The following is a 115343-nucleotide window of genomic DNA, read 5'->3' as shown; positions in this document are numbered from 1 at the left end:
AAAAGTATCTGATACTGGTAATCAGGACCCTTTTTATAAAGCCATAGAATTCTTTTTTTGAATTCCTCTTTTAGTTTCTCTATTTTCTCATTGTGGCTTATAAATTCAGCTTCCTGTCTTAAAATATCGTCCTTACTATCCCCGGTTTTAATGTTTTTAAGTAACTCAGATAAAACTTTTATTCTGTTCTCTAATGTCTTTTGTCTTATTGTTAGAATGGAAATTAATCTGTTCCATTCAGCTGCTTTTGACTCATAACTATTTAAATCAGATTTATAATAGTAAAGCTGTTTCTGCAGATCTTCTCTTGGAATGTAAATAGTAAAACCTGTTAAAATTGGAAAAAGCAAAACAATAGATATATAAAAAGAGTACTTCATTTTATAGAATTCTCAAAAGCATGATAAATGTTCTTGGAAAATTCATCATTGTAATTAGTAAACCTTTCGGGATGCCATTGTATTCCCATAAGAAATGATTTGTTCCTTTTATCTGCATATTCAATAGATTCAATTATCCCGTCATCCGCTTTAGATGATATCATTAATCCCTCTCCAAGCCTGTCAACTGACTGATGATGAGAACTATTTACAATTCCCGTTTCTTTATTTACGCAGCTGTATAAAATTGTATTTTTTAAAACATTGATATTGTGTATCCGCATTGTATTCTTATCAATTTTGCTATGCTCGACTTTTCGAATTGTCGGTATATCATAAATGAGTGAACCATTAAAATAAACATTAAGGAGTTGGCACCCTCTGCAAATTCCCAGAATAGGTATTTCATACTTCAGTGCATGCTCAATCAGCTTGTATTCAAAACCGTCTCTGTTGGTATCATATTTTCCTTTATCCACTCTGTTTTCCCAGTCATTGTATAATTCAGGATAAATATCTATTCCTCCTGATAATATCAGTCCCGATACACTTCTGAACTTATCCAATGCGTCATTTTCCCTGTAATCGATTATTGCATACTTTGCATTGAAATGCTCAAGCCATTGTAGGTATAAGTCAAAATTATTTTCACAGACAGTAATTCCTATCATAAAATATTTTTCTTAATAAATAATTCATTAATATTGTAAATATTCATATTTATATCAATTCGTAAATAATAAACAGGGCATTTATCAAAAAATAACTTAAATTCCCTTAATTTTATAAAATCTTTTTCAGTTGTTATAAATACCATATTCTCTGACCATGCTGCCATTAACTGCATTATATCACCTTCTCTATAATCAAAATGATCTGTAAATGTAAAAGATTTTACAATATCAATTCCTGAATTATTAACCGTATTAATAAAACTTCTATTATCTGCTATACCTGATACTGTTATCGCTTTGATTTCGCTGTAGTTATTTATCTTCTGAGACTTTATATCGTAAAATCCTTCATTCACGTAATTAAATGAAAAATCCTTACTCCCACTATTTTTAGAAAACTTAAAGTTTTTGAGAACAATATCTGTTCTCCTTAATGCTGATTTTGGCTCTCTCAAATTCCCTGCGGGTAGTAATAATTTGTCCAGGTATGTTTCGCTTTCTTTGTTAACTAAAACAATATCAACTGTCTTCTTTATCTTTCTGTTCTGAAACGCATCATCAAGCAATATTATATCCGGTGCAAACATAGCTTCCATCTTACTTATTGCTTCTACACGATTAAAATAAGCAATAGCAAAGAACAATTCCTTAAAATCTGAAAATCTTTTGATAATCATCCCAAGCTCATCACCTGTTTGTTTAACATTTGCAGTAACATTTTCACCATCATGAGCTATAATTAGTTCGTTTGTATAACTTTTATAACCTCTCGAAATTACTCCGACCTTCTTTCCTTTCTTGATGAAATATTCTGTTAAAAACATTACAAATGGTGTTTTCCCCGTTCCCCCTGTTGTAATATTTCCTACAGAAATAATAGGAGTTCTAAAAGTTGCTTGTTTTATTATACCTGAGTCGTAAAGTAAATTCCGTGATTTTATTATTAAGTAATATATTACGGAAAGTGGGAAAAGAAATAATCTTAATATTGCAATTAAATTATTCAAACTTCTTTGCAAATATACTCTGCAGGATTAATTTTCTCTTTATCAAATCTTTCTTTTAACATACTGAATTCACTCAGCATTTTATTCTTATAAGCGATGTCCGAAAATATTTTCTCTGTCTCTTTAATAACATTGTTTGGTTTGAATTCATTTTGAATATACTCTTTAACGACTTCTTTTTTCATTACGATATTTACCAAAGATAAATACTTTAGATTTACAAGCATCTTTGCTATTAAATAGTTTAGTAAACTTGCTTTATATACAGCTACAAATGGTATACCAAGAAAAGCACATTCAAGATTTGACGTACCAAATTTTGTTATTACAAAATCAGAGTTAAAAATTGTATTAAGATTACTTTCTTTTGTCCAAAGTTTAAGTTTAATGTGGTCGCAATTAATATACTTGGAATAAAATTCTTTTCCTAAATTCTCTGAACAAATAAGATTTATTTCACAATCATGTTTTAATACTAGAATTTTCCCGATTTCATTAAGAGTCGGTAATATTCTTGTAATCTCTTCTTTTCTCGTACCCGGCATAATTGACACAACTTTATGCTTCCTCTCTTCTTTATTTGCATTTTCAAGATACTCTTCGCAATGTCTTAAAACAGGGCTTCCGGAATAGTACGCTTTTATTCCTTCCTTATTTAGTATCTCTTCTTCAAAAGGTAAAATTGTGAAACAAGTGTCAATGTATTTCTTAAGTTGTTTAATCCTTTTCTTATGCCAAGCCCAAACCTGTGGTGTAATGTAATACATTATCTTTCCACCATATACTTTTCTGATCTTCTTTGCGATTCTTAAGTTGAAACCGGGGGAGTCACAAAGTATTAGTACCTTTGGAGAGAGTTCAATAATTTTGTTTGCAGTATACTCTAATCTGTCCTTTAGATGAAAATAATTTCTGGCAATGTTAGCAAACCCGATATAATTTATTTCCGAATAGTTAAATAATATTTTTACGCCTTGTTCCTGTAATCTGCCACCACCTATACCATAAATAATTAGATTCTTGTTAATTTCAAGTATATCTTGTATTAGTCTTGCCGAATGAGAATCACCCGATGATTCACCTGCGATTACAAATATATCAGTTTTATTCATTTCTATTACAGAAAAATATACTTTATTAGTATTATGATAGAAACGATAGTAAGTGCTTGCAGAGACCTTTTCTCTGACTTAATTCCCTCTCTTAAATCAAACAATAGTTTAGATCTAATTCTGTCCGGAAGTGGTTTCGAAATAGGGAAGAAACGTTTTACATGTTTGCAGTATTCAATAAATTCTTCTTTGTATGTTTTCTTCAGATATTCTTCTTCATTGATTATAATCAGATAATATTGGAATACAAAATATAAAAATGCTATTATTAGTAGGTATGGAAACAAAGCGTTACTCATTATTCCGAATCCTGAATAAATCATTATGTTTCCCCAGTACAGTGGATTTCTTATTATCGAGTATGGACCTTGTGTAACTAAATTTGAACCACCTACTCCTGATGTTGTTCTCGTCTCGCTTCCTGCATATCCCACTGACCATACTCTTATTGCTTCGCCTATAATAACAACACAAAGACCTGCCACTATGGAGAATAAATTTGGTTCCATAAACAGAATCATACAAAAAATAAACGGTAATGGTGTGTAGCTGCGGTACTTAAATAATATTTTTCCAAGTTGCTTCACTTTATCCTCCTAAAAGAACTTCTTTTCTTAATGTTTTGGCATTTTGCTTTTGCTTAAAAACTCCATTTTCAATTATTTTCATGAATTTATTCTTAATATCTCTGAAATCTTTGTATTCGTAATAAGTTATATTATTTCTCCAGCAGTAAGAAGCAAGTTTATTCTTTGCAAATACAACGTCTGCATAATTGCTGACACAAAAGTCTGAAACTCCATCTCCGATGAACACAGATATTTCCTTATCAAGTTCGTTTGTATTTGCCATCAGTAAATTCCTTTTGCTTACTCCGCATGAATTACAGTGCTCATCAGAAAAAGGAAAATCACAAGTTAGTTTTACTTTTCCGTTTGAATTAAGAAGTATTGATCTATTGGAGTAATATTTCAGTTCTATTTCAAACTTCTTAATAACATAGTTGACATAATAATCGAGTCCCTCACTTAGTAATATTACTTCAAATTTCATTTGCTTGCAGTATGCAATAAATTCAAGAAAGTAATCGTCTAATTCCTGTTGCTCAATAAAAGTATCGAATATCTCCAAACTGAAATCCTCAATCAGGTTAAGTTCCCGTTTAATGCATTCTCGGGATGTAATTCTTCCAAATTCAAAGTCTTTACATACGATATTGAAAGCTTTTTTATCTTTTATGAACCTTCCAAGAGCATCAACCCATACGTCATTCTTTGTAACTGTTCCGTCAAAATCACAGAATATCTTAAGCTTAGGGTATTTCAATTTTATTAGTTGTCTTTAAATCTTGTTTCCACAATTGTTGTAACACCGGGTTCTTGCATGGTCACTCCGTAAAGCGTATCAACAGTTTCCATTGTTCTTTCATTGTGTGTAATAAGTATAAACTGTGTTTTTTCAGAAAACTTTCGTATCATTCTGTTAAACCTACCAAGATTTGCCACATCCAGAGGTGCATCAACTTCATCCAATACACAGAAAGGTGACGGTTTGACAAGATAAATAGCAAACAGTAATGCTATTGCCGTTAAAGTCTTTTCCCCGCCGGATAGTAATTCTATAGATGTAGGTCTTTTACCCCTTGGTTTTGCCGTGATTTCGATTTTTGCTTCAAGTGGATCATCACTTATCTTACCGTTTTCATCTTCATCGAAAACGAGCTTCAGGTTAGCTTCATCTCCTTCCTGAAACAGCTCTTTGAAAATGTGTATAAAGTTCTGTCTTATTTCTTCGAAAGTCTTTAGAAATCTTTCTTTCGCTTCGTTGTTGATTTTCTCTATTGTTTTGTTAATGTCTTTCTCAGACTCAAGGAGATCATCTCTTTGCACAATCATCTTATCTAATTCATCTTTCTCGTTCAGAAAATCATCCCAAATAATCTGCTGGAAACCACCTCCAAGTCTTTTAAGTCTTTCTGATAAAGAATCTATTTCCTTCAAGGCTTTGTCCTCATCAAAATGATTGTCTTCGTCCAAATAACTTTTTTTAGTTTCAAGAAGATCATTTAATAATTCTTCAGGAGGATTTTCAATGTTTATCTCATATTTCTTATAAAGGATATCAGTATACTGCTCTGAGCGGATTTCATATTCTCTAATTTTAATTTGTGATTCTACTAACAGCTGAGATACCTTATCAAATTCATGTCTCTTAACCCTTTGCTCTTTTTCGATTATCTCCTTCTCCGATTTTTTGATGTTCAATATTTCATCATTATCATCAAGTCGCTTCTTTATTGCATTCCTTTCATGTCCCAGTTTCTGAATCTCATCAATATTAGAAGATATTAATACAGCATATTCTTCAAGTTCGGATTTATTCTTTTCAATCTGTAGTCTATCTTTCTTTATTTGTGCGTTCTGAAATTCAAGTGTATTTTGTATTCTTGCTAAATTGTTTTCTTCATTTTTGAGCTCGTTTTTAAGGCGATTGAATTCTATAAGGAAAGTGCTATAATCTGATTGGTTTTGTGAGTGCTCGATGTCTACCTGAGTATATTCTTCAGTTAAAAAGGAAAGTTCTTTTTCAAGATTAGATTGCTCATTCTCAAGTTTTGAAAGTATCTTAATGAAATCATTAATATGGACTGTAAGTTTTTCATTATCTTCTTTCAATTTCTTATATACATTGTCGTTTTCTGAAACATTCTTGTTTAGGTCAGACAGTCTGAAGTCTATCAGAGAAATGTCATTATTTAGTTTAACTGCAGATTTATTGAGTTCATCTAGCTTTAATTTTATTTCTGAATCATTTAATTGGTTCAGATTACTTATTTGTCCGTTTAACTCCTCTTCACTATACCTGAGCTTGTCTTCAAGCTCAAACATTTCTTTTCTCAACTTTTCAATTTGGTTTTCTCGTCCGAATCTGATATTCTCTTCTTTTGTTTTACCGCCTGCTCTTACAACGCTTTGTGTGACAATATCCCCGTCAAGAGTAATAAACTTGTAATAGTTATCCGAGGAAAGTCTAAAAGCTGCATCAAGATCTGCAACTATTACATATTCATCGAGAATATATCGGAAAAGAAATTCATCTTCTTTGTTTTTACACGTAATAAATTTATCGGCAAAACCTAAAACACTGCTGTCTTTTAGTAAATCAGGATTGAAATATTGATAATCAAAATGTATTAAAGAACTGTTCTCCGACATCAGTTTGTCGTTAAGAATGAATGTTACCTTTCCTTTATCATCGTTCGAAAGTTTATCAATCAGCTTATTAAGGTATCTTGAATCATCAACAATTAAATAATTAGCGATTTCACCCAGAGCTGTTTCTACTGCAATTTTATACTTATCGTCTACCTCTATGGAATCAAGAACAGTTTTAGTATAATCTATTGTTTTATCATTCTTAATATGTTTGATTCCTTCTGCGAAATCTTCAAAGTTATCTATAATATTCTGAAGATATTCAGTTTTGCTCTTGTTATTTTGAAGATTTATCGTCAGGTCTGTCATCTCTCTGCGAAGAGACTCAATTTTATTGTTAAATTTTTGTCTTTTTTCAATCTCAGCCCTGAGTTCAGTTTCGATATTTCGTTTACTTTTAGTCACACTTTCGAGTTCTTCCTGATATGAATATTTTTCCTTCTCGAGATGTGATATTTCTTCCAGTAAATCTTTGCTATTTTCGGAAATATGTTTAAGACGTTCAAGATTATTCTCCTGAGAGAATTTGTTCTTTTCATACTCTGTCTTCTGCCGATTAAATTTTTTCAAGTTCTCCTTAACGTTGATACCAATATCTGAAATTTCCGTCTTCTTATTTGTAATCAGTGTAATGGTTCTATCGACATTTGCTTTTTTCTCTAAAAGTGACACTTCTGAAATTTCAATTGTGCGTTTTAGTACCGATATTACTTTTTCGAGTTCATCATTCTTGGCTTTATTCTTGTCCAAATTTTCAGAAAGTGTGTCTATCTCCTCTGTTAACCTTTCAATGTTTGAGTTTAGGTTCTTGCTTTTTTCTGTTTTAACAAGATTATCTCTTTCAAGTTTGTTTATACGGTCCTTTACCTCATCAAGTTCATCATTTATCTCACTTGAGCTTCTTTCAAGTTCGTATATTTCCGGCTGAATGGAATCATATTTACTGTTACTTAGCCGAAGTTCTGATTCAAGCTTTGCTTTAAATGTTATGTTTTCATTTTCATGGTCTTTAATCTCCTTAATCTCGAAATGCATCTTATCATATTCGTAAGAGTAAAAGACTATTTCCAGCAGTTTTAATTCATTAAAAACAATTTTAGCTTCTTCATTCTTTTTTGCTTGTCGTTCAAGAGTTGAAACATTTCTCTGTTTCTCACGAATTATATCATTGACTCTTTTAAGCGTTTCTTTTACAGATTCAAGCTTTTTAAATGTAAGGTCTCGGTTTTGTTTATACGAAACTATTCCCGATGCTTCTTCAAACATTTTTCTTCTCTCATTCTTTACGTGTGAGAGTATAGTCTCAACCATTTTTAGCTCAATAACCGAATACGCATCCGGTCCGATTCCGGTATCAAGAAAAAGCGTTTTTATGTCTTTTAGTCTCACTTTTGTACCGTTCAGATAGTACTCTGTATCACCGCTTCTGTAAAATCGTCTTGCAATTTGTACCTCTGAATATTCTGTTGGGAGAATGTTTCGGTTATTTTGGATTGTAAGTGCTACTTCTGCTATACTCAACGGTTTTCTTTTACTCGTTCCGCTGAATACTACATCTTCTCTTCTTTCACTTCTGAGAGCTTTATCACCCTGTTCTCCTAAAACCCATCTCAGTGCATCAACAATATTTGATTTACCTGAACCGTTAGGTCCAACTATAGCTGAGACTCCACCGCTGAATTCAATAGTCGTTTTCTCAGGAAAAGATTTAAAACCGAATATTTCAAGTTTTGATAAATACAATCAGTTATAACTGTTAATTAAATCGATAAAAATACCGACGGATTTATAAGAAAAAAAGTAATAGTAATTTAAAGTGAATATTATTGCTATCAGTAAAACACCGTAAAAATACGATTTTACCAAGCCTAAATCAAACACGTATTTTACTCCATTTATTAATTTAACTAATGAGTAAGCTAGTACACCCAGGTAAAGATATACTGTAAAGAGTATTATTGTCGAACTATTTGTGTCAATTATTTTGCTGAATATTATTCCAAATGGAAGAAATATCACGAACAAAACAAATGACCAGATCGTGACAGCGAATGAGGGACGCAATATCGCTTTTCTCTTTAAGAGTCTTATTAAAAGATTTGTCATTAAGTACGTTAAAAAGAATAAAATAGCAATAATTAAAAATAGCATTAAAAACAATAAAACCGGATTGTTCAATATATGAATTGCAAATATTTTTAACGAAAAATTGTCAATTAATTTTGAAAAGATTAACTCAAAATTTGATTCAATTCTAATGTTGTACAATAGAGAACTGAATAGCAAGCTAAGTATTGAAGAAAGGATAATTATCAGTATAATACTATGAAAATACGGTACGTCATTCTGTTCTTTAATAGTGTATAGAAAATTTCTTGGAGTGATTACGCTTCTAACAATGTTGTCTTTAAAATATCGAATTTTGCTTAGTACCAACAAAAGAAGAATGATTATCAGCAGACCAAATACTATGAAATAATTCGATGATTTTGAGTGTGAGTATGAAACATTTCCTTCCGGTATTTTCTGAAAGCCCTGATTATTAAGCATTCTTCTCATAATCGTATTTGAGTATTTTGGATTTCTTTCATAATCGTAGATACCGTTTGTTTTCAAAGACGGTGCTGATTCGTTGTAATGAATAATGAAGGGTGCTTCTGCATTAAAATCTGCATATGAGCTAATCATGAATCCCTGTTTTGGATGCAACGAACTTATAATCTCAGTAAGATATTTTGCCTGATATTCTGCACTTCTGAAATCACCATACCCGTTTCTGTTATTGTTATCTGTCGCAACTCCCAGAGATGAAATGAAAACAAGTTCTGTTTTGCTTAATTTTTCAATGCTTGTTTTAGCAGTATTAAAATCATGGTCAGTTAGATTATAACCTTTAAAACCAACAATGCCCGCAATTTTATCGTTTGTAAGATTTTTTGTAGTATAATAAATTGGTCGGTTGTCAAGTTGTCTTATGGCTTCTTTAATTTTTAACGCATATCTTTCTGATTCGGGTACTGTTACATCAAAGTCATTGCCTATTCCCCATGCAAGTATTGCAGGTGAATATAAATCACGTTTAATTATATTAGAACAGAAATCTATTCCCTCATTAATAAAACTTTCTTCCTTTAATAAACTCGATGGTATTTCATTAAACGGGTATTCTTGGAATAAATAAAGCCCGATTCTTTGAGCAGCTCTAACAACAAAAGGATGAGCTGATTTGCCAGGAACTCTGATGGTATTAAATCCAAGTTCTTTTATATTTTTGAGGTCCTTTTCAACGGAACTGTAATCTAGTGCATTTGCATTTAATGGTTGATCTTCAAAATAATTAATACCTTTTATAGCTAAGTTTAATCCATTAATTAAAATACTATTTCCTTCTATAACGATATTCTTAAACCCGGTTTCGTAAATTACATTATCAATAAGTTCATCCTTATAGTATAATGAAGTTCTGACCAAGTACAGTGTTGGATTCTCTGCAGACCAAAGGTCAATATTCTTTATTGTTAATATATTTGATAACTTGTAATTCTGATAATTCCTGGGATCAAATTTTGTGATTGGACTTTCGAATATTTTTACTGTGTCTGAAATTCTAATTATGTCCGATATTACATAAAAGCTGCTTCCTTCAAGCATCAGTGTATCAATGTAAAGTGAGTTAACACTGATATTATTTGTAAAGGCTATTACATTATCATTCGAGAATGTGTATTTAATAAGTGATTCGGATATGTATATCTTCGGGACTGCAAGAATGTATACATTGCCAAGAACACCAGCATAATTTCGTGCATAGTTTACTTGCGAAGCGAGTGGGAAAGTTTTTGAATTATTAAGTGCTCCCGATATTTTGATTGAAATATTGTTATTATTCTGTATTAAGTTCTCTTGTATGTCGTTATAGATAAATTTACTACCGCCATTATTTCTTGATACTATGACATTGTTGATTGTAACTTCGGATTCATAATTAATACTTTCAGCATAAAATATAAAATTATACTTTGATAGAAGAGAATCATTTACATCAAAACTCCGGTTAATAACGAGTGAATTTCTGTAATCAGCTGCAAAAGGGACATTTATGTTTGTAAACACTTCAGAATTATCGAAAGAAATATTCCAGCTTCCTCCTAAATCAATTTTTATTCTTGTATCCGATTTAAATATAGTTTCATCATTGTTCAATTCATTTTTATTCCTCTCAAAAATCTTTATTTGAGCTTGAATTGATTTATTTGGATATGACGGAATTATTAATATAGTAACAAAAAGAAAAGTAATTAATATTTTACTTTTTGATTTAAATTTCAAGAATATTGATAGTTTTGTATCTGAATTCAAAATAAAATCATGCCATTTTTAGCTGAAAACAATTAATTTAGTCAATTAATTTTTAATAGAAAATGAATAAGCATTTGTATTTATTGTAAGTAAAACGAACAATTAAAACAAAAACTTTAAATATTAACAAATAAGCCGATAAGGTACAAAATAGTTATTTGATAAATTAAATTTTCGAGACAAATTTATATTCAGTTTTTATTTTACATTTAATAGCTATTTTTATAATATTATAAAATTTTTATGTTATTTTGCGGAATTGATGAGGCGGGCAGAGGACCACTGGCAGGTCCAGTTGTAGTTGCTGCAGTTATAATATCTTCGTTTAAAAAGATTGAAGGTGTGAAGGATTCAAAGAGAATATCGGAAAGAAAACGGAATTTTCTCTTTGAAAAAATAATTGCGGATGCTATTGAGTATAAAATAAGCATTATCGATAACAAAACTATTGATGACTTGAACATACTTCAATCGACGATGCTTGGGATAGAAGAATGTATAAGAAATCTGATTTTAAAGCCCGATAAATTTATTATTGACGGAAATTACTTAAAGCTTAGAAATGATTATCATAAATGTATTAATTATGAAACTATAATTAAAGGGGATGATAAATTTTATGAAATTTCTTGTGCTTCAATTATTGCAAAAGTTACAAGAGATAGAATAATGAAAAATTATGATACAATGTATCCAGTTTATGGATTTTGTTCGAATAAAGGTTACGGAACTGACAAACATATAAACGCCATAAAGAAACACGGATTATGTCCGATTCATAGAAAAAGTTTTCTTAAGAATATAATGCTTGCTTAATATGTATCGTAAAGATTTTGGAAAAAAGGGTGAACAACTGGCGAAAGAAGAACTTATTAAGAAGGGTCTAAAATTTATTGCGAGTAATTTTACTTTTAAAAAGCTTGAAATTGACCTGGTTTTTGAGGATAAAGCATCAAAAGAAATTGTTTTCGTAGAAGTAAAAACCAGAACATCTACAGATTACGGACAACCCGAAGATGCAATCGATTCAAAGAAACAGGTTAATATTCGAACAGCAGCGTCAGTTTTTGTGAAACTAAATAGGGAATTCAAGAATCATGAAATTAGATTTGATATTTTCAGTATTCTAAAAGTTGGTGAAAAATACATTTATAAACATATGGTTAACGGATTTTGATTATAAATAGTCTACGAATTTTAGTGTAATTTCATCAGCAAGAGCAAATCCTTTCTGTGTTAAATAAAAATGCGTTTCCGATACGTTCGCCAATCTTAAATTCAATAATTCTTCAGTATTTTTCCGGTACTTTAATAAAAAATCTTCATTAAAAAGTCTTTTATATTTACTAAATTCAACTCCTCCGCTCCTAAAAACAGAAATGAAGTAATCATTACGTAATTGTATTTTGTTCAATAATATATCGTTCTCAACGGGAAGTTTATTATTTTCAATAAAATTATTATATAACTTTAGATTACTTACATTAGAGAATCTTTTATTACCGATAAAAGAATGAGCCGACGGTCCGAGTCCGAGATAGTTTTCAAAATTCCAGTATTTAAGATTGTGTCTGGATTCAAAACCAGGTAATGAATAATTTGATACTTCATAATGTCTATATCCCATACTTTCAAGTAAATTAGAAATTACAAAGTAATATTGCTCGGAATTCTTGTTGGTTTGTTTTATCAGATCTGTTTTTTCCATTTGTTTGTGCATCAAGGTTCCTTTCTCGAGAATCAAAGTATATGCAGAGACATGCTTTATATCGTGACGTGATATATTTCTTATATTATACTCAACATTTTCAGCACTTTGATTATGCATAGCATAGATTAAGTCTATACTTAAATTAGGAAAAATATCCTGTAATATCTTGATTGAATTATTCGCATCGTTTGCATTGTGATGTCTTGTAAGATAGAGTAGTTCTGAATCAATGAATGATTGAATCCCTAAGCTTATTCTGTTTATACCGGTCTTAGCAATAATTTGAAATTTTTGTTTATCTTCTATTACATCCTCAGGATTGCATTCAATCGTTATTTCAGGATTTTTAGAAACATTAAAATTATTAAATATCGCTGAAAGAATATCTGATAGAAATTCTGTTTTTAAAGAACTTGGAGTACCTCCCCCGAAATAAATCGTATCTACTTTATCATCATGGAATTGTATGGAATACAATTTAATCTCTTTTATGGCAGAATTTACAAATGAATTTATTAAATTCATATTTGTAGTCAGATAGAAGTCACAATAACTGCATCGTCTGCGGCAAAATGGAATATGAATGTATAATCCTAATGACAATGTTTATAGCTTTAAATGAGTTTCCTTTTCGTGTTAAATTAAATAAATTGATACTAAATATACACCTTAGCATTGAGAATAATAATACAAATATTACTTCTGATATCAGTTTACTGTAACTATTCTTTTGTATATTCACAGGAAAATGGTTTAGAAATTGATTCCTTGAAGGAAAAGCAGGATACGCTTGGCTTATTTGAAAAGAACAATGAGATTTTTCTTAACTCACCGGAAAGACTTAAAGCGATTGACTTAATAAGAGTAGTGAATTTTAATTACGATAAAATTAATCTTATATCTACTGAAAATATCGTTAAGATAAAAGCTTCATCTCTTAATCAAACGGGTAATATTAATATTAGAGTTAAAAAGAATGACAGTTTATGGTTCAAAATATCGGGCAGCTTTGCTTTCATTAGCAAGGATGCCGTGATAGCAAACGTTAACAGGTATAATTTTATTTATTTTGATAATCTTAACGATAAGGTTATTGAGGGTCCGACAACCGATAATAATATCGGTGCAATAGCGAGGATAAAATGTACTTTCGATGACCTGATGAATGTAATGTCGGGAACCGGAAGAATATTATATTCGGATTACGATACTTTATTGATGTCAGAGGACAGTGGCAAAATTGTTATTACATTGAAAGGAAAAAATAACAAATTTATCAAGTACTGGATTAATACAGATAAAAAATACGTTGAGCAATATGCTTATATAAACACTAATAAAAAAGAGTATCTGAAGATAATTTACAGTAATTTTGTTACTGTTTCGAATGGATATTTTGCGAGAAAAGTTGAGATTGAAAAACCTCTTACAAAAGAGTATATGAAAATTGTGAATGAAACATATTTGACAAATCAACAAGATTTAAATTTTGATGTAGAAATTCCAAGCGATGTGAACAGAGTTAAATGGATGAATTAAGATTAATTTATTATTAATTATTGGTAGAAAATAGTAATTTGATATAGCTCCCGTTCTTTTCCCGCTCATTTCCCGCTATTTTCATATAGATTTCCCGCTCATTTCCCGCTAATTACCCGCTCTTTACACGTATCTTGAACGCTTCTGACACGGTTCTAAGACGAAACTCCTATCACTAATGCTGACATTTTACCTGATTTTAGAAAATTGTGAATAAATGTATTTGGAGCTGAAAAATTATAAAGTGAGCATACTATCTAAAAAATTGGCAAAAAAATTTCTTGAATTAAATTGTATGCAATTATAACTTCTTATAAGCTCACGAGTAGAGAAACACTGTTAATTCAGTAATATAGCATGATAATTGAATATCGTAAGCATATCGCAGGCATATCGCAGTCATATCGCAGGCATATCGCAGGCATACATAAAAAAGTGGTATTTCGGGTTTGGAGGATTTTGGTTACACTTTAAATACATTTTTAAACGATTTGTTCATTTGATGTTCAGTTTAGCGGAATAAATATCATCCGTTTCTATACAAAGTACTCTCTCAACATATTATAATAAATATGCGTAAAGAGGATAATTTATATCATTGAGTTCCTGATTTATATTAGATATTTTTGTATTTCCTCATTTACTTAAAATTTAATAGGAGCGATAAATGGCAAAATACAAAATTGCTTATCTGCCAGGTGATGGCATAGGTGTTGAAGTTCTTGAAGCTTCAAAAATAGTATTAGAAAAGACAGGATTTGCTGCGGAATACATACACGGTGACATCGGGTGGGAATTTTGGTGCAAAGAAGGTGATGCGTTCCCCGAAAGAACAATTGAGCTATTAAAGAATGTTGATGCTGCACTGTTTGGAGCAATTACTTCAAAGCCTGTTAAAGCAGCTGCGTCAGAATTAGTACCCGAACTTCAGAATAAGGGACTTGTTTATCGTTCACCAATAGTGAGGATGAGACAGATGTTTGATTTGTACACTTGTCTAAGACCTTGTAAAGGTTACGACGGAAATCCTCTTAACTATAAAGATAATATCGATCTGGTTGTATTTCGTGAGAACACAGAAGGGATGTATTCAGGGGTCGAGTTTAATCCAGTACCTGCAGAGCTTTCGCAATTGCTGACTAAAATATCAAAACCCTTTGCTCCGTTTAAGGATTTGGCTCCAGACCAGTTTGCTATTTCATGCAAGATTAATACAAAGAAAAGCTCGGAAAGAATTATCAGAGCGGCTTTTGAATTTGCAAAGAAATTTAACAGAAAGAAGGTTACTGTTGTTCATAAATCAAACGTAGTAAGGGCAACAGACGGGCTTTTTCTTGATATGGCAAAAGAAGTTAGAAAAGATTTTCCTGAAATCGCGATGGATGATGCAAACATTGATGCGATTACTATGTGGCTGTTAAAGAATCCGCATAATTACGATGTTCTTGTTGCTCCAAATCTTTTTGGAGATATAATATCAGATTTATGTGCTCAAATGGTCGGCGGTCTTGGGTTTGGCTGCTCGGGAAACATGGGTGAAAAATTAGCGGTATTTGAACCTACACACGGTTCAGCGCCAAAGTACGCAGGGCTTTACAAGGTTAATCCTATTGCAACTATTCTTTCTGCAAAGATGATGCTTGACTGGCTTGGTGAAAAAGAATTGGGAGATAAGATTGAAAAAGCAACAGCAGAAGTTATTAAAGAAGGAAAGGTTAAAACATATGACATGGGCGGTTCAAACACAACGATTGAGATGGCACAGGCTATTGCAGATAAGATTAAATAATTTTTATTTTTCATATTTTATTTCAATATTAATCCCACACAAATTATGTGGGATTTTATCATCAAATCAAATATTATTGCTTGTTAAAAATTGAATTCATAATTAATCATGGATAAAATTTACATTCACGAAGTTGGAATGAGAGACGGACTGCAGGTAGAGCAGATAGCCGTTCCGACAGAGACAAAGATAAAATGGATAAAAGAGTTAATGCAGACCGGAATTGATATAATTCAGATTGGTTCTTTCGTCCATCCTGTAAAAGTACCAACAATGGCTGATACAGATGAACTATTCAAATACTTTTCTAATCCTGTAAATAAAACATCGGACACGATTTTATCTGGTCTTGTATTAAATGAAAAAGGACTAGAAAGGGGAATGGGAGTCGGTGTTGAAATGTTTTGCATGGGAGTATCAGCGAGCGAGACTCACAGCAAAAAGAATACAGGAATGACAACGGATGAAGCTTTGCAAAGAATTATTGCTATGGCAAAGAATGCAATTGCGTCAAGTAAGAAAGTTCAGGTATCGGTGCAGTCAGCATTTGGCTGCGGTTTTGAGGGTGAAATAAAGTTAGAGAGGGTATTAGGTATAATTGAAAAGTATTTTGAAAACGGCATAACTATTATAAGTCTTGCTGATACAGCAGGACATGCAAATCCTGAACAAGTTGAAAAAATGATATCTGAGATTTATAAAATTAATCCGGAGGTAAATCTATCAGTACATTTTCATGATACTTATGGCATGGGATTAGCCAATTGTTATACAGCATACAAGAACGGTGTAAGATATTTTGAATCAGCTTTTGCAGGACTGGGTGGTTGTCCTTTTACGGCAAAAGCGAGCGGAAATGTATGCACTGAAGATATGGTAAACATGTTTAATAAATTTGGAATATGTAAAGAGGTTGACCTTTATAAAGTAATATCGATTGCAAAAGAAGCAGAAGCATTTTTTGGTAGAGAATTGCCGGGAAAGATATTGAAAGTTGGTATATTAGAAAAATAAAATTTTATCATAATGGAAAAAGCAAAATCACTTAAAGGAATAAGAGTACTTGATTTAACGAATGTGCTGGCAGGACCTTTTGCTACGCTGCATTTGGCACTATGCGGAGCTGAGGTCATAAAGATTGAAACTCCGGGCTCGGGAGACCTTGCAAGGAAGCTTGGTAACGTTCCTGAATTCAACAAGAAGAATATGGGAACAAGTTTTCTGGCACAGAATTCAAACAAAAAATCAATCACTCTGAATTTGAAAGATGAAAAGGCAAAAGAGATTTTTAAAAAATTAGTTAAGACGGCAGATATTGTTGTTGAAAACTTCAGACCTGGTGTTATGAAAAGACTTGGGCTTGATTATGAAACACTGAGTGCAATTAATCCCGGAATTATATATTGTGCGATTTCGGGTTTCGGACAAACAGGACCTGATGCATTCAAACCCGCTTATGACCAGATTATACAGGGTCTTAGCGGAGTTATGGCGATAAACGGCGACGAGACACTGAACCCATTACGTGCAGGATTTCCTGTATGCGATACGGTAGGCGGCATCAACGCTGCATTTGCGATAATGACTGCACTTTATTACAAAGAGAAAACCGGAAATGGACAGTTTATTGATGTAGCGATGCTTGATTCAATAATGCCTTATATGGGCTGGGTAGCTGCTAACTTGCTGATTGGCGGAAAGCACCCCGTACTGATGGGCAATGACAACTTCACAGCAGCTCCATCGGGAACATTTGTAACAAAGGACGGATACATAAACATTGCCGCAAACAAGCAGGAGCAATGGGAAGATTTATGCGATGTGGTTGGTGTTCCAGAGCTTAAAGAAGATACAAGGTTCAAAGAGCGTGATACAAGAAAAGCAAACCGTAAACTTCTAACACCGCTTATTGAAGCTAAACTTAAAGAAAAGGAAACGAGTTATTGGGCTGAGGCATTGAACGCAAAGGGAATTCCTTCCGGTGAAATTCTTAGTCTTTACGAAGCACTAACACAGCCTCAGGCACAGCACAGAAGTGCCATTGCTGAGATAGATACACCGGAAGTCGGTAAGATAAAGGTTTTTAACCTTACCGCGAAGTTTGATAAGACAGACGGCAACGTTGATACACCTCCGCCGACGCTATCGCAGCATACAATAGAAATATTGAAAGAATTAGATTATTCAGAAGAGGAAATAAAAGAATTTAAAGTAAAGAATATCATTTAACGGAGTATTTAATCATATGAATAATCTAAAAAATGAAAGTATTGCTGATTAAGGCATCAGAAATAAATTTACAGATTTCTTAAATAAGTACTTGAATAATTCATTTAATTCTATTAATTTACAACAATGTTCTTTAAAATAGTTAATTAAAAAGGGAGTATTAAATGCTCAAAAACCGAAATGTACTGTTTTTATCATTGGTTCTATTAGGATTAATGATGATAACGGGTTGTTCCGGTGTAAGAGAGCTCTCTGATAACGGTTCGGAATTAACTTCAGGGATTAAAGGTACCAATGTTTACAAAAATTCTAATGAATTAGTAGCCACCAGTACCTTGATTAAAAAGACTTCGATCTCGAAGAATAGTCTCGAATCATTATCAAGTTCTCTTATCGGTTACACACCATCATCGATTAAAGAATCAGAAATGATCAGCGATGAGGTAATGTCAAAAGTAATTGAATATCTTAACATCCCGTACGTTTGGGGTGGAACTTCTAAAAGAGGTTTTGATTGTTCAGGCTTTGTTCAAAACGTAATGTATCAGGCTCTTGGAATTATGTTACCCAGAACATCTTATGAGCAGTCAAACGTAGGCGAGTCAGTCGAAAAAGAAGAATTGAAATTTGGTGATTTGATATTTTTCGACACAATGAATAAAGGAAGAGTATCTCATGTAGGTATTTATTTAAGCGATGGATACTTTGCCCATTCGGGTTCAAAAACCGGCGTTATTGTAGCATCGTTGAATTCAGACTTCTACGCAAGAACTTATCTGAAAGCTAAAAGAGTTATTTCAGAATAAGTAAAGAAGTTCAAGTTTGTAAAAGTCTCAAATTCTTTAATGGGTTTGAGACTTTTTTGTTTTGAGATGATAAAATATATTTTTAGAAATATTATTAATTCATTCCTGACTATATTAGGAGTACTATCAGTTTCTTTCATACTAACTTATTTGCTTCCCGGAGACCCTGCAAAACTTATACTGGGGCAAAGAGCAGATGAGGAAAGTGTCAGGACTGTAAGAGCAGAATTGGGAATTGATAAACCATTTTATGTTCAGTACATAAAGTTTATATCAAGGTCGATACAGGGAGATCTTGGAAAATCTTATCTGACCAATCGTAATGTTTCTGACACCATTCTTGAAAAAATTCCCGCGACAGCGTTGCTATCATTTGTTGCTATAATTATTTCATCAATCATAGGAATCACGATAGGTGTTGTATCATCGATAAAGCCTTATTCTTTTAAGGATTATTTCTTTATTTTATTTTCTCTGTTAGGAATATCTATTCCACAGTTTGTACTTGCATTAATACTGATATATGTTTTCGGAGCAGAATTAAGAGTATTTCCGATTTCAGGATATATAACTAACGGCTGGGTTTATATAGTACTTCCTGCAATAGCTCTTGCACTTAGACCGCTTGCGATAACTTCAAGAATTACACGCACTTCAATGCTTGATGAGCTAAATAAAGACTACGTTAGAACGGCGCGTTCAAAGGGTTTAAGTGAATACAGTGTCATTATTAAACATGCTTTAAGAAATGCTCTTAATCCTGTGATAACTACTTTGAGCTCTTCGTTGGCAGCTACTCTAGGAGGGGTATTTTTCATTGAATATATTTTTAATTGGCCAGGGATAGGATCTCTTGCGATGGATTCCATATTAAAACTGGACTTTCCGATGATACAGGGTACAATATTATTCAGTGCTGTAGTATTTGTAATTATTAATTTAACTGTAGATATTCTTTATGCATTTCTTGATCCCAAAGTAAAAATCAGATGATCGATATTAATAAAAATAATCTCTGGTACTATTCATTTATAAGGTTTAAAAGGCACAGGCTTGCATTCATTTCGTTTCTTTTTGTTTCGTTTTTAATATTTGTTGCCGTTTTTGCTAATACAATAACACCACACAATCCCGATGAACAGGTTCTGGAATTTACTTCAAAACCTGCTTTCTTTAAGAGTGAAGTTCTCAGAAAAAAGGAAAGCAATGTAATAATTCCAGTGAAACAAGTTATTAGCATTGACAACAACGAAATAACATACACCGATTTTCTTGACAACCAAAAAACAGAATCAACCCAAAATTTCGAGGGAGTGGGGAAAAATATAGTACATAAAGTACATTACCTACTTGGTACAGATAAATTTGGGAGAGACATACTCAGTCGTTTAATTTATGGAACGCGTATCAGTTTGACAGTTGGATTAATTTCGCAGAGCATAGCAATTATTATCGGTATATTATTGGGTTCTCTTGCAGGATATTTCAGAGGAATATCCGATAAAGTAATTATGTGGTTAATAAATGTAGTATGGTCTTTTCCGTCAATACTGCTCGTAATTTCAATATCAGTAGTTCTCGGAAAGGGTTATTGGCAGGCTTTTGTCGCTATTGGATTAACAAGCTGGGTTGAAATCGCGCGTATAGTCAGAGGTCAGTTCATTACTCTAAAAGAAAGTGAATACGTTGAAGCTGCAAAATCAATCGGTTACGGAAGAAGAATAATAATATTTAAACACATATTACCAAATTCCCTTTCTCCTGTTATTGTAACCTCAACAGTTGGACTTGCAAATGCAATTATTTTTGAAGCAAGTCTAAGTTTTCTGGGGCTTGGTGTTCAACCACCTACAGCAAGCTGGGGACAAATGATATTTGACGGATATAAGTATTTAATAACCGGTACTAACTTTGGTCTGGTATTGTATCCTTCTTTAGCAATTATGCTGAGTGTTTTCGCCGTTAATTTAATCGGTGACGGATTAAGGGATTCACTGGATCCGAAATTAAAGAAATAAAAATATGCAAAATTCAAAATCAGAAAACTTAAAACTATTTTATTTCCTAAAAAGCATAGCGAGTCTTGGAGATGTTAGAATAAGGAGAATTGCGGAAAAATACAATAATCTTGGAAATCTAATTTCTTCAGATTTACAAACTCTAAAGAGTATTGACGGTATTTCCGAAAAGACATTAAGAGAAGTGGAATGTGCAATAAATAAGTCTTACGAATTTGAGGAATCTTATTTGAAACTTTTAGAAAGACTTGAAAAAAGTAATATAAAAGTAGCGACAATATTTGATGAGAATTATCCTCAGAATCTTAAGAACATTTACGATGCTCCAGTAATTTTATATTATTATGGTAATTTGGGAGAAAGTGACAGGTATTCAATCAGCATTGTCGGTACAAGAACACCAAGTGACTATGGACGCAAAGTCTGCAGAGAGTTATCAAAAGAACTTGCAAACAGAGGGCTTCCGGTAATAAGCGGTCTCGCAATAGGTATTGATTCTATTGCTCATAATTCATGTCTTGAATCGAGAGGAATAACATACGCAGTACTCGGGAGCGGAGTTGATAATCTCTATCCTCCGGATAATAAACACCTTTATGAAAGAATTAAGGAAACCGGAGCAGTTATTTCAGAATTTGATATTGGGTCTAAAGCTGAAAAGGTAAACTTTCCGAGACGAAATAGGGTTGTTAGTGGTATATCACTCGGGACACTTATAGTTGAGTCGAGAATCAAAGGCGGATCATTAATTACAGCAGAATTTGCTCTTGACCAAAACCGTGAACTTTTTGCAATTCCCGGGAATATTAATGCAAAAAATTCGGAAGGATGTAATAATCTAATAAAGAAGGGATATGCTAAACTTGTTTCCGGTGTTGATGATATAATTTCAGAGTTTAATATACAGATATCAGATTTGGTAAATACTAAATCAAATAAAATTCCTGAAACCGAACAGAAAGAAATGAATGTCTTTGAGCAGAAGATTTATAATGCACTGAACGATACTGAACCAATTAGTATTGATAAAATTTGCGAATTGACTGAACTAAATATATCTGATTGTCTGGTAAATCTTTTAACTATGGAATTCAAAGGTCTTATTTCACAGCTTCCCGGAAAATACTTTTTAAAGCAAAGATGATCTTGATTCAAGTTAAAACTTTATTTTTTACTGAAGAAATATAAATTAAATTACAATTCAAGTTATATGTTTATTGATGAGAGAATATATTCAACAAAGTTTTTTTGCGACCTTAAAAAATGTAAGGGTGCGTGTTGTACTGTAAAAGGAACGCTTGGAGCACCACTCAAAAACAGTGAGCTTGAGATTATAATGAAATCAAGTGACACAGCTAAAAAATACCTTGATAAAAAGAATGTAAAAATAATTAATAATGAAGGATGCTATGTTTATTACAATGGAAAGTACTGGATGAACACAGTTAATGAAAATGACTGTGTTTTTTCTTATTATGAAGGTGATATAGCAAAATGCAGCTTTCAGAAAGCATTTAATAACGGAGAAATAAAATTCAAAAAACCTATATCTTGTGAACTTTTTCCGATCAGGGTAGGTGGAAATAATTATAACGAATTACGTTACGAAAAATCGTATTTTTGTGAAGACGCACTTGAATTGGGCAGCGAGAAAAATATTACCATATATGAATTTATTAAAGATGCTATTATAAGGGAGTATGGTGAAGAATTTTATAAAGAAAATAATAAGAGAAAAAATAAAAATTGATTAAATAATGTTTAAACAATCACAACATCAGAAGCAGCTTCAGAGATTAATGCCTCAGATTATCCAAAAACAAAATCTGCTGGCAATACCGACAATTGCTTTGGAACAGATGGTTAAGCTTGAAATGGAAATTAATCCATTTCTTGAGGAAGTTAACGAAATGCTTGAAGAGCAGCAGGAAGACGAATCTGAATTAAATCCGGAAGAATCATTAGTTGAGTCAGAGGAAGTACTTGAACCCGTCAAAAAAGAAGACGAAGAATTTGACACTGATGATTATGTAAATTCAGAGTACGAAGGATATAAGACCGACGTATCGATCGAAGGTGAGGAAAAGGCTAATTATGAAAACATGTGGTCAACTCGGGTTACACTTAAAGATAATCTGCTTTCTCAATTACATCTATCAGAAATATCAGAAAAAGAGGCATTCATAGGTGAGGAAATAATTTGGTCAATAGATGATGAAGGTTATTTCAGGGATGATTTGGAAGATGTTATTGCTGATCTTGATAAACAGAAAATTGGCACACCGTATGAGGATGAAACTTTTACTCAGGATGAACTGCAAAAAGTACTGAAACTCATACAGTCTTTTGAGCCCTTAGGTATTGCTTCGAGAAACCTGGAAGAATGTCTGATTACACAGCTCAATGATAGCGAGATAGATGGGATATTGAAGAAAAAGTGTAAAGATATTCTTGTAAATCACTTTGATGAGTTCAGGTTAAAAAACTATGAAAAACTCATGAAGGAATACAGTCTTACGACTGAAGAAGTTAATGAAATATTCAAGACGATTTCTCATTTGAATCCCAAACCCGGCTACGTTTACGAAACAAGTGAAAATATTTACATCTATCCCGATGTTACTGTGACTTTTAAGGACAATGAGTATGTTGTTGAATTAAACGATAAATCAATACCTTCATTACGACTAAATGATATGTATAGTCATATCATGAAAACAAGCGATAAGGAAGCAAAAGAATTTGTAAAGAATAATTTAGAAAGGGCAAAATGGTTCCTTGAATCTCTGCGTTCGAGAAAAGAGACGCTCTTAAAGGTGATGTATGCTATACTTCATAGACAGAAAGATTTTTTTGATAATATGGGGAAGAATTTAAGACCTATGCTTGAAAAAGAAATTGCTGAGGATATAATGATGGATATCTCAACAGTCAGCAGAACTGTAAGAGGTAAGTATGTTCAGACTGACTTCGGAATATTTGAGCTGAAGCATTTTTTTAGTTATCATATAACAAATGAATCAGGAGATGATATTTCAACAAAAGAAGTCAAGGTTAAAATTGCTGAGATTATAAGTGAGGAAGATTCGGCAAAACCATTTACAGACGACGACCTTGTTGAACAATTGACTAAATTTGGTTATAAAATTGCCAGAAGAACAGCAGCAAAATACAGAGAAGCATTACGCATTCCTGTTGCAAGATTAAGAAGGCAGATTACAAAATAAAATTATGACAGGGAAAAATATTAAATCGACAACTGTTATTGGGCTTATTCGCGACGGAGTCGCAGTAATAGGAAGTGACGGTCAGGTCACAATGGGAAATACTGTTTTAAAACACACAGCTAAAAAAGTAAGAAAAATTTTTAACGATTCAATACTTGTTGGATTTGCTGGTGCGACATCCGACGCTTTTACTTTGTTTGAAAGGTTTGAGTCAAAGCTTGAACAATACAAAGGAAACCTGCTGAGAGCAGCAACAGAACTCGCGAAAGAATGGAGATCAGACAAGTACTTGAGAAAACTTGATGCATTGCTCGCTGTTGTGGGGAAAGATAAAACACTAATTATTTCGGGAACTGGCGACGTAATAGAGCCTGACGATGGCATTGTTGCAATAGGTTCAGGAGGTCAATATGCTTACGTTGCCGCACGAATAATGGTTAAATACACAAAAATGACCGGTAAGGAAATTGTTGAAGAAGCATTAAGACAGGCCGCAGATGTGTGCATTTATACTAACAATAAGATAACAATTCTGCAATTAGAAAATAAGGATTAATAAAATTGGAAATATCGAATAAAGAAAATACAGAAAAATCGGTTAAGCAAAGACAAATAATCAGCGTATCGATAAATCAGTTAACACCGTCACAAATTGTTGATGAACTGAACAAATACATAATAGGACAGGACAATGCAAAAAAGTCAGTTGCAATAGCTCTTAGAAACAGATGGAGACGTCAGCAGGTTGTCTCAGATATGAAGGATGAAATTATGCCTAATAACATCATTATGATCGGTCCAACGGGTGTTGGTAAGACTGAAATCGCTCGAAGGATATCAAAACTTGCAAATGCACCATTCCTAAAAGTTGAAGCTTCAAAGTTTACTGAGGTTGGATATGTCGGTCGTGATGTGGAATCAATGATTCGAGAACTCACAGATTTATCAGTAAATATAGTAAAGACAGATAAAAAGAATGAGGTTCAGGAAAAAGCAGAAGAAAATGCACTTGAAAGAATTCTTGATATTATACTTCCTCAAGTAAAAAAGAAATTTGAAAAAAATGACAGGTTGCCTGGTGCAGCTGAAGCAGAAAGTAATAACGATGAAGAACTTAATTCAAAAACAAGGGAGAAGTTTAGAAAACAGCTGAAAGAAGGAAAATTAAATGATAGAATAATTGAACTTGACCTAACGAGTGATAACGTGCCCATGATGCAGGTTTTAGGACCAATAGGTCTCGAAGAAATGGGATTAAATCTGCAGGATTTGTTCGGAAATATAATGCCAAAAAAATCAAGAAAACGTAAACTCAGTATTACAGAGGCCAAAAAAGTTCTTGCTCAGGAAGAAGCTCAAAAGCTCATCGATATGGACAGCGTAATTAAGGAAGCTATAGATAAGGTCCAGAATACAGGAATAATATTCATTGATGAAATTGATAAAATTGCAGGAACTAACAAAAACACTTCAGGTGCGGATGTATCAAGAGAAGGCGTTCAAAGGGATTTGTTACCTATAGTAGAAGGTTCAACTGTAATTACTAAGTACGGTCCAGTAAAGACCGATCATATACTTTTTATTGCATCAGGAGCATTTCATATTTCAAAACCAAGTGATCTGATTCCAGAATTACAGGGTAGATTTCCAATACGCGTTGAACTGAACAGTTTGAACGAGGAAGATTTTTTCAGAATATTGACCCAGCCCGAAAATGCTCTTACTAAGCAGTATAAAGCTATGCTTGAAACAGAAAAAGTAAAATTAAATTTTAGTATCGAATCTATTAGAGAAGTAGCAAGAATAGCGGCAGAAGTAAACGAGCAGGTTGAGAATATCGGTGCGAGACGCTTACATACGATTTTGTCAATTCTTCTCGAAGATATTCTGTATGATGTTCCGGATAAAAATAAGAAGAAAATAATAGAAATTGACGAAAATCTTGTTAATTTGAAACTCAATAAAATTGTTAAAAACAGAGATTTAAGCAGATATATTTTATAAAATTAACATTACCAATATGAAAAGAACAACAACTCTATTTATTTTGTTAGTTTTATCTTTCTCTTATTCATATTCGCAAAATATTAGTAAACAGAAATCGGGATTTTATGCGGGGATTGGTTATTCCGTAATGATTTATACCAATTCAGACGTAGGAGAAATTTATCCGGCATTTAATTTCAGGGTAAGTTCTTTCAATTCGGAATTAACTCCTCATATAGGATACAAACTGTCGGACATAGTTTCAATCGAATTCGCTCCTTCTTTTATTCACTCAAAATCAGGGGGCGATAAAGGATTTTATTACCAGTCTGGAACAACTAATTATTACTATGTTCCTTCACCTCCATTTTTGTTCGCATTTCCTCTAAACGCAAAAATAAAACTATTTCCTTTCGCAAAAAGTAAATCATATTTTGCAAAAGGATTGTTTTTTGGAATTGCTGCGGGACCAATGTTTATTAGGGAAGAATACGAAAATTATATCTATCCCGATAATACTATGACGAATATGTTAAACATAAGAAGTGAGTATAATTCTATCTGGACGGGTAATGCACAGTTTTCATTCGGATATTCAGGAGGAGAAAGTGTAACATATGGCGCAGAGCTTGGTTACAGATTTGTACCTCTACCGCTCAATAGGGATTATCCTTTAATTTCATCAATTGCGAGCAATATGAATTCTGTTTTGCTGAACATTAAAATAGGTTTCAATTTTTGATATAACAGTTAGATAATTATTTTCTTATTTAGAATGACATATTAGAAATTGGATTTTCGAATTTCATTTAATCCGTGAAATTTGAACCGCATTTTATACCTAAAAATACTTATGCATTCAGCAAGATTATTGGGTTTGTAACTTGAAAATAGTATAAAAATCGTGTAATTTTTTAGGTTTATTAAATTTTATACATAAAAATGAATTTCAAACTGATTAACCGAATAACCGGCGCATTTGTATTCTTATTTTCTCTGATAGTTTACTTTATTACAGTTCAGCCTACATTATCTTTCTGGGATTGCGGTGAGTTTATTGCATGTGCTTTTACGCTTTCTACTCCGCACCCTCCGGGTGCTCCTTTGCACATTCTTGTAGGAAAAATTTTCACAATGCTTCCCACTGCTACGGACGTTGGTTTGAGAATGAATTATCTATCTGTGATATCGAGTGCATTTACTGTTTTATTCCTGTATTTAGTAAGCACGAAAGTTATAATCAACTGGAGAGGTATTCCAAAGAATTTATATGAAATTTTAATTATAGCGGTTCCATCTTCTATTGGAGCTCTGTCACTTGCATTTGCTGATAGCTTTTGGTTCAATGCGATGGAAGCTGAAGTTTACGGATTCGGTACTTTTCTTATGGCATTGTGTATTTACTTGATGATGTTATGGTGGGAAAAAGCTGATGAACCGGGCAGTGATAAATATATACTATTCTTTTCTTACGTTGTCGGATTGTCTATTGGTATTCATTTGCTTGTAGTTCAGACTCTATTCTTACTCGGTATTGCGTTTTATTTTAAAAGATTCGAATATAAACTCAAAACTTTTCTTATTGCGGTAGGTGTTTCTATGTTATCGTTTTTCCTTGTTTACCCGCTAATTGTTAAAAAAATGCCCGCATTGATTCAGTCTTCACCCGTTGTCGGATTTGTAATTATAGTTTTAGCAATAATTGTCGGTATAGTATATTCGGTCCAAAAACAATCGAAAGCATTAAATTTAGTGTTTACTTCATTGTTCTTAATTGTCTTGGGTTATACCACTTACATAACAGTCCTTCAGAGATCCGGAGTTCAGGATCTTCCGCTTGACGAGAACAATCCTGATAATATGGAAAGATTGCTTTCCTATTTAAACCGTGAACAATATGGTGATCAGCCTCTTGTATTGCCCCGTAGATATTCACAGGAACCACAGCACTGGAGAACCTGGCAGAATTATACAAGTGATATGGATTTTATGTGGAAATATCAGATTAATGAAATGTTTAATCGTTACCTCTTCTGGCAGTATATAGGCAGGTCAGGGTATCAACAAGGAGACGGAGTAGATTTTTCAAAATTATTTGCAATTCCATTTATTCTTGGATTAATAGGAGTTTTCCATCATTTCCGGCGAGACTGGAAGCTCGCAATGGTTTTTCTGTTGATGTTCTTATTAATGGGTGTGGTTACAGCGCTTTATCAGAATCAGCAAGACCCTCAGCCTCGTGAACGTGATTATTTCTACATTGGTGCATTCTTTGCATTTTCATTATGGATATCACTTGGTATTGTGGCAATTATCGAATTGTTAAGTGAGATGCGTAAGAAGGAACTCGGCATAGGTTTAGCGTCCGTTGTAATGGGATTAGCTTTTGTATTTGTTCCACTCAATATGCTGAAAGTTGCTTACCCATACCAGACAAGACAGGATAATTATTTCCCGTTTGATTATGCTTATAATATTTTACAAAGCTGCGAAAAGGATGCTATACTTATAACTAACGGCGATAACGATACTTTCCCTTTATGGTGTCTACAGGCTGCTTACGGCGTAAGGCAGGATATAAGAATTATTAACCTGTCATTAGCACAAACAGATTGGTATAATCTTCAGTTAAAGAATGAGAGACCTTATGGTTCTCTGACCGTACCAATGACAATTACGGATGCACAATTGTCAAATCCGGATTTTATACGGCCGAGAGAATGGGATGAAAAGAAGATTCAGGTACTTGATGTACCATCAGAAGTATATCCGGATACGATGCAAGTAAAACCCGAAAAGATTGTCTTTACAGTTCCTGCAACGATTCGGCAGAAATCTGGAAATAGAACAATAACCGGGATTAAATTTAATGATATATTGCTTCTTGATATTATAAAAGCTAATAAATGGAAAAGGCCGATTTATTTCTCGGCAACAGTGTCACCTGAAAACTTTGTAGGTCTTGGTGATTATCTGATTTTGGAAGGTATGGCTCATAAATTACTACCATACAAAGTTGGAAACGGTATGGACGTTGCTGTTAATAAAGAAATTACCTATAAGTCTATATTTGAACCTCCAGCAGTACCAAGTATGACACCTCAGTACGGATTTTTGTTCAGAAGTTTAAACCATGAGAACCTGTTTTTTGATGAGACTCAGCAACGAATGATTGAAATGTACAGGACAATTTTTGTATGGTTAGCAAATACTTACGGAATGGATTCCACTAATTTAGATCAGGCTGCTAAAGTACTTAAACGCATGGAAGATGTAATACCAACTTCCAAATTTAAGATGGATTACAGGCAAAGTTATCAGGTAGCAATGTTATACAACATGATCGGTAATAAACAAAAATTTTATGATTTTGCGAAAATCGCTGAGGAAGGTGCACTGATAGATAAAAGGAGTACAAATCCGAATACATCCAGCTTCTATAATCCTTACAGAATATTGCTTGATATCTATGAAGCAAAGGGTGAATATCAAAAAGCACTCAATCTTTTAAACGAACTCGATCAAAGAGATCCTTCAGTCAATCAGAAAAGAGAAAGTTTGAAGTTGAAAATGTCTGGCGAAGAGGAAAAGAAATAGATTCCTTTAGATTAATGGATAGACATGAGAAATAATAAAAAGATCGGTATACTGATTGTAGCTTACAATGCATCAACAACTTTACATAAAGTACTTGATAGAATACCGCAGAATGTTTATGATGAGATTGACGAGATAGCTGTTTTCGACGATGCCAGCAAGGATAATACATACATGGTGTCAATAGGATATAAGGAATTAAATAAACTTGAGAAACTCCATTTATACCTGAATGATAAGAATCTTGGGTACGGCGGAAATCAGAAAAAAGGATTTTCATACTTTGCGGAAAAAAAATTTGATGTCGTAGTACTGCTTCACGGAGACGGACAGTATGCTCCAGAAATACTTCAGGATATGTATTCTCCGATAACTGACGGCGATACCGATGTTGTTCTCGGCTCAAGAATGATGACTAAGTACGGAGGCGCATTAAAAGGCGGCATGCCGTTTTATAAATACATTGGCAATAAAATACTATCTACATTTCAGAACAGAAAACTTAAGATGAACCTAACTGAGTTTCACTCTGGTTACAGAGCTTATTCGATCTCAGGACTTAAAAAACTTAATCTTGAAAACACAACTGATGATTTCCATTTTGATACGCAGATAATCATAAAAGCAAATCATAACAATTTAAAGATTGATGAAATACCGATTCCAACTTACTACGGAGACGAAATATGTTATGTGAACGGAATGAAGTATGCACGTAATATCTTCAGTACAACAAAGGAATACATTAATACTATTAAAGGTAAGAAGAAATCTGATGTGTATTCTGAATATTATATTCCTTATCCTTTAAAACTTTATCCATATTCGAGCCATAAAATTATACTCGATATTTTAAACAAGAAAGACAATCAAAAAATACTTGATGCTGGCTGCGGTGACGGGTTGTTCGCTGAACATATTTCGGGAAAGAATTATAAAGTTGGTGTTGATTTTATACCCGTTTCGGAAAATACAACGAAGAACTTCAATAAGTTTTATCAGTACGACCTGAATAAAGGATTTCCCAGGGAGCTTGAAAAGGAGAATGGTTTTGACTATATCCTTTTTATGGATATTCTTGAGCATCTTCAAGATTACAATAATCTCATTAATGATTCCAAAAATCTACTTAAAAAAGACGGCAGGGTAGTAATCTCTCTTCCGAATTTTGCAAACATATATGTGCGGCTGAACCTGCTCATTGGGCGGCTTCCGCTGGCTGATAAAGGAATACTTGACAAGACACACCTGCATTTATTCACATACAGGATTATAAAGAATATTTTAAGGAATCATAAACTTGATATAGTTGAACAGAGGGTTACACCAATACCCGTAATTGAGATACTCCCTGATATGCTTAAAAGGAATGTTGGTTATGTTTTAAATTTTCTTTTAAACATTAAAACAGTTTTGTTTAAGAGACTTTTAGGGTATCAGTTTATATTTATTTGCAAAAAACAGAGCGATTAAATTGGCAAAGCAAATTAAAAAATCAACGACGTCTAAAGTACAATCCGCTGTAACGAACCTGCTTGATAACAATTATGTTGCGCTTGGTTTGTTAGGAATATTCTGGCTTGTATTTTTCCGGGAACTACTTCCCGGAAACGCTTATCTCTTCGATGATTTCATAGAACAATATTATCCCGGGAAGTATATGGCTTCGCTGATGCTTAACAAGGGTGTATTCCCGTTCTGGAATCCGTTCGCCTTTAGCGGTGTACCATTCTTTGCTGATTTACAGATAGCGGTATTGTACCCGTTTAATTACATCCTGCAGTTTTTTGTCAAGAACGATAAGTTATCCGCATTAGCAATTCAGAATACGATAATTTTTCATTATCTTCTAACTTCAATATTCACATTTTATTTAGCTAAACATTTTAAGTTATCTGGATTGTTTTCTACCATATTTGCATTGCTATTCACATACTCAAGTTACATGATGATACACATGATGCACCAACCGCTTATTGAGGCTGCAACGTGGTTTCCGCTTTTCTTTCTTTTGTGGCTTAAGTTTGTCGATTCAAAAAAATATCATTATTCCATACTTGCTGGACTAGTAATGGCTTTGTGTGTACTTGCAGGATATCCTCAGGTTCCATTCTTTAATTTCTTCTTTATAGGTGTTTATACATTGTTTATTGCATACGGATATTACAGAGAAAAGAAAAATTCTGATATAGTACATCTTTTTTTAGGACTTGCAGTATCTCTGATTTTTACATTTGGGTTGACTGCCTTTCAGTTGCTGCCGGCACTTGAGTTTGTCGGTATTTCGAATCGTGCTTCATTTGATTATGCATTTGCCAAACAGGGCTCGATGCATATTTATGACTATATTACTTTGATTATTCCAAAGTACTTCGGAGTATGGAGCGGTAATGAAAAGATAACTGATATTCAGTATTGGTCGAAACATTCCGAAGGTCCCTGGATGTTTTCAATTTCGAATATATTCCTTTCTACAATTATTGTTATTTTATTCTATCCATCTTTAAAATATTTCTTTAAAGAGAAGAAAAATGTTTATTTAGCATATTTTACCCTATTTATAATTATTTTTACTTTTTTCTTTTCCTTAGGCGGGAACTTCTTTTTCCATAAATTATTGTTCGATTATGTCCCTTTCTTTAACAGATTCAGGAATCCCGCTCACGTAGTTTACATTACCATGATGGCAGTAATACTAATTACCATGATTGGAACAAACGGTATTGTTAGCAGCGGAAAAATAAAAGAATATTTCACGAATAAATACATATTCTCTGTTGCAGGAATTCTGTTTCTCCTTTTTCTAATTGTTTACACAGGTATGCTTCTACCGGCAAACGCATCTCAAACTTCACAGATAGTCGATTATATAAAGTCTCAGGCGTTGACCTTTTTGCTGTTCAGTGTAGCTTTTGCAGCATTAATATATTTATACTCGAACGGGAAATTGAATTCTAATATTTTTGGTCTATTAATAGTATTGGTTTTGTTGATTGAAATTTATCAGATATGGTTTGCCCAGAATAACGGTACAAAGAATCCTGAATCCTTATATATGCAGCGTTCTCAGATTGCAGAAAAACTTAAGCAGGAAATGAAGAGTGAAATCTTCAGAGTAAATTCGAGACATTATAATCCAAGTGCGATGCTTTTTCAAAGGAATCAGGGATACGTAGATAACATTGAACTTCTAGAAGGATACGGTGCACTTCTCCTGAAAGATTTTATTCCTCCAAATGGGAACGATGCGAAAAGTACCCAATCTCACGATTTAATGAATGTGAAGTATCACATGATGACCGATTCAATACAAAAGAATCCGTATCTTGGAAGGAATGAATCGTTTATTCCAAGAGTTGCGATGTTTTTTGATGCAGTGCAGTTTGATAATGACAGCCTTGCAAAAAATTTTATGACTTATTCAGGATTCGATTACAGAAGGACGTTAGTAATAACAGACAAAGAAAATTTGAATTTACCCAAATTAAATGCTGATGAGCCTAAACCTGTGGCAAGTTATCGGATTTTTGACAGGGATATAAACTCAATGAAAGTGGAAGTTAATACACCCCAAGAAGGACTGTTGTATTTCAGCGAAGTATATTATCCTGCATTTAAAGCGTACTTAGACGGGCAGCATATAAAAATACTAAAAGCAGATTATTGTATGAGAGCTGTTCTGGTTCCCGCGGGCAATCATGTGATTGAAATGAAATATGAGTCTGATGAATTCAGCAAAGGACTAACGATTTCTCTCGTAACAGCATTATTATTTATCATAACATTACCGGCTTCTGTTTTTCTGTCGAAAAGGAAAAAGTCTTCAGACAAGAATGAAAATTCTGATTAACGCCTTATCGGGTATAGGCGATGCATTGATGTTTTCGCCTGCTTTGAAGATACTTTATGATAATCTGCCGAACTATAAAATAGATATGTTAGTGATGTTTCATTCAGTAAAAGAGCTGTACCGGACTTCACCTTACCTTAACAATATTTATCATATCGATTTTTTAAAGCAATCATCTGTAAAATCACTCAAAGAGATTTATGATATAAGGAAGAATGATTATTTCATATCGGTAAATGTCTATCCATCTAATAGATATGAATACAATATACTGAATTACTTGATAGGAGCAAAGAAAAGGTACGGACATACTTATAGCAATCCAAAGTTTCCAAGCTTAAGCTTTTTAAATAATCTCACAATCGATGAGGAAAAGGATATTCATAATGTTGTTCAAAACCTGAATCTTGTTAAGTTGATTTGCGATTTTAATATTGATGATGCAGGCGGGCTTGAGATATTTTTGAATGAGGATGATGAGAATGCAGCAAAGCTCTGGATGAAAGATCAGTGTATTGATAGCAATAAACTTTTAGTTGGGTTTCATGCCGGCTCCTCAACTCTGAAGAATCATATAAACAAACGCTGGGATGTTAGAAAATACGCAGCTCTTGGAAATAGATTAATCGAAGAAAGGAATGCAAAAATTCTTCTGTTTGGTTCTGAGTTTGAATTAAACAATGAATTAAACAAATTGATGAACGGCAGGGGAGTGATAGCTTCCACAAACAATTATATGGATTCAATGGCTCGGTTGAAACAGTGTAATTTATTTGTGTCAAACGATACCGCTTTTCTTCATTCTGCATCAGCATTCGGAATTCCAATAGCTGCAATATTCGGATATACAAATCACAAAGAACTTTATCCGTGGAAGACTAATCATGTAATAGTCAGAAAAGGGCTTGAATGCAGTCCTTGTTTTTTCAATTCACCCAGACCCGCAAGATGTAAATGGAAAGGTGATGATGAATTTAAGTGTATCAGGACAATAGAACTTGAGGAGGTTTATTCCGCGTGTGTTAGTCTATTAAACTAATTCCAGAAATCCCAGGTAATTGTAAACCTTGAGATACTCCTGAGCAATCCGCCCCTGTCATCAAACGGATATAACGCTGTATTGTATAAAAGGTTGTTAAAAATATTTGCTACGGTAATATTTATATTTGCTTTCCCAATCCTGGCACCAACGTAAAAATCAACATCAAAGTAATCAAATGCAGAGTAGTTATCCTCAATGGTTATGGAGTTGGCAAACTGATCATAGCCAATTATTGGTCTGTCGGATATATACTTTACATTGAATCCCGTCTTCAGGAGAAGTTTATTCTTGAATAGTACATCCTTATAAGCAATATCTGAGGATATGAATATTCTCGGTATTGTTTCTAAACTATAATTATTCTTATCAAATGAATTTACATTAAGAATTAACGCTATATTTTTAGAATCATAACCCAACGTTATATTCGAATTTTTGATTGAATAATCTGAGAAAACGTTACAATGGTAATTAAAGTATGATATTGAAAAATTATTGTATATAAACTTAAACCCTGCTTCATAATACTGCTTTCGCGATGAATTGTAATTCTCCTCGAACCTGTTAAAATTCTCATCGTAAAACAAAGCTTCATAATCAAATCCGTACGTGGTGTTATTCGTTCCTCCTTTTATTTCGAGCTTTGTCATATTACTAAAGTCTATTCTGTAATTCAATTCTGCGCCATACATAAAGTGATATGTGTCGTTGAATTTCTGAGATTTGATAGCTCCTGAAATTAAAAATTTATCGTATACAAGGTCAAGTCTTGAGTATACGTCAACAGCATTAAAATTAAAATATCTGACTCCGATTACTGAATCTATTTTCATCGATGTTGTTCTGTCATAATTATATAGATTATAGTATCCTTTAACTCCTGCAAGTAATTTTATCTGCGACAATTTAAACGGAATTAAATATATTGTCTGATTAATATTAAATCCGTATTGCACACTGTGGTAGTTCTTTCCGATGAAAATCCCATTAGGTTCATCCCTGTTCTCCTCATCTCTGTACTCTCTGATTGAATTATTCGTAAAGAAATTCAAATTCGTTAGAGATAATGTGTCTTTAAAAAACCTGCCAGTTATCTTTATGTCACTATAAGTTGTAAATATTTTCTCATACGCGTCGGGATTAACGGGAATAGGTAGATTAATGTCCATCAGTGTATCCTTTGAACCGCTAAACATTAATCCGTCATTCTGTCCTCTTTCCTGTTTATTCGCTGACACAAAAAACTTAACATTAAATCTGTCCGATGGATAATAATTAAACTGAAATCTGCTTCTCCAGAATGAAAAGTCTGAATTTTGATAATGTCCTTCTGAGGCATAATTATTAATACCAAATAGAAAATTAAACTTTCTTGAAATCGGCAGATTCATGTAAACGTCGGCAAATAAAGCCCCGTCTCTGTCTTGTGAATACCTGAACTGAGTGAATAAATTCGGCTGAAAAATATCTTTGTCAATTATATTAATTATCTTGCTATATGGATTTAGTCCGTACATGAAGGACATGGATGTGGACACTTCTTCAATTTTATCTATTTCATTCACGGAAAAACTCTCCACATCAAAACCTCCATAAAACTGGTTATTAGATTCAATACCGTTTCTAAAAACCCCTACATTTGAAAATCCGTTATAGTTTATTAGAGATTTACCGCCGGTACCGAAGAAGTATGCATAATATCCTGATTTCTCGTTGAATATTTCCTGCAAGTTTCTTTTGTCATTCAAGATAAAGTCGTTAGTACCGCTTGTATCCGAAAAAGATGAAAGTAAATCGAGTTTATTAATCTTGTTCTGATTAAAATTAACTTTTACAGTATCTTTCTGATTTGTTTTAGTTATTGATGTATCTTTATTCTGTGAGTATAACGATTTGCTGAACAAAATCGCAAGTAATATTATCCCAATAGAATTAAAGATATTCATGTCAGATTTAAATTATATTTTCTGTGTTCGAATCGAATCCGTCAAGATTATTCCTGTGTTTTATAATCTTTGAATCGACAAGGAATACAACTTCTTCAGCTATGTTGGTTGCATGATCGGCTATTCTTTCAAAATACCTGAGCAGTGTTATGCAGTGTGCACAGGGACGAATTGTCGAGGAGTCCTTCTCCATTAAGTCTATTAGTTTATCAAAAATATCTCTTTCAAGTTTATCGATAACGTCATCCGCTTTGATTACACTCAATGCCATGTCGTGATCATTATTAACAATAGAATCAAGTGTTTTGGAAACTAAAAGTTGAACCTTCTCTGCCATCAAATCCATACCTACTGTACGCAATATCTGGAGGTGGCTTTGCAGCGGCTCTGCGCGTTCAGCAATATTTACCGCTATATCACCCATTCTCTCAAGGTCATTGTTTGTTTTCAATGCCGATAAAATAATTCGTAAATCTATTGCCACAGGCTGAGTTAATGCAAAGATTCTTTGACAAAGTTTATCGATTTTTATATCATATTTGTCAACTTTATCGTCTCTTTCAATCACAAGCTGCGCATATTCCAGATTGCTATCAAATAGGGCTTTAACGGCAAGAATAAGTTGTTCTTCAACAAGACTTCCCATCTTCAATATCTTGTTTGTTAATTGCTGTAATTCTTCTTCTAAATAATGATACATTTATTATTTGTGATTTAATTAATTATCCGAATTTCCCCGTGATGTAATTCTGTGTTCTTTCGTCAGAAGGGCTCGTGAATATTTTTCTTGTTGAATCAAATTCAATCAGCTCTCCGTTCAGAAAGAATCCCGTTGCATCGCTGACTCTTGCGGCTTGCTGCATATTATGAGTTACAATAACAATTGTGATGCTATTTTTCAAAGTAAAAATTAGTTCCTCAATTTTTGATGTGGAAATTGGATCAAGTGCTGAAGCAGGTTCATCCATTAATATAACTTCAGGATTTACTGCAAGAGTTCTCGCAATGCAGACACGTTGCTGCTGTCCGCCGGAAAGCCCCGTTGCCATCTCTTTTAATCTATCTTTCACTTCTTCCCAGATTGCAGCACGTTTTAAACTTGTCTCAACAATATCATCAAGCCATTCCTTCTTGTTAATGCCGTTAATTCTCGCCCCGTAAGCTACATTCTCATATATGCTTTTAGGAAATGGATTGGATTTTTGAAAGACCATCCCAACTTTTCTTCTTAAAGCAACGATATCGGTTTTTTTGCTGTATATATCCTCATCATCAATCTGTACTTTTCCCTTGATTATCACACCGTTAATTAAGTCATTCATCCTGTTTAATGTTCTAAGAAATGTCGATTTGCCGCATCCTGACGGTCCGATTAATGCTGTTACTTTGTTCGAATTAATCTTGATATAAACATTTTTTAAAGTAATATTTTTTCCGTAAAACAGGCTTAGATTGTCTGTGCTTATTTTAATTTCTTTTGTTTTCGTCATGTTACGGAAAATATGTAATATTATTGATTAAAGATTAAACATAATGTAAAAAAATCATTAAATAATCTTACCGTCAACCATCTTAATAATTCTGTCGCATTTGGCAGCAAATTCTTCATTGTGGGTAACTATAACAAATGTCTGCTTGAATTTCTCCCTGAGTTTGAAAATCAGCTCAATTATTGAGTCAGCATTTTCTGTGTCAAGGTTTCCTGTAGGTTCATCCGCAAGTATAATCTTTGGAGAGTTGACCAGTGCCCTCGCAATTGCCACCCTTTGAGCTTCACCCCCGGATAACTCTGAAGGTTTATGATGTATTCTGTCTCTTAGACCGACTTCGTTAAGCAAGTCTTTTGCTTTAGCTTCATCACTATTTCCTGCTATCCTTGAAGCGATTGAAACGTTCTCAAGAGCTGTAAATTCAGGCAGAAGATGATGGAATTGAAAAATAAAACCAATATCATTTGCTCTGAAATTCGCAAGCTGCTTGTCGTTGTATCCTAAAACGTCTGTCCCTTCGAATACCATCGATCCTGAACCCGGAATATCTAAAGCTCCAAGTATATGAAGCAGCGTACTCTTTCCTGCCCCAGATTTTCCGACAATTGCCGCTATCTCGCTCTTGTATATTGTCAGGTCTATACCCTTTAAGACACGGAGTGTGTTCTTTTTCGTTATCTGATATTCCTTGGTTATACCGCTTAATTGTATTAGTATATTTTCCATCATTATTCCCACCGAATTGATTCAACCGGTTTCTGTTTCGCCGCTCTTAAAGCAGGATATAAAGAAGCTAAAAAGCAAAGTAAAAGCGCCGCTAATGGTATGTAGATAAAATCCGAGAATCTTAATTCTACGGGCAGTGCTTCTAATTTGTAAACAGATGTATCCAGTTTATATATTTTAAAATAAATTTGCATCAAAGCAAGTCCAAGTCCTAAAACTGAACCCGTTATTACACCAACCATTCCCACAACCAATCCTTCAAACATAAATATTCTGGTTATCATTTTATCGCTTGCACCCATGGCTTTAAGTATTCCGATGTCTCTTTTTTTCTCTATTACTGTCATCGTTAAAGAACCGAGTATGTTGAACGATGCAACTGCTATAATCAGGCTCAGTAATATGAATGCTGCCCATCTTTCAACTTTAAGTATTGAATAAAAATCTTGGTGCAAATCATACCACGTCATAACGTTGAATTTCGAAGTGTCAACTTGTGACTGCAGCCTTAATTTCAGATTATCCGCGTCATCAATGTCCTTAGACCTTAATTCAATTCCGTTAACTGTATTGTTCAGTCTGAACAAATTCTGTGCATTCTCAATCGATATGTATGCATACTTCGAATCATAATCCCTGTTGTCCGAGTCATATATTCCTGTGACAATAAACTGTTTAGTAATTGGTTCAACAAATTGTGTAAGCGAATACTCAAGCCCGACAGGACTCAGTATTGTAATCGTATCTCCAATAAAAACTTTAAGATTGTTGGCAAGTGAAAACCCTATTATTATGCTACCGAAATCACCTTTATCCGCAAGGTCAAACTTCCCGTAGTTTGTGAATTCTTTAATCCCCGATACTTTTTCAATTACTTTTTCATCAACACCTTTTATTAAAAGTACCTTATTTACGTCTTTCGTCGCAAGCATGCCTTTATTCATCGTGTACGGTGCTGCATTCGGTATATCGTTCGCATAAATTGTTTGAAGCATTGATTCGTAATTATCAAATTTCGCATTGCCTTTTGCTTCAATCCTGATATGAGGATCAAAACCTATTAAAATTGATGTAACCTTCTCACTGAAACCGTTAAACACAGATAGAACCACAATCATCGCAGCAACACCTATTGATACCCCAACGATTGATATTGTCGAAATTACAGTTATAAAACTGACCTTCCTCTTGGAAAATAAATACCGCTTTGCTATGAAAAATTCAGTTCTCATTATTCGTCGAAAACTATTACCGATTCTCTGTACTGCCTCACCTTGTTCGTGTCTATCTTGTTCAACAAATATTTATTCAAATCAGCTCTTTTCTGCTCAAGATCCCTGTCATCTTTAAGTTTTGCTATCTCATACCTCACATGTAGAACTCTGTTATCAAGTATATGCCTTGAAATTCCGGCTGGAAGTTTCGCATCATTATAAGCAATCTTTACAATTTGCTTTTTGTTAAAGTGAAAAAATTCGACGAGCAATCCATTTCTTCTTGAATATTTCCGCAAATCATAATACGTTATTTCCTCCTCAGACCTGTCAAAGTTATAAATATTAAAATAGAATTTTGTAAACGTATGAAGTCTTTCAATATTTTCTTTAAATTTCCTTGGCAAGTATATTAAAATGCTTTGTCCGTTGCTGATGTCTGAAACTAATATACAATTATTAAATTTTTGTATTATGTTTTTCGCTTCTTTATAAGTCTTGTTCTCGTACTTGTAGCCTTTTTTAAGACAATAATCAATCACATTCTCGATTTTCACGTCGTAGATTAAATGATTCCAGTTTCTTAATCTTATCCTTTTGCTCTTGTAATCTGTTAATTGAGCAATTACAAGTTTGCATCCGATTTCTTTTAACGTACTCAGCCTGTTTGCACCATCTATTAGTATCCGTTGATTGTCGTAATTACCCACTATTACAGGGTTCATTAAATACCTGCTGTTTGATATACGTTCGTATATGTTTCTTAATCTGTTTGTCTCTGTGGTTTCGTGAAGTTTAATGTCATCAATTCTGAGTATGTCAATACTGAAAAACTTATTTGTATAATTAATCATTCTTTTATAAAGTCCAGCAGCCCTTCCTTACCCAGTTTAATCCGTATAGTATCACCAGGCAAAATTCCACCCTCAAGTACTTTTTCTGCAATCGGATTTGCAATATTCTTTTGTATCGTCCTCTTAAGCGGTCTCGCTCCGTATTGTATGTCAAAACCAAGCTTTCCTATCCAGTCCTTAACATCGTTATCTATTATCAATTTGATGTTGCTTTTACTGAGTCTTTCTGATAAATACTTAATCCGTATATCAACGATTGCCCTTATTTCCTTCTGTGTAAGTGGATTGAAAAGTATTATTTCATCAATCCTGTTCAGAAATTCAGGTCTTATCGTTGCTTTTAGCAAATCAACAAGTTTCATCCTCAAATCTCCGATTATTTCGTCCCTGTTCCTTTCATTCATCAGCTGAAGATGCTCTTGTATTAAATGTGAACCAAGATTTGAAGTCATAATTATGATTGTGTTCTTGAAATTCACGGTCCTTCCCTGTGAATCTGTGAGCCTGCCATCATCAAGTACCTGTAGAAGTACATTGAAAACATCCGGATGTGCTTTCTCAATCTCATCAAGCAATACTACTGAATATGGCCTTCTTCTCACTGCTTCTGTAAGCTGCCCCCCTTCTTCATACCCCACGTAACCCGGAGGCGCACCGATAAGCCTTGATACAGAGAATTTTTCCATGTATTCACTCATATCAATTCTTACTATTGCATGCTCATCATCAAATAAGAACTCTGCGAGTGCCCTTGCAAGTTCTGTCTTGCCTACACCCGTAGTCCCGAGAAAAATGAATGAGCCGATAGGCCTGTTGTCATCCTGCAACCCCGCTCTTGACCTTCTTATTGCATCTGATACCGCAGCTACAGCATCATCCTGTCCGATAACCCTTGCTGAAAGATTTTTTTCCATTTGAAGCAATTTCATCCTCTCGCTTTCGAGCATCCTGTTTACGGGTATTCCCGTCCATTTAGAAACCACTTCGGCAATATCCTCTGCATCAACCTCCTCTTTTAGCATCTTCTTTTCCGACTGTACTTTTATTAATTCCTCAGATTTTAAAATTATGGACTTTTCAACTTCTGGAATTTTTCCGTATCTCAGTTCCGCTACTTTTGCAAGATTTCCGTTTCTTTCAAGTGTGTCTGCTTCAAGCTTTAACCTTTCCGTATCCTCTTTAAGTTTTCTTATATTTTTAATTAGATCTTTCTCGAGATTCCAATGTGCAATCAGTGAATCCCTTTCCGATTTAAGCTCGGCTAATTCCTTCTCAATTTCTTTTAATCTGATTTCAGTTGGATTAATGTTTGATTCTTTTTTAGCCATAGAACAATTTAGATATTTAAGATTTTATCTTTAATTCCCATTATGTAAGCTATAAGCGCTGTTCTGACCCACATGCCGTTTCTTTCCTGCCTCCAGTACTTTGCTCTTGGATCGTCATCAATAGCAACATCTATTTCCTGTCTTCTTGGGAGCGGATGCATGATGATTGCTGTTTTCTTCATAAGTTTAAGATGCTTTTTCTCTAAATGGAATTTTGAAAAATCAATGTCCTGAGATTCACCGCTTACATCGTATTCATCCTGAATTCTCGTCATATAAACCGCGTCAGCCTCGGGAAGCACTTTAACAAGGTCCGATGTTTCTCTGAAATACATCTTTTGTTTCTTTAAGAATTGCTTTATATCATTGCCTATTCTGAGGTACTCGGGAGAAACGAAAACAATTTTGACTCCTTTGTAATGTTTAAGGAGATATGTAAGAGAACGTACTGTTCTGCCTCTCTTTAAATCTCCGACCATAACAATCGTTTTTCCATTTATACCGCCTTTGTCTAGGAATGACTGATGCAGCGTGTACATGTCAAGAAGAGCCTGTGTAGGATGCTGGTCCTTACCCGAACCTCCGTTTATTATGCTTATTGGTCTTTTCGTCTTGTTCAGCATCCATGCTGATTTCTCGGCCATACCTTCCTCAAAGTGTCTCATTATAATTAAATCTGCGTATGAACTGAAAGTCCGTATAGTATCTTCAGGAGTTTCACCTTTCACTTCAGATGATGTAGAAGTAGAACGTATTTCACTAACCTGTAAACCAAGAATGTAACAGGCGCTCTGGAATGAAATGAAAGTTCTTGTCGAAGGTTGTACGAAATAAAGCATTGCCCTTTTATGCGAGAGTAGTGTCCTCATGTAATCAAGACCCTCTTCCGATTTGGAAATCTTTCTAACTTTATTTGCAATTTCAAACAAATCGTTTAAAAGTTCAGGTGTGAGCTGCTGAGCGAATAGGCAGTCGAAAATTCTGCCGTCTTTCTCAAAGAAAATCAGCTTTTTATCCAGCTTTAATTTATAAAATTCTTCCCATGAAAGACTTTTTAGTGCATCAAACTTTTTTTGTGCTTTTGTCATATATGTTATTTAAGTTTTCTATTCTTATTGGTGAATTAATGTACCTGCTTTGTTCTCAATCGCATCCAATAGTTTTTCAATGTGCGTTATTATAGCATTGTTACCGGTGTTTTGAACAAATTCAATGACAGACTGCACTTTCGGACCCATACTTCCCGCTGTAAAATGTCCCTGGTCGTAATATGTAGTAGCTTCATCAAGGTTTAAATCCCTCAGCTTGATTTCATTCGGTTTACGGAAGTTAATGTAACATTGTTCAACGTTAGTTAAAATCACAAACAGGTCGGCTTTAAGGTCTATAGCAAGACGAGATGAAGCAAGGTCTTTATCAATAACAGCTTCAACTCCCGCTAGGTTTCCGTTACTGTCGTGATAAACGGGTATGCCTCCTCCGCCCACACAAATAACTATGTATCCGTTATTCGTTAAGTCGTGTATAATATTCTTTTGAACGATGGAAATCGGTTTAGGCGAGGCAACAACCCTTCTGAATCCTTTGCCTGCCGGGTCTTCCTTGAATTTCCAGCTTTTTGTTCTTAGAATATCTTTGGTTTGTTCAAGTGTATAGTATGGACCCACAGGCTTTGTTAAATTTTCGAAAGCGTGATCTTTCTCATCAACCATAACTTGAGTAAGCAGCGCTAATGTTTGTTTTCTTATCCCGTGTTTTTCAAACTCATTTTGTAGAGATTTCTGAAGTATATAACCAATTTCTCCCTGTGTTTCTGCAACGCATACATCAAGCGGCATTGGCGGAACTTTTGAAGAACCTTCTTCCTGCTGAATCAGTAAATTTCCAACCTGAGGACCGTTTCCGTGTGTGAGTATGACATCATATTCCGGAGATTTCAATAAAGGTATTAACTGCTCAGCCGTTTGGTCCGACGCAGCTTCTCTTTCTTCAATCGTACCCTTGGATTTAGAATCTAATAAAGCATTCCCCCCTAATGCGATAACAAGTAATTTCTTTTTCTCATTCATGAAAATAAAAATGAAATAATATATTTGTAAAATCTTAAAAATATCAATAAATACAGTCATTCTCAATTCATTAAGCTCTCGAAATACTATAATCGGGAACCATCTTTCCCGATTAAAATAACACACATAAATCAGTCCCAATTCTGTGTTTGAACTCCATTTTCTAAATTCTTTCTTCGTAACGTAGTTCTATGTTTGTAATCTGTCCTTAAAAATAAATAATTCTTTTATTATCATTGTAAATCGTATTCTTTGTTTTAAATAAGCCCCTTACTTCGTGAAATTGTTCTATTAACTCTCTATGCTTTGCACGTTCATCTCTGTTCTTTTCTTTGATCTCTGATCTAATTTAGCGGTATAATTTTTTAACCGTTATATTATTTCATATATTTTCTCATTGATCTCTGTGAAAACCTCTGTGTATTCAGTGGTAAAATCTTTTCCGTGCTTGTGGCTTTCACTATGAGGTGGTACTTCTTTGCGTTAAAGTTTTTATCATTAATTTATGTTACTTAGCTTTTAGTTCTCTGTGACTTCTGGGTACTCTGTAGTAAAAATCTTTTGTTCTTTTCATTCTTTAATATTTTGTGGTATCAACTATTAGGTATTCATTGTACAATATCCTCATTTTTTTACCTGCTACACCCACGTGTCTATATTATCCCAAATATTACCTCAGGAACATTATTGCCATTATTATTGTAAAACATTATAGAAATATTTATCTTTCAACTATGATGAAAATTAGCAAAATAATACCTCTTTCTGCATTTGTGATGATATTTATGTTATTTTCAATCTCAATTTTTTACAGCTGCGGTGCAAATCTATTCTCAACTGCCGACGATGTAAAACTGGGGGAGGATTTGGACAAGGAAATTCATAACAAACCTAACGAATTTCCGCTGTTAACTAATAGACCCGACATCACAAACTATGTATCAGACCTCGGTAAATACATTCTTAATTCTTCTCCGAAAATTGAATATAAAAATGTTTTTCCTTATAAGTTTCAGGTCATTAACGATACAATTATTAATGCTTTCTGTACACCAGGCGGATTTATTTATGTTTACACTGGTCTGATGAAATTTGTTGATAATGAAGCAACTCTTGCAGGTGTTATCGCCCATGAGATTGCTCATGCCGAAAGACGCCATATGACACAGCGTTTAACGTCGTATTACGGTATAAGTATGCTCATGAGTATTGTACTGGGAAACAATCCTAATGCCGCTGTCGAAATAGCTGCAAACTTATTCGTGGGTATGGGTTTTCTCGCAAACAGCAGATCAGATGAAGAAGAAGCAGATAATTATTCGATTAAATATCTGATGACATCAAAATATTATCCCGGCGGTATTCAGTATTTCTTCGATAGCATTCTCAAAAAACAGCAGAAAGCAGGAACTGTAGGTGGAGGATTCGATCGTCTCCTTTCCACACACCCTTTGCCTCAGGATAGGATTCAAAATGTTAAGGACCAGATGAAGAAGAATAAGATTGTTAACGATTCAACTAAGGGTATTTATCATGATGAATACCAGATTTTTAAATCAAAATTAAATTAAAAGAATGAAATACATATTAATACTTATCGCAGTTTTATTTGTTACCCCGGTTTTTTCTCAGATTAAAGTAGATAACAACAGCTATAAATTTAAAATTAGTTTCGATAATAAATGGAAAGAAGTCTCAAAAGTAGAAACCGATAAGAAAGATGTGATAACTTACAGCTTTAGCAAGAATTCAAAAGTTGCCGCTACTATTATAGCTTTTAAATTTGCTTCACCTCAGAAAATCGACGACCTTATATACACGTTCGAAAAGGATTTTAACCTTAATATACCCGAAAGAATAAGCGATTACGTTAAATCAGACAATGAATCTTACGAAAGTAAGTCTGCCGATTACAAGGATAAAGACACCTATGAAAAGATTTACTATTACACTACAATAAAAGATAATAACGGCGAGTTCTATAGTTATATGATTCGGTTTATAGCCGATAATTCGTATAAACATAGTGATTTTGAATATGATGTTAGTTCTATCATTTACACTTTTATGATTAATCTCTGATTAATTCTGTAAAAAGGGATTGTACTTTTTCTCATAACCGATGCTGGTCTTACCCATATGACCGGGATACAATTCGTATTCATCCGTACAAATCTCAAAGAGTTTGTGCTTTATTGAATGTATCAGGGTGTCGTAATCTCCTCCGGGCAGGTCAGTTCTTCCAATTGAAGTCTGAAAGATAACATCACCGCAGAATATTACTTTCTCTTTGTTATCCGTTATGCAGACTCCCCCTGGAGAATGTCCCGGAGTATGAATGAAATTCAGCACATTCTCCCCAACTCTAACAATAGTGTCCTCTGCAATAAAATTACTTACCGTAGGTAAATTCTCTAACTGTATTCCGTAAAATTCTCCCTGTGTTTTAGCATTCTCATACAAAAACAAATCATCCTTGTGTATATAAGAATCAACTCCGAATACCTTTACCGCAAAACCGTTGCCTAGAACATGGTCAACATGTCCGTGAGTCATCAGAATGAATTTGATGTTTATTTTGCTGTCATGCAAGTACTTTAGAAGAACATCCTTTTCATGAAAAGTATGGTATCCCGGGTCTATTAATACTCCTTCGTGCGTGTTTTCGCAGTGATAGACGTAACTATTCATCTGAAATGGATTAACGGTGAATGCTTTTATTTTCATTATTTAAATTGATTTTACAAAAGTTATTAAATAATTTAAATGTTATTTATTCGTTGAAATTGACCGATACTGATAAAATTAAAATAATAGGAACTAATAGAAAAGCTAATTTTCAATACGAAATCCTGAATAAGTATGAAGCTGGTATTGTACTCTTGGGTACAGAGGTAAAATCCCTCCGGGAGGCAAAGGTAAATCTGTCAGATGCATACGGAAGGTTCTCAAACAATGAACTCTGGCTTATAGGTGCGCATATAAATGAGTATAAGTATGGAAACCTGAACAATCATGACCCTCTAAGGAAAAGAAAACTGCTTATGAATAAAAAAGAGCTTCGTAAGTTGAAAGCAAAGCTCGAAGAACTTGGACTGACATTAATCGTAACAAAAATATATTTTAAGAACTCAAAAATTAAAGTTGAAATAGCACTCGCAAGAGGGAAGAAACTTTATGATAAGAGGGAAACAATAAAAAACCGGGAAACCGAAAGGAAACTAAAAAATTACTGATATGTTTTTATCACTGAATGAACAAATGGATATCCTCAGAAAGGGAACAGTTGAAATTATACCCGAGGAAGAATTAACTAAGAAAATCGAAAAAGCTATTAAGACACGAAATCCCCTTAACGTAAAGCTTGGATGCGACCCATCTGTTCCCGACCTTCACATAGGGCACTCAGTTGTTCTTAATAAACTCCGAGAATTTCAGGACCTTGGGCATACTGCAATTCTGATAGTGGGAGATTATACAGGCATGATAGGCGACCCGAGCGGTAAGAAGAAAACACGTCCCCAGCTTACGTTTGAAGAAACCCGCGAGAATGGTAAGTCCTATTTCGAACAGGCATCACGCATACTCGATAAAAATAAAACAAAGATTGTATACAATTCTGAATGGCTCAGTAAAATTGACCTGCAGGAGCTTATTAAAATTCTCGGAAAGTTTACCGTCCAGAGAATTCTTGAAAGAGATGACTTCACAAACCGTATGCGTGACCAGGTAGAAGTTTCAATGCATGAACTTTTGTATCCTATAATGCAGGGATACGATTCTTACGCTATAAATGCCGACGTTGAACTCGGTGGAACAGACCAGAAGTTTAATAATCTTGTCGGGCGTGATATGCAGAAGCGTTTCGGCAAGGAACCTCAGATAGTAATGCTGATGCCTCTACTAGAAGGAACAGACGGCTCTGAAAAAATGAGTAAATCATTGAACAACTATATTGGTATTACAGATGAGCCAAAGGATATATTCGGTAAGACGATGAGTATTCCGGACGTCCTTATATTTAAGTATTTTACACTCGCAACGCGTCTTAAACCGGAAGAACTTATGGAAATTAAAAGAGAACTTGAAGACCCGAACACAAATCCGCGCAACCTTAAACGCCGTCTCGGATACGAACTCGTTAAACTGTATTACAACAAAGAAGTCGCTAAACAATCTATCGAAGAGTTCGATAAAATTTTCATTAAAAAGGAAGTTCCGGACGATATTCCCGAAATAGCAATTAAAGAAAAAGGCACAAAGCTAATTAATCTTATAGTATCTAATAAGATGGCGGATTCTAACGCAGCGGCAAGAAGACTTATAGAACAGGGTGGTGTAACGATCAACGGTGAAAAGATAGATGATTTTAATCTTGTGTTAAATTATTCTGAAGATTTTGTTTTGAAAGTCGGGAAAAGAAAATTCCTGAAAGTGAAAATGAAGTAAGAATTAATTAATTATATTTTAAATTTATTTTATATAAGTTTGTATCTGTTTAATAAATTACAATCGAGAGGAGGGTGTTATGTTTCAGCCAACAAAAATATTTTTCACTAAAGGTGTAGGAAGACATAAAGATTATCTGCAGTCTTTTGAGCTTGCTTTAAGGCATGCAGGTATTGAAAGGTTAAACCTTGTAATGGTTTCCAGTATATATCCGCCCGGTTGTAAACGAATTTCCCGCGAACAGGGTATGGAGCTGCTTTTACCCGGTAATATAACGTATTGTGTGATGGCAAGGAATTTTACAAACGAACCTAATCGTCTTATCGCTACTTCAATAGGTGTGGCACTACCGTCAGATGACAGTCATTACGGATACATTTCTGAACACCATCCTTTCGGTGAAACTGAAAAGATTTCAGGTGAATATGCTGAGGATCTGGCAGCAACGATGCTTGCTACTACTCTCGGTGTTGAGTTTGACACAGAAACAGCATGGAACGAACGTGAGCAGGTTTATAAACAAAGCGGTAAAATATTCAAAACATTCAACGTCACTCAATCAGCTGAAGGGGATAAGTACGGTCTCTGGACTACTGTAATTTCATGCGCGGTTTTTCTTCCCTAAATTAATAAAGCAAAAACATTTTAGAAAAGTCTCTTATAAGTGGTTGTAAGAGACTTTTTATTTCCCTTTTAACTGATTAACTATCCCGCCCAGGGAATACCTTCAACTTTGTCTTGAAAATCTTTTAGCATAATCCACCCTGTTCTATCGTCCTTGCTTTTTATGTAATACCAATTACAGCCATCTTCCCATTCATCAGGGGATTTGCATTTATATTGAATATCAGCTTTTATAATGAATATCTGTGTGTTTGGTTTAATCTCAATGTTCGATTTTGAAGATTCACTCTTTTCCGGTCTCAAAAATAAACTTGCCGATGTCTTGATGTCGTTTTCTTTTACGTTTTCAGGTATAGTATATTCTGTTTTATACATAGGGATTAGTTTTTTGTCAATCATATGATATTCATAGTCCGCACTCCAGAATCCCATCCAGTTGTTAACTTTAATTATTCCGCTTTCCTCTACTACCGGTATATCAAGTGACCAAAATTGACCAATGCTGTCAATTTTTTTGTCGTATTCATACAGAACGGTTTCGAATCCATAGTAAGCCATGTTCATAACCATTAAGTACTTAGCATAGTTTATACGAACGACCGTTGCTCTCAGGTCGGATGTTGACTCAGCTAAATGAAAGAATTTAGAATCATTAACACTTAAAACATAAGTTCCTTCTTCTTCATTGACTTTAATACTGATTAATTCAGTTTTACCGTCATTATTAAGGTCATTATTAAAAGTTGTGTCTGTTTTCTCGAATGCAAAGGAATTCGTGTATAAAAGTAAAGACAGTGTAAGGAGAATAAGTATTTTCATTGTGATTAATGCTATTAATTAATAAGAAAGAATTTACTATTTTATTAACAAAAATACATTAAAATTCTGAATAAATCTAATATAATAGATAAAGTCTATGTAATTGTAGGCCCGACTGCGTCAGGTAAAACAGCTGTCAGCATTGCATTGGCAAAATTACTAAATGCTGAAATTATCTCAGCTGATTCGCGCCAGGTATATAAATACATTCAGATAGCTACGTGTGCACCAACAAAAGAAGAAATTTCGGATGTGAAACATTATTTCGTTAATGAACTTGAACCCGTTGATGAATTCAATGCAGGCTTATTCGCAAAGAAAGCCAGGCTTATTATAAAAGAAACACTTAGAAAGAAAAAGAATGTACTCGTTGTCGGCGGCAGCGGACTTTATATAAAAGCACTAATTGATGGATTATATGACGAAGATATTAACTCATCTGAAATAAGAAACAGACTCAATGAAAGATTAAAATCAGAAGGCAGAGAAGTACTGTATGACGAATTGAAAAAGATTGACCCTGAAAGTGCTTCAAAAATGGATTCAGGAAAATTCAGACGCGTTATCAGGGCGCTTGAAGTATATTATGTTACCGGGAAGAAGATTTCTGAGTTTCAGATGAATAACGTGAAACCTGATTTTGAAAGTATTCAAATCGGGCTGAAAATGGATAGGGGATTGCTTTATGAAAGAATCAATAATCGTGTGGATAAAATGCTTGATTCCGGATTACTCAAAGAGGTTGAGGAACTCAGGCACAGAAATATGTCTTATAAAACTCATAATTCACTGAACACAGTAGGCATTAAAGAAGTTTTTCAATATTTAGAAGGAGAAATTGACAAGGAAAATATGATAGAGAAAATAAAGATGAATACCCGGCGATATGCCAAACGTCAATTAACGTGGTTTAATGCTGATAAACGTATAAAATGGATAGATGCAACTGTGAATAATTTACATGAAATCATATATGAAAACTGCATTAAGTAAATGCCTGTATCTGCTATAATAACAAAGAAGTTATTAGACTCATATTATGTAAAATATAATAAACACTTAAGCTCAAAAGACCCCGTCTGGAAACTTAATAAAGTCAAAACCAAATCAGATAAAGAAGTACTCGCTTTTATCATTTCATGTTACTGTTACGGCAATATTACACAGATTAATAACTTCATTAGCAAGGTTCTCGAATTCACTTCTTTAAACGTCTCTGAATTTATCCTCAACTACAATAGAAGCAGTAAAGAAGCGGGTCTTGATTTCCGTTACAGGTTCAATTCCACACAGGATTTCTTTGATCTTATACATGCAATATCCGTTATTCTTAAGAAATACGGCAGTCTTAAGAATTTATTCCGGAAGTATTACGACAAAAATGATGAAAATGTGATAAATGCTCTGAACGGTTTCACCCCGGAAATAAGACACATTGCCAAAGGCAGTAAATCATTTGAATATCTTGTTCCTCTTGTATCAAGGAAGTCAACATGCAAAAGGCTGCTGCTGTTTTTGAGATGGATGGTAAGGAAAGATAAAGTAGATACAGGATTATGGAGTAAAGAAATTTACACTTCAAAATTAATCATGCCCGTCGATACACACGTTTATAAAATAGCACGAAAGTATAAAATTGTAGAAAGAAAGTCGCTAGACATTAAATTTGCGACTGAATTAACCGAAAAGCTAAAGAAGTTTGACCCTGTTGACCCTGTAAAATACGATTTTGCGCTCTGTCATTTAGGAGTAGATAAAGAGAATTTAAATTATTGAGAATATTCTTAAATCAACGTTACCTCCCGAAAGTATTAACCCGGCATTCTTTCTTGAAAACATTTCTTTGTTCTTAAGAACTACTGCCAGCGGCACAGCAGCACTCGGTTCGATTACAATTTTCATTCTTTCGTAAATCATTTTCATAGCGGATATTATTTCATTATCGTTTACAAGCAATATATCTTTAACATTCTCTTTTATAATATTCAGCGTAATATCACCAAGAGTTGTCAGCAAACCATCTGCAATCGTATCTATAAATGGTGCACTTTCAACTTTGCCTGATTTAAACGAAAGAACAGCATCGGCAGCACCTTCGGGCTCGCCCGCATACACAGTGATATTATTGCCGAAGTATTTTGCCGATAGGGAAGTCCCTGAAAGCAGCCCTCCTCCGCCGACAGGGGCGATAACAAAGTCTAATAATTCTGTATCTTCTATTAATTCTTTGCCGCAAGTTGCCTGACCTGCGATGATTCTTTCGTCATTGTACGGATGTATAAATTCTGCTCTTGTTCTATTCAAAACTGTATTCATCGTATCTTCTCTTGTTTTCAGGTTCGGCTTGCAGAAAGTAATTTCCGCACCGTATCCTTTCACGGCATTTATCTTTACTTCGGGAGAGTTATCGGGCATCACAATGTAAGCTTTTGTATTGAGTAGTTTTGCGGCAAGAGCTATTGCCTGTGCGTGATTTCCTGATGAATGTGTCGCTAATCCGTTTAAGAGTTTATCGGGGGGCAGCTGCAATGCGGCATTCATAGCACCCCGTATTTTGAATGCACCGATTTTCTGAAAGTTCTCGCATTTAAAGAAAAGATTACAACCTGATACTTCATTTAAAAGAGAAGACGTCAGAATAGGCGTTTTATGAATATACTGACTTATTCTGTCGTGGGCTTCCGATATTTGCTCTTTCGATACCATAATATTAAAGCACAATTTAAATCTTCTTTAAATTAAAATCAGTGATAATGTTAAACTTCGTGTACTTCATATTTTGTTACGAATGAGTATTTTTAAGGCATGTCAAAACCGAGATACATACTCCACGTCGATATGGATGCCTTCTTTGCTTCTTGCGAAGAAGCAGTAAATCCTGATTTAAGGGGAAAACCACTAATAGTCGGAGGTACCCGCAGCGATTTACGCAGTATTGTATCCTGTCCGAATTATCTTGCACGCAAAAAGGGTATTCGCACTGCAATGCCGATTGCCAAAGCACTTCAGCTTGCACCCGAGGGAAATTTCATCAGAGGCACACGCGGAATATATTCCGATTATTCAAAACGTGTCAGGGAAATATTCTATAAATACACTCCTCTCGTTGAGCCGATGAGCATTGACGAAGCGTATCTTGATGTTACTGACACACTGCGCCCGTTCAAAGGTGATGTCTATGCACTGGCTGTTTCGCTGAAGGGCGAGGTTAAAAAGACACTGCATATAACATGTTCAATAGGCATTTCTTCAAATAAAGTCTGCTCTAAGATTGCCTCAAAAGAAAATAAACCCGACGGAATTACGTACATTCTAAAAGAAGAGGAGCAGGATTTTCTTCACAGTCTTCCCGTACAAAGGATTCCGGGTGTGGGGAAAGTAACTCTGAAACATCTGAATAAGCACGGAATCTTTCTTATCGGAGATATACTTAATCATGACAAAAGTTTTTACGAGAATGTTATAGGAATGCATTCGGATTATCTGTTAAACGTGGCAAATGCAATCGACGATAGGGAAATCAACACATACGAGGACTATGAACAAAAATCGTTGTCAAAGGAAACAACACTGAATTTTAATACCGACGACAGGAATTATCTTGAAAAGGAATTGTACCTTGTACTCGAACGCGCCTGTTCACGAATGCGGAAGAAGAATATCATCTCAAACAGTCTTACTGTTAAGGTAAAGTACGCTGATTTTTCCGTTAATCAGAAGTCGCATATCGTAAAGCGTTTTTCAAACATCGAAATGGATTTCTACGAAGATTCGCTTAAACTTTTTGATAAGCTTTACAGAAAGGGCAAGCAGATTCGGCTAATCGGCGTACGCTTTGGTGATTTGCGTGAAGATGACGGCAGCATGCAGGAAGATATGTTCATCCGCGAAGACAAGTTTAAATCCCTTGTGAAGAATATGGATAAAATCAGGAAGAAGTACGATTACAAAATTCTAAAGTTCGGAAAGACCTTCGATATCTGAATAAATCCTCATAATTTGATTAGCCGCCTCTTTCGCATCACCGTTGTTTATAACAGCAATAGGTTTCTTCCCTTTATTCTTATACTTCACATCATAATACTTTTCAAGCATAACCGAAATAAACTCCTTCGCATTCCCCTTATTCAGTGCATCAAGGCACGATTCATAATGCACGCTGCTCATCTCTTTCCTGAAAAACCTCTCTTTGGTTTTTAATATATTAATCATATCTGCATAGCCGCTTGAATACTCAAAGTAATCCGTCTTCAGTCTTTTTACTCTGTTTTCAAACGATGTCTCTATGTTAATAACTTTTGCATTTTCAATCTCTGCGTAAAGGTTCAGCGGTATAAAAAAATCGCCGACCTTCCGGCTTTCGCTTTCCACAATGTATGTTTCGTATCCGCCGAATATATTTCTGTTGTTAACGTACTCCGCGTACACATTGTTTTCAAAAGCAGTCTGGTTATGAACAGGGGAGTAACCTCTTATCTTATAAGGGATGAACCCGAACAGTGAAGAGAAGTGCCTTGCGGCTTTTTCAAGGTCGAGTGTAGGGAGCTTTCCGTGAAGTGCTTTAATTATTTCCGTCTTGCCGCTGCCTGTCAGTCCGTTTATTTCGATTAGTTTATTCGGGAATACTTCGGCAGTAAAGAGTTCGTTAACTTTATGCCTGTACGATTTTATGCCTTTAATCAGTGAATGCGGTTTATAACCTGCGTCAAAAATCATTTTGCTGAGGTATTTGCTCCTGCCTCCGCCTCTCCAGCAATAGACATAAATGTTTTTGTCGTTCGCACCGTGCTCCTCGAGAAAGTCATTCAGCGTTTCTGCCTTCTTCGCTGAATACTGCACCGCAAGCTCAACCGCAGCAAGGTCAGAATAGTTTTTAAAAACAATCCCTACGTTGTGCCTCTCTTCCGTGTTCAGCACTGGAAAGTTCACCGCAGTCGGTATTGAAGTTTCCCCGAATTCCTTCTCAGAACGCGCATCCACTATCAGCGTATCCTCATCGTATAAATGTTCAAGCAGGGTATCTATATCAATAAAATTGAATGCATACTTTTCAAGTTGTGCGGAAAGTGGCTTTAGCCCGCAAAGATCGAACGTTCTTACGTAATCAAAAACTTCTTTATCGGATTTGAAAGAAAGCATTCTCAGAAATTAAATACAATTGTACCCGCTTTACTATCATTATCGGGAACCGTGACGTAACCCACAATCCTTGCCGCCTCATCTCCGTTATCTGCAATCTCCTTCAATAGTTGTTCAGCTCGTGATTCAGTAATTGATACCAGCAACCCTCCCGAAGTCTGCGGGTCGTAAAGCAGATGCTCTTTTTGTGTGTTGACTGTACCTTTATTAACAACGAATTCATTCGTGTATATTCTATTCGACTTATCCCCGCGTGTTAACAGCTTCTCACCCACAGCCCAGAGCGCACCCCTTAAAAGTGGAAGTTCATTCACATAAAAATTAAGAACAGCATTCGATGCTTTCGCGAGTTGCATTGCATGACCCGCGAGACCGAATCCCGTAACATCTGTGCAGGCATTCGCTCCGTGCTTTACCATTGCGGCTGCGGAGTCTCGATTCAGACGGCACATCGAATCAATTAGCTCATCAATAAAATGTTGTTCGGGTCTTGCGTACTTCACTGCATTATTCAGAACACCCGTCCCAAGTGCTTTTGTAAGAATAAGAGCGTCGCCCTGTTTTGCCGTATCATTGCCTTTAATATAATTCGGATTAATCGTACCCGTAACCGCAAGGCCGTAAAGAATATTCTCAATATCAACCGAATGACCCCCGATTATTGGGCATCTTGCCTCACGTGCTTTTTCGGCACCTCCAGCGAGAATATCTTTCAGAATCGCTAAATCCTGCTTCTGCGGAAAAGCAACGATATTCAGTGCGTTCAGCGGTGTCCCGCCCATAGCGTAAACATCGCTCAGAGAATTCGCCGCTGCTATCTTCCCGTATGTAAACGGGTCATCAACCACAGGCGTGAAAAAGTCAGTCGTATGAATAAGAGCAAGCTCCTCCGAAATCCTATAAACCCCGGCATCGTCGGCCCCGTCAAATCCCACTATAACATTCTCATCCCTAAACCAATCCACATCCTTCAGTGCATCCTTCAGCACATACGGAAAAATCTTAGCTGCACACCCCGCCGTCGAAACCATTTGCGTCAACCGCACTTTATTTTCATCCATAAAATTATTTTCCCCAAATTAATTAATGAATACTCCAATAAAAATGATAAAGCATAAATCTTGCTTCCTGCTCTTCATAACTCCATAACCTCATAACTCCATAGCCTCCTCACTCAATAACTCCTTCACTCCTTCACTCCATCACTTCATAACTCCATCACTTCCACAAAGGGTAATGCCTCCATCCTGCTTGCTGCTTTTCTTTTTCTTTCAGCACTTGACTGTGCGTTCTGTGCGTCCCGATTCTTTTTATTGTGACTCATAACCGCCCTCATACCTTTTTCCATTTGATTTTTGAATATTACTTACTACATTTATAATTATATTGTCACCAATAGAATATAACGTTCTTTCATAGAAGATATTTTTACTCAGTTTACATTACCACATCTTGACCTGACCGTGTTTAAACTTAAGAGCAAATATATAAATAAATTTTTATAGAATTCTTTCTTAACTAAAATTTATATTATGAAAAACTTTAAAACACTTTTTTTGCTTGTTTTCTTTGTTACATTCATCTTTTCAAACCTTTATTCTCAATCTTATTCAGTCCCCGAAATTCTTTATTACAAATTTAATACGGGTACCACAACTACCCCTAATCTGGCAGTTCCGGGACAGGGCTTCACTGATGCCCAGTTATCAAACATGTCAATGGGGAGCGGGGGACAGTTTGGTAATGCCTTGCTTGGTAACGGCGGAACTGGAACTTCCACTCATGTTAATTCCGGATGGAATATGAACCTTGGAACCTCAAGCTGGACAATTTCGCTGTGGATTAGTAACATTACCTCGGGTACTTCTTATTTATTTGGCAATGATATTACAACAAGTTTCAGATGTTTTACAAATGGTGCAGCGGGTACGAGCAATATCACGCTTCGAGGCAATGGTATAACAAATGTAAACGTTACCGGAGTATTGCCTGGACCAAGCGTGGTCCATTTCGTCTATGATTCTGTTACAGCCACAATATCCTGTTATCTAAATGGTGCATTCCAGTCATCAGTGCTGCAAGCACCGCTAAACCTGAATGCAATCGTTCCGTTTAAAGTAGGGAGTTATGGAACTGCAAATAGTATTCCTGTGGGTTCTTTATTGGATGAATTTAGATTTTATAATCGTGCACTAAGCTCTGTAGAAATTGCAGCTACATGGAACGTCGAACTTCCCGTTGCCGGAAGTTTAGTTGACCCTTCTAATGTTTGTGATTACGGTCTGATTCCGCAATATTCAGGCGGAGCTCTTGGGGGACATGCCTCAGCAACGCTTGGCGATACACTTTACATTGCGGGCGGTTCAATTATTGTTGGTTCAGGGACAAATCCTGCCGCAAGCACTACTGTTACAAGGTACGCCGTAAATACAGGCGTCTGGAGCCCGGGCAGGGATTTGCCAACTCCAAAAGTAGGCGGCGATCTTGTCAAATGCGGAAATAATCTTTATTATATAGGAGGCGGAAGTATTACGCTAACCGGTGCAGCCGATAATATAGTCTATAAATACGATGTTGTATCGGGATGGACTGCTGTTGCGAATATACCAACTCCTGTTACGGGAAATGTCGCTGAATCCTGGGGTGATAGTGTTATATTTTGCATGATGGGCGGTTGGAGTACCTATTATAAAGGTATTCAAATCTATAGACCAAACTCAGACACATGGAGCAGAGCTACCGACTCATTACCCTCCGGAAACGGCAGAAGATCTTTTGCAGGTGGAATACAGGGAAATAAATTATTTGTAGCGGCCGGATATTCAGGAACTTTCAGAAAGGATTTCTGGATTGGAACAATCGGAAATACTGCTGAAAATATTATCTGGACGCAATCAGTAGACGTTCCTGTCCGCGGCACGGGAAATTCAAGACCCGGAGGACATGCAGTTAATAACAGATTCTATTTCGTTGCGGGCGAAAGCACACCGGGAGCGTCTGCACAGGATTCGATTTATATCTGGAGTGTATCCGATTCTATGTGGCTTCCGACTATATTAACAGGAAGAGGAAGTAATTCTGCATCAAACTACTGGGGAACAATTTCTTCAAGTATAGTCAATAACAAAGTGAAAATCTGGATACCGGGAGGATTCTATCCATCAACGGTAACAACAACAAAACTCTTTTGTCTTACTGATTCTCTCGGATGTATTATTACTAATAACGGTAATAATGTTACCTCAACACCCGAAACATATAAGTTATACCAGAATTATCCTAATCCGTTTAATCCGGTGACTAAAATTACATATACTGTAGCGGTGCAAGGTCTTGTGAATTTAAAAGTATATGATATCACCGGAAGATTAGTGAAAGTCCTCGTTGAAGAAGTTAAATCACCGGGCACTTATACCTATGATTTCAATGGTCATAATTTATCAAGCGGTGCTTACTTCTATCAAATGAGGGCAGGACACTTCAGCGATACAAAACGTATGTTATTAATCAAATAATATTTAATAATATGGTTTCTATATGGACCTTATTTTAAATAGTCCATAATTTATCATATTTCCAAAGTTTGCAAAAATCTCGGGTATCTGCGCTTCTGCGCAGATACCTTTTTAATTTGTCATACCCCAAAAGCCTAATAGGGGAGATATGCTCTTCTTCCAAGATACTTATACAAGTACTTTTTTATCAAAACAAAATCTACCCCTGTTTTTATTCCCGCCTGCTCTTTTTTAGGTAATGCACCCATCCTGTTTGCCGCTCTTTCCCTTTTTTTGTCATCCCCGAATGTTTTTATCGGGGATCTAATCACATCATTTCCACAAAGGGTAATGCAAACCAAAGATGCGCCGTGGCGTACATCCTTTTTTCTGCTTTTCCTTTCTTTGTCATCCTCGAATGCTTTTATCGGGGATCTAATCACATCACCTCCACAAAGAGTAATGCATCCATCACTCTTGCCGTTCTTCCCTTATTTTTTTGTCGTTCAAGAATGTTTTTATCGGGGATTCACTTTTTCCTCAAACTGGAAGTACGCCGGATCACATTTACGATTTGAGTTACACTAAGAGCAATTTTGTTTAAAATATTTGTTCCATTCCTGGATTCCATCTACAAACATGATGGAATGACAAATAGAGACAGGGAAGGGGAGAAAGTACGGGAAATTTACTTGAATACGGATTTATTAATACTAATTATATGTTATATTATCGTCTCTTTCGACTTTAAAATTTTCTACAATTTTACGAATTTTATAAATTATTAAACTATATTTTGAATGAAATTACATACTGAAAAATCTGATTTGAAACCAAAAGATAAAAAGGTTGAACATATTAATCTTGCAAATCCTGATATGAAAGAAACACGTCAGGCGTTTTCGGATGCACTGATGGAGCTTGGAAAGACAAACCCGAATGTAGTTGTGCTGGGTGGCGACGTTTCCGGTTCCGTTAAAGTGAATGCTTTCCGTGATGCTTATCCTGACAGGTTCTTTTCGGTAGGGATTGCGGAAGCTGATATGATGGGCGTTGCAGCGGGTTTAGCGGTTGCGGGTAAGATTCCGATTGCCTCTGCATACGGTGAGTTTGCGACGGGAAGACCTTTCGACCAGATTCGCCAGTCGATTGCTTACAGTGAAATGAACGTGAAGATTTGTGCCTCGCATTGCGGTATTTCGGTTGGTCCTGACGGTGCAACACATCAGTCGCTTGAAGATGTCGGTTTGATGAGACTTCTTCCTCACATGACTGTTGTTACGCCCTGCGATTACAATCAGACGTATAAAGCAATTATGAAATGCGTTGAGACCGAAGGTCCTTTTTACGTTAGGTTCTACAGGGATAAAACTCCGAATTTTACCAATGTAAATGAAGAGTTTGAACTCGGAAAGGCTCAGATACTCAGGGAAGGCAAGGATGTAACTCTTGTTGCGAGCGGGCTTTTGGTTTGGGAAGCTTTGAAGGCGGCGAAAGAGCTTGAGAAGGATGGAATAAATGCAAAGGTGATAAATATTCACACGATAAAACCGATTGATGTTGAGGCATTGGTAAAGGCAGCGGAAGAAACAAATTTAGTAATTACCTGTGAAGACCATCAGAAGCAGAGCGGGCTTTACGGAGCGGTTTCAGAGGTCCTTTCTTTACACAGACCTACACAGATGGATTACGTTGCGGTTGAGGATACATTCGGCGAGAGCGGAACAATGGAAGAACTTATGCGTAAATATAAAATAAATGATGAAGAAATTATCAGAAAAGTTAAAAAACATTTAAGTAAATAAAAACTATGTCAACATTAAGTATTAATGCAAATTCAGTTAAGGTAAAAGTAACGGCGGCAGTTGTTGCAGTGCTTTTGTTAATTACAGGAGTTATAGCAGGAGGTGTGCTGTTTACTAAGTTTTTTAAGCAGTCACCGAATAATCTTAACACAGCTGCATTTGATAAAACACAGAAGAATGAACAGATAAGTCAGGACAGGCAGACGGCGATTACGCTTGCAATCGAAAAAGTCAGCAACACAATAGTAGGTATTAACGTTGAAGAAGTTCGGGAAGTGAGAGACCCGTTTATGAACGACCCCTTCTTCAGGCAGTTCTTCGGAGAGATGGCGCCGCAAAGGCAGACAATTCGCGGGCTGGGCTCTGGGTTTATCGTTTCTGAAGATGGATACATTCTGACGAATGACCACGTTGCGGGAAATGCGACGAAGATTTCAGTTACACTGACAACGGGCGAAACGGTTGAGGCAAAGCTTATCGGTTCCGACCCTGTTTCAGACGTTGCACTTCTTAAGATTAATAAGTCAGGACTTCCTTCCGTAAAGTTCGGAAACTCTGACAATATTATTATCGGAGAATGGGTAATTGCACTTGGAAATCCATTTGGACTTTTTGAAATAAATGACAAACCGACTGTTACGGTGGGAGTTGTCAGTGCTCTTAACATGAAAGTAACCGCAGACCAGAAACGTGCATACAAGGATATGATTCAAACGGACGCTTCAATCAATAGCGGTAATTCAGGCGGACCTCTTATAAATGCAGACGGTGAAGTAATAGGAATGAATACGATTATTTATACAGGCGGACAGTTCAGTCAGGGGAGTATAGGCGTGGGATTTTCGATTTCAATAAACCGTGTTAAAGCAATACTTGATGAGCTGAAATCAAGCGGCAAGATTGACAGAAATTATAATGTCGGATTCAGGATTCAGGGAATTGATGACCAGATAGCAAAGTATCTCGGTCTCGAAAATAAGAACGGTGTAGTTGTTACTCAGGTGCAGAGAGGAAGTATTTCTGACGATGCCGGTCTGAAGCCCGAGGATGTGATTATATCGGCAAACGGAATTATGATAAGGAATGAGCAGGACTTAATTACAGAAGTGAATGACCTTAGGGTAGGGGACTTGCTTAAACTAAAGGTTATCAGGAGTGGCAGCGAAAAGGAAATCGAGATGAAACTGACCGCAAATAAATAAAATTAAAATCAATTTCTAATAATTTATTCTTGTAAGTTTTAATTATTTGTCATTCCTGTGGAAGTCGAAGATTCTCAGGTCAGTTATTCTTAATTCTAACTCCGTTTATCATTTTCGATTGTTTTCTTGGACTGACAATCGCAGGTTTACTTTTAAGCCGGGAATCTTATCGATTCCCGGTATTGTTTTTAAGCTTCTGCTGTAAAATTTTTGATTTAAGATAAAAACCGGCAAAATCTGGAATACGGCAATTTAATATATTTTGTACTGGATTCTAATGTTTTACAGTTCCGTAGTGGCGGCATATCATTATCATTAATCCCTTCTATCAGTATTATCTTCCATACCCATTTAATTTTCAGACAATACTATCGAAAATGTGCTCCCATTATTTTCTTCACTTGAAATCAGTATCTTTGCGTTTAACTTGTCCGCAAATTCTTTGCACAATATCAACCCTAATCCGTTTGTTGGCTCATTATCAGTGCCCTTGCGGCCTGTTTGTGCATCTATTTTGAAGAGGTCTTTAATCATATCTTTACTCATTCCAATTCCGTTATCCGTGACTGAAATTATTATCTCATTCTCGTTTTGTTTTGAAGCGGTCACGTTAATTTCGCCTTTATGAGGAGTAAACTTCACCGCATTCGCTCCGAAATTTCTTATTATTATGTTCAGCATTCTATCGTCCGTAAATATAGTCAGATTATTCGGAACGGAATAATTGAATTTTATTTCCTTTGCCGTGGCTTCTGCCTTCAGGTTCTTTAAAGTCGGCTCCAGTACATTCAGAAGTCCTGATCGTTTCTTCTCTGCTTCAACCATTCCTCTTTTTACCATCGACCATTCGAGAAGATTGTCAAGCAGGTCATATACGCTTGAAGCGGAACCTTTCATTATGTTAATGAAATTGCTTAATTCTTCTCTCGTAAGCGTAGGCAGTGATTCGCTTATTAATTCTGATAAATTCATGAAGCTGCCTAATGGTCCGCGTAGGTCATGTGCAATAATTGAAAATAGCTTGTCCTTTTCTTCATTCGATTTCCTGAGGTTCATTTCGCTTTCCTTCAGATCGTGCTGAGCTTTATTCTTATCCGTAACATCAATAATTATTGAAAATATCAGTGGCCGTTCGCCTTTTAGTATTTGACTTGAATAGACCTCCGCCTCTCTGACTTTTCCTGAAGAAAGCTTTAACTTGAACCTGTGTTCTTTTATCTCCTCCTCCTTGATATTATTAATCATTTTCCTTATATCCTCATCGCTAACAAGGAAAATATCCTTTATATTCATCCTTTCCAGCTCATCTTTTTCATATCCGTAAAATTTACACGCTGCTAAATTCGCTTGAAAGATGTTTCCCGTTCCGGGTTCAATGATTATTTTTATCACATCATGGATTTCAAATATATCATGAAACAGTTTTTCCTGCTCTTTCAGTGCCTTTTCAGCATTCTTTCTGACAGTTATATCGATGATTATTCCTGCCATTATTAACGGTTTCTTGACGGGACTCCATTTCACAACTTTACCGATATCGAGCACCCATACCAATTTCCCGTTCTTATGCTTCATCCTGCTTTCTTGCCTGAATTCAGACGTAACGTTGCTAAGAATTCTTTCGATTGCGGCTTTTGCTGTCTTATTATCCTCGGTATGTAAGTATTTCCCCCAATTATCAATATTGAAGGGTTCAAGTTCACTCCGCTTATAACCTAATATTTCAGCGAATCTTTCGTTTATCTTCACATCTCCAGTTTGAATGTTCCATTCCCACGAACCTATGCTTGCACCTTTAACGATGTTATCAAGAAACTCTGCCTGCTCTTTTATGTATTCATTTGCCCTGTGAATTTCTGTTACATCTCTTAATGTAGTCAGTACCGACGTTATTTCTCCCGATTCATCAGAATCAGGTACTATGAAACACTGGAATACAAATTCATCATCGCCGCATTTCATTTCTTTTATCACCTTATCGGACTTCCCTTTATCAAACACATTCTTAATTTCAGTGCGCAATGCTTTTGTAATCTCTTCGATGGCTTTGCTTTCATCTGAATTGTCTTTGACCTCATCATTAGATGGTTTACAGAATTTCTTTATGGACGGATTTACGTAAAGGATTTTGAAATTCTTTCCGTATCTTAAAATAATATCTTCCGTTGCATCAATTACCCTGCGGAACCTTTCTTCACTCGTTTCAAGCAGGAGCTCAGCTTTCTTGCGGGATGTAATATCCTGTAGCTTTGCAACTATGTAGTCAACATCGCCGTTCTCTTTCCTTACGCATCCGGCAGACATTATCGTCCAGATTATATCCCCGTTTTTCTTAATGAATCTTTTCTCGAGAGAATACTTGTTTATTTCTCCCGTAAACAGCCTGTAGTACTGATCAACATCTTTTTGCAGGTCTTCGGGATGCGTTAATTCAGCCCAGGTTAATTTGTTTAACTCTTCTTTTGTATAGCCGAACATCTTTTGCAGTTCTGAATTCACTTCGAGCCATTGTTTGTCTACCGACGTAATTGCAGAGCCTATTAACGGTAGATTGAATGAACGGTAAAACCTTTCTTTCTCATTCCTGGAATTCGCATCGGCTATAACTTTTTCCGTAATATCTCTCGCAACAGCACAACCCGAGATACCGTCTTGAAACATCGATGCTTTCCATTCGAGCCAGACAATCGAGCCGTTCTTTGCTACGTATCTGTTTATTAAACTTGTAACAGATGCACCGGCTTTTGCATCCTCTTCAGCTAATTCTCTGGTCCATTGAACGTCATCAGGATGAATAAATTCGTAGTAAGGTTTGCTCTTCAGCTCCTCATTCGAATAACCTAATACATTCTCCCATGCCGGATTAAGCAGCTGAAAATATTCGTTCGAATCAATTATGCACATTAGGTCTGTACTCTTTGTGAAAAACATCTCCAAAGCAGCATAGAGTTCTGAATTTTCTTTATTCTGTGAACTATTTTTTGAGTGCGGTCCTTTTGAGCTTTTATACGAGTTCATTCACTTATGTTACCAATAAATGATGTCTATTTCAAGCCAAAAAACAAATATTACAACATCAAGTTTCCCCATACTTCCATACCGGCCATTTCATATTACACATTACTATTATAATACTCTTTCATTTCCCTTCCTCATCCCACCATTTCCTATATTATTTGGTAGGGATCTAATCCATATAGATTATTTCTTATATGCTTATAGTAAAAATCTACGTTAACATAATTGCAAAACCTACTCTATTCAATTCTTCAGAATCACCCTTAAATAACATTCGATAAAATGTATAACTATAATATTCTTAATATAGTTACATTTCTTATCTCATCTGAAAACTGTTTCGTTTTAACGCAAGTTTTATAATCCGATTCATTAGAACTTTCCGTTTACTCCAGACGTACGCACTTTTCTCTTTTTTAATCAGTGAACATCATAATCAAATCAGCTTTTTCTGTTTGTATTCTTTTCTTCTATGTGTTCTCAACAGAATAAAATCTGTTGCTTTTAACGTTGATTTATTTTTCTCTGTGTTATCGTGATTATCTCTGTGTTTGTTATGGTAATATCTAACTTTATTTTTAGCTCTTGCATCGCTGTATTCACCGTGATAATTTCTTTTCTTTGTTTACAACTCAAACTATGTGTACCATTATACCCAAATGTTTTTTCATTTCTTAATTCTTGTAATAGGACCTAATAATAAACCAAAAAGCCCTGATAATTTCTAATCTACAGGGCTTTGTTACCTATTCTATGTTTATAGAACTACATCATCAGCTTTTTGTCATCTTTACTTTCGTTTCAATTAAAAAATAATTATAACGTGATTAATATACCGGCTCTTGCTGTCATAAATCCCATATTCTTCATTTCAGGATTTGTAAACTTCGAATTTGAATTCCTGAATACTTCATATGCTTTTGCATATATTCCCGTATTACCGTTGAATTTTACATTAATATCTATTCCGATTTTTGGGGCTATAGGAATTGTAATACCTCCTCCGATTGCATATCCGAATGTTGTTTCTTTGCCCGATTCTGTCGCACCGTTCAAACTGATTTCGGTTGGAGAGGAGGAGTTGCCGATTACGCGGCCTGTCAGCCTGTCATTGAAACTTAGAAAATGAACTCCTATTTCACCCCATATGTATGGTGAAATTCCTTTAGCAGGGATGATATATTTTGCACCTATCATCAGTGGAATGTCTACAGCGTTCCATGAAGGATTAAAACCGGTTACTCCTACTCCAAGGTTAGTTGTTACAAGGTCTGTGAAATATTCGTTCTTGTAAGTGAACTGATTGTATCCTGCCGTCAATGTTAAATCAACGGGAACCATAGGAATTGAATAAAACACTCCGCCTTCTATTGAAAATCCTGTTTTATACATGTCGCTGAATGCTGCAACCGGTAAGCTTGCTCCGCCTGTTAAATTGAGCTTTATAGGTGTTTGTGAATTCGCAACCGATACAAGTAAAATGACGATTGCTGCCGTAAGTAATACTTTTAAATTTTTCATGATACTTTTATAGTTTTTAAAATATTTTTGAGTATATAGTTATATTCCATTCTATTAAACATATGATACGAGGTTAACGAATATCCTTAATCAAAAATAATTGTTTTCAATCATATATACAATATTTAATCCCGTGGTCAAACGGCAGTTTTTGTACAAGACAATAATTTGCAAAGTGTATAAAATTCAATTAATTTGTTATAATAATGTTATATTTTTACCTGCTTCTTTCATATGCTGTTATTTAATAAGTGGTTTAATCATTTAAACATTCGATTAGCAAGTTTTGTTTTACTATAATAATTATTTTCCGTGTACAGAGAATTTGATGTGATTCTTTTTTAGAATTTTGAAAAGTCGGTAGGAGGGATAAACATTTTAATTCACATTGAGACCCAATTATCTTACACTATTCGTATCTCAAGTTTTTTCTGAGGTTCTTTTTTTGGTGTTTTTGACGCTTTAATTGCTTCATTGATTCTTTCTGTTGACGAAGCTTCTCTAATATATATATCATTCCCCTTTGCGACGTATCCTTCAGAGCAAACACCAATATGTGTTGTAGAATCTAATTCAGATACGAGTGCAAGAAAGATAACTATAAGGTTATAATCTTCAACTAATTTCAGGTCATTAAAATCGACAGAAAAAATAAGTTTGTACTCACCGTGTGATTTAATATAAGGTTCGGTAAATTCTTCTTTAAGAGATAGGAACTGATGGAATTTCTTTCGGCTTGAATCAACAAAATCTTCAGGAAAACCAAGGTGAAAAATCGGATATGCTTTATAAGGAGGGAAAAACATTTCCGGCAATGACTTATCCAGTTGAAAAGTAATTTCAAGTTCAGAAGAATTAAGGAGTACCTTCTTTATCAAAAGTTGGTGACTGAAACAGGGGACTACCTTTGCTTTTATGCTAACATGATTTAAACCGCAAGATTTGCTGTTTTCAGACTGAATTTTATAATAAGCATCTCTTCCCTTGTTTTCACTGTATTTCCAAACCGATTTCATATTAGGATATTGATTTATAGCTGAAGCAAATCGTGCAGAAGTACCAAATTTTGATTGATTTGTGAGATATCCTTCACTCGTGGATTTTTTATAATCTGTTGGTGCGGAAGCAACATAAGATTTTCCATTTCTAATTTTCGAGACAAAAGAGCCAAGTTTGTCCTGCAAAACTCCTAAATGTTGATCCCTGACTTTAGCCATAATGGTTTAGAATAGTATATTATTAGTATAAATACAGTCCAGGTGCGGGCTTGGTTTTAGGTTAAGGAGAGCCACGCTTAAAAAAGGCATAAGAAACGCATGAGAAACGCATTTGAAACGCATTAGTTAGAGTAAATTATTGATTTTACAGAGGTGAGGAAGACAATCGTCTTTTGAATCAAAAATGGAAGTTATGAAACTAAATATTTGTCTGTTTCCATTCATGTTTAATCTATTACACTTTATAAATTCAATTAAAATTGCATAAAATATAAATAAAAGTCAAGTGAAAATTTTCTTCATAATATATAAAATTAACAAATGATTACTTTAAACATTTACTTTAGAAAACAAAGCTAACCATAATAATTATATGATTGTTAAATATAGATATATAATCTTAATCATATCTAATTCTTAAGTCAGGAGAATGCTAAATACCAAAAGAAAAATCAGAGTCAATACAGATTTTTACCCGAACTTCTTAATCTGAACGTTATCGTCTATTTTACCCTCTTTTTTCATTTCAGGTTTTATCTCTTTCGGGATATTGAAAGCTTCATTTTTAACTTGCGGTTTTTCCTCGTTCATATTGCAATGCCCCGTAAACACTCCTCCCGGTTCCATGACAAGTTGATTAATCTTAACATCGCCGTAAACCTTGCCCCCTTTTTTAACTTCAAGTTTATCAGCTTTAACATTACCTTTAACGTGACCGTAAACTGTTACGTCAATCGACATAATATCACCTTCGATAGATCCTTTTTCACCAATTATAAGTCCGCTTTCACCGGTTAGATTACCCTTTACTATTCCGTCGATTTTAGTCGTGCCCGGCGAGAATAAATTTCCATCGAATTTACAGCCTTCGCTGATGAGTGTGCGGATTTGTGCACTCTGAACTCTTGCCGGTGATGTATATGTTTCAACCGGTTTCTCTGCTTCTTTTTTTCCGAACATAATACTATTGTTTAATGTTTAAAAATTCTTCAGGATTCACGTAATCTTCTTTAAATCGTATCTCATAATGGAGATGTGGTCCTGTTGACCTTCCCGTAGAACCAACATAACCTATAACGTCACCTGCATTTACAAAATCGCCCGATTTCACTTTGTAATCCGAAAGATGACCAAACCTTGTTGTAAGTCCGTTTCCATGGTCAATAACCACGCATTTACCGTACCCGCCGTCATAATCAGACAAAATAACCTTTCCTCCCGCCGTGCATTTCACAGGGTTTCCGATTTCACCTTTTATATCAAGCCCTTTATGAAACTCTGAACCTCTGCCGCTGAATGGGTTTGAACGGTAACCAAAAAATGATTTGTGTTCCCCGATAAGCGGCAAACCGATAGGTACATTCCTAACGGTATTTAAAATAGTGGTTGTCTTATCAAGATAAAACTCATAAATTCTTATATCTGGATTTTCATCATCCGCGGGACCCCCTGAATTATCTTTGCTGAATATACCGCGTTCAATAAGGTATTTGTTGATGTCGTTTATATTCTGGTCAATGTCGTTAACCTTCTTCTTAATCTCGAGAGAATCAAGCATCTTCAGATCGCTCTTCAGCGACAGTACATTGTTGTTCAGTTTTGATATTTCATTGTTAGCTACTTTCAGCAGAACCACGAGCAGCACAAGAGACAGCAGCAGTACAGAAAGCGCTATTGCAGTCGTTCTTGCGTAAGATTTTAGCTTCTCAACATGCTTTGTTTTTACAGTGTAAAATTTTGTTTCGGCATTATCATTACTTACCAGAAATATGGTTGTAAATCTATGTTTCATCGATTTAGATGGATTATGATAAAACATAAATATAAGATTTTTTAGTGAATAATGAAATAAAAATATTTTATATCGAAATTTGGGAGATTCACATCTATTCAAATTAAAAATTTAAAGTAATTGTTTTGGACAGCGGAATGCATACGAATATATTTGAATAAGGGGTTGTTTTAGAAAATGATAAAATAAACACGGTATCTGTCCAAATTAGGCTGTAAATGAATGTTTATTTGAGTTCCCAAGTTAATTTGGATAGCTGTGTGGATACTTGCAAACGAGTATTTATTATTAATGTCAGTTATGTATCTGCATCTGTATATCTCATATAAATGGTTTTTCATTAAGAAATAAAAATAATTATGCTGTTAATATCAGCCCGTAAATTCTAACTATACATGAATATTAACAACGGTTTTATTCGAAGGAATTATATCAGACCTTAACTTTATTTCCAAAGATTTATTGTTAATATAATTGTATGACATGTTTATAATTACTAATTTATTAAATGCAAAATTATCTAATCGAAGTAAGAAATTTAACTAAGCGGTATACTGAACGGAAACTTTTTGGAAAACCAAAGAATGTACTTACAGCGGTTGATGATGTGTCATTCACAATACCTAAAGGAAAAACCCTTGGACTTGTAGGTGAGTCTGGATGCGGAAAATCTACCATAGGCAGATGCATATTGCGGTTAGTAGACAGTGATGAGGGTAACATTCTTATTGACGGAAAAGATATTCTTAGCATTGCGGAAAAGGATTTTATACCGTACAGGAAGAAGATGCAGATAGTTTTTCAGGATCCTTATTCGACTTTAAATCCTCGCATGACGGTCGGAAGTATTTTAAATGAAGTTGTTAAGTTTCATAAAATAAGAAAGGGAAGGGAAGTCTCTGTTTACATCAATAAACTGCTTGACAAGGCAGGTCTGAGTTCAAGAGCAGTAAATAAATACCCCCACGAATTTTCGGGTGGACAAAGGCAGCGTATAGCTATAGCAAGGGCGCTCGCTGTTGAGCCGGAGTTTATTGTTTGTGATGAACCGGTATCTGCTCTTGACGTTTCTATACAATCCCAGATTTTAAACCTTCTGAAAGATTTACAAGAGGAGTTCAATCTCACGTATTTGTTCATTTCTCACAATCTATCCGTTGTAAGACACGTATCCGATTCTGTAGCCGTAATGTATTTAGGCAGAATTGTAGAACAGGCTGAAACAGAAGAATTATTCAGTAATTATTTTCATCCTTATACAAAAGCACTTATGGACGCAATACCAGATGTTGGGAAGAAGAAAATCAGTGCAGTCGTAAAAGGCGAGCTACCCTTTGCAACCGGCAAACCTAAAGGCTGTTATTACGTTACTCGGTGCAGGGAAGCGATGGAAATATGCAGTTCTTTGTATCCTGAAGTACATACGGAAAAGGGGCATTTAATCTCCTGTCATCTGAAACTTAAGTGAGTGTATATTCGTTTGTATGTATATACATTAAATTGAAACATTCATGAATAAACTTTATAGGATAATATTTGTCGTTTTACTGAGCATCGTGTTTACGGGTAGTGTTTTCGCTCAAACCGACACAGGCATTAGCACAATAAAGGGGATTGTAACGAACGCAAAAGACAAGAAACTTTCCGGCGTAACAATCTCAATATTAAATAAGAATACATTCGATATATTCAGGGGAAAATCAAACACTTCAGGAGAATATTCTATTCTCGCTCCGAAAGGAAATTATAAACTTAATGCAAACCTTGAGAATTACGGTATCTTCGAGCTGGATGATGTTGACCTCACTGGAAAATCAGATGTAACAATAAATATTACGCTTACTGAAAAACTGTTCAGCACTGAGGAAATTGAAGTATTCGGTCAGAAGCAAAGCCAGAGCGACCTAAGAACGAGCTGGTTTAACGTCTCACCCTCAAACATTAAGGTTTTACCCGGTGGTCTTGAGGATGTGATGCGTTCTTTAAAATCATTACCCGGTGTAACTGCTCCGAATGATTTCACATCACAGCTCGTCGTTCGAGGCTCGGGACCCGACCAGAACTTGATTATCATGGATGAAGTTGAAATCTTCAATCCTTACAGACTTTATGGACTCGTAAGTATGTTCAATCCCGAAACTCTTAGCGATATTAACCTAATAACAGGCGGATTTCCCGCAAAGTACGGCGACAGGCTTTCTGCAGTACTTGACGTAACTAATAAAGAGGGGATTTCAGATAAACCGTTTAGTTTACTCGCTAATGTTAATATAGCTAATGCAAATGTCGTAATGCAGGGAAGAAATCCGCTGAAAATTCCAGGTTCATGGATTGTGTCCGCAAGGAGAACTTATTACGACTTAATTCTCGGTCCGTTTGCAAGAAATGCAGGTCTCATTACAGACAATTCTTCATTTCCGGCTTTTCAGGATGTTCAGTTTAAGTTTGCTTTCGGTCCTTTTGAGAAACACAGGTTTCTGGTTAACGGAATATTTTCGAGGGACGGGGTGGATATTGTCCCGGGCACTGAAAGGTCAGACCCTGACTCAGTTGCGGTCAATGACGTAACTACAAATAATGTGCTTTCAATCGGTTGGCATTACAATCCGAATCCAAGGTTCATTTCCAAAACGACTCTGTCATGGTACAGAAACAGCGGCGATAATCAGTTTGAGGGAGATATACTCGATCCTTTGATTGACAGGGAAGGACTCTCTCCCGGACAGCGAGACAGCTTAAAAGCTATTGGAGCGCTTCTGGGTTTCGGATTCAGCTCGCAGTATGCATTCAGGAAAATATCGCTTGGTAATAGGTCTGTTTTAGTCTCAGGAAGGATTAAATACGAATTCGGCGGGGGAGTAGATGTTATAAGAAATGATTTAATATACACTCTTAACCTTGACGATGCCTTCAGAAATTTTATTAATTCATTCACAAACGCAAGGTCTTTGCTTGAGGATTTTATGATTGAAGGAAAGGATAATTACAGAGGCAGTGCTTACGGACAGGCAAGGTTTGAGATTGGAAAGCAGTATTTTATTCAGCCTTCTCTGAGAGCAGATTATTATTCATTGTTGAGTAAAATATATTTATCACCGAGGATTAACCTCGGGTATGCTTTCGATCCACTGACTACATTGCGAACATCTGTCGGACTATACTATCAATCACCCGGTTACGAAAAGTTAGTTGACGGCCAGAACTTTTATGACCTCGAAAATCCTCAGGTGACAGACCTTAAAGCCGAAAGAGCAATTCATTTTGTCCTCGGCATTGACAGATGGATTGACAATTCATGGCTCTTTAAAGTTGAGGGTTACTATAAGAAATTTGACGATTTGATTACATCTCAGAGGCTGACAGCTTATAAGTACAAATTTACACCTTTAGACCCGGCGAATAATGACCCGAATTATCTGAAAAATCCTTTAAACTGGGTGAGGTCGGCAGAAAGGTATGCGGTGGATTCTGTTACCTCCATACCAGTGAATGCGAGTTCGGGAGATGCATACGGGTTTGAAATTAGTCTCGAAAGAAAATACACTGGTCCAAAAACAAAATTATTCGGATGGATAAACTATTCATACTCAAAAGCGACACGTCAAAGATACGGATCTGAAGCTCTATTCAGGTTCGACCAGACACACAATATAAATATCGTCTTGAACTATAGGGTGAACAGTTGGTTTGAAATCGGTGTGAAGTGGAATTATGCGAGCAATTTTCCTTTTACTGAACCCGTAGGGATTACACCGAGAATTCTTAACGATTCTCTGGTCGTTAATCCTCTTTCTAATCAGGTGCTTTTTAATCTTGACTACGGAACTGATGAAAACAGATTATCTTCAAGAAAACCCGCTTACCATAGGCTCGATTTGAGGTTTTCTGCATTCGCAAGATTCTGGAACGCTGATTGGACTTTTTACCTTGATGTCATAAATGTGTATAACCGAAAAAATGTCCTGAGCTATGATTATAACCTGAACAGCAATTTACAAATTACTCAAAGAACAACCGGAATGTTTCCTATACTGCCTACATTCGGAATTAATGCGAAATTCTAATCACTAACCTTTGAAAGATAGTTCATCAACTCTAATATTAGTCGATTAACTATGTTTTCTTTGAATTAGCCTCAAAACTTATTAAAATTAATCCTATTCTGCATAATTTCTTGGCATGATAGTTGTATAATAAATTGCATAAAAAGGAGTAAAAATGAATCAAAAATTAAATAGTCGTTTTGATAAAAAAACAACTGAGATTAGCGATGTATTTAATAAAATAGAGGGAGAACTCAGTAGACTTTACGAAAGTAGTATGATAAGTTTATCAGGGAAATCAAAAGAAGAGACCCGGAAACCGGATACTGTTTTCCAGCAAAAAGAATATAAAGGCAATTGGGCAAAATTGCTTAGAATGCAATAAGAAAAGGCGGGTAAGAAATCACCCGCCTTTTTCATTTAAGTACAAAATCTTATTATTTTATCGAAATTATATCATTATAGATTACAAACAACATCAAAGCAATTAAAAGTATAAATCCAACATTCTGTAATGCAATCTGTACTTTATGTGGTACAGGCCTTCTAAATACAGCTTCCCAAACAAGTATTACAAAATGTCCGCCGTCTAGTGCAGGGAAGGGAAGTATGTTAATAACTGCCAGTGACATAGACAGCAATGCAACAAATCCTATGAAAGCAGCAAATCCGCTTTCTGCAGACTGGGCTGATGCCTGTGCAATTTTAATCGGTCCGCCTATCGCTTTTTTAAAAGGAATGTCTCCGATTATCACTTTACCAATCGATTTGAAAAACACTTCTATCCCAAAATAATACATATCCGAAAAAGCGCGGGGAATTGCAGTAATTACATTATACTTAACTTCCTTTACAGTACCTTCATATTTTGTCGCAATATCAATTCCTATTGTAGAATCAGCTCCGACAGAAATTAGTGAAGACATCTCTGTTTCGTTGCGCATCCACTTAATCTCAACGTCTTTATTGGCATTCAGTTTTATGTTATCAATTAGTTCCTGAGTGTTATCAATTTTTTGTCCGGAAACATAACTAATTCTATCTCCTTTTGTCAGTCCCGCAAATTCAGCAGGTTTTCCTGATACCGTGCCGTTCAGCACAGGATACATTTTTTCCGGATAAAGCCCAAACGCTTTATCGCTGAGTATACCTACTTTCTCTTTTGGAATCTTTACAGTTATATTTTGTGAATTTCTTAATAGGTCAATTGATATTGATTCACCGAGATTATCTATGTATAGAGCGCTCTGTACGTCATCCCAGTATGAAATGGGCTGGTTGTTTATTGATAAAATCTTATCGTACTTCTGAATACCGAATTCTGCAGCTGTAGAACCTTTTGCCACATAACCTATCGTAGTAGTGTCAATCAGGCTTTTGCCCTTAAAAATTGAAAGTGAATAAAAAATTAAGAATGCGAGAAATATATTCATTATTACTCCCGCAGTTATTACTATCATTCTTTTCCAGACCGGTTTTGCCCTGTATTCCCAAGGCTGAGGAGGTTTGTTTATAAATTCCTTGTCCATGCTTTCATCAATCATACCCGGAATTTTCACGTAACCCCCGATAGGGAATGCGCAAATTCTGTAATCGGTATGATTTCCAAGAGATTCTTCAGTTTCCTTCTTAAGCTTTCCGAAAGTAAAACCATCAAGTCTGTTCCATCCGAAAAGCCTGTATCCCATACCGAAAGCAAAAACTTCAGCCCTCATTCCTGTTGCCCGGGCAGCGAAGAAATGTCCGAACTCGTGTACGAAAACCAGTACACCGATTACTATTAAAAAATAAAATATTGTGCTTAGTATTTCCATAATTAATTTAGTTTCTATACGTAATTAACAATTAAAAGTTGATAAAAATTTAATAATATTTTGCTGCTAAATTCTTCCTTGTGTGTGCATCTGCTTCAATAATATCTTCTATACTCAATGTATCAACAGACTTATGTTTTGATAAAGAATCATCTATTATATCAGCAATATGCGTAAATTTTATCTTCTCCTTAAGGTATAGGTCAACGGCAATTTCGTTTGCAGCATTCAGAACAGCAGGATATGTCCCTTCAAGTTTCATCACATCGTATGCAAGCTTGAGGCATTTGAAACTCTCTAAATCAACACTTTCAAAGTCCATTCTTTTTACTTTTGTTAAATCTAAAGAAGGATATCCCGTTTTTATTCTCTCCGGATAAGTCAGTGCAAACTGAATAGGCACTTTCATATCCGGAATCCCCAGCTGGGATTTTATTGATGTATCGTGAAACTCTATCATTGAGTGAATAATAGACTGAGGATGAATTACAACGTCCAGAATCTCGGGGCTGACTTTGAAGAGCCATTTTGCTTCAATCAGTTCAAGCCCTTTATTCATCATTGTTGCTGAATCGATTGTGATTTTATTCCCCATGTTCCAGTTTGGATGCTTTAAAGCCTGTGAAACGGTCACATCTTTAAGACGGTTTATGTTATAACCTCTGAACGGTCCTCCCGAAGCAGTAAGTATAATCTTCTTCACGTTTTCCATTTTCTCGCCCATCAAACATTGAAGAATTGCTGAATGCTCGCTGTCAATTGGAATTATTTCTGAGTGGTATAATGCGCATAGTTCATTAATAAGCTTGCCAGCTACAACCATAGTTTCTTTGTTAGCAAGAGCTATTTTCTTTCCTGCTTTAATTGCAGCAATAGTAGGCAAAGTACCCGCAAATCCGACAAATGAATTTATAAGTATATTGTAATTATCCCTGCCTGCGAGTTCGTTTAATGCTTTTTCGCCGTTTAGAAGTTCTGTGCCATTAAAAACACCCGATGTTTTCGCTTCCTTAAAAGAAGATTCGTTATTAATAAAAACTGTTTTCGGCTTGAACTCATCGGCTTGCTTTTTAAGAATTGATATGCTGCTGTTTCCGCTAATGAAAACAACTTCAAAATCAAATCCTTCTTTTCGCAGGTTCTTTATAACTTCCAGGGAATTTTGGCCTATCGACCCGGTTGAACCGAGTATACCTACCTTATATTTCATTTATAGATTAATTACCAAAAATAGCAAATTAAATCGTTAATATCCAATAAAAAACCCTCTTGTATAGAGGGTTTTGCGGAAAACTATAATTGTATTTATAAATACTTTTTAATTGATGACATGAATGTTTCTTTATCTCTCATACCGACCATTGTATCTACTATCTTCCCGTTTTTGTCAATTATCAATGTTGTTGGCACTCCTTCCATTTTTGAGCCCATCGCTTTTTCAAATGCGGCAACGACTTCATCGTTCCCGTCGAGAATAGGATAAGATACAGGAATCTGCTGCAGTACGGTCTCAATCGTCGGCGAACCTTTAAAGAATACGTTTATTCCGTACATCTTGAAATCCTTATCCTTTAATTCTGTGTTTATTAAAGATAAATCCGGCATTTCCTTTTTGCAAGGAGCGCACCATGTAGCCCAAAAATTTATTAAGAGTACTTTCCCTTTTTGGTCTGCAAGTGTTACCTTTTTGCCGTTTTCATCCCAGGTTACATTTGGAAGTAATTTTTCAGATTTTGATTCCTCAACTGCCGAAATCTTGAATATCTGAGATGATGAAGCAGAAGTATTGGAAGATGTATTCTGCTGTTGTGTTGTTTCTGTCTTCTTTTGCTCTGTTTTTGGTGCTTCTTCTTTTTTACCGCATGAAGAAATCACAAACAGAATTGCAATTACAGTAATTAGATTTAAGATTTTCATTAATTTATTTATAATTAGTTAAGACAAATGCTATTTCTTTCGCATCGAGTTTTGATACACTCGAGCAAATTACTCCATTTCTAAACCAAATAACAGTACAATCGTTATTATTTTTCTCGCATTCAATCCAGTTATGACCGTCTGCAATTTCCTGTCTGTGATTCTTGTGGAGAACGAGTTTGTCATCATCCATTAAATCTTTTCTGTTCATTTGCATCGTATATATCAGCTTGTCATTTTTACGGTGAATGAAATGGACGACCTTTTCATCGTTAAGTTCATTAACTGTACCTCCAATTAATACAGCATCTTTTAATTCGGGTACGAAAACACTGAATCCGGCTGAACCGCTCAGTATTTTCTGTAGTTCCAATGCGTTTGAATTGACATGCTGCAGTTGTATCTCATTATTCTCGTATTTAGAAAATAAATCATGAGACAGATGAACAAAGTCTGAATCATGCGTATAAAGAGAATTATAAATATAATAACCGAGGAAAAGAACAAGTGCGGCTGCAACAGGGTAAAGATAAAAGTAAACTGTGAATTTATGATCCTTGTTTTTCTTGATAAGTTCTTTGCGTCTTTTGGTTTCCGAATCGATGTTATTCTTTATTTTCTTGATAATGTCTTCTGAGGGCTGCGATTTTCTGAAGTGTTTTCTATAGTATGCCGTGAATCCTTTTTCAAACTCATAATGCATACGGAAATTTGAATCAGACTCAATATGCCTTATTACAAATTCTTTCTCATCAATACTGCATTCATTGTCTATGAATGCAGTTATAAGTGTATAATCAACGTTATTTTCTCCGTATTGTGTAATCATTAAATAATTTGAAGAAGGAAGTATCAAACTACGGCGTTCTCTACGTCGTAGCCTCTGGTTTTAGCATAGTTGTAAAGTTTTTGAGCAAGTAGTTTTCTTGCCCGGTGTAGACGGCTGCGTACTGTACCAATGGGGCACTGAACAAAGTCGGCAATTTCTTCATAGCTGAGTCCTTCAAGGTCACAAAGTATAATGACTGTCTTAAAGTCATCCTGCAAAGTGTTAAGCGCTCTCGTGACTTCATCATCCAAAAGGTTGTTAAATACTTTCTCTTGAAGGTCTGCTGAATCAAGCCGATCTGATTTTATCGTCTCAAAGAAATTCTCAATTTCATCGTAATCAACCTGACCTGGAGTTTTCTGAATCTTCCTGTAATTGTTAATGAACAAATTTTTCATAATACGAAACAACCATGCTTTACAATTGGTTCCTTTTTCGAATTTATGGAAAAAACGGTATGCTCGCAGATAGGTCTCCTGTAACAGGTCGTTGGCATCATCCTGGCTTCCGGTCATTTTAAAAGCATAGTTATACAATATACCGATGTGCGGTAATGCTTCTTTTTCAAATTCCCGTTTAAGCTCTTCTACTTCTTCCTCGCTAAGATATCCCTCAATTCCAGATTCTTCCTCTTCCTGACTTTCATTTTCATTCTCTTCGTCGTAATCTGCTAATCGTTCGTCTTTTGGCGGAAGTACATTTGCTTTTTTATTCTTGCTATTTTCTTTCTTTCTCGCCATAGATAGATAAACTAATTATTTCGGTTTACATAATCAAGTGAAAATCTAAAAAATAAAAGTTCCCGAAAAATTAAATAAAGAATAATTAAAGAAATATTGAGAAACTAAAAAAGTTCCCACTATTTTAAAGAAATGCTAAAGGAGTGAAGAGGGCGAATAACGGGGCTCGAACCCGTGACATTCAGAGCCACAATCTGACGCTCTACCAACTGAGCTATACCCGCCATGTATGCAAAAATATATCCTATTTAAGAATTAATTTCAATCCCATTAAGAAACCATTCGAGAATTTTATTAAACTCATAAGGATTCTCCATATTGCACAAATGCCCGCTGTTTGTCATCTTCAATAGTGTGGTAAATGTACTTTTATTCCTGTTATCGCAAAATTTTGAGAAAAGCATATCCATTTGATCCGAAGAATTTATTCTATCCTCTGTACCCGATATCATAAGAACAGATACATCTATTTTATTAACCAGATTAAGTGTTTTAATTCTCGTTGAGAGTGCAAGAAGGTTGCCGCAAATGCCTTCGTTAGTATTATTCCTGATAATTTCCTTAACCTTTTCCGATATTTCTTTCTTGTTCTCCGGAATTAGATTTGGTATAAGTTTATTCAGATAAGCAACTCTGCCGCCCGATTTAATCTTAATAATCTGTGAAGACCTTTTTAATATTTCTTCGTCTTCATCTTTATCTGCTTTTGTGTTTACCAGAGTTATCGAATGAAATCTATCGGCGTCTTTTAAAACTGCTCTTAGGAGCGTATAACCACCCATAGAAAGACCGACAGCATTTACTTTGGATAGCTTCAGTCTGTTTATAATATGGAAAAAGTCATTAACAAGCTTTTCCATCGAAAAGACATTGTCATTCGAGCTGCTCTTGCCAAGTCCTCTTGTATCGTAAGTAATAACCCTGAATTTATCAGTGAAATATGCGACTTGTTCATCCCACATCTTGCTCGATAAAGGAAAACTGTGGACGAAAAGGAGAGGTGCTCCTTTTCCTCCGTAGTCATTCACATTCACTCCAAGTACATTTATGCTTCTCAATCTATTGTATTATTCATTGTGCTTTTCAAGAAAACCTTTAAGAGATCTATTAAATTCCACAGGATTTTCCATGTTGCTCAAATGACCTGAATCTTTTATCACATGCATTTCAGAATTTCTGAATTCCTCTTTAATTTTTATACCTGCTTCTATTGGAGTCAGGACATCATGCTCACCAACTATTACAAGAGCGGGCATATTGCAGTTTTTAAACGCTCCTACATTATCGGATCGAGTAGCGAGTGCGAGAAGAGCACCACAGATTCCTTCATCATTATTATCTTCAATAATAGAATAAATTTTCGACATTAACTCTTTGTTCTTGAAGTTTTCGCTTGATACAAGATTTTTAGTAAATGTTTCAAGGAATTCTTGTCGCTTTCCTGTTTTGATTCTCTGTATTGCGGTAGCTCGTGAAGATAGTCCATCATTTGAATCCCTTTCCAGACGTGTATCGGCAAGAATAACTGTTTTAAACAATTCGGGATTTTTTAATAAAGCTCTTTGAATTATGTATCCTCCCATAGACAGCCCTGCAGCGTTCACTTTTTCGAGTTTAAGTACATTTATTAGATTGATTAAATCATCAGCGTAGGTTTCCATCATGAATTGATTGTCATTCTGTGAACTTTTACCGAGACCCCTTATGTCATAAGTTACAACCCTGTAATCAGTACCGAATGTTGAAACCTGATTTTCCCACATCTTTAAACTGAGGGGAAATGCATGGACAAATAAAAGAGGAATTTTCCCGTTATCCGAATCTTTAACCGCGAGCCCGTTTATATTCAAATTTTTCATGTCATAAAATTTTATGTGTTCCGTCGCAGAATGGACTGTTTTTTGTGTTCTTGCATGCGCACCATGCAACTTTTCTATCCTCGGTAATATCCACTTTTATCGGGGAAAATGTCGTTCCTTTGTGTGATCCATTACAGTAGGGCTGATTATTTGATCGGCCGCATGAACACCAGTAATAAGTCCCGACTTTTTCATCTTTTATGATTGGTGATTTCTGAAATACCTTTGGTTCTTCCATATTTTGTTCCTTTCTAATTTGGTTTATAGTGAATCATACAGGAATTTATTGAATTCGCCTGTGATTTTTATATTTTCTAAAATTCTGTCTGCAAGATCACTTGAAAGTGCTGTCTCAGGACTGTAATTTCTGAAAACGTAGAATTGCTTCATTTTCAGGTAGTCAGTGATTCCTTCGGTATTCTTTCCTTTATATTCAGAAGGTATATTTTTTAGTTTATCACCGTTTATCTGTCCGAAATGTTTGAAAAAGTTCTTTTCATTTATAATCGAAAGAAATAAATCTTTATCCTGAAAGATTCTTTTTCTCATTTTTTTAATTAAAGCTGTTTCAGAACTGTATTGTCCTGAAGCAAAAAGAAACTCATCCGATGAAATGTGGAAATAAAATTGCGGTACCTCAGGAGTCTTAATTTTATCATATGTTAAAGAAGCACCGTAATGGCTTTTGTAAGGTGTCTTGTCTCTCTTAAACCTGATGTCCCGGTTAATCCTGAAAATTGATTTATATGAAATGACAATCCTTTCGTCATATTTTTTCAATTCCGGAGTAAGCGTATCAAGCAAAGAACGCATCGGTAATTTAACTTCATCTTCATAAATGTGTCTGTTGGCGTCAAACCATTTCTTATTATTGTACTTCTTTTTCTTTAGTTTAGAAAAAAAGTCCAAAGCTTTTTCGCTAAATCCAAGGAATGGTTCTGAAATAAAAGTATCAAGCATTCGGTAAATTTTGTTTGTGATAAAATAACTATTAATAAATTTTGAAGATATAACAAAAAGGAAACAAATTAAACAGTCTGAAATAATAGACAGGGGTGTCTAAAAAATGATATTTACTTTTTATAAATAAATATTCATATTTGCACCGTTATTAACTATTTTATAACATTAAAAATTTAAAAACTTTATGTCAAGAATTAAAGCGTTATTAGTAATTGCAATTATAGTTGGATTCTTCGGTTCAGCTTTTGCAGTCAGCTTTCCCGGAGACAGAGCCGGAATGAAATCAGATTATCTGTATAAGAAACTCAATTTAACCGTTGAGCAGTACAACAAGGTTTATCCGGTTTATTTAAACTACGAAATGAAAGTAGAAGACCTTAAGGTAAAGAAGCTCGATAAAAAAGCTTATGCAGACGAGGTAGCAAAACTACAAGCCGGTGTCGATAAGGATATGAACACAGTCTTAACAAAAGACCAGCTTACAAAATGGAATGCTATGAAAGACAAGTTCAACAAAATGACCTGGAAGAAAAAAGTAAGAAAACCTAAGACAGAAGGAACAGAAGAAGTAAAGAAAGAAGAACCTAAGAAAGAGGTGAAGAAGGAAGAGCCTAAGAAAGAAGAAAAGAAGAAATAAATATTCTTTGAGAATTATAAAAGGCAGTATTCCGAAGATACTGCCTTTTTTGTTTAATAATTATTATAATCTCTACATCCTTTCGGGTGCAGATATTCCTATTACAGCAAATCCGTTTTGAAGAACTTGTTTAGTTATGAAACAAACCTGAAGACGTGAGTACGTCGTATGCAAATCATCAGGATTAACGACGCGGTTATTGTGATAAAATTTATGAAATAATTCTGCGACAGTATTCAGATAGTAGATTAGCTTATGAGGTTCCATTCCTTCATAAGCACTCAGTATTTCCTCAGGAAACTTCGCAAGTGCTTTAATCAATTCGAATGCTTCTGGTTCGGTATGTGAATATTCTTTTTTAAGATAGTCACTACTAAATCCGGATATGTTTTCTTCAGCATTGCGGAATATTCCGCAAATACGTGCATGTGCATACTGTAGATAATAAACCGGATTTTTGTCCGACTTATCTTTAGCAAGCTCTATATCAAAGTCCAGATGCGTGTTTGCAGAGCGCATAACAAAGAAAAGTTGAGTTGCATCAACACCAACGTCTTCTATCAGGTCGTCGAGGTAATAAACTCTATCGCTTCGTTTGCTCATCTTTACTGACTCTTCTCCCATTTTGAATGTTACCATCTGATGTATTATGACCTTTATGTTATCAGTGTTAAAACCTGCAACCTGAATTCCGTATAAAACTTCTTTATAAGTATCGCCGTGATCCGAGCCGAAAATATCTACTATTAAATCAAAACCTCTCTTGATTTTATTGATATGGTATGCAATGTCTGGAAGTCTGTAGGTTGGCTCTCCTGTAGCTTTTACTATTACTTTGTCTTTTTGGAATTTATCTTTATCCATTATCAGCCATGTCGCCCCTTGTTCTTCTCGGCTGACTCCCTTATCCTTAAAAAGCATTAACAGATTTTTTATATCGCCGTTTTTATAAAGGTCTGTTTCACTGAAGTATATATCATGTTTTATGTTAAACTTTGCGAGAGTATTTTTAATCCTTGCAAAATTTGCTTCTTCCGCTTTACTCTTGAAATAATTAAGGTCATCAGAATCCTTTAATGTTTCCGATTTCTCTTTGTAAATCGTTTCAGCAATATCATTTATGTAATCGCCCGCATATCCATCATTGGGAAAAGGAAAATCAGGCTGAAATATCTGCATATATCGTGAATAAACTGACTTTGCAAGGTTGTTCATTTGGTTTCCCGCGTCGTTATAATAATATTCTCTCGTGACTTTGTATCCCGTCCATCCGAGAAGGTTTGCTATAGCTTTTCCCAAACAAACCTGCCTTCCGTGACCGGCATGAAGCGGACCTGTAGGATTAGCACTTACCCATTCAAGGTTTGCTGTTTTGCCCTCATTAATTGATATCCTGCCGAATGATTCCTTTTCAATGATAACTTTTCTTACAAGTTCATCATAAAAGTCATCAGATACGAAAAAGTTTATGAAACCGGCACCTCCTATTTCCACTTTAGAAAATACTGCTTCCTTCTCAAGCAAAGGGAGTAGTTCATTCGCTATGTCTCTCGGATTCTTTTTCAATTCTTTTGATAGAACCAATGCAACATTTGCTGAAAAGTCTCCAAATTTCTTGTTCTTCGGATAGTCAATGCTAAAGTCCACGAGAGAATAATTCAATTCCTTCAAGGTTTTTCCGACTATATTCCTTATTATATATTTCAAATTTTATCTCGTTAAGTTTAATTTAAATAATATTGTATTACTTAAGCCATCCCTGATGTTTATACCATTCATACGTATCTTTGAATCCTTCCTCGAGTGTGAAAGATTCCCGGAATCCGAGTATTCTCTTTGCTTTTGCGTTTGAAGAAAACCATCCTTCCCGGGTTATATCAAGACACTTTTCGAGGTTCAGTGTGGGAGCTGATTTCGAAAACTTATAAAAGAATTCTGTAATTGCACCTACTGTAAATACCAGAAAATGCGGTATTCTGAGCTTTATGGCTTTTTTATTCATAGCTTTGGATGCAGCTTTTCCGATATCGTCCCAGTTATATTCTATATCTGATGATATGAAAAAAACGTCACCGCTCTTTGTTTCCTTAATTCCTGCAAGATAAATTCCCATAACAACATCCGTTACGTGAAGCAGGCTTAAATATTTATCATTGAAACCGATTATACTGTTCAGTCCTCCTGCAAACGTTTTGAAGTATACGAGTATTTCCGTGTCACGCGGTCCGTAAATCGCCGGGGGTCTTACTATCACAACCGGTATTTTATCCCGGAATTTTAGTACTTCTTTTTCTGCCTCTCTTTTGGTCCTTCCATAAGTTGTTATAGGTTTTGGAATTAGGTCTTCGGTTAATGGCTCTGTACCAAGATTAGGACCGCAGACTGCCAGAGAGCTCACATATACAAATTTTTTGAGTCTTGGATTAACTCTTGCAGTAATTTCTACCAGATTTTTGGTTGCGAGATTATTTCCTCTTTCAAATCCTTCTTTGCTCTTTGCTTTTACAATTCCGGCTACATGAAACACATAATCAACATCTTTTACAGCTTTTTCGAGTGCTTCGTTTGAATATAAGTCACCCTCAATAAAATTTACATTTTTACCTTCAAGCCACTTAACTGAGGAGGTTTTTCTCCTTAAACATGCAACTTCAATGCCTTTTTCCAGCAATAAATCAACTAAATGACTTCCGACAAATCCCGTTGCGCCTGTTACGAATGCTTTCATTAGTATTTTATAATTTAATTTTGTCATAGAAGTTATTAATATTAATATGTATTTTCTATGTTAAAAATTTTCTGAAAGTATCAACCTTAATATATAGATAAATGAACAATTTATTCACAAAATGCTATACATTTACTAGAGCGGATGAGGTTAAAGCTGCGGGTTTTTACCCATATTTCAGACCAATTGAGCAAAATGAGGGTCCCGTAGTGAAACTCGAAGGACGTGAAACTATTATGGCTGGCTCTAATAATTATCACGGACTTACAACGCATCCAAGGGTTGTTAAAGCAGCCCAGGAAGCACTTATAAAATATGGAACAGGTTGTTCCGGTTCAAGATACCTTACCGGTACTCTTGACCTTCATATAGAACTTGAAGAAAAGCTGGCAAGATTCCTGAAAAAGGAAGCCTGCCTGCTGTACTCAACAGGCTATCAAACTGCTCAGGGAATAATTCCTACACTCGTGAATAAAGGTGAATATATTATTTCTGATAAAGACAATCATGCAAGCATCGTAGCAGGAACATTAATGGCTAAAGGACTTCTTGCTGACCTTGTTCGATACAAGCATGGAGACTTAAACGACCTCGAAAGAGTATTAAAATCAGTCCCAGTAGAAGCGGGAAAGCTTATTGCTACAGATGGAGTTTTTTCTACGTCTGGTACTGTTGTAGAGCTGCCTGAAATTGTTACACTTTGCAAGAAATACAACGCAAGAATAATGGTTGACGACGCTCATTCCTTAGGCGTAATTGGAAAGGGAGGCAGAGGTACCGCTTCTGAATTTGGACTTGACGATGAAGTTGACCTTATCATGGGTACATTCTCAAAGACTCTTGCATCCCTCGGCGGGTTTGTTGCCGGTGAAGAAAGGGTAATTAATTTCCTTAAACATCATTCGACTGCGCTTATTTTCTCAGCTTCACCAACCCCATCATCGGTAGCAGCTGCAATTGCAGCTCTTGAGATACTAATAGAAGAACCTCAAAGAGTTGATAAACTAAGGGCTAATGGAAAGAAGATGAGAGAAGGTCTTAAAGGTTTAGGATTCCATGTCCTCGAAGGTGTCACTCCTATAGTACCGGTGATTCTTGGAAATGACCTGCTGACTTTCCAATTCTGGAGAAAACTTTACGATGCAGGTGTGTTTGTGAATGCATTTGTACCACCCGGAGTTCCGCAGAACCTTTCTATGCTTAGAACTTCTTATATGGCTACTCACGAAGAAAAGCACTTGAACAGGATTCTTGACGTCTTCGGACAGATAGGCAGGGAAATGGGAGTTATTAAATGATAAAGCTTTCGGTTATTTCTTTTCTGATTTTTTCTGTGATTGTTATGGGCTGCGGAAAAGAAAAAGAAATTAAAGAACAGAATGAAAAAGTATTACAGCAGGAGATGGAGGAGAACGATACAACTTCGCTTACTCCCGCTGAATCGTTCGGTGCTGTTCTGGCTCAGAGCATTCTGAACGACGAATCTGAAGTTGAACTTGAGTCATTCCTGAGCGAGTCCGTATATCCAAAAGTATCTTCTGCTTCAAAAGTAACTATCGATAAAATATCCTCTTCACTCTATCTGATTAAATACTACGAAGGAACCGCGGAGAAGTATTTACTTATTCAAAAGTATTATAATCCAAAAGAAGATTCGATAACGTTTGATATAACTGAGACTGGTTTAACTACTTCAAAACAATTTCTGAAATAGAATGAAAAAAATTGTCGCAGTAATCGGTATGTGCGGATCCGGAAAAAGTGAGGCTGTTAAGTATTTCGAGAAGAACGGATATAAAAAGGTATATTTTGGAGAAGTTGTCATTGATGAACTGAAAAGAAGAGAACTGGATATTAATGAAGTGAATGAACGTATAGTAAGGGAAGATCTTAGAAAAGAATTCGGTATGGGTGTAATGGCATTAAAGAGTATTGATAAAATTAAAACTTTTATCAAAGAATCAAACGTTGTTGTCGAAAGTCTTTATTCATGGGAAGAGTTTAAAATTCTCAGCAGTGAATTTGGAAATGCATTCAAACTACTTAATATTTTCACTACTAAATCATTGCGTTACGAAAGACTTAAAGAAAGACCTTTCAGACCGCTCACATACGAGGAAGCAATATCAAGGGATTTCGGCGAGATAGAAAAACTGGATAAAGGCGGTCCGATTGCTTTTGCAGACTTTACTGTATTTAATAATTTAACGTTAGATGAATTAAACCAAAATCTTTCTAACTACTTATGAAAAGAGATGACTATATAAGCTGGGACGAATATTTTATGGGTATTGCTATGCTGTCGGCAAAACGAAGCAAAGACCCGAGTACTCAGGTTGGAGCATGTATTGTTAATGGGGAAAATAAAGTAGTAGGTATTGGTTATAATGGTTTTCCGATAGGATGTTCCGACGATAATCTTCCATGGGATAGACAAGCCGAAAATCAGAATCAAACAAAATATCCATACGTTGTTCATGCTGAAGCGAATGCAATACTTAATTCGACAAAAGACCTTCATGGAGCAAGAATTTATGTAGACCTCTTCCCATGCAATGAATGTGCAAAGCTTATTATTCAGTCCGGAATAAAAGAAGTCGTTTTCCTATCTGATAAATATAAAGATTCTGATTCAGTAAAAGCTTCACGAAAGATGTTTAAACTCTCTGGTGTAAAAGAAAGACAATTGATTGTTAAGAACAAAAAGATTATTTTAAATTTTAATATATTAAATTAAAAGTTCTTTTTAATAGGTTATTCGGTTGCTGATGCAATAATAGGGAATTCGGTGTGATACCGGAACTGTCCACGCAACTGTTACAAAGAAGACTGTTTTGCTTAACCACTGTTCTGTTTTAGGATGGGAAGGTAAACAGAAATTGCTTTGAAGTCAGGAGACCTGCCGATATAATCTTTAGTTCAAATTCTGCGGTGGAAAGAATTGGGATATCATTTAACTCACGGAGTTATTTCATACCTGCATACTCACTTACCGCAAAATTTATAGAGTTAAATGTATAAACTATTACTTAAAATATTGTTACTTATGTCGTTAGTTTCCGGTGTGAATGCTCAAACCGATTTTGATTCATCATTTTGCATAACACCTCTAATTAACGTCAGTGCTAATCGATTACCTATTTTGAGAGAAAACTCTCCTTTTAGTGTGCAGTTTATCGACAGAGAGTCAATCGATAAGATAAATGGCTCCCAGCTTTCGGACGTTTTAAAGAATGCTAATAATGTGTACGTTAAATCATATGGCGGAAACTCATCATTGAAAACTGTATCAATTAACGGATTAAGTGCAGAGCATACTTTGATTCTATTAAACGGTGTAAGGCTGAACTCGACTCAGAACGCACAGTTCGATATATCCCTTCTTCCTAAGGAATTTATTGAAAGCATTGAAATAATTCCGTCAGGAAGCAGTGCCTCATACGGTAGTGACGCATTAAGCGGTGTTATAAACATAAAGACTATTTCTTCTGGAAGTATAACTCATAAAAATTCATTTAATACTGAATTAGGTGTTGACTTTGGTTCTTATGGTTATGCAAAATACAACTTGAGCTTATCAGGGCGATTAAAATATTCAAGTTTCAAAATACTATACTCAAATGAAAGTTCAAAAGATGATTTTGAATATTATTACTTCAACGGTAAAGAAAACGAGCTTAAAACCAGGTATAACAATTCGTATGACAGAGACAATCTTTTTCTTGATTATACTTATGATAACAGCAGCTCAAAATTATCATTAGTTTCTTATTACAATACTGCCGATAGATTTCTGCCCGGTATAGAAACAGGGTCCGACCCATCTAATGCAAATCAAAAAGATAAAAACTGGAATACAATCGTTAACTTTGAAAAGAAGGGTAAGAACCTTTTTAATGCTTCATTAAATTTTCAAAACAATCTAATAAATTTTAGTCCTTACCCGAATAGTACAAACTATTATAAAAACTTAATTTATTCCGCATCAGCACACTATCTTATAAACAACTCTGTATATAAACTTCTGCTTGGAGGCGAATATTCAGCGTCTTCAATTGAAAGCGATCAGCTCGCCGGAAACAAACAAAGGAATACTTCGGCTTTATTTATTTCCAATGAGACCAGGATTTTAGAGAATTTTGTGATATTTCCTTCGGCAAGATTTGAAAGCATATCAGATATTGATAGACAGGTTCTCACTGCTAAAATTGGTTTGAATTATAAACCTTTTAAGAACGATATTCTGATTCTTAAATCATCAGCTGGAAATTCGTTCAGGTCTCCATCGTTTAATGAACTCTACTGGAAAACAGGCGGGAATATTAATCTATTACCTGAAAAATCCATAAGCTTTGAGGCTGGATTTTTAACGGTGTTCAGATTGTTCTCAAATAACACATTTGAATTCACATATACACACATTAATGCAGCCGATAAGATTCTCTGGAAACCTGGAAACTCTGTTTACTGGACTCCTGAAAATGTCGGTAATTCATTGTCCAATATCATTAGTCTGACTCTTAATTCAGATTATATTATTTCAAAATCTTCATCCGTTATGCTTAATCTTAATTACACTTATAATTCATCTATAAAAAACAATATGGATTATCAAGGTGATTTAACATATGGTAAACAGCTTATTTATATAGCTAATAATATGTTTAAGTTAAATTTAAACTTCGATATTAAAGATTTTGGCTTTGGGGCGGGAAGTGTTTTTATTGGAAATAGGTATTCAGACGTTGAAAACAGAAATTTGATGAACCCGGACTTTATTCTGGATGGCAATATTTATTATAAACTGCATATCGGTAAAATAAATACATTACTAAAGCTTGAGGTTAATAATATTACAAACGAAAACTATCAGGTAATCTCGGGTTATCCGATGCCCCTGAGAAATTTCAGATTTTTAATAAAATTAAAATATTAATTATGGAAACAGATTCCGGAGGGAAAAAATTAAAGGAAAAAATGCTTAATACTATAGAAGGTTACAAGAATCTTTCTGAAGAGGATAAGAATTGTTTGCACATTTACTATGGATACGGTAAAGGAAAAACAACAAGCACTATTGGACTTGCTATCAGAGCGCTTGGTGCTGGTAAGAAGGTTGCATTGGTTCAGTTTGATAAAGGATATGATGGTGAGAATGAACATTATGCTGAGCGTAACGTATTTCGTAAACTTCAAGAAATCGGTTACAATATTGATATTTATCCAACAGGGTGTGAAAGAATGAACAGCGACGGCACATTTAGATTTAAAAATGAGGAGAAAGATTTCGAGGAAGCAAAGCGGGGACTTGAAATTGCTAAGCAATTGATAGTGAACGGCGAGCAGGACGTCCTTATCCTCGATGAAGCAATAGCAACAGTTGCATACAATCTTCTCGAAAAGGAAGAAATTGAACAGCTAATTACTCTTTATAAGAAAAATAAAAGATTCGAACTTATAATGACAGGACATAAACTATGGGAAGGACTCGAAGAAAAAGCTGACTTGATTACTGAAATGAGAAAGGTGAAACATTATTTTGACAAAGGAATACCCGCTCGTCTGGGTATTGAATTTTAATTTAAAACTACAGAAAATTTATACATGAAGAATACTTTATATATCTTTTTATTTATTCTGTCAATGTTGCATATTTCATGCAGTAATGACATTGCCGTTAATCCTGTAATCAAAACATCTGAAGGTATTTTCCTGCTTAGCGAGGGGTCATACTCGGCAGGTTCATCTAAACTTTCATACTACGATTATTCAAATGATTCATTCTATGTTAATGTCGTTAATCCGTACAATCTCGGTGCCTACCCTGACGGTATGATTAAATACAATAACAATCTGTACTTAACAGAACAGGGAAATTTTGGCTCAGCGGGTAAAATATACAAAGCAGACATTAACGCAACTATTTTGTCTCAACAGTCAATAGGTGTTAATCCTTATTCACTTTGTTTAGCTAACAATAAAATTTACATAACTAACGGTCCTTCATCGAAAGTCCTGATTATTGACCCGGTATCATTGAATGTAATAAAGGAGATATCGGTAGGGGCATATCCTCAGGAAATTATAAGTTATAACAACAAAGTCTTTGTTTGTAATACAAGCGCATATGGCGGTGTTTCTGATTCGACTGTCTCAATCATTGACGCAGGAAATGATATATTGGTGAATACTCTAAAAGTTGATAGAGACCCTTCATCACTCGCAGTTACTAACGGCAGCATGCTAATCGTTTCTTCATGGAGTGCTGCCGGGAAAATATATGTATTCGAAACTATAAATTACACTCTTGTAGATACTTTATTTTCCCCTTTTGGTTTCTCAAAAGATTTTAGTGTTGACAGGAATTCTAACGATGTGTTCTTCATAGGTTATGACGGAGATATTATTAGACTTAACATGGATACAAAGCAATTTTCAAAAATAATAACAAAACCGGAGGTAAACTCTTTTATCTACGGTTATGTTTTTGATTATATGAACGGAAAACATTTCCTGGCTGACGCAAAGAATTTCATATCGTCCGGAAGCATGTATGTTTACGGAGCAAACGGCGTTCTGTTGAAACAGTTTGAAACGGGTATAACTCCGCGAAGATTTTTAATAAATATAAATTAATACAAAATGATTTTACAATACATGGGGATTCATCCCAATATTCATGAATCGGTTTATATCTGCGAAGGAGCAATAATAGTCGGTGATGTAGTGCTGAAAAAAGACGTCAGCGTCTGGTACAATGCTGTCGTAAGAGGCGATGTAAACTACATTCGAGTAGGGGAAAGGACTAATATTCAGGACGGAGCAATTCTCCATAATACGTACAAAAAATATCCGTTGGTAATCGGAAACGACGTTACTATCGGACACGGAGCAATTATACATGGTTGCACAGTAAAAGACCATGTTCTAATAGGTCTGGGTGCAAAACTCCTTGACGATTGTGTTATTGGAGAAAACTCTTTTATTGCTGCAGGTACACTCGTTAAAGAGCATTTTCAGGTTCCTGAAGGAGTACTCGTCGCAGGAGTTCCCGGAAAAATTGTCAGAGACCTCAGACCTGAAGAGATTGAAAAGATAAGAAGAAGTGCAGAAAATTATTTGATGTACGTTAGAAATTATAAAAAAGATGAAAATATTTGGGTTACTAAAGAAGCCGGTTTATAAAAAGTTTATGCAATGCTGAAACAAAAAAGCCGTTCAATCCGAACGGCTTTCCTTTATCTGAATATATTACAATTTCTTATTTCACTATCGCAACACGTTTCGCAATGTTACCGGTCTGTGTTTCTAGTCTTACTACATAAACACTGCTCGGTAATCCCTTCGATAGCCAGTTCCTTTCATATTCCCCGGCTCTCAGGTATTCATTCGCAATCACATAAACCTCTCTTCCAAGCAGGTCATAGACTCGGATACGCGTATAACCGTCTGCCTTAATCCTGAATTTTATTAGTACTTCTGGATTAAATGGATTAGGATAGATGTTCATAAATTCGTATGTATCAACTTTTACCGGATTACTTACAATTCCTGTTAAAGTCTTAATCGGAAGAAAATCAACATAACCTAATGTTGAACTGTCCGCTTTATGAAAAATGTGTGCTTCAACAGTATCTATATTATCGGTTCCCCAGTAATTATTCTCTGCTTTTATGGTATCAGGAGTGTTGTTGTACACGTCGTAAATTTTACCGCTGTTACCATTTCCATATATATTGTTTAATCCTATATCTGTAGTATCCGAAGATGTAAGGTCTCCTAAATTAGGCTTAGCTGTATTTTGAATCGTAACTCCCCATAGATTTCCTCTGACAGTATTTCTTGTCACAATCACGCTCGATGTCGTCCAACCACCCGCAAAGTTAATACCACTGCCGCCAAGTGCAGGATTCCCCTGCGTATTGCAGCTGTCAATTATGTTATTGTTAATGTATGCGTTAATTCCACCGGCGAGTATTCCAATACCGAATCTGTTGTTCTTAATTACATTATTTTCAATAATCAGAGAAGGTATACCTCCGATAGGTAGGAATCCCATTGCTCCCGAATTTGTGGATGCCCTTAATATTTGATTGTTTCTGATAATTACCGGTTGTGTACCTCCTGCTCCTAAATTTATTTGTGGATAATTTCCATTCGTCACGTCATTGCCGTAGATTAAATTATTTATTATCGTTGGTGATGAAGCAACATTGGAACCGGAGCCGATTGCTGAACGGTAACTTCCGAATATCGTACAGTTAGAAATAACAGGATTTGAACGGTAAAGATAAATTGCTCCGCTGCGTGAACCGGAACCCGAATAAGTATTGTATCTAATTATTGAACTGTCAAGTAGTGCATCACTGTTAAAAAAGTAAATAGAATTCGCATGTTCAAATATTAATCGCTTCATAACAGATGCGTCTGAGAGTGAGTCAAGCCTGAATCCCATATACTTGCTCGTTGTGTCAATTGCCGTAAACTTAACAGAGTCAGGTGGATTTATTATCAGCGTACCATGAATCGTGAATAAAATCGTTCCCGCTACTTTTACAGTTGAATTATTCAGTATCTTTAATGTGTCTGAATGATTAAGTGTTACAGTATTGTTGAATAAATATGAACCGCTGCTATACGTTACAACACCTCCTGAATTTGCAACAAGACTATCCAGTGTCCAGTTTTTTCCGGTTCCCGGTGTAATATATTGTGCATAAGAAAGCGATGCAAACAATATCGGTATTATTACTGCCAGAATGATTTTTGTTCTCATAATTTGTTTTATTTTATTAATTTTATACTTTTTCTATCGTTTTAAGTTCCAAATTAAATCATAACAAATTAATCTTATTATGACTAACTTCAACCTCTAAAGTTAACAATTAAATATACTAAGTGTAATGCAAATCAAATTGAATATACCTTACACAAGTCTGAACGGTTTTAATGACTTGTTCATCGATTATTTGAATAAATTCGATAAGGTTTCGCAGTTTTTCTCCTTTTCTCCCGACGGTCAGGGTATCATTAATTCCATAAATTCCAGAAAAGAAAGTTATAACAATGAAAGAATTAGCAGAATTGAACTTGCTGAAATTCTTAAAATTCAGAATAAATTCTTTAATTCCGGTGAATCAACATTCCTGAATATTGAATTTCTGAAAGAAGAAAATACCTTTGCTGTCGTTACAGGACAGCAAATTGGTTTGCTTACAGGTAATTTATACACAATCATAAAAGCTTTAAATGCAGTGCAGTTATCACGTTCACTTTCAGCTAAATATACTGATTATAAATTTGTGCCCGTGTTTTGGCTCGAGGCAGACGACCATGATTTTCTTGAAATTAACAACATTAATGTTTTAGACTCTTCAAACTCTGTCAGAAACATCAGCTATTTTGAAAAAGGTATCGAAAAAGAAAGATACCTTACTCCAACAGGTCGTATAGTACTTGATAACTATATTGAAGAATTTAAGCAGATTTTAAGGATTTCGCTTTTACAGACAGAATTCACGGAGACACTTTTTGATTTCATAAACAGATCTTACAAAGAAGGTATTGACCTAATTACCGCATTCGCAAGGTTCTTTAATTACATTTGCGGTGATAAAGGCATTATTTTCTGCAACCCCACCGATAAAGAACTTAAAAAGATGATGATTCCGGTTTTTGAGAAAGAGCTTAATACTTTTCCGCAAACATGTGAAAGGATTGTTGATACTTCCGCAAGGCTTGAAAGCAAAGATTATGAACCACAGGTTAAACCAAGGTCAATAAACATATTTTACACACACAATAATAGCAGGCATCTTGTCGAAGTTAAAGAAGGTATGTTTTCTTTGAGGCACACTCGTCAGAAATACGGGAAAGATGAATTCTTTCATCTCCTATATACCAATCCCGAGAATTTCAGTCCTAATGTAATACTGAGACCCGTTTGTCAGGACTATCTCCTCCCGACTGTTGCTTATATAGGCGGACCTTCTGAAGTTGCTTACTTTGCACAGTTCAGAGATGTTTATAACTTTTTCGACATGGAAGTACCCGTTGTTTATCCAAGAACTTCAATAACAATTCTGGAAAAAAGGATAGAAACTTTTCTCGAAAAGTTCGATTTAGGTTTTGAAGAACTTTTTGATGAAGAAAAAGTAACAAGAAAATTACTCGGGAAATTTAGTGAGATCAATATTCAGGATCTTTTCGGTAATTTTGAAGATGACCTTAATGCAATTATGTACACTTACAGCCTAAAGCTGAACAACATCGATAAAAACCTAACTACCAACCTGAAAAACAAATACGATAAATTTCTGGAAAACCTTGCCGTGAGCAAAAAGAAGTTTGAAGAATCTCAGATCAAACAAAATGATTCTACGGGTTCTAAACTGACAGCCGTCATTAACGGTGTATATCCGAACGGAAAACCGCAGGAAAGAAGCATTAATATTTCATATTTCCTCAACAAATACGGCTTTGGTTTTATTAATGAACTATTCAATACCGTAGAGATTAATAAATTTTCGCATCAGGTTATTTCAACCGAAAACATGATAAAGACAGACCAGCCAAGACTGTTTTGATTGATGTTAAAAAAATACTCGTTATCAGACTTTCTTCTTTCGGAGATATAGTTCTGACTTTTCCTTTTCTTAATGAACTGAGAAGACTATACCCGGATACACAGATTGATTATCTTGTGAAAGAACAGTATTCTGAACTCGTTCGACTGCATAAATTCGTTGACAATATAATCTCTTTCAGCGACAACCTGAAAGATAATCTTAATAAGAATAATTACGATGTTGTTTTTGACCTTCAGGCTAACTTTAAAAGCAGTCGTATCATTCCTTCAAACAGAAAAGTTTTCAATGTAAGAAAAGAGACATGGAAGAAGCATTTGCTCGTTTACACTAAAATAAACCTTCTTCAAGAGCCGATTCCGGTTTACAGAAAATATCTTAACGCTCTAAAAGAATTTAATAGTACCGCTAAAACAGAATTTTCAAATTCCGCCCAGAAACTTTCGGTTACAGATTATGTCTCGGGAAAGTATGCCGTACTTTCTCCGTCGTCAAAGCATTTCACAAAAAGATTTCCTAAAGAATTTTATGTTGATATTTTGAAAGATGCAAATATTAAGTTTGTATTAACAGGCGATAATAATCATACCGATAAAGAAATATGCGGATACCTTGTGCAGAATTTAAAAAATTCTATTAACCTTTGCGGTAAGCTCAGTTACTCGGAACTTGCCGGCGTCCTTAAAGACGCACAATTTGTCGTATGTAATGACAGCGGAGTTTTCCATCTTGCAGAAGCTCTCGGGAAAAAGACATTTGTTACTTTCGGTAGTACTGTTAGAGAGTTTGGTTTTTTCCCTCAGCTTGCTACAACTGAAGTCTTTGAAATTCTCGGACTAAAATGCAGACCTTGTTCTCACATAGGCAGAAGTAAATGTCCGAAGGCACATTTTAAATGCATGAATATGATTGATAATGAATTAATTAAAAAAAGAATAATGAGGTGCGAAGAATGAAAATCTATCTGAAGAAAAATGAAGAAAGACGTCTGAAGATCGGACACCAGTGGATATTCTCAAATGAAATTGAAAAAATCGATGGAGAAATCATCGACGGATGCGTAGCAGAAATATATTCGAACAATGCAAGATTTTTAGGCAGAGGATTTTATAATAAGCATTCCCTAATAGCTTACAGGCATTTAACAGATGCAGATGAAGATATTGATATAAACTTTTTAAGAAAAAGAATTAAAACTGCCGAACAGCACAGACTTAAAGTTCATCCGGAAAGGAAAACTTTCAGGCTATGCAACAGCGAATCCGATTTCCTTCCCGGACTTATTATAGACAAATTTGAAAATATTTATTCAATCCAGATATTCTCTAAAGGAATGGAAAATTTTAAAGAGGATGTTGTTTCCATTCTGAAGGATGATTTCAAAGCTGCTGCAATTTATGAAAAAAATGATAATGAACTTAGAGTTCTTGAGGGTCTTGAAAAACAGGAAGGAGTGCTTTTCGCTGAAAGCGCCTCAAATGTTGACGATTTTACCGTAGAAATAGACGGGATAAAATATTCAATTAATATCTTAAAAGGTCAAAAGACTGGATTTTATCTCGACCAGGCTTTTAATAGATTAAAAATAAGGCAGTTTGTTACTGAGAATTCTGAAGTACTCGACCTTTTTTGTAGCGACGGCGGATTCGCACTTAATGCGGCTTATGCAGGATGTAAGAAAATTACTGCTGTAGATTCATCGAAGCACGCTATCGGGCAGGCTGTCAGAAACGCAAATCTTAATGGGTTTGATGGGATTAACTTCATTTGCGAAGATGTGAATAAGTACTTTGATATTGTATTTCAGTCGAAGTCAAAATACAATCTTATCGTACTCGACCCGCCCTCGTTTACAAAATCGAAGAAGAATGTACCTTCTGCCTTAAAAGGTTACTTTGAATTGAACTATAAAGCTATGAGGCTTCTCCATAAGAATTCAATCCTTATGACCTACAGTTGCTCGCATCATATCTCAGAATCTCACTTCGAAGATATTCTTGTAAAGTCAGCAGCTGAAGCAGGGAGGAGAATTCAAATTATTGATTTTGTAAACTGTTCATACGACCATCCGGTTTTGCCTCAGATGTCCGAAACAAAATATCTTAAAGGTTATGTTATATTCATTAAATAATTTCAAATTACAATCATGAAAAAATTATTATTTATCTTGTTACTGTCTTTTGCCATTACAAGTATTTTTGCACAGAAGAAATATTCTTATGAAACATTCGACGATGACCCGATGGGGACGAGAATCTATAAACTCGAAAATGGTTTGACTGTTTTTATGTCGGTCAACAATGCCGAACCCCGTATCACCACAAGAATTGCCGTGAAAGCAGGAAGTAAGAATGACCCGTCTGACGCTACTGGTCTCGCTCATTACCTCGAACACATGCTTTTTAAAGGTACGAGTAATTTCGGCAGCAAAGATTTTTCTCGGGAAGGGATACTTATTAATGAAATCATTGACTTATATGAACAGCACAGGGCTACATCAGATGAACTGCAGCGAAAAATGATTTACAGAAAAATAGATTCAGTTTCCTATCTTGCATCGGCTTATGCTATCCCGAATGAATACGATAAGATGCTTGCGTCTATCGGTGCCACCGGGACGAATGCTTATACATCAAACGAACAGACGGTTTATACGAATGAAATTCCATCAAACCAGCTTACAAAATGGCTTACGATTGAAGCTGAAAGGTTCAGAGAACCGATAATGAGGCTTTTCCATACAGAACTTGAAGTTGTTTATGAAGAAAAGAACCGCTCTATGGATAACGGATCATCAAAAGCATTCGAAAATCTTTATGCGGGGCTTTTTCAGAAACACACTTATGGTACCCAAACTACTATTGGTACTGTTGAACATCTGAAAAATCCTTCACTGAAAAAAGTAATAAATTATTTCAATACTTACTACGTTCCAAACAATATGGCTATTATTATCGCTGGTGATTTCGACCCGGACGAAGCAATTAAACTTATTGATGAAAAATTCGGAAATATACCCTCAAAGGTTGTTCCGAAGTTTATTCCTGCTGTCGAAGACCCTATCTCAAGCCCTATTGAGAAGACCGTATTTTCACCTGAATCCGAAAGTATTCTTCTTGGCTTCAGGTTTCCGGGGGTGGGTACTGATGAATTCGACGTTATGTCCATGATGAGTAGTATCCTCTACAATGGAAGTGCAGGACTCATAGATCTTAACATAGTGAAACAGCAGAAGGCTCTTAATGCCGCTGCATTCCTTGACGACATGATGGATTACAGCACTCTAATCTTCTCTGCTGCACCGCGTGAAGGTCAGTCTCTTGACGATTTAAAAGGTTTAATCCTTGCTGAAGTCGATAAAGTCAGAAAAGGTGATTTCCCTGACTGGATGATTGAAGCTACAATCAATAACTATAAACTCGGCAGAGTAAGAGGAGTCCAGAGTAACGATTACAGGGCTCAGGCATACGTCAGTGCTTTCACGACAAACATTCCGTGGGATAGATACTATAAATCTCTTGCTAGAATTTCAAAAGTTTCAAAGCAGGATGTTGTTAACCTTGCAAATAAATATCTCGGAAATAACTATGTTGTCGTCTTCAAGAAAACAGGTGAAGATAAAAGTGTGCAGAAAATTGTTAAACCTGAAATAACTCCCGTTCAGGTAAACAGAGAATCGGAGTCATCATTCCTGACAAAGATGGTTAATGAACCTGTAGCTGATATCGCACCGCAGTTCGTGGATTATAATTCGGAAATATCATTGCTCAGCTTAAAACCAGGTGTGGATGTTTATACAATGAAGAATATCGAAAATAATCTTTTTGAAATGGCATTCATCTATGAATTCGGAAATAATGCTGATAAAAAGCTATCAGCAGCACTAAGCTATTTAAAGCTCGTTGGTACAAAGGATAAATCAGCATCCGAAATCAGTCAGGAGTTTTATAGACTTGGATGTAGCTTCAGCGCAAATCAGTTCGGTGACAGAATGCAGATTTCTCTAAGCGGTCTAAGCGAAAATTTTAAATCTGCTTTAGACCTGTTAATGGAACTTCTAACAAATGCTGTACCCGATGAAGCGGCATACAAAAATCTGGTTGACGATATTCTTAAAAGCAGAACAAACGGAAAACTTTCAAAAAATGTTATACTTCGCGGAGCTATGATGAATTGGGGTATGTTCGGTCCGGTTAATCCGCAAACAACTCAGATTTCCGAAAGTGAACTGAAAAGCTTGGATCCTTCAGAACTGACGGACTTGCTGAAATCTCTCGGCAGATTAAAACATATAATTACTTATTACGGACCGCTCGACAAAGATGAGTTTCAGAAAATTTCTGGTTTCTACTATCGAACAAAAGAACTGCCCGCTTCTCCTCCTGTAAATAAAACGTTTGAGGAACTTCCGACAAACGAAAACAAAGTCTATTTTGTTGACTATAAGATGAAACAGGTCGAAATTCTTTTCATTAATAGAGGTGGTACGTTTGACTCAAAGAGCATTCCTATTATAACTCTCTACAATGAGTATTTCGGAGGCGGTATGAGCTCAATCGTTTTCCAGGATTTGAGAGAAGCTAAAGCTCTTGCGTATTCTGTTTCCTCAAGATACGGAATCCCTGATTCCAAAGAGAAACATTTTATGATGTCTTCTTACATAGGCACTCAGTCTGACAAACTTGGCGAGGCAATGTCTGGATATGATGCATTGCTAAACGATATGCCGATGAGTGAAGTCACTTTCAGTGCCGCAAAAGATGGTGTTCTGAAAAGTATTCAGACGGAAAGAATACTCAGAAGCGATGTCCTCCGTTCTTATCTTTCTGCAAAAAGACAGGGAATTGATTATGATATCAGAAAAGATGTTTACGATAACGTCAGTAAATTCAACATTAACGACGTAAAAGCATTCAATGAAAAATTCGTAAAAGGTAACAAATATGTTTATCTCGTGATTGGGGATAAATCCAAACTTGATTTTAGCATTCTTGAAAAATACGGTAAAGTTGAAGAACTGACACTTGAACAAATCTTCGGCTATTAGACTATCATTCTATATTCTAATATGCGTTTTAATCAAAGGCTGCGATTCATTGCAGCCTTTGCAATTTTAACACTATTTATTTCAATCCTTATCATCTCGGGATTGCCATCATATCTTTCAAATAAAAAATCACTGTTTATCTCGTGCAAGACAATTGCAGTGTATTTCATTCATAATCTTTTCTTTTATCCGTACAAGCTTTCGTTCCGATAAAACGTTTCGTTATTCGTAAAGTATTCTTTACGAACCTGATATGTTGTATTAATCTTCTTTATTCTTATTTAAGCAAGTTAATCCAATTTGATTTTAAATTTCTATTCCTGAGGTGTCTCTAAAATTTGTAACGCCGGTAAAACATCATTTCTCATACATTTTCTATGCCATAATTTAAGAATTGCAAATATTAATTAATATGACTTGACATTCATTATTAAGTATTCTAAAATTGAACAAAAATTCAATGAAGTCATTAATTAAATATTTAATTACAATGAAAAAGCTGGTTTTACTCGCGTGCCTTTTATTTATTGGCGTCACGTTTATTAAGGCACAAACCTGGAATGCCTATTATACTGGCGTTCCTTATTCACTCTTTGCAGTGGATTTTTATAAAAATGATCTCAACCCAAGTTTGAATGAACTTGTTGGGGTTGCGGTAGGACAGGGTGGTACTGTTCTTAGAACAAGTGATGCAGGAGACCATTGGACGCTTGTTTACCAGAATATTAATATTTGGCTGAACGACGTTAAGTTTGCTACCGAACAGGTAGTTTATGCAGCAGGTATGGGAGGTGTTATTATTAAATCAATAGATGCTGGTCTTACCTGGTCTGTTATAAGACCCTACGATACTCCTTACAATACAATAAGGGGTATTGCTGTTAGTCAGGCTTATGATTATAATTATGTCACCTTTGTCGGTTATGCAGGCACCTATTTCGAAACTCATGATGCTGGTTTAACATTCACGAAAAGAACCGATGTAACTCCTTGGACTATGCATTCAATTGATTATGTCTATGTTGCTTCAACTAATGAAACTCGAGGAATTATTGCTGGTACTGACGGTTATTTATGGTACTCTACAAATCACGGTGTTAATTGGACCACAAATTATGGACCAAGAAATGCTGGTATCTACGATTACCTTAATGATGTTGTCTTTGCCTCAAAAGATATTGCCTATTTAATCGGCAATAACGGTAGATATATGTGGTCAACAAATTATGGTATCGATTGGTTAGTTAAACCTTCATTCACTTCGCAGCATTTACGCTCAATTGATGTGATTAAAACAGACCCGCCGACAAACATTAAAAGAACTATCACTGTCTGCGGAGATAATGGTGTTATCTTTACTTCTACTGATTGGGGTAATGTATGGTCAAATCAAACTCCAATCGGTGAAACACGTCATTTCTACGGCGTCTGCCTGAACAATATTCATAGAGGTACTGTTGTTGGTGAAGTCGGTACTGGGGCTGGAAATACGGGCATGATGTACAATTCGGTTATGAATGGTATGGTGAGTGTTAATCCGATTGGAACAAATGTTCCTGATAAATTCTCATTAAATCAGAATTATCCGAATCCATTCAATCCGTCAACAAAGATTAGCTTTGCTCTCGCAAAAGCTGGTCCTGTCAGATTAAGTATTTTTGATATTACTGGTAAGGAAGTTTCTGTATTGGTAAATTCTACTTTGTCAGCAGGTAATTTTGAGTTTACTTTCGATGGCTCTAAACTGTCAAGCGGTGTATATCTTTATAGAATCATAACAAATGATTTTATTGCTACTAAAGTAATGTCTTTATTGAAGTAAAACTTTTTATAATATTGTAAAAGTTTTATAATGACTTGCAAAACCCGCAGTATTCCTGCGGGTTTTTTATTTAATATCCGCAAACATTTACATTTAAAATCAACATTGTAGTCTTTGTATTAAATCACTGAACAGCAGTTGATTATTACATCAAAAAATATATCTAATCTACGGGTATTCTATCTTTATATCCATAACTCATTTTTATATATCTATATTGTATTCCTATTCTTTCATGCTGGCAATGTATATTTCTTAACCTGATGTTACCATGTTTTAAAACTGTGTAAAAATCAAACCATAATAAAAATAAAATAATAATGGTTTTCTTTGCGTCCTTTGCTTCCCTTGCGAACTTTGCGTTAAATTCTTATCTCCTTCGTATTTTGATATTTATTCTTTGCGTCCAAGTTGTAAGTCTGCTGTGGCGAACGACTCAAGCGGTTGAATTCTCAGTTATTCATTATCTTTATCTCTGTCTGTCGCTCTTGCCACGCCTTGTAATACTTATAAATTCATTTTTATCTCTCGCATTCGTCATATACTAATCAATCTCATTAATCTAATTAGTGTTTTCTCTTTTTATTACCACAATTAATTAGTCCTTTAAAAGAATTGCCGGATGAAATGTAAAGAGTTTGCACTTTTTTGTATCTGAAAAAAGGAATTGTATTATAAAAAATAAGTAAGTAATTTACACAATAATTGGTCATAAAATAATGTTGCTTAGGATGCTCTATTCTGAATTCATTGGCAAATTGTCGAACCCATAAACTAAGTGGTGCTGTTACTTAGATTTTCTATCTTTCTAAAATTGATAATTATTAATCCATGGCGCAAACACGGAAAAAAATCTTAATCATCGGTGATAATACCGGCAGTCTGTTATCTTTGAATGCGCTTATTGCTGAATTGTTCAGCGGTTTCAAAATATACACAGCGGCTAACGGAAAAGTGGGTATCGAAGTCGCAAAAACCCGCTATCCCGACGTGATATTAATCGATATCCATATAGTAGATAGTTTCACTGTTTGTAAAAGTCTTAAAACGGATGAAGACCTATGCGGCATTCCCGTTGTTTTTATTACCCCTCTAAAAGAAAAAAAGGAGAACAAAGTTCGCGCCCTCGAAAGCGGTGCAGAAGGTTTTCTCACCAAACCTTTTGACAAAACCGACCTTCTCGCTCAAATCAAATCAATGATTAAAATTAAAGAGGTGAATAAATCCGAAAATCAGCGTCTCGAAAAAATGCTTGCGGAAAAGACAAAAGAATTAAAGAAAGAACTGCGTCTAAACAATGAAATGCGTAAAAGGCTTAGTGAAAGTGAGGAACGTTTTCAGATTGCTCAGGATTTGTCACCAGATGGTTTCACTATTCTTCATCCTCTGCGAAACAAAAAAGGTGATGTAATTGACTTTACATGGGTTTACGAGAATAAGGCAGTTGCCCGTATTAATGGAACTAACCCGGATGAAGTCAAAGGAAAGAGTCTGCTCGAACTTTTCCCAAACCATAAAGGAACATCCGTTTTTGAAGCATTATTACTCGCGGCTAATACTGGTAAAACTCAGATATTAAAAGAAGTATATGTTGGAGAGATACTTTCAGTGCCAACATGGCTGCGTTTGGTGATTGTATCGATTGGTGAAGATATTGCAATTCATGCTCAGAATATCACTCAACAAATACAAACGAAGGAAGCGTTACTGAAAAGTGAAGAAAAGTATCGCACTTTGTTTCATAAATTATCTGAAGGTATCTATATTCACAATTTGGAAGGACGTGTTCTCGAAGTTAATGATATGGCTTGCAGGCAGTCAGGTTATACAAGAGAGGAGTGGCTTGGATTAACAGTGTTTGACGGTCAGACAAATGATAAATTGGACATGACAAGAACCGATATTTTACTTACTTGGAGCAAATGGGTGCCAGGACAGCGATTCGTGTTTCAAAGCGAGCATCGTCGTAAAGATGGCACTGTCTATCCTGTTGAGGTATCAACTGGCATAGTTAGTTACGGAAATGAAAATGTGGTGTTAGCAATTGTAAAAGATATCACTGATAGAAAAAAGGCTGAAGAAGAATTGCAAAAAAGTGAACGTAATTATAGAGAAATATTCAATTCCACAACAGAAGCCATTTTTGTCTACGATGCGAAATCTGGTGCAATACTCGATGCCAACGAATCAGGTCTCCGTCTTTATGGATACAGTCATGATGAAGTATTGTCGTTAACGCTCCGGGATTTCAGTCTTGATGTGAGCCCTTATTCAATGAAAGAAGCAAAGAAGTTACTTCGCGAAGTCTTTAAGGATGGTACTCAAACTTTCGAATGGAAATCCCGGAAGAAGAATGGCGATATTTTTTGGGCAGAAGTTTCTCTGAAAAATGTGAACATCAACGGGCAATCACGCATTCTTTCAGTTGTTCGAGATATATCAAAAAGAAAGTTTGCTGAGGAAGCACACGAGGCGAGTAATAAGATGTTTTCATTATTCATTAAAAACTCACCTATTTATGCATATCTGAAGCAGGTTACTCAAAATGAAAGCCGTGTTCTGTTTGCAAGCGAAAATTTCTACGATATGGTTGGAGTTCCCGGTTCTCAATTGACTGGCAAAAAAATGGAGGAGCTTTATCCGCTTGAGTTTGCAAGAAAAATATCAAAAGATGATTGGGATGTTGTTTCCAAAGGTGAAGTTCTTAAGATAGACGAAAATCTAAATGACCGAGATTATACTACTATAAAGTTTCCGATTGCAATAAGCGGGAAAAATTATTTAGCTGGATATACAATTGATATAACAGAAAGCAAGAAAACTGAAGAGCAAGTTCGTACTAAGGCTCAAGAACAAGAATGGCTGCTTCGAAGCATGATGAACGCATTTGTGATTTTTAAGTCTGTTTTTAATCAGAACGGCCAGTTCATAAGTTATCGTTTCGAGTACATCAACGACGCTTACGAGAGAATTACAGGAGTAAAGCGGGAAGAAGTGTATGGGAAAACAATACATGAAGTTTGGCCGGATACCGAATCGTCTTGGATTGAATTATATGGCAATGTGGCTGTTTCTGGTGTTCCTATTATTTTTGACATGTACCATAAGGCAACTGATAAACTCTACCATTGTAATGTGTATCGCCCCTGGGAATCAAATGATCGGTTCTGTGTTATTTTTGAAGATATCACCGAAAAAAATAAAGCAGAGAAAGAGTTGCTTAAAGCTAAAGAGAAAGCAGAAAGAAATGAAATTAGTTTAATTGAAGCTCAAACTGTTTCTAAAGTCGGTAGTTGGGAAACCGATTTATCCAACCTGAATGTTATTTGGTCTGAAGAAACATATAAAATTTTCGAACTAAACTCTGCCATTTTCTATCCTGACCATAACTCATTCTTAGAATTTGTCCATCCTGAAGACAGGCAAAATGTAAACGAAGCATTTTCTAACTCATACAATAAGGATGACTATAATAAGATTGAACATAGAATAATTACCGCTCTTGGAAATATTAAGTACGTTGAAGAACGGTGGAGGGTTATTAAAGATAATCAAGGAAATCCGGTAAAAGCGTACGGTACCTGCCAGGATATTACAGACAGGAAAAATATTGAAATTGAATTGTTTAAAGCAAAAGAAGAAGCCGAAGAGAATGGAAGAAAACTTGAAGCGGCGCACGAAATTGCTAAACTGGGAAGTTGGGAACTGGACATAAGAACAGGTATTTTTACTTTCACCGATAGTTTCTATAGCATGTTCCATACTTCTGCTAAGGATATGGGTGGTTATCAAATGTCCATCGAAGATTATGCAAATCGTTTTGTCCATCCCGATGATTCATCTTCAGTTGCTCATGAAACGCAATTAGCAATCGAAAGTAAAGATCCTTATTTCACGAAGTATATCGAGCATCGTATATTATACTTTGACGGTGGTATTGGTTATATTAGCGTTAAGATTTTTATCGTAAAAGACGAGTTTGGGAATACTATTAAAACTTTTGGAGTTAATCAGGATATTACAGAAAAGAAAATTGCTGAAGTTGAACTTATAAAAGCCAAAGAAAAAGCCGAACAAAGTGATATGCTGAAATCGGCTTTCCTTGCCAATATGAGCCACGAAATACGCACCCCGATGAATGGTATTCTCGGTTTTGCAGAACTATTGAAAGAACCCGATCTTACTGGTGATGAACAGCAAGAGTATATTGAATTGATTAACAAAAGCGGTAAAAGGATGCTTAACATTATAAACGATATTATAGATATTTCAAAGATTGAAGCTGGTCTAATGAAATTAAACTTAACACAATCGAACATATCGGAGCAAATAGAATATATATATACCTTCTTTAAGCCAGAAGCTGAAGCCAATGGACTGAAACTTTTTGTTAAAAATTCGCTTCCAAACAAAGAAGAGATGTTAAATACCGATCGTGAGAAACTGTACGCGGTACTCACTAATCTCGTAAAAAATGCTATAAAATTTACACGCAAAGGTGAAATAGAAATTAGTTGTACTCATAAAGGAGGGTTTTTAGAATTCTATGTAAAAGATACAGGTATTGGAATCCCTAAAGACCGCCAACATGCAATCTTCGAACGTTTCATTCAAGCCGATATTGAAGACAGAATGGCATTCCAGGGTGCTGGGCTTGGTCTTTCAATCTCCAAAGCATATTTGAAAATGCTTGGAGGGAAAATATGGGTTGAAAGCGAAGAAGGAAAAGGCTCAACTTTCTACTTCACACTACCTTACGATATTAATAAGAAGCAAGAATACGTTGAACAGGTTCCCGCTGATTATGAAAACAAGAAAAATATCAGAAATTTAAATATACTGCTTGTTGAGGATGATGAGGTTTCGGAAATATTGTTGAATAAATCTATTAAAAGTATTAGTAAAGAAGTTTTTAAGGCGAATACCGGAGCAGAAGCTGTTGATATCGTTCGTGCTAATCAGTATATTGACCTCATTCTGATGGATATACGTCTACCTGAAATGGGAGGATATGAAGCCGTAAGACAAATTCGACAATTCAATAAGAATGTCGTTATCATCGCCCAAACTGCCTTTGGTCTATCAGGTGATAAGGAAAAAGCAATAGAAGCGGGCTGCAACGATTATATCTCAAAACCCATTGACAAAGTTGAATTACTGAATTTAATACATAAATATTTCTCAGAATAATTATTCTTTTTCCTGGAATATCAATTTTTTGTTTGAGATTTGCATTGACTTAATCATCTATTTTTTGTATATTATCTACAGTGATTACTCAAAATAGTCATATTAGATTTAAAGACTTCTTTGAATTTATAAAAAAGAAGCATGCTTTAATCCTCTGTAAATCCAGCTAATTATTTTATCATCCCATAAACATCCCATGAACATCCCATCAACATACCATGAACATACCATGCTCTAAGCCTGCAAGTAGCTTGCGCTCAGTATCCCCGCAGCATGAATCAGGCCTCAGATATGCAAAATTATCTATTATTTAATATAATTCTATGGCAAAGGTAAGAAATCAGCATCTCGGATCAGTAAGCGGTAAGCTTGGAGACTATATTTTTAGGTCTAAGAACTCTCGTGAGGGAGTCGTTTATTTGAATAAACGATTCAGGAAAAAGCCAAATACGAAGGATTCGATCGATAATAACAACCGATTTACTGTCATAAATAAGTTTGCTTCGGTTGTGAATAGTTCTAAACTTTTGAAATATGCTTGGGGGACTTTCAGAAACATCAAAGGTAAACGTCCTTACGACAAAATTCATTCTTTCAATTACAGATACGGACTACCCGATTTCATGAATTCTTTTGCCGTAATTGTTCCAAAAGGAATTGATTGCGAAATAAAAGGATTTAAACACGACGATAGTAATTTTGAAATTCAAATCTCGCCTTCCGATGATTTAATAGCCGAATACCTTGGTCCCGTTTCAACAGTTGCGATTATTTATTTGAATACTCCTCTTGTTAACAGAAAGGGAAGACAAGTTCTCGAACATAATTCTTATATTCTTGTCGAGGAGGATTTTGATAAAATTGAATCAAATGGAACTTCACCCATTACTATCAAATATGATAATTACCCGAATGAGTTTAAAATTATCGATGACTATGAAAGAGTACGAATTTTCTTTTCCTTATTCTTCAACGATAAAGACAATAAACTCCGTTGGACCTTCTCTTTCAGCTATCTTTATAAAGGCTTTGAACTTGATAATGAATATAACGAGAGAGGAAGAGCAAAAGCAAAACTAATTAAAGAAGAAGAGGCTAAACCAATCGTTAAATACAGACGTATAACTAAAAGATAAATTAAAAAGGCTGCTTCCATTAAAGCAGCCTTTTTCTTTCATATGCAATTACTAAATATCTTCGCTGAATACCTCGAAGTAAGACTTATCATGCCAGCAAGCCGGACATGCTTTAGGTGCTTCGGTTCCAACATGTATGTGCCCGCAGTTTCTGCAAATCCAAATCGTTTCCTTCCCGCGCTTGAAGACTAAATCATTCTCAAGATTTGATAATAGCTTCTTGTACCTTTCTTCGTGACGCTTTTCAATTTCACCAACGCGTTCAAATAATCTTGCGATTGAATCAAACCCTTCTTCACGGGCTGTTCTCGCAAATTCTGGATACATTATCGTGCGTTCATAGTTCTCGCCTTTTGCTGCCTGCTCGAGATTCTCTTTTGTAGTCCCGATTCCTTCAAGCTGCTTGAACCACATCTTTGCATGTTCTTTTTCATTATCGGCAGTTTCCTCGAAATAAGCTGCTATTTGTTCATAGCCTTCTTTACGTGCAACTTTTGCAAAATAAGTGTATTTGTTTCGTGCTTGAGATTCACCCGCAAATGCCGCCTGCAGGTTCTTTTCCGTGTTTGTTCCTTTTAATTCTTTCATAATCGTAAATGAGGTTTTATTGTTAAATACATTAAATTAGAAAGATTTCTCTATATTAAAAATGATATAATTGAGTTGCATACTTTATATAAATAAATTAATTTCACATCATTATAATTAAAATTATTATATTAAATGAAAAATATTATTCCTTTATTGCTGGCAGCTTTTTTTGCTTTAAGTCTCTATTCTTGCTCGTCGGATGAAACAGTAATCTCGAACACATCTGATACTCTCTCTTACAGTTTCTCAAATCTAAACGATTCAGTTATTACTATTACTTATGCTATCGGTGGAGTAACATCTTCGCAGCCCGTTAGTTGGACTGTGAATCTCAATAAATCGATTCTTAAATTAAGACATAATATGACTTATAAAAATAGCGATGCTTCAAGTACCATGACAGTGAATTCATACAGCGATACTACAAGAAGATTTTCGTTTCCTATGAGCACAGTCAATGATTCCTTAAGACCGTCCTTTCCGGGTCCTTCTACAAAGATTGAATTAGTTCCGACTAATTTTAAGGGCAGGGGAACAATCACAGTAGCAAAATAAATCATTTTTATTTCATCCATCATAAAAGGCACTCGCAAAAGTGCCTTTTCTTTTATATCTGCTTACATAAATATTACATTAAAAACTTAACAATTTGTTTACATTGGGTAATTAATAATTTTCATATTTTTGTATTAATATGAATAATGGTATAAATGAAGAATCGACTAACTCGGCAAATAAAGTATTAATTCGAAAAGAGATAAAAGCCGGGAAAAAGATTTCGGATATATTCTTCGAGAATATTACCCTCGTTTTCGCATTCATGATTATTTTACTCGTAGGGTATATAATTTACATAATGTTCATCGATTCAAAAGCCTCCCGTGATGCTTTCGGTTTTGGTTTTATTTTCTCGGAAAACTGGGATTCTGTTAAAGATAATTTTGGCGCTCTTACCTTTATTTACGGAACTCTGGTTTCTTCAGTTATTGCATTAGCTATTTCACTGCCCGTTAGTATTGGCGTTGCAGTCTTTCTTACCGAACTTGCACCTCAGCTCATTAAAAATACAATTAGTTTTCTCGTAGAAATTCTCGCAGCTATTCCGAGTATTATTTATGGTTTCTGGGGTATTTTCGTGCTGGCTCCTTTTATGAGAAATACCGTTCAGCCCTTCCTTCAGGATACACTTGGATTTTTACCTATATTTAAAGGCAATCCAATCGGGTTTGGATTGCTTACTGCAGGTATCGTTCTCGCAATCATGATTACACCAATCATCACTGCTATTTCACGGGATGTCCTAAGAGCAATTCCAATCTCTCAGCGTGAAGCTGCTTACGCTCTTGGCGCTACTAAATGGGAAGCAATCAAAATGGCTCTCCTTAACGCGAAAAACGGAATTCTCGGCGCTACCGTTCTCGGACTCGGTAGAGCAGTCGGCGAAACTATGGCTGTTACAATGGTTATCGGTAATAAAGCTCAGATTAAAGCATCATTATTCGAACCTGCCTATTCTATGGCTTCTGTCATTGCAAATGAGTTTGCTGAAGCATCGGGTAGCCTGCATATCTCTTCTCTTATAGAAGTCGGACTTATACTTTTTGGAGTTACCTTTATAATCAATTCATTCGCAAGACTTCTCATTTACAGTTACACTAGAAAGGCAGAGATAAAATAATGATTGATTATTATGCAAAAGTAAGTAAAACTCATGCATCAAGAAGAAAGATTAAAAGTACAATTATGCTTATGGCTTGCATAATTGCAGCGTTCATAGCAATTCTTCCTTTGTTGTATATATTCTTCTATACAACTATGCAGGGAGCTTCTTCTCTCGATCTTGCTTTCTTTACTGAACTGCCAAAACCTGTCGGAGAAACTGGCGGAGGTATGGCTAATGCAATCGTTGGTACTTTCATACTCGTGGGACTCGGTTCACTTATCGGTATTCCCGTCGGTCTTATGGCAGGAATTTATGTGAATGAGTATTCCAAAAGTATTCTTGCAAATTTAGTAAAGTTTGTAACCGACGTTCTAAGCGGTATTCCCTCAATCATAATAGGTATCTTTGCTTACGGAGTTCTTGTTATTCCAATGCAAAGATTCTCTGCTTTAGCAGGTGGATTTGCTCTTGGTATTTTGATGATACCGACAATAACAAGAACAACGGAAGAAATGTTGAAACTCGTTCCGCATTCACTTCGTGAAGCCGCACTCGCTCTCGGGATTCCAAGATGGAAAACAACTCTCAGAATAGTTCTTCGTACTGCATCAGGCGGAATCATTACTGGAATTCTCCTTGCAATCGCAAGAGCTGCGGGGGAAACAGCACCTTTGCTTTTCACTTCGTTCGGTAACAGCTTCTGGGCATCTAATCTCGATGAACCCATAGCATCAATTCCGGTTCAGATTTTTAATTATGCTATATCACCGTATGAAGAATGGCACAGGAAAGCATGGGCTGGTGCATTTGTTCTTATTTGCATCGTTTTTATTGTTAGTCTTATCGTTAGACTCGCTACTCGAAATAAATATTCGCAAAGTTGATATGGATACAGAAGAAATCGTAAAAGATATATTGACGGAAGACTTCCAAAATGTGGATTCATTTAAGATGGATAAAATAAAGCATTCCGTCGAAACTGAATCTCTGACAGTTGCATTTAACGGTAGGGAAGCTATTTCGGACGTTAGCATAAAAATCAGAGGTAATGCTGTAACTGCTATCATCGGTCCCTCAGGTTGCGGTAAATCTACATTTCTACGCTCTCTTAATTTTATGCATGATCTTACTCCAGGTGCTAAAGTTACCGGTACAATTAAAATTCATAACAAGGATATAAACGAATACGATATTACTGAAGTTAGAAGAAAAGTTGGTATGGTGTTTCAGAAACCAAATCCTTTTCCTACTATGTCAATCTACGATAATGTCGTTGCAGGTTTGATTATGAACAAACGATATAAAAAATCTCGTTTAAATGAAATCGTTGAAAAATCACTCATCCTTGCAGGTTTGTGGGAAGAATCTAAGGACAGGCTTAAAGTATCTGCTTTAGCTCTGTCAGGTGGTCAGCAGCAAAGACTGTGCATTGCAAGAACTCTTGCTGTTGATCCTGAAATAATTCTATTCGATGAACCGACCTCTGCTTTAGACCCGATATCTACTTCAGCCATTGAAGAAACGCTTACAAAGCTTAAGAAAGAATATACAATTGTCATCGTTACCCATAATATGCAGCAGGCAGCGAGAGTAAGTGATTTTACAGCTTACTTCTTTCTCGGCAAACTTATTGAACTCGGGAAAACACGTACAATATTTACATCACCTAAAGAAAAACTGACTGAAGACTACATTACCGGCAGGTTCGGTTAATACATCCCAAAAACATAGAATTTGTGAGATATTTTTAATAAATTATATGTTAAATATACATGCAAAATAATATACAATATACAGTGGGTAAAAACGACAGAAGTCAGTATATAATCTTTATTCCCTTTGTATTTGTTTGTTTTTTACTTGCGTCATACGTATTGCTTGCCGGGCAGAATACTTTTTACACTGCATTTATCAACGACGGTTTCACAGAATACTTCCCGCATGCAACGAAGAGAAACGATGCCGCTAAGAAAATTAATATACTTTCTGAAAACGATGTTTCGGTCGGACTAAAAGATACCGTTTACACAGATAAAGATAGCTGGCTCGAACTTAGAATTGACCAGCAGATGCTTTATCAGCATTTTAGGGACGGACGCGTTTTTAAGTATCCGATTTCTTCTGGTAATAAATATCTTAGCAGAAGCGTGGAATCGCGCCCGGGTTTATTCGCTATTTTCCATAAGACTGAAAAACATGAATCATCACAGTATAACGGTGCAGAAATGTATTTCTTTATGCCGTTCAATCAGGGTATTGGTTTTCATTCTCTCAACGGTACTGGTTATTATGGTAGCCTCGGAGTTAGACCTTCTTCTCACGGTTGCATAAGAATGAGACATGAGGACGTTCGCAAAGTGTTTAAAGATTCTCCGCTTGGAACTCTTGTTCTTGCACATAACGGTAAGACTGCTCGTACTGTTGGCTTTGCACCAAAAGAATTCTCTACTACAGATTCATTGACGAAAGATGAAGAGAAACTCCTCCTCGCTGAAAACCTTCACAATATTCTCGATGGAAAGTACTTTATCTCGGATAGGAGATTTTTCATAGTTAATCCAAAGACTATTCCGGTTTCGGGTGTTTACATAGGTTATGACGCAAAACTTCCTGATAAACAAAAAACTTTGAAGAGTATATATTATTTCAAAAATCAGGATGACAGGTTAATGACTATCGGTTCTGGTGATATTCTTGATAGTGTTAAATCTGCCGAATACCTTGTCGGGATGAATTTTGACGATTATGTTATTAATGATAGAAAGACGGATCAGGACCTTTCATCTGCAGAATTGATAAAGAAATATTTCCATAATCCTATCGGAATTCTGCCTTATTTCCCTCCTGAGAACTAAAGTAAAAGCATTAATTTTATATTAAAATGAATGTTCTTTATACAGTAAAATGATTATATTTGTAAATTAAATAGGGAACATTTTTAAATACTATAAGTTCAAAAATTAGAATATTTTAAAATAATAAAACCTTTAAACAGCGGAGGTTATCAAAATGACAGAAGAAAATAAAACATTAGGGGACTTCAAGGAACCCATAGAACAAAGGATGCAATATGGTGCTCCGGAGTTAAAGAAATTTGCAGCTAAGTATGCTTCGAGAGGATTGATTTTTGCTATTATTATTCATGTTTTCCTGATTAGCTCTTACATCGTTACGATATACATTGAAAAGATTCAGGAAGAAAAACAGCTGCAGATTAAGAGAGATATTGAGTTGAAAGATATTCAAACACAGGAAACCGAAGCTCAGGAAGAAGATGCTCCTCCTCCTCCTGATGTTCAGGTTCAGCAACCTGAAGCTCTTAAGGACCTCGCTGCTTTAACTCCTGAACCTGTAGCAAAAGAAAAGGCTGACATTGAAACAATCAAAAAAGTTGATGAAACTGAAAAGATTAAAGCATTCGTTTCATCTGAAGGTAGTGAAAATGTTGACCCTAACAAAGAAACAGGTAAAATTCAGGTTGATATAAAGAAGACAGAAGAAGTTGAAAAGAAAGAAGAAAAGAAAGAAAAGAACAAAACTTATCAGCAGTTTGAAGTCGATAAACCGCCTGTAGCTGTTAATTTAGGACAGGTTAAAAGCTCGATGAGATATCCTGAAATTGCTCGTTCAAGCGGTATTGAAGGCAAGGTAACCGTTAAAGTTCTTGTCGGACCAGATGGATCAGTAGTTTCTGTTGGCGGTTTCAGCGGCCCGGATGTGTTCAGAGATGAAGTTACATCAAAGGTAATGAACCTCCAGTTCACCCCCGCATTGCAGCAGGGTGCCCCTGTTAGATGCTGGGTTAGCGTTCCGTTCAGCTTCACACTGACGGGTAAGTTCAAGAAAGACTCCGGCGACGAAGATAAGAAAGAAGAGAAAAAGGAAGAGAATAAAGAAGAAAGTAAAGAAGAAAATTAATTCTGCCTGCGATGAATAGTGCGATGTTCATAAACATCTTTACTGCTATCGTTGGTGTAGTTATGGGTATTCTCTTGTTTAGCGGATTATTGTTCGAAAATTTGGATATTTCTAAAAGATTGATTTTTGGAGCAGTATTTATGGGTTACGGAATTTACCGTTACGTTTATGTTCAAAGCAAACGGAATCAGATGAAAAGGGAAAGAGAAATTGAAAGAATTAAGAGAGCTCAGGAAGAGTTAATTAAAAGTCAACATAAAGATTAGCACATAAACAGGCGGCTAAATGTCGCCTGTATTTTATACATCAGATTATGAAACACAATTCCTGTAAATATTTTTTAGTTATACTGGTCTTATTTTCGTTAGGTTTTAGCAGCTGCGATTTCAAAGAGATTAAATCCAAGGCAACGATTGGCGAGCTTTCTATTGAAGTTGATGAAAATATTGAACCCGTTTTACCTTATCTTAAAAGCGAATTCGAACGCCTGAATCCCGAAGCTAAGATTACTTACAGTTCAAAACCTACAAAGGTTGCAATTGCAGACCTTATCAACAAAGATACAAAACTCATAATGGGCGCTTCCGAGTTAAATGACGAAGAACTCAGGAT

At 35.4% G+C, this 115343-nt stretch carries 99 protein-coding genes, 1 tRNA gene and 1 riboswitch (2 of these 101 running past the window's edge); of the genes, 57 read left to right on the top strand and 43 right to left on the bottom strand.

Translation table 11 applies throughout. The annotated features are described in order from the left end of the window. The 8 genes from WC644_05685 to WC644_05650 all read right to left on the bottom strand — a co-directional run. On the bottom strand, positions 1-380 hold the start of the coding sequence (locus WC644_05685) for a M23 family metallopeptidase (GenBank protein MFA5011428.1). 787 nt of this gene lie to the left of the window's left edge; only the first 380 of its 1167 coding nucleotides appear in the window; the start codon lies at positions 378-380; the stop codon falls past the left edge of the window. After that, positions 377-1051 (bottom strand): gamma-glutamyl-gamma-aminobutyrate hydrolase family protein, encoded by a 675-nt coding sequence (locus tag WC644_05680; GenBank protein MFA5011427.1) that lies wholly within the window; start codon positions 1049-1051, stop codon positions 377-379. Before WC644_05680 ends, WC644_05685 begins: the two co-directional genes overlap by 4 nt. Then, positions 1048-2061, bottom strand: coding sequence for a tetraacyldisaccharide 4'-kinase (lpxK, locus tag WC644_05675; GenBank protein MFA5011426.1), 1014 nt, complete (start codon positions 2059-2061; stop codon positions 1048-1050). Before lpxK ends, WC644_05680 begins: the two co-directional genes overlap by 4 nt. After that, positions 2058-3173, bottom strand: coding sequence for a lipid-A-disaccharide synthase (gene lpxB, locus WC644_05670; protein ID MFA5011425.1), 1116 nt, complete (start codon positions 3171-3173; stop codon positions 2058-2060). Before lpxB ends, lpxK begins: the two co-directional genes overlap by 4 nt. Positions 3174-3178: 5 nt before the next feature. After that, on the bottom strand, positions 3179-3682 hold the full coding sequence (locus tag WC644_05665; protein ID MFA5011424.1) for an isoprenylcysteine carboxylmethyltransferase family protein: 504 nt from the start codon (positions 3680-3682) through the stop codon (positions 3179-3181). A gap of 79 nt (positions 3683-3761) precedes the next feature. Next, entirely contained in the window at positions 3762-4499 is a 738-nt protein-coding gene (locus tag WC644_05660) for an HAD-IB family phosphatase (protein MFA5011423.1), read from the bottom strand. Positions 4500-4504: 5 nt separating this feature from the next. Beyond that, positions 4505-8131, bottom strand: coding sequence for a chromosome segregation protein SMC (smc, locus tag WC644_05655; protein MFA5011422.1), 3627 nt, complete (start codon positions 8129-8131; stop codon positions 4505-4507). Then, complete coding sequence (locus tag WC644_05650) at positions 8132-10747, bottom strand: glycoside hydrolase family 2 TIM barrel-domain containing protein (protein MFA5011421.1); 2616 nt, start codon at positions 10745-10747, stop codon at positions 8132-8134. A 243-nt stretch (positions 10748-10990) separates the two neighbouring features. On the opposite strand from WC644_05650, the gene WC644_05645 reads away from it, so the two are divergent. Together WC644_05645 and WC644_05640 are read left to right on the top strand one after the other, a co-directional pair. After that, on the top strand, positions 10991-11563 hold the full coding sequence (locus WC644_05645; protein ID MFA5011420.1) for a ribonuclease HII: 573 nt from the start codon (positions 10991-10993) through the stop codon (positions 11561-11563). 1 nt (position 11564) lies between these two features. Further along, entirely contained in the window at positions 11565-11924 is a 360-nt protein-coding gene (locus tag WC644_05640) for a YraN family protein (protein MFA5011419.1), read from the top strand. Here WC644_05640 and hemW read toward each other — a convergent pair whose 3' ends face one another. Beyond that, positions 11925-13061, bottom strand: coding sequence for a radical SAM family heme chaperone HemW (hemW, locus tag WC644_05635; GenBank protein ID MFA5011418.1), 1137 nt, complete (start codon positions 13059-13061; stop codon positions 11925-11927). It abuts the gene before it with no gap. A 72-nt stretch (positions 13062-13133) separates the two neighbouring features. On the opposite strand from hemW, the gene WC644_05630 reads away from it, so the two are divergent. The 17 genes from WC644_05630 to WC644_05550 all read left to right on the top strand — a co-directional run bounded on the left by WC644_05630 (position 13134) and on the right by WC644_05550 (position 34538). Then, positions 13134-13997 (top strand): DUF4292 domain-containing protein, encoded by an 864-nt coding sequence (locus WC644_05630; GenBank protein ID MFA5011417.1) that lies wholly within the window; start codon positions 13134-13136, stop codon positions 13995-13997. 667 nt (positions 13998-14664) lie between these two features. Then, complete coding sequence (locus WC644_05625) at positions 14665-15786, top strand: isocitrate/isopropylmalate dehydrogenase family protein (GenBank protein MFA5011416.1); 1122 nt, start codon at positions 14665-14667, stop codon at positions 15784-15786. Between the two features lie 108 nt (positions 15787-15894). Next, positions 15895-16800 (top strand): hydroxymethylglutaryl-CoA lyase, encoded by a 906-nt coding sequence (locus tag WC644_05620; GenBank protein ID MFA5011415.1) that lies wholly within the window; start codon positions 15895-15897, stop codon positions 16798-16800. A gap of 12 nt (positions 16801-16812) precedes the next feature. Further along, positions 16813-18015 (top strand): CaiB/BaiF CoA-transferase family protein, encoded by a 1203-nt coding sequence (locus WC644_05615; GenBank protein ID MFA5011414.1) that lies wholly within the window; start codon positions 16813-16815, stop codon positions 18013-18015. 164 nt (positions 18016-18179) lie between these two features. Continuing rightward, a complete protein-coding gene (locus WC644_05610) occupies positions 18180-18821 on the top strand; it encodes a C40 family peptidase (protein MFA5011413.1) in 642 nt (213 codons plus the stop codon). Positions 18822-18887: 66 nt separating this feature from the next. Continuing rightward, positions 18888-19814: an ABC transporter permease gene (locus WC644_05605; GenBank protein ID MFA5011412.1), complete on the top strand. Its 927-nt coding sequence runs from the start codon at positions 18888-18890 to the stop codon at positions 19812-19814. Next, the gene (locus WC644_05600; GenBank protein MFA5011411.1) at positions 19811-20839 is read left to right on the top strand and encodes an ABC transporter permease; all 1029 of its coding nucleotides are present in this window, start codon (positions 19811-19813) and stop codon (positions 20837-20839) included. Before WC644_05605 ends, WC644_05600 begins: the two co-directional genes overlap by 4 nt. Positions 20840-20843: 4 nt before the next feature. After that, positions 20844-21983: a DNA-processing protein DprA gene (dprA, locus tag WC644_05595; protein MFA5011410.1), complete on the top strand. Its 1140-nt coding sequence runs from the start codon at positions 20844-20846 to the stop codon at positions 21981-21983. 66 nt (positions 21984-22049) lie between these two features. After that, the gene (locus tag WC644_05590; protein MFA5011409.1) at positions 22050-22589 is read left to right on the top strand and encodes a DUF3109 family protein; all 540 of its coding nucleotides are present in this window, start codon (positions 22050-22052) and stop codon (positions 22587-22589) included. 7 nt (positions 22590-22596) lie between these two features. Beyond that, complete coding sequence (rpoN, locus tag WC644_05585) at positions 22597-24066, top strand: RNA polymerase factor sigma-54 (protein MFA5011408.1); 1470 nt, start codon at positions 22597-22599, stop codon at positions 24064-24066. A 4-nt stretch (positions 24067-24070) separates the two neighbouring features. Beyond that, complete coding sequence (hslV, locus tag WC644_05580; GenBank protein ID MFA5011407.1) at positions 24071-24622, top strand: ATP-dependent protease subunit HslV; 552 nt, start codon at positions 24071-24073, stop codon at positions 24620-24622. A 59-nt stretch (positions 24623-24681) separates the two neighbouring features. Beyond that, positions 24682-26070: an ATP-dependent protease ATPase subunit HslU gene (hslU, locus tag WC644_05575; protein MFA5011406.1), complete on the top strand. Its 1389-nt coding sequence runs from the start codon at positions 24682-24684 to the stop codon at positions 26068-26070. 16 nt (positions 26071-26086) lie between these two features. Beyond that, positions 26087-26794 (top strand): hypothetical protein, encoded by a 708-nt coding sequence (locus WC644_05570; GenBank protein ID MFA5011405.1) that lies wholly within the window; start codon positions 26087-26089, stop codon positions 26792-26794. Positions 26795-26994: 200 nt separating this feature from the next. After that, positions 26995-29649 (top strand): DUF2723 domain-containing protein, encoded by a 2655-nt coding sequence (locus WC644_05565; GenBank protein ID MFA5011404.1) that lies wholly within the window; start codon positions 26995-26997, stop codon positions 29647-29649. Between the two features lie 24 nt (positions 29650-29673). After that, entirely contained in the window at positions 29674-31122 is a 1449-nt protein-coding gene (locus tag WC644_05560) for a bifunctional glycosyltransferase/class I SAM-dependent methyltransferase (GenBank protein ID MFA5011403.1), read from the top strand. Between the two features lies 1 nt (position 31123). After that, positions 31124-33499, top strand: coding sequence for a hypothetical protein (locus tag WC644_05555; protein MFA5011402.1), 2376 nt, complete (start codon positions 31124-31126; stop codon positions 33497-33499). Further along, entirely contained in the window at positions 33483-34538 is a 1056-nt protein-coding gene (locus WC644_05550; GenBank protein MFA5011401.1) for a glycosyltransferase family 9 protein, read from the top strand. Before WC644_05555 ends, WC644_05550 begins: the two co-directional genes overlap by 17 nt. Here the strand turns inward: WC644_05550 and WC644_05545 are convergent. Genes WC644_05545 through arcC form a run of 9 tightly spaced genes read right to left on the bottom strand, consistent with a single transcriptional unit; the run spans position 34535 to position 44168 of the window. Further along, complete coding sequence (locus WC644_05545; protein MFA5011400.1) at positions 34535-36487, bottom strand: TonB-dependent receptor plug domain-containing protein; 1953 nt, start codon at positions 36485-36487, stop codon at positions 34535-34537. The genes WC644_05550 and WC644_05545 overlap by 4 nt on opposite strands. Before the next feature lie 7 nt (positions 36488-36494). Beyond that, complete coding sequence (gene phoU, locus WC644_05540) at positions 36495-37187, bottom strand: phosphate signaling complex protein PhoU (GenBank protein ID MFA5011399.1); 693 nt, start codon at positions 37185-37187, stop codon at positions 36495-36497. Positions 37188-37209: 22 nt separating this feature from the next. Beyond that, a complete protein-coding gene (gene pstB / locus WC644_05535) occupies positions 37210-37977 on the bottom strand; it encodes a phosphate ABC transporter ATP-binding protein PstB (GenBank protein MFA5011398.1) in 768 nt (255 codons plus the stop codon). 57 nt (positions 37978-38034) lie between these two features. Continuing rightward, positions 38035-38703, bottom strand: coding sequence for an ABC transporter ATP-binding protein (locus tag WC644_05530; protein MFA5011397.1), 669 nt, complete (start codon positions 38701-38703; stop codon positions 38035-38037). A 2-nt stretch (positions 38704-38705) separates the two neighbouring features. Then, positions 38706-39935 carry an FtsX-like permease family protein gene (locus tag WC644_05525; protein MFA5011396.1) on the bottom strand — a complete coding sequence of 410 codons (1230 nt, stop codon included), beginning with the start codon at positions 39933-39935 and terminating at the stop codon, positions 38706-38708. After that, a complete protein-coding gene (locus tag WC644_05520) occupies positions 39935-40771 on the bottom strand; it encodes a hypothetical protein (GenBank protein MFA5011395.1) in 837 nt (278 codons plus the stop codon). Before WC644_05520 ends, WC644_05525 begins: the two co-directional genes overlap by 1 nt. Then, positions 40768-42099 (bottom strand): AAA family ATPase, encoded by a 1332-nt coding sequence (locus WC644_05515; protein MFA5011394.1) that lies wholly within the window; start codon positions 42097-42099, stop codon positions 40768-40770. Before WC644_05515 ends, WC644_05520 begins: the two co-directional genes overlap by 4 nt. Positions 42100-42107: 8 nt before the next feature. Then, entirely contained in the window at positions 42108-43187 is a 1080-nt protein-coding gene (pyrB, locus tag WC644_05510; protein MFA5011393.1) for an aspartate carbamoyltransferase, read from the bottom strand. Between the two features lie 24 nt (positions 43188-43211). After that, on the bottom strand, positions 43212-44168 hold the full coding sequence (arcC, locus tag WC644_05505; protein MFA5011392.1) for a carbamate kinase: 957 nt from the start codon (positions 44166-44168) through the stop codon (positions 43212-43214). A 734-nt stretch (positions 44169-44902) separates the two neighbouring features. Between arcC and WC644_05500 the strand changes: the two genes are divergently transcribed. Both WC644_05500 and WC644_05495 read left to right on the top strand, forming a co-directional pair. Further along, on the top strand, positions 44903-45739 hold the full coding sequence (locus tag WC644_05500; GenBank protein MFA5011391.1) for a M48 family metallopeptidase: 837 nt from the start codon (positions 44903-44905) through the stop codon (positions 45737-45739). A gap of 4 nt (positions 45740-45743) precedes the next feature. Beyond that, entirely contained in the window at positions 45744-46250 is a 507-nt protein-coding gene (locus WC644_05495; protein ID MFA5011390.1) for a hypothetical protein, read from the top strand. On the opposite strand, the gene WC644_05490 is transcribed toward WC644_05495, so the two are convergent. After that, a complete protein-coding gene (locus WC644_05490; protein MFA5011389.1) occupies positions 46251-46895 on the bottom strand; it encodes an MBL fold metallo-hydrolase in 645 nt (214 codons plus the stop codon). Between the two features lie 53 nt (positions 46896-46948). On the opposite strand from WC644_05490, the gene smpB reads away from it, so the two are divergent. From smpB to WC644_05475, 3 genes are all read left to right on the top strand, one after another. After that, the gene (gene smpB / locus WC644_05485; protein MFA5011388.1) at positions 46949-47404 is read left to right on the top strand and encodes an SsrA-binding protein SmpB; all 456 of its coding nucleotides are present in this window, start codon (positions 46949-46951) and stop codon (positions 47402-47404) included. A gap of 25 nt (positions 47405-47429) precedes the next feature. Continuing rightward, positions 47430-48617, top strand: coding sequence for a tyrosine--tRNA ligase (tyrS, locus tag WC644_05480; GenBank protein MFA5011387.1), 1188 nt, complete (start codon positions 47430-47432; stop codon positions 48615-48617). Positions 48618-48696: 79 nt separating this feature from the next. Then, a complete protein-coding gene (locus WC644_05475) occupies positions 48697-49242 on the top strand; it encodes an arginine decarboxylase, pyruvoyl-dependent (GenBank protein ID MFA5011386.1) in 546 nt (181 codons plus the stop codon). 80 nt (positions 49243-49322) lie between these two features. Here WC644_05475 and WC644_05470 read toward each other — a convergent pair whose 3' ends face one another. Next, a complete protein-coding gene (locus WC644_05470) occupies positions 49323-50060 on the bottom strand; it encodes a hypothetical protein (GenBank protein MFA5011385.1) in 738 nt (245 codons plus the stop codon). 57 nt (positions 50061-50117) lie between these two features. Here WC644_05470 and miaA point away from each other — a divergent pair, with 57 nt between their 5' ends. Continuing rightward, positions 50118-51053 carry a tRNA (adenosine(37)-N6)-dimethylallyltransferase MiaA gene (miaA, locus tag WC644_05465; protein ID MFA5011384.1) on the top strand — a complete coding sequence of 312 codons (936 nt, stop codon included), beginning with the start codon at positions 50118-50120 and terminating at the stop codon, positions 51051-51053. Beyond that, complete coding sequence (locus WC644_05460; GenBank protein ID MFA5011383.1) at positions 51054-51836, top strand: TIGR02757 family protein; 783 nt, start codon at positions 51054-51056, stop codon at positions 51834-51836. Here the strand turns inward: WC644_05460 and WC644_05455 are convergent. Beyond that, positions 51825-52766 carry a pyridoxal-phosphate dependent enzyme gene (locus WC644_05455; GenBank protein ID MFA5011382.1) on the bottom strand — a complete coding sequence of 314 codons (942 nt, stop codon included), beginning with the start codon at positions 52764-52766 and terminating at the stop codon, positions 51825-51827. The genes WC644_05460 and WC644_05455 overlap by 12 nt on opposite strands. A 99-nt stretch (positions 52767-52865) precedes the next feature. Between WC644_05455 and dinB the strand changes: the two genes are divergently transcribed. After that, positions 52866-54044 (top strand): DNA polymerase IV, encoded by a 1179-nt coding sequence (dinB, locus tag WC644_05450; GenBank protein MFA5011381.1) that lies wholly within the window; start codon positions 52866-52868, stop codon positions 54042-54044. On the opposite strand, the gene mnmH is transcribed toward dinB, so the two are convergent. Beyond that, positions 54015-55199, bottom strand: a complete 1185-nt coding sequence (gene mnmH, locus WC644_05445) for a tRNA 2-selenouridine(34) synthase MnmH (protein MFA5011380.1) — start codon at positions 55197-55199, stop codon at positions 54015-54017. The two genes, dinB and mnmH, sit on opposite strands and share 30 nt — an antisense overlap. Before the next feature lie 2 nt (positions 55200-55201). Then, positions 55202-56260 (bottom strand): selenide, water dikinase SelD, encoded by a 1059-nt coding sequence (gene selD / locus WC644_05440; GenBank protein MFA5011379.1) that lies wholly within the window; start codon positions 56258-56260, stop codon positions 55202-55204. A 471-nt stretch (positions 56261-56731) separates the two neighbouring features. On the opposite strand from selD, the gene WC644_05435 reads away from it, so the two are divergent. Then, entirely contained in the window at positions 56732-58714 is a 1983-nt protein-coding gene (locus WC644_05435) for a T9SS type A sorting domain-containing protein (protein MFA5011378.1), read from the top strand. A gap of 134 nt (positions 58715-58848) precedes the next feature. Here WC644_05435 and WC644_05430 read toward each other — a convergent pair whose 3' ends face one another. Next, a complete protein-coding gene (locus tag WC644_05430) occupies positions 58849-59136 on the bottom strand; it encodes a hypothetical protein (protein MFA5011377.1) in 288 nt (95 codons plus the stop codon). Positions 59137-59493: 357 nt separating this feature from the next. On the opposite strand from WC644_05430, the gene WC644_05425 reads away from it, so the two are divergent. Further along, positions 59494-60498, top strand: a complete 1005-nt coding sequence (locus WC644_05425) for a transketolase C-terminal domain-containing protein (GenBank protein MFA5011376.1) — start codon at positions 59494-59496, stop codon at positions 60496-60498. 5 nt (positions 60499-60503) lie between these two features. Continuing rightward, positions 60504-61700: a trypsin-like peptidase domain-containing protein gene (locus WC644_05420; GenBank protein ID MFA5011375.1), complete on the top strand. Its 1197-nt coding sequence runs from the start codon at positions 60504-60506 to the stop codon at positions 61698-61700. Positions 61701-62051: 351 nt separating this feature from the next. Here the strand turns inward: WC644_05420 and WC644_05415 are convergent, their stop codons facing one another. The 5 genes from WC644_05415 to WC644_05395 all read right to left on the bottom strand — a co-directional run bounded on the left by WC644_05415 (position 62052) and on the right by WC644_05395 (position 69248). Then, the gene (locus tag WC644_05415) at positions 62052-64718 is read right to left on the bottom strand and encodes a PAS domain S-box protein (protein ID MFA5011374.1); all 2667 of its coding nucleotides are present in this window, start codon (positions 64716-64718) and stop codon (positions 62052-62054) included. An 816-nt stretch (positions 64719-65534) separates the two neighbouring features. Continuing rightward, on the bottom strand, positions 65535-66239 hold the full coding sequence (locus tag WC644_05410; GenBank protein MFA5011373.1) for an outer membrane beta-barrel protein: 705 nt from the start codon (positions 66237-66239) through the stop codon (positions 65535-65537). 404 nt (positions 66240-66643) lie between these two features. Then, positions 66644-67456, bottom strand: coding sequence for a hypothetical protein (locus tag WC644_05405; GenBank protein MFA5011372.1), 813 nt, complete (start codon positions 67454-67456; stop codon positions 66644-66646). A 471-nt stretch (positions 67457-67927) separates the two neighbouring features. After that, a complete protein-coding gene (locus tag WC644_05400) occupies positions 67928-68416 on the bottom strand; it encodes a polymer-forming cytoskeletal protein (protein ID MFA5011371.1) in 489 nt (162 codons plus the stop codon). Positions 68417-68420: 4 nt separating this feature from the next. Further along, a complete protein-coding gene (locus WC644_05395) occupies positions 68421-69248 on the bottom strand; it encodes a M23 family metallopeptidase (GenBank protein MFA5011370.1) in 828 nt (275 codons plus the stop codon). A 508-nt stretch (positions 69249-69756) separates the two neighbouring features. On the opposite strand from WC644_05395, the gene WC644_05390 reads away from it, so the two are divergent. From WC644_05390 to WC644_05380, 3 genes are all read left to right on the top strand, one after another. Then, positions 69757-70716 carry an oligopeptide/dipeptide ABC transporter ATP-binding protein gene (locus tag WC644_05390; GenBank protein ID MFA5011369.1) on the top strand — a complete coding sequence of 320 codons (960 nt, stop codon included), beginning with the start codon at positions 69757-69759 and terminating at the stop codon, positions 70714-70716. Positions 70717-70759: 43 nt separating this feature from the next. Further along, complete coding sequence (locus WC644_05385; protein ID MFA5011368.1) at positions 70760-73312, top strand: TonB-dependent receptor; 2553 nt, start codon at positions 70760-70762, stop codon at positions 73310-73312. Between the two features lie 154 nt (positions 73313-73466). Continuing rightward, positions 73467-73676: a hypothetical protein gene (locus tag WC644_05380; protein MFA5011367.1), complete on the top strand. Its 210-nt coding sequence runs from the start codon at positions 73467-73469 to the stop codon at positions 73674-73676. 52 nt (positions 73677-73728) lie between these two features. Here the strand turns inward: WC644_05380 and rseP are convergent, their stop codons facing one another. From rseP to WC644_05330, 10 genes are all read right to left on the bottom strand, one after another. After that, complete coding sequence (gene rseP / locus WC644_05375) at positions 73729-75105, bottom strand: RIP metalloprotease RseP (protein ID MFA5011366.1); 1377 nt, start codon at positions 75103-75105, stop codon at positions 73729-73731. A gap of 49 nt (positions 75106-75154) precedes the next feature. Beyond that, positions 75155-76315 carry a 1-deoxy-D-xylulose-5-phosphate reductoisomerase gene (locus WC644_05370; GenBank protein ID MFA5011365.1) on the bottom strand — a complete coding sequence of 387 codons (1161 nt, stop codon included), beginning with the start codon at positions 76313-76315 and terminating at the stop codon, positions 75155-75157. A gap of 95 nt (positions 76316-76410) precedes the next feature. After that, entirely contained in the window at positions 76411-77022 is a 612-nt protein-coding gene (locus WC644_05365) for a TlpA disulfide reductase family protein (GenBank protein MFA5011364.1), read from the bottom strand. A 4-nt stretch (positions 77023-77026) separates the two neighbouring features. After that, the gene (locus WC644_05360) at positions 77027-77851 is read right to left on the bottom strand and encodes a hypothetical protein (GenBank protein MFA5011363.1); all 825 of its coding nucleotides are present in this window, start codon (positions 77849-77851) and stop codon (positions 77027-77029) included. 23 nt (positions 77852-77874) lie between these two features. Beyond that, entirely contained in the window at positions 77875-78591 is a 717-nt protein-coding gene (locus WC644_05355; GenBank protein MFA5011362.1) for a sigma-70 family RNA polymerase sigma factor, read from the bottom strand. Between the two features lie 151 nt (positions 78592-78742). Further along, positions 78743-78815, bottom strand: a tRNA-His gene (locus WC644_05350). 24 nt (positions 78816-78839) lie between these two features. Beyond that, the gene (locus WC644_05345) at positions 78840-79649 is read right to left on the bottom strand and encodes an alpha/beta hydrolase (GenBank protein MFA5011361.1); all 810 of its coding nucleotides are present in this window, start codon (positions 79647-79649) and stop codon (positions 78840-78842) included. 9 nt (positions 79650-79658) lie between these two features. Then, positions 79659-80450 carry an alpha/beta hydrolase gene (locus WC644_05340; GenBank protein ID MFA5011360.1) on the bottom strand — a complete coding sequence of 264 codons (792 nt, stop codon included), beginning with the start codon at positions 80448-80450 and terminating at the stop codon, positions 79659-79661. A gap of 1 nt (position 80451) precedes the next feature. Further along, entirely contained in the window at positions 80452-80688 is a 237-nt protein-coding gene (locus WC644_05335; protein ID MFA5011359.1) for a CDGSH iron-sulfur domain-containing protein, read from the bottom strand. A gap of 23 nt (positions 80689-80711) precedes the next feature. Continuing rightward, positions 80712-81410, bottom strand: a complete 699-nt coding sequence (locus tag WC644_05330; GenBank protein MFA5011358.1) for a DUF2461 domain-containing protein — start codon at positions 81408-81410, stop codon at positions 80712-80714. A 187-nt stretch (positions 81411-81597) separates the two neighbouring features. On the opposite strand from WC644_05330, the gene WC644_05325 reads away from it, so the two are divergent. Beyond that, the gene (locus tag WC644_05325) at positions 81598-82050 is read left to right on the top strand and encodes a hypothetical protein (GenBank protein ID MFA5011357.1); all 453 of its coding nucleotides are present in this window, start codon (positions 81598-81600) and stop codon (positions 82048-82050) included. A gap of 72 nt (positions 82051-82122) precedes the next feature. On the opposite strand, the gene argS is transcribed toward WC644_05325, so the two are convergent. Then, positions 82123-83757 carry an arginine--tRNA ligase gene (gene argS, locus WC644_05320; protein MFA5011356.1) on the bottom strand — a complete coding sequence of 545 codons (1635 nt, stop codon included), beginning with the start codon at positions 83755-83757 and terminating at the stop codon, positions 82123-82125. Between the two features lie 37 nt (positions 83758-83794). Next, a complete protein-coding gene (locus WC644_05315; GenBank protein MFA5011355.1) occupies positions 83795-84805 on the bottom strand; it encodes an NAD-dependent epimerase/dehydratase family protein in 1011 nt (336 codons plus the stop codon). A 74-nt stretch (positions 84806-84879) separates the two neighbouring features. On the opposite strand from WC644_05315, the gene WC644_05310 reads away from it, so the two are divergent. From WC644_05310 to WC644_05275, 8 genes are all read left to right on the top strand, one after another. Beyond that, positions 84880-86076: an aminotransferase class I/II-fold pyridoxal phosphate-dependent enzyme gene (locus WC644_05310; GenBank protein ID MFA5011354.1), complete on the top strand. Its 1197-nt coding sequence runs from the start codon at positions 84880-84882 to the stop codon at positions 86074-86076. Next, positions 86073-86492, top strand: a complete 420-nt coding sequence (locus WC644_05305) for a hypothetical protein (protein MFA5011353.1) — start codon at positions 86073-86075, stop codon at positions 86490-86492. Before WC644_05310 ends, WC644_05305 begins: the two co-directional genes overlap by 4 nt. A 1-nt stretch (position 86493) precedes the next feature. Continuing rightward, entirely contained in the window at positions 86494-87027 is a 534-nt protein-coding gene (locus WC644_05300; protein ID MFA5011352.1) for an AAA family ATPase, read from the top strand. Next, positions 87024-87515, top strand: a complete 492-nt coding sequence (locus WC644_05295; GenBank protein ID MFA5011351.1) for a dCMP deaminase family protein — start codon at positions 87024-87026, stop codon at positions 87513-87515. The genes WC644_05300 and WC644_05295 overlap by 4 nt, the downstream gene beginning before the upstream one ends. 5 nt (positions 87516-87520) lie before the next feature. Continuing rightward, a riboswitch (cobalamin riboswitch) is annotated at positions 87521-87700 on the top strand. A 124-nt stretch (positions 87701-87824) separates the two neighbouring features. After that, the gene (locus WC644_05290) at positions 87825-89714 is read left to right on the top strand and encodes a TonB-dependent receptor plug domain-containing protein (GenBank protein ID MFA5011350.1); all 1890 of its coding nucleotides are present in this window, start codon (positions 87825-87827) and stop codon (positions 89712-89714) included. Between the two features lie 2 nt (positions 89715-89716). Continuing rightward, complete coding sequence (locus tag WC644_05285; GenBank protein ID MFA5011349.1) at positions 89717-90358, top strand: cob(I)yrinic acid a,c-diamide adenosyltransferase; 642 nt, start codon at positions 89717-89719, stop codon at positions 90356-90358. A 24-nt stretch (positions 90359-90382) separates the two neighbouring features. Then, positions 90383-91414 carry a hypothetical protein gene (locus WC644_05280; protein MFA5011348.1) on the top strand — a complete coding sequence of 344 codons (1032 nt, stop codon included), beginning with the start codon at positions 90383-90385 and terminating at the stop codon, positions 91412-91414. A gap of 6 nt (positions 91415-91420) precedes the next feature. Beyond that, positions 91421-91963: a gamma carbonic anhydrase family protein gene (locus WC644_05275; protein ID MFA5011347.1), complete on the top strand. Its 543-nt coding sequence runs from the start codon at positions 91421-91423 to the stop codon at positions 91961-91963. 76 nt (positions 91964-92039) lie between these two features. Here the strand turns inward: WC644_05275 and WC644_05270 are convergent, their stop codons facing one another. After that, the gene (locus tag WC644_05270; GenBank protein ID MFA5011346.1) at positions 92040-93554 is read right to left on the bottom strand and encodes a T9SS type A sorting domain-containing protein; all 1515 of its coding nucleotides are present in this window, start codon (positions 93552-93554) and stop codon (positions 92040-92042) included. Between the two features lie 139 nt (positions 93555-93693). On the opposite strand from WC644_05270, the gene bshC reads away from it, so the two are divergent. The 7 genes from bshC to WC644_05235 all read left to right on the top strand — a co-directional run bounded on the left by bshC (position 93694) and on the right by WC644_05235 (position 108559). Further along, the gene (gene bshC, locus WC644_05265) at positions 93694-95364 is read left to right on the top strand and encodes a bacillithiol biosynthesis cysteine-adding enzyme BshC (GenBank protein MFA5011345.1); all 1671 of its coding nucleotides are present in this window, start codon (positions 93694-93696) and stop codon (positions 95362-95364) included. Continuing rightward, on the top strand, positions 95361-96320 hold the full coding sequence (locus WC644_05260) for a glycosyltransferase family 9 protein (protein ID MFA5011344.1): 960 nt from the start codon (positions 95361-95363) through the stop codon (positions 96318-96320). The genes bshC and WC644_05260 overlap by 4 nt, the downstream gene beginning before the upstream one ends. Next, positions 96317-97495 (top strand): class I SAM-dependent rRNA methyltransferase, encoded by a 1179-nt coding sequence (locus WC644_05255; protein ID MFA5011343.1) that lies wholly within the window; start codon positions 96317-96319, stop codon positions 97493-97495. The genes WC644_05260 and WC644_05255 overlap by 4 nt, the downstream gene beginning before the upstream one ends. Before the next feature lie 15 nt (positions 97496-97510). After that, positions 97511-100411: an insulinase family protein gene (locus tag WC644_05250; GenBank protein ID MFA5011342.1), complete on the top strand. Its 2901-nt coding sequence runs from the start codon at positions 97511-97513 to the stop codon at positions 100409-100411. A 460-nt stretch (positions 100412-100871) separates the two neighbouring features. Further along, positions 100872-102233 (top strand): T9SS type A sorting domain-containing protein, encoded by a 1362-nt coding sequence (locus WC644_05245; protein MFA5011341.1) that lies wholly within the window; start codon positions 100872-100874, stop codon positions 102231-102233. A gap of 831 nt (positions 102234-103064) precedes the next feature. Further along, complete coding sequence (locus WC644_05240) at positions 103065-107423, top strand: PAS domain S-box protein (GenBank protein ID MFA5011340.1); 4359 nt, start codon at positions 103065-103067, stop codon at positions 107421-107423. 323 nt (positions 107424-107746) lie between these two features. Beyond that, positions 107747-108559: a hypothetical protein gene (locus WC644_05235; GenBank protein ID MFA5011339.1), complete on the top strand. Its 813-nt coding sequence runs from the start codon at positions 107747-107749 to the stop codon at positions 108557-108559. 51 nt (positions 108560-108610) lie between these two features. Here WC644_05235 and WC644_05230 read toward each other — a convergent pair whose 3' ends face one another. Then, positions 108611-109147: a rubrerythrin family protein gene (locus WC644_05230; GenBank protein ID MFA5011338.1), complete on the bottom strand. Its 537-nt coding sequence runs from the start codon at positions 109145-109147 to the stop codon at positions 108611-108613. Positions 109148-109282: 135 nt separating this feature from the next. Between WC644_05230 and WC644_05225 the strand changes: the two genes are divergently transcribed. The 8 genes from WC644_05225 to WC644_05190 all read left to right on the top strand — a co-directional run. Beyond that, positions 109283-109705 carry a hypothetical protein gene (locus WC644_05225; GenBank protein MFA5011337.1) on the top strand — a complete coding sequence of 141 codons (423 nt, stop codon included), beginning with the start codon at positions 109283-109285 and terminating at the stop codon, positions 109703-109705. A gap of 139 nt (positions 109706-109844) precedes the next feature. Next, positions 109845-110828 (top strand): phosphate ABC transporter permease subunit PstC, encoded by a 984-nt coding sequence (gene pstC, locus WC644_05220; protein MFA5011336.1) that lies wholly within the window; start codon positions 109845-109847, stop codon positions 110826-110828. Then, positions 110828-111697, top strand: coding sequence for a phosphate ABC transporter permease PstA (gene pstA / locus WC644_05215; protein MFA5011335.1), 870 nt, complete (start codon positions 110828-110830; stop codon positions 111695-111697). Before pstC ends, pstA begins: the two co-directional genes overlap by 1 nt. Before the next feature lie 76 nt (positions 111698-111773). Continuing rightward, on the top strand, positions 111774-112526 hold the full coding sequence (gene pstB / locus WC644_05210) for a phosphate ABC transporter ATP-binding protein PstB (protein MFA5011334.1): 753 nt from the start codon (positions 111774-111776) through the stop codon (positions 112524-112526). Between the two features lie 59 nt (positions 112527-112585). Beyond that, on the top strand, positions 112586-113668 hold the full coding sequence (locus WC644_05205; protein ID MFA5011333.1) for a L,D-transpeptidase: 1083 nt from the start codon (positions 112586-112588) through the stop codon (positions 113666-113668). A 154-nt stretch (positions 113669-113822) separates the two neighbouring features. Next, positions 113823-114731 (top strand): TonB family protein, encoded by a 909-nt coding sequence (locus WC644_05200; GenBank protein ID MFA5011332.1) that lies wholly within the window; start codon positions 113823-113825, stop codon positions 114729-114731. Positions 114732-114742: 11 nt separating this feature from the next. Then, positions 114743-114997, top strand: coding sequence for a hypothetical protein (locus WC644_05195; protein ID MFA5011331.1), 255 nt, complete (start codon positions 114743-114745; stop codon positions 114995-114997). A 47-nt stretch (positions 114998-115044) separates the two neighbouring features. Further along, a protein-coding gene (locus WC644_05190) for a substrate-binding domain-containing protein (protein MFA5011330.1) crosses the window boundary here: on the top strand, positions 115045-115343 show its 5' portion. 673 nt of this gene lie beyond the right edge of the window; only the first 299 of its 972 coding nucleotides appear in the window; its start codon is at positions 115045-115047; the stop codon falls past the right edge of the window.

It is taken from the genome of Ignavibacteria bacterium (assembly GCA_041649015.1).
GTDB lineage: Bacteria > Bacteroidota > Ignavibacteria > Tepidaquicellales > Tepidaquicellaceae > CAIKZJ01.
The sequence above is the reverse complement of the archived record's forward strand: the minus strand, read 5'-3'. Positions and strand labels throughout refer to the sequence as shown.

Coding starts and splice junctions, on each gene's coding strand:
- WC644_05285 (MFA5011349.1), top strand. CDS start 89,717: ATGGAAACAGATTCCGGAGGGAAAAAATTAAAGGAAAAAATGCTTAAT.
- WC644_05305 (MFA5011353.1), top strand. CDS start 86,073: ATGATAAAGCTTTCGGTTATTTCTTTTCTGATTTTTTCTGTGATTGTT.
- WC644_05455 (MFA5011382.1), bottom strand. CDS start 52,766: ATGGTATCGAAAGAGCAAATATCGGAAGCCCACGACAGAATAAGTCAG.
- phoU (MFA5011399.1), bottom strand. CDS start 37,187: ATGTATCATTATTTAGAAGAAGAATTACAGCAATTAACAAACAAGATA.
- WC644_05360 (MFA5011363.1), bottom strand. CDS start 77,851: ATGATTACACAATACGGAGAAAATAACGTTGATTATACACTTATAACT.
- WC644_05270 (MFA5011346.1), bottom strand. CDS start 93,554: ATGAGAACAAAAATCATTCTGGCAGTAATAATACCGATATTGTTTGCA.
- WC644_05600 (MFA5011411.1), top strand. CDS start 19,811: ATGATCGATATTAATAAAAATAATCTCTGGTACTATTCATTTATAAGG.
- WC644_05235 (MFA5011339.1), top strand. CDS start 107,747: ATGGCAAAGGTAAGAAATCAGCATCTCGGATCAGTAAGCGGTAAGCTT.
- WC644_05275 (MFA5011347.1), top strand. CDS start 91,421: ATGATTTTACAATACATGGGGATTCATCCCAATATTCATGAATCGGTT.
- WC644_05515 (MFA5011394.1), bottom strand. CDS start 42,099: ATGGCTAAAAAAGAATCAAACATTAATCCAACTGAAATCAGATTAAAA.
- WC644_05625 (MFA5011416.1), top strand. CDS start 14,665: ATGGCAAAATACAAAATTGCTTATCTGCCAGGTGATGGCATAGGTGTT.
- WC644_05610 (MFA5011413.1), top strand. CDS start 18,180: ATGCTCAAAAACCGAAATGTACTGTTTTTATCATTGGTTCTATTAGGA.
- WC644_05415 (MFA5011374.1), bottom strand. CDS start 64,718: ATGAACTCGTATAAAAGCTCAAAAGGACCGCACTCAAAAAATAGTTCA.
- WC644_05545 (MFA5011400.1), bottom strand. CDS start 36,487: ATGAATATCTTTAATTCTATTGGGATAATATTACTTGCGATTTTGTTC.
- WC644_05195 (MFA5011331.1), top strand. CDS start 114,743: ATGAATAGTGCGATGTTCATAAACATCTTTACTGCTATCGTTGGTGTA.
- lpxB (MFA5011425.1), bottom strand. CDS start 3,173: ATGAATAAAACTGATATATTTGTAATCGCAGGTGAATCATCGGGTGAT.
- WC644_05640 (MFA5011419.1), top strand. CDS start 11,565: ATGTATCGTAAAGATTTTGGAAAAAAGGGTGAACAACTGGCGAAAGAA.
- WC644_05475 (MFA5011386.1), top strand. CDS start 48,697: ATGTTTCAGCCAACAAAAATATTTTTCACTAAAGGTGTAGGAAGACAT.
- WC644_05355 (MFA5011362.1), bottom strand. CDS start 78,591: ATGGCGAGAAAGAAAGAAAATAGCAAGAATAAAAAAGCAAATGTACTT.
- dinB (MFA5011381.1), top strand. CDS start 52,866: ATGTCAAAACCGAGATACATACTCCACGTCGATATGGATGCCTTCTTT.
- WC644_05500 (MFA5011391.1), top strand. CDS start 44,903: ATGATGAAAATTAGCAAAATAATACCTCTTTCTGCATTTGTGATGATA.
- WC644_05405 (MFA5011372.1), bottom strand. CDS start 67,456: ATGGCTAAAGTCAGGGATCAACATTTAGGAGTTTTGCAGGACAAACTT.
- WC644_05370 (MFA5011365.1), bottom strand. CDS start 76,315: ATGAAATATAAGGTAGGTATACTCGGTTCAACCGGGTCGATAGGCCAA.
- WC644_05570 (MFA5011405.1), top strand. CDS start 26,087: ATGAAAAGAACAACAACTCTATTTATTTTGTTAGTTTTATCTTTCTCT.
- WC644_05395 (MFA5011370.1), bottom strand. CDS start 69,248: ATGAAACATAGATTTACAACCATATTTCTGGTAAGTAATGATAATGCC.
- WC644_05620 (MFA5011415.1), top strand. CDS start 15,895: ATGGATAAAATTTACATTCACGAAGTTGGAATGAGAGACGGACTGCAG.
- WC644_05280 (MFA5011348.1), top strand. CDS start 90,383: ATGAAGAATACTTTATATATCTTTTTATTTATTCTGTCAATGTTGCAT.
- WC644_05645 (MFA5011420.1), top strand. CDS start 10,991: ATGTTATTTTGCGGAATTGATGAGGCGGGCAGAGGACCACTGGCAGGT.
- pstC (MFA5011336.1), top strand. CDS start 109,845: ATGAATAATGGTATAAATGAAGAATCGACTAACTCGGCAAATAAAGTA.
- WC644_05245 (MFA5011341.1), top strand. CDS start 100,872: ATGAAGTCATTAATTAAATATTTAATTACAATGAAAAAGCTGGTTTTA.
- WC644_05520 (MFA5011395.1), bottom strand. CDS start 40,771: ATGATTAATTATACAAATAAGTTTTTCAGTATTGACATACTCAGAATT.
- WC644_05240 (MFA5011340.1), top strand. CDS start 103,065: ATGGCGCAAACACGGAAAAAAATCTTAATCATCGGTGATAATACCGGC.
- WC644_05200 (MFA5011332.1), top strand. CDS start 113,823: ATGACAGAAGAAAATAAAACATTAGGGGACTTCAAGGAACCCATAGAA.
- WC644_05530 (MFA5011397.1), bottom strand. CDS start 38,703: ATGGAAAATATACTAATACAATTAAGCGGTATAACCAAGGAATATCAG.
- WC644_05315 (MFA5011355.1), bottom strand. CDS start 84,805: ATGACAAAATTAAATTATAAAATACTAATGAAAGCATTCGTAACAGGC.
- WC644_05230 (MFA5011338.1), bottom strand. CDS start 109,147: ATGAAAGAATTAAAAGGAACAAACACGGAAAAGAACCTGCAGGCGGCA.
- mnmH (MFA5011380.1), bottom strand. CDS start 55,199: ATGCTTTCTTTCAAATCCGATAAAGAAGTTTTTGATTACGTAAGAACG.
- WC644_05490 (MFA5011389.1), bottom strand. CDS start 46,895: ATGAAAATAAAAGCATTCACCGTTAATCCATTTCAGATGAATAGTTAC.
- WC644_05605 (MFA5011412.1), top strand. CDS start 18,888: ATGATAAAATATATTTTTAGAAATATTATTAATTCATTCCTGACTATA.
- WC644_05470 (MFA5011385.1), bottom strand. CDS start 50,060: ATGAAAATACTTATTCTCCTTACACTGTCTTTACTTTTATACACGAAT.
- WC644_05560 (MFA5011403.1), top strand. CDS start 29,674: ATGAGAAATAATAAAAAGATCGGTATACTGATTGTAGCTTACAATGCA.
- WC644_05495 (MFA5011390.1), top strand. CDS start 45,744: ATGAAATACATATTAATACTTATCGCAGTTTTATTTGTTACCCCGGTT.
- selD (MFA5011379.1), bottom strand. CDS start 56,260: ATGGATGAAAATAAAGTGCGGTTGACGCAAATGGTTTCGACGGCGGGG.
- WC644_05300 (MFA5011352.1), top strand. CDS start 86,494: ATGAAAAAAATTGTCGCAGTAATCGGTATGTGCGGATCCGGAAAAAGT.
- dprA (MFA5011410.1), top strand. CDS start 20,844: ATGCAAAATTCAAAATCAGAAAACTTAAAACTATTTTATTTCCTAAAA.
- arcC (MFA5011392.1), bottom strand. CDS start 44,168: ATGAATGAGAAAAAGAAATTACTTGTTATCGCATTAGGGGGGAATGCT.
- hslV (MFA5011407.1), top strand. CDS start 24,071: ATGACAGGGAAAAATATTAAATCGACAACTGTTATTGGGCTTATTCGC.
- WC644_05400 (MFA5011371.1), bottom strand. CDS start 68,416: ATGTTCGGAAAAAAAGAAGCAGAGAAACCGGTTGAAACATATACATCA.
- WC644_05250 (MFA5011342.1), top strand. CDS start 97,511: ATGAAAAAATTATTATTTATCTTGTTACTGTCTTTTGCCATTACAAGT.
- WC644_05410 (MFA5011373.1), bottom strand. CDS start 66,239: ATGAAAAATTTAAAAGTATTACTTACGGCAGCAATCGTCATTTTACTT.
- WC644_05420 (MFA5011375.1), top strand. CDS start 60,504: ATGTCAACATTAAGTATTAATGCAAATTCAGTTAAGGTAAAAGTAACG.
- pstA (MFA5011335.1), top strand. CDS start 110,828: ATGATTGATTATTATGCAAAAGTAAGTAAAACTCATGCATCAAGAAGA.
- WC644_05550 (MFA5011401.1), top strand. CDS start 33,483: ATGAAAATTCTGATTAACGCCTTATCGGGTATAGGCGATGCATTGATG.
- WC644_05335 (MFA5011359.1), bottom strand. CDS start 80,688: ATGGAAGAACCAAAGGTATTTCAGAAATCACCAATCATAAAAGATGAA.
- WC644_05310 (MFA5011354.1), top strand. CDS start 84,880: ATGAACAATTTATTCACAAAATGCTATACATTTACTAGAGCGGATGAG.
- WC644_05460 (MFA5011383.1), top strand. CDS start 51,054: ATGCCTGTATCTGCTATAATAACAAAGAAGTTATTAGACTCATATTAT.
- WC644_05205 (MFA5011333.1), top strand. CDS start 112,586: ATGCAAAATAATATACAATATACAGTGGGTAAAAACGACAGAAGTCAG.
- WC644_05255 (MFA5011343.1), top strand. CDS start 96,317: ATGAAAATCTATCTGAAGAAAAATGAAGAAAGACGTCTGAAGATCGGA.
- WC644_05435 (MFA5011378.1), top strand. CDS start 56,732: ATGAAAAACTTTAAAACACTTTTTTTGCTTGTTTTCTTTGTTACATTC.
- pyrB (MFA5011393.1), bottom strand. CDS start 43,187: ATGACAAAAGCACAAAAAAAGTTTGATGCACTAAAAAGTCTTTCATGG.
- WC644_05365 (MFA5011364.1), bottom strand. CDS start 77,022: ATGAAAATCTTAAATCTAATTACTGTAATTGCAATTCTGTTTGTGATT.
- tyrS (MFA5011387.1), top strand. CDS start 47,430: ATGGATATCCTCAGAAAGGGAACAGTTGAAATTATACCCGAGGAAGAA.
- WC644_05380 (MFA5011367.1), top strand. CDS start 73,467: ATGAATCAAAAATTAAATAGTCGTTTTGATAAAAAAACAACTGAGATT.
- WC644_05680 (MFA5011427.1), bottom strand. CDS start 1,051: ATGATAGGAATTACTGTCTGTGAAAATAATTTTGACTTATACCTACAA.
- rseP (MFA5011366.1), bottom strand. CDS start 75,105: ATGGAAATACTAAGCACAATATTTTATTTTTTAATAGTAATCGGTGTA.
- WC644_05615 (MFA5011414.1), top strand. CDS start 16,813: ATGGAAAAAGCAAAATCACTTAAAGGAATAAGAGTACTTGATTTAACG.
- WC644_05290 (MFA5011350.1), top strand. CDS start 87,825: ATGTCGTTAGTTTCCGGTGTGAATGCTCAAACCGATTTTGATTCATCA.
- WC644_05325 (MFA5011357.1), top strand. CDS start 81,598: ATGTCAAGAATTAAAGCGTTATTAGTAATTGCAATTATAGTTGGATTC.
- WC644_05525 (MFA5011396.1), bottom strand. CDS start 39,935: ATGAGAACTGAATTTTTCATAGCAAAGCGGTATTTATTTTCCAAGAGG.
- WC644_05425 (MFA5011376.1), top strand. CDS start 59,494: ATGAAATTACATACTGAAAAATCTGATTTGAAACCAAAAGATAAAAAG.
- WC644_05295 (MFA5011351.1), top strand. CDS start 87,024: ATGAAAAGAGATGACTATATAAGCTGGGACGAATATTTTATGGGTATT.
- rpoN (MFA5011408.1), top strand. CDS start 22,597: ATGTTTAAACAATCACAACATCAGAAGCAGCTTCAGAGATTAATGCCT.
- WC644_05330 (MFA5011358.1), bottom strand. CDS start 81,410: ATGCTTGATACTTTTATTTCAGAACCATTCCTTGGATTTAGCGAAAAA.
- WC644_05385 (MFA5011368.1), top strand. CDS start 70,760: ATGAATAAACTTTATAGGATAATATTTGTCGTTTTACTGAGCATCGTG.
- WC644_05340 (MFA5011360.1), bottom strand. CDS start 80,450: ATGAAAAATTTGAATATAAACGGGCTCGCGGTTAAAGATTCGGATAAC.
- WC644_05665 (MFA5011424.1), bottom strand. CDS start 3,682: ATGGAACCAAATTTATTCTCCATAGTGGCAGGTCTTTGTGTTGTTATT.
- WC644_05565 (MFA5011404.1), top strand. CDS start 26,995: ATGAATTTCAAACTGATTAACCGAATAACCGGCGCATTTGTATTCTTA.
- pstB (MFA5011398.1), bottom strand. CDS start 37,977: ATGACGAAAACAAAAGAAATTAAAATAAGCACAGACAATCTAAGCCTG.
- WC644_05225 (MFA5011337.1), top strand. CDS start 109,283: ATGAAAAATATTATTCCTTTATTGCTGGCAGCTTTTTTTGCTTTAAGT.
- WC644_05390 (MFA5011369.1), top strand. CDS start 69,757: ATGCAAAATTATCTAATCGAAGTAAGAAATTTAACTAAGCGGTATACT.
- WC644_05590 (MFA5011409.1), top strand. CDS start 22,050: ATGTTTATTGATGAGAGAATATATTCAACAAAGTTTTTTTGCGACCTT.